Here is a 115,343-nt window from a genome sequence, read left to right as displayed (position 1 = left end):
CGTGATACCGATGCGACACCGCACGGACAATCATCGCGTCGGCCCCCACCAGGACCCGTACCCCCGTGGGACCCGGACGGGCAGAGGTGACAATGGTCGCCGGTTCGCCAAGGACGTCACCCATGTCGACGGTCAACTCGATGAAGCCGCTGCCCGCCATCCGGGCGGCCAGGCAGGCTGTGCTGTTCACATTGGCGACGTCCTCAGGAACCCCGATCGACGGCGCGAACATCCGCGCCACCACACCCCCCATGCGTGTGGGGACCGAATAGACGTAGCAGCCCAGCAACCCCAACCCGTCGCACGCCGCCCGGAGCCGGTCCAGGCGAGGGCTCAGGGCCACGACGGCACCAGGTGTGGTGACCGGCACCAACATCCGCGCCCGCCCCAACGACGCCACACACGCTCCGGAAACAAGGTCGCCCGCAGCGACACCGAGGGCGTCGACGACGAGCCCAACCTCGAACGAGGTCGCCTCCCGTACGACCACCGGACCCGGGTCGAACTCGGCCCGAATCTGGTCACCGTCGCAGGCCGCGCGACCGACGAACGTACGCCCCGACACACGCAACCTGAACTCGTGCTCGCCACCGCCATGACGCCCGGCGAGGTACGCCACCGCCGCTACCGTCCCATGCCCACACGCGGGCAGTTCCCCCTCGGCGGTGAAGAACCGCAGATCCACCGGCTCGTCGCCCACGACGCGCCCCACGAACACGGCATGTGACGTGCCCATCCGAACCGACACCCGGCTGCGCTCGGCATCGCTCAACACGTACTTCGCATCCGGTGTGGGGGACAGGGACTCATCGAAGACAGACGTTGGACTGCCCCCACGCCCGCCCCGAAGGCAGGCGTTGACGATGGTGACCACAACCGAGTCATCTGAAGCGGCCACCACCGCACTGTCATCACCCACGACGCAACCACCCCTCTGGCTCCGTGCCATCACCGTCCACCCACGCGGTACACACCAAGCCAGCACCCTCAGTAGCATCTCGACCATGAACCTGGCGGTCGATCAATCAGCGGAAACCGGACCACCCGTGGTGTGCCTACCCATGTTCAGCATGAGCCGCGCCGCCACGGCCGCCGCTTTCCGCCCCGCCCTCGCCGGCGCCGGCCTGCGAGAGATCTACCTGGACCTGCCCGGCCACGGCGACACCCCCGCCAACTGCCCACCCACCTCCCAGGCAATGCTGGACACCGTCTGCGCCTGGCTCGAGCACCACGTCGACGCGCCAGTCCTGCTCGCCGGCAGCTCCTACGGCGCCTACCTCGCCGCCGGCATCGCACGCCAACGACCCGAACTCGTCGCCGGCCTGCTCCTCGTCTGCCCCGGCGTCACCATCGCCCGCGACAGCCGGGACCTGCCCGACGACCCACCACTCGACGCGCCCCCGGGCTGGCTCGACGCCGCCCCCGCCGCCCTGCACGCACACCTCGACGCCGCCCTGGGCCACCGCACCCCAGCCGTCGTCGCGACGGTGCTCGCGGCACTGCACTCCGGCGGCCCCAGCGACGAAGCATTCCAACAGGAACTCCAGACCGGCCCCGGCTACGCGCTACCCGACGAGAACGCTGACGTCGTCTTCGACGGCCCGGTCACCGTGATCACCGGCAGACAGGACGGAATCATCGGCTACGCCGACCAGTTCCGCGCCATGCGCCACTACCCCCGCGGCACCTACACGGTGATCGACGCGGCCGGTCACTACCTGCCGTACGAACAACCTGCCCTGCTGCGATCACTCACCCAAAACTGGCTGCGCCGCACGCACGCCTGACAACCCGAGCTGGGGGAGCGGGGCTACCCACATGCATCCTCAATGACTGGTCTTGGTCTAGCCCTGGTTCAGACTGGTCAGACGTCAAGGCCGTGCAGCTACAAGCGCGGTCCGTGACGTGTTTCACCGGGATGCACGAGTGGTGCGCGATCACCCTGAAGGGCGGTCGTCAACTGATCCAAGCCCAGCGAACCCACCTCAAGCGCCCGACGATGGAATGCGCGTCGGTCGCCGGGGAAGGACGAGCGGCCGGCCAGCCACACGCGCTCACCCACCTTGTAGGCCAACGCCTGCCCTGGCCGGCCCAGGTAACGCGCGAGTTCGGCGGATGCGTACGGCCCTTGATGACAGCGGTCCTGCAACAGCTTCAGCGCCGCGCCCGCCGTCCACACGGCTCCATCGCCGGTCGGCATCGCCAGCCGCAGGTGCAGGCCGATGTCGAGCACGACTCGTGCCGCCCGCAGGAGCTGCATATACAGGTACCCCAGCCGAGCACCCGGCTGTTCATAGAGCCCGAGCTCGTCCATGAACCGCTCGGCGTACAGTGCCCAGCCCTCCTGACTGCTGGAGAGGCCGCCGAGCAGGTTCAGCCGCTGCCCGAGGCCTCCCCGGCAGACCTCGGAGCCGAGGTGGAGGTGATGGCCGGGAACGCCCTCGTGAAAGGCGGTGCTGTAGGCAAACCAGGTGGGGAAGATAGCTGCGTCCTCGGGAATGGACCACCAGACCCGACCCGGCCGCGTCAGGTCCCGCGACGGCCCGGTGTAGCCAATGCCGGACGACGTGGTCAACCGCGACTCGATGCGCCGCAGCGGGGCGGGGATGTCGAAGTACACACCGTCCAGCCGCTCAATGGCGCCCTCCAACAGCTCCTGCAGCCACGCGGCGAACGCCTCCCTGCTGCGCAACATGCCGGGTGCGTCGGGGCTGTTGAGCCGGGCAAGCACCTCTGGCACGCTCCCGCCCAGGGCCTTCGCTTCCGCGATCAGCTCCGCCTCTGTCGCTCTGAACTCGTCCCAGCCCCACTCGTACAGCTCGCGCAGGTCAGGCTGGGCCGCGAGGAAGGTACGCACCCAGAGTGCGTACCGCTGCTGACCGAACGCCTCCTCCTCAACGGCCCGCGGTGCCAGGTCCGCGATCAGCATCCCGGCGAGCTTCTGATACGCCACTCGCGAGCCCGTTGCCGCGGCCTGCAACGACGCCCGCTGACGCCCCTCGCCGTAGCGATCCACCAGGGCGGCATCGTCGGCGATCCAGGTGCGGCAACGCTGCGTGACGAGTTCCACCTGACGCCGCGCCGGCACCTTTCCGCGCTCCGCGGCGAGCAAGAGGCTGCGGGCATACCCGTCCAGGGCCGCGGGGATCGCAGCCATGCGTGCGCCCACACGAGCCCAGCCCTCCTCGAATGCCGCGCCCTCGGTGCCGTCGCCGGGAACCGCGGCCTCGACAGCTTGGCGGATGAGCTGGAGCGGACCGGTGGCCGCCGCGTGCAGTTCGCGCAGGTCCTCCGCAGCGTCGTGGAAGGCGACACGCGTATGCAGCCGTTCGGCGAGGTGGGCGTGCAGCGAGCCCGCAGCCGGACGCGCCTCGCCCAAGCTCTCGAGCTCGCGCAGGGCACGGGCGGCGAGGTCGGCGCGGGCCTGGTGGCCCTCGGGGCCGTAGTCGGTAAGCGCGTCGACATCCTGCACACCGGCCTCGACGACTGCCGTGCAGGGGTCGAGGCCGGCCATGTCGCACAGGAGCTGATCCGCGAAGTCCTCGATCACTCGGGCAATGCTAGGGCCTTGCCCCAGCTGGCGTGCTGCGAGCCTGCATCGATCGACGTCTCGCCCTGAGACACCTCGAAGTCATTCCGCTCGGCTGCTTCCGACCCACCGAGGTGCGATTCGATAATATGCATTATGTAAAGTCGCGTGTTCTGGGGGTCCCCTCACCGCCTCCCGACAGGGGTCAGTCGCGCGTCAGGCCCGGCGGACACGCGTCCTCGTCCGGTCCGACGAGGCGCGCGTTGACCAGCGGGTTGCGTCGCAGGGCCGCCAGCACGGCAACGCTGGCACCGATGTCGGTCCAGGTGTCGTCCCACAGGGCCGAGACGAGCCAGGAACGATCCGCCGGAAAGAACAGGTCGGGCAGCGCCCCGTCGCCGCGCATGTGACCGAGGCGCCAGGTGAGGGCCTGTTCCGGCCCGGCCTCGACCAACACGTAGGGCCAGTCCCAGTAGAGGGACACTCTCGGGGCGTGCGGGAAGACGACGTCGTGGGCGCCGGTGTCGAGAAAGCCCAGCCACCAGGGCTGATCCGGCGTGCACGACACCAGCTCGTCGATCACCGCGCGCTCGTGGGCGTCGAAACCGACCCCGGCGGGCGGGTGGAAGGTGCCGTACGCCTCGAACACCGGCGGGATCGCCGTGGTGACCGAGAAACCCTGCGTGGTGCGCCCGGCGAGCCAACCGACGTCGCTGGCCGTGCCGATCCGCCAGTTGCGCCCGTCCCTGCTGACGTCCATGCCGCGCACGATACGTGCTCCTCGATCAGCTCCAGCCGTACTCGCGGCGGTCCTCTCCCCCTCGTCCCCCGCTTCCCGGATACGCGAAAATGCTGCATAATATCCCTTATGCATGACAAACAGGACGAATCGCTCGCGGTGCTGATCGAGGAGTTCCTGACCGCGCGGGCCACCCGCAAGCCCTCCCCGCACACCCTGGCCGCGTACCGCAGAGATCTGCACACGGTGGCCACCCTGGTCGCGGACGATGCCACCCCTCCCCTACCCCTGGACGCGCTGTCGATCACCGAGCTCTCCCCCCGGGTGATGCGCGCGGCCTTCGCCCGGTTCGCCGCGCCCCGGGCGCCTGCGTCGGTGCATCGGGCCTGGTCCACCTGGAACAGTTTCTTCACGTTCCTGGTCGCTGACGGGTTCGTGGCGGGCAACCCGATGCCAGCGGTCGGGCGGCCTCGGGCGCTACTCCCCCAGCCGAAGCCGCTGCGCGGCGCGGACACCCCCGAGGTGCTGCTCGCGTCCGCCGCGCGGGACGACGGGCGGCAGCGCGACCCGTGGCCGGAGCGGGACGTGGCGGTGTTGGCGGTGGCGCTCTGCGCCGGGCTGCGCCTGTCGGAGCTGCTGGCGTTGCGTGTCGACTCGCTCGGCGGCCGGCCCGGTGAGCGGCGGGTCGAGGTGGCGGGCAAGGGCGGGCGGCCTCGGGTGGTGCCGATCGAGGCGGATCTGGACCGGGTGCTGCGGGACTACCTGGACAGTCGGGTGCGGCGTTTCGGTTCGCGGTCGGTACGCCCCGACTCGGCGTTTCTGGTGGATCGGCGCGGTGAGCCGTTGCGCCGTGGTGGCCTGCAGTATCTCGTCGAGTCGTGTTACCGGCGGGCCGGCATCGGCGACCGGGTGCCGCGTGGTGCGCGGCTGCACGCGCTGCGGCACACCTTCGCGACCCGGTTGGCGGAGGACGGTGCGAGCGCGGCGGAGATCATGCGGTTGTTGGGGCACGCGTCGTTGGCGTCGTCGCAGACGTACATCGAGGTGACGGCCGGGCAGCAGCGTGACGCGGTCCGCGCCAACCGGACCAACCGCGCGCTGGCGGGTCTGGTGCCGCCCGGGTGAGCGTGGTCAGTGTGCGCGGTGGCCGGTGCCGTCGGCGGTGACGGGCAGGGGGCCGAGGACGGCGTTGATGATGTGGATGCGGGCGTTGGTGGCCTGGTAGTCGGCGCAGACCGTGTCGGCGCGGTCGCCGAGGCGGGCGGTGGGCCCGGTGCGGGTGACGGTGACGGCGACGCCGTCGAGGGTGGTGGCGGTGCCGGCGGTGGTGAGGTCGGCGATCGGGTGGGCTCCGGTGATGAGGTGGGCTTTCAGCAGGGTGCGGAGCTGGTCGGTGTGGTGGGTCATGAGGTCGTCCCAGTTGTCCTCGGAGAACGTGGCGGCGAAGGCGTCGTCGGAGGGCGCCAGGACGGTGACGCCGTCGCCGGCGGGCAGGTCGGTGAGGACGCCGCTGGTGCGCAGGGCCGCTTCGAACGTGGTGAGGGTGGGGATCCAGCGCAGCGCCTGGTCGACGGGTTGGCCGGCGAGGAAGCTCGGGTTGCCGGGGTCGGTGCCGGTGGGCAGGGCGGCGCAGAGTGGCCCGGTGACCTGGGGTGCGGTGGCCGCCGCCGCGGCATCCGTGTGGGGAGCTGCGGGGCTGGCGGTGCAGGCGGCCAGCAGCAGGGTCGGCAGGATCAGGCCGAGCGCCCGTCGGACGCGCCGAGCGCCGTGCGGTCCGCGCAATCGTCGGGGGTGTCGCGGTGGGGTGGCGGGGTGCGACACGGCGTCCTCCACGGGTGCGGGGGTAACTGGTGAGGTGCCGGCGGCGCGGGTGTGGGCCCGCGCCGCCGGCGTGACGGCTCGCTAGTTGTCGGTCACAGTGCCGCGCACTGGGTGGTGCGGGGGCCGTGGACGGTGTTGGCGATGCCGAGGTTGTGCGGGGTGGGGTTGTTGCCGGTGCAGTTGAGGGGGCCGCGGATGGTGGTGCCGGCCAGCACGGGTGCGTCGGTGCCGGTGGTGTTGCCGGACAGGTCGACGGGGCCGGCGATGGTGGCGTCGATGATGGAGATCGCGCCGGTGGTGGTGGCGATGCGGACCGGGCCGTTGATGGTGCTGTCGGCGAGGAGGATGCCGGCGGCGCCGGTGGCGGTGAGTGGGCCGCTGATGGTCGTTGCGGTCGTGACGAGTGCCGCGCCGGCCCGGACGGTGACCGGGCCGTTGATGGTGGCGTCGTCGGCGCAGGTGAAGCCGGTGACGGCCAGGGGTCCGTTGCGGCGGCCGGTGAGGGTGGGATAGACGCGTTCGCCGTCGGTCAGCTTCTCCACGCCCTTGGCGTCGAGGAGCAGGGGGATGAGGCCGCGTTCGGGTTGGTTGAGGGGGACGTAGTGGTCGCCGCCGATTGTGATGACCTTCCAGCCGTGGGCGGCGATGCGCTGGGCGACGGTGGTGCCGACGCCACCGGGTCCGTCGGTGCGGGCGCCGTTGTACTGCGCGTCGGTGAGTTTGTAGGCGCAGGGCGCGTTGTCGAGGATCAGGTCGGCGGGGGGCGCGTCGAGTGGTGGTGGGCTGTCGCCGGGGTGCGGTGCCGGGTGGGCGGGGATGGGGCGGGAGCCGCGGAAGACCAGCCGGCCGGTGTTGGCGGCTTGGGATTCGATGGCTTCGCTGCGGGCCTTCAGGATGTCGGCGCGGTCGGCGCGGTGGTAGTCGAGGAACTGGTGGAACGTCCACAGGGCGGAGTAGGTCTTGCGGCGTCGGTTGTTGGCGGTGTTGCCCTCGTCGGGGCGGGTCTGGCCGCCGGAGCTGCGCAGTTCCAGCAGGGAGTTGGTGACGTTCTTGAGTCCGAGGGTGTTGCGCAGGATGGTTTCTTCGCTGAGGCCGACGTTGCCGCCGCCTTCGCAGCCGTAGGGGCAGGCCCACCAGCCGGCTTCGGCGCCCTTGGCGTACATGTGGCCTTCGATCATGTCCTGGGACTGGTCGAAGATGGGTTGGGCGACGTTCTGGTGCCGTGGGGGCAGCATCGGCAGGTCGCCGGCGCGGGAGTTGCCGAATTCGTGGCCGTCGTAGCCGGCGACGGGTCGGTAGTCGCGGACCATTTTGATGTACGCGGTGGTCTCCGGCTGGCGGATGAGCGAGTAGTCGCGGTTGAGGTCCTGGCCGGTGGAGTTGCCGCGGGTGTTGTTGGCGCGGCCGTCTCCGTTGATGGTGGGGACGATCAGGACGGTGGTGTGGCTGAGCAGGTCGGTGATGCGGGGGTCGGTGCTGAAGGCGAGTTGGCGGGCCATGATGAGGCAGGCCTCGCGGTCGCCGGGTTCGTTGCCGTGCACGTTGCAGTTGATGGCCACGGGTGCGGTGGCGGCGACGGCTTCCGGAGTGGCCGCAGGGGTGGGGTGACCGATGACCATCATGTTGATGGGTCGGTTCTGGACGGTGCGGCCGAGTTCGACGACGCGGACGAGGTCGCTGAGGGCGTCGATGGCGGCGGTGTAGGCGTACTCGTCGGTGTCGCTGGTGTATTGCGCGGCGTGGGTGGTCTCCCAGCCGGTGCGCAGTTGCTCGCCGGGGGTCGTGGGGTTGCCCCAGGGTGCGGTGGTGGTGGCGGTGACCGGGTCGGAGTAGGGCTGTTCGGTGGTGCCGGTGCGGGCGCGTACGCGCCATTGGAAGGTGTCGCCGGGGTTGTAGCCGGAGTCGGCGAAGGTGGGCGCGTGTTGGTTGATTTGGCGGTTGGGTCGCCAGATGCCGACGATGGTGGGTGCGCCGGTGGGGGTGTTGTCGGCGTCGACGGGGGTGCGTTCGATCTGGTAGTCGGTGGCGCCGTCGACGGGTTGCCAGGCGAGGGTGGTGTATCCGTCGGCCTGGTGGGCGGTGAGGGCGGTGACCTGGTCCGGTGGTGCGGCGCGTTGGGCGTTGGCGGGGGTGGCTGCGGTGGTGAGGATGACGGCGATGAGGGTGGACACGGCGATGAGGGTGGGTCGCTGGCGTCTCATGTGGCCTCCGACGAGTTGATCGTGGCGCGTGTCGACCAGCATGATCGTCGAAGTCCGTCGATGCAATGATCTTGAGGGAATCTTGCGACTCGGTGGTCCGCTCCCCCGCCGGCTTTTGATCGACTCGGTTTTCAGGAAGGCGCGGTGTCCGGGGCACGGGGATGTCCGGCTTTTCAGGAAGTCGAGTCGACCTTGGAGGCGGCGTCAGGCCGAACGGTTGGCGCGGTAAGGCGTCGCGGTCATCGGGCGTGCCGCAGGGCCCAGTCGAGGGCGACGTCGGCGATGCGCTGCCAGCCCTGCTGGGCGGGCAGCAGGTGCGCGTACCCCTCGAAGAGCTCGACCTCGGTGAGGGTGTCGCCCTTGTAGTGCGCGGCGTTGGCGCGTTGCACGCTGGGCGGCTGGATGTGGTCTTCCGAGCCGGAGATGAACAGCAGCGGCGCGCGCTGGTCGTTGTGGTAGTCGACGGCGATGTCCTGGGGGCCGGGCAGCAGGTTGGCCAGGACGCTGTCCCAGAGGATGCCGCCGGCGGCGGGGATGGCGTAGCGCTCGTACAGGGCGCGGGCGGTCTGCTCGTCGAAGGTGTTGGTGAACGCGTAGTTCCACTGCTCGAAGGTGAACCCGACGGCGCGGTGCCGGTTGGCGGGGTTGCGCAGCACCGGGAAGGTGGAGCGCAGCTGCGAGAAGGGGATGTTCCTGACGCCTTCGGTGGGCGCCGAGTTGAGCACGACCGCCGAGGCGCCGTAGCCCCGGTCGAGTAGCACCTGGGTGAACGCCCCGCCGGCGGAGTGGCCCATGAGGATCGGCGGCGTGGGCAGCGCGGCGACCACCGCGGACAGGTGCGCGATGATCTGTGGCGCGGTCAGCGTCTCCAGGGGGCTGGGGTCGGCGTTGATCGCCTCGACCTCGCCTTCCAGCCCGGGGTACGTGGGGGTGAGCACCTGGAAGCCCTTGTCCTGGTAGTGGGTGACCCAGTGTTCCCAGCTGCGGGGGGTGACCCAGAATCCGTGGATGAGGACGATCGTGTCCGGCGTGTCGCTCATGGTCAGCTCCCTGTGGTGTCGGGGGTGGCGATGGCGCGACAGCGTGGTGTCGGCGAGCCCACCCTAGACATTCGTGAGCCGCGATGTGGCCGGTTGGGCGATGATGCTCAGCCGAGGTCGACCAGCAGGGGGCGGTGGTCGGAGATGGTGGACGCCGGCGCGGTGACCGCGCGTACGGGTGGGAGCTGATCGAGGGCGTGCCGGTCGGCGAGGATGTGGTCGAGTTGGACGCGGGGCTGCCCGGACGGGTAGGTGGGGCGTCGGCCCAGGGGGTGCCACCCGGAGATGAGCCGGGCCGCGCCGGCGGGCAGGTTGAGGTCGCCGAGCAGGACGCGGGGGCCCGGTAGGGCGCGCAGGGCGCGGACGGTCTGACGTAGTTGGCGGGCGTTCCAGCCGGGCACGAAGGACAGGTGGGTCGCGGCGACGGTGAGCGGGCCGTGCGGGGTGTCCAGGACGGCGGCGAGGACCACACGGGGTTCGTCGTGCAGCAGGATGAGACCGCCGCGGGGGCCCGGCACGTAGACCGGTGAGCGCACCGGCGCCGGCTTGAGTCGGGTGACCTGCCAGCTGCGTACGGGGTGTCGGCTGATCAGCCCGATGCCGTAGCAGGGTTCGCCGTGGCCGTCGTCGTCGTGGCGCAATGGGCGGAACTGTTCGCCGGGGGTGCCGACGACGGCGGCGGCGAAGCGGTGATGCGGTGCGTCGAGGGCGCGGGCGGCGATGGCGGTGAGGTCCAGGTTGCCGCTGCGGCGTTGGTCGCGGTCGACCTCCTGCAGGGCGAGCACGTCGGCGTCGAGGGCGCCGATGGCGGCGGCGAGTCGGTCGGAGTCGACGAGCCCGTCGGTGAGGGACCGACCGTGCAGCAGGTTGAAGGTGGCCAGGCGCACTCCTGCACCTTACGTGCCCGTGGCATGGTTGCCGGGTGGTGAAGGTCTTGCTGTGTTCGGTGCTGGTATTCGTGGCGATCGGCGCGTTGGGGGTGTGGTTGCGGCGTACGCGGGGTCGGTGACCGGGTGAGGCTGGCCACTCGGGTGCCGCTGCGGCGCTTCGGGTGGGGAGAATTGCCGCCCGTGGACGCCGTGACGCTGAGTACCCTGCTGGCCGCCGCCGCGATGGCCGGGTGGGTCGATGCCGTGGTCGGTGGTGGCGGGTTGTTGCTGCTGCCGGCGTTGCTGGTGGCCGCCCCGGGGTTGCCGGTGGCCACCGCGCTGGGCACGAACAAGTTGGCCGCGATCTTCGGTACGGCCACGGCGGCGGCGACGTACGCCCGCAGGACGACTGTCGACTGGCGGGTGGCGGGCCCGGCTGCGGGGTTCGCGGTGCTCAGCGCGGGCGTCGGCGCGGCGCTGGCCGGGGCGGTGCCGGCGTCGGCGTACCGGCCGGTCGTGCTGGTGGTGCTGGTGTCCGTGGCGGTGTTCGTGCTGCTGCGTCCCCGGATGGGGGTGGTGGCGGCGCCGGCGAAGCGCACTCCGGTGCGGGTGGCGGCGGTGATCGCGGTGGCCGGGGTGGGGATCGCCCTGTACGACGGGTTGATCGGCCCGGGCACCGGCACGTTCCTGGTGTTGGCGTTCACCGCCCTCGTGGGCGCGGACTTCGTACACGGCTCGGCGATGGCGAAGGTCGTCAACGCGGGGACGAACCTGGGCGCGCTGGTGGTGTTCGGGGTGACCGGGCACGTGTGGTGGCTGCTGGGCGCGGGCATGGCGGTGTGCAACATCGCCGGCGCGGTGCTGGGGGCGCGGATGGCGTTGCGCCGCGGCTCCGGCTTCGTGCGGGTGGTGTTGCTGGTGGTGGTGGTGGCGTTGGTCGCGAAGCTGGGCCACGACCAGTGGGTGAGCTAGCCGCGGCGGCTGGGTGAGTCGAAGCGCCCGGCGCGGATCTCGCGCAGCGCCCGGCGGCGGGTGTCGCCGCGCAGGGTGTCGACGTAGAGGCGCCCGCCGAGGTGGTCGGTCTCGTGTTGCAGGGCCCGGGCCAGGAAACCGCTGCCGGCGATGGTCAACGGCTCGCCGTGCTGGTCGACGCCGTGGGCGGTGGCGTGCAGGGCCCGCACGGTCGGGAAGTACAGCCCGGGGATGGACAGGCAGCCCTCCTCGTCGTCCTGGAGCTCGTCGGACAGCTCCAGGGTGGGGTTGATGAGGTGGCCGCGGTGCCCGTCGGCGTCGTAGACGAACACCTGGGCGCTGACGCCGATCTGCGGTGCGGCGACGCCGGCGCGGCCGGGGGCGCCGAGCAGGGTGTCCATCAGGTCGGTGACGAGGGCGCGCAGCTCGGCGTCGAAGGTGGTGACCGGTTCGCATCCGGTGCGCAGAACAGGGTCGCCGATGATCCGGATGGGCCGCATGGTCATGAGGTTCAGCGTATCGCCGTCCGGTGCTGCGGTCAGCGCCCGGCCAGGGTGGCGCGGATCGGGGTGGTCTTCGCGGCGGCCTCGGCGACCTCGGCGCGTGCGTCGCTGTCCCAGGTGATGCCGCCGCCGGCCCAGGTGTGCAGCCGCTGGCCGTCGGCGGCGGCGGTACGGATGGTCAGGCCCAGGTCGACGTGGCCGGGGGCGACCCAGCCCAGCGCGCCCATGCTGGCGCCCCGGCCGACCGGTTCGAGGGCGCTGATCTGGGTCAGGGCGGCGAGCTTCGGGGCGCCGGTGACGGAGCCGCCGGGGCAGGTGGCGCGCAGCAGGTCGGCGAGGCCGAGGCCATCGGCGGCGGCGGCGCGGACTGTCGACTCGGCCTGCCACAGGTCGCACCAGCGGCGCACGGCGAACAGCTCGTCGACGGTGACGGTGCCGGTGCGGGCGATGCGGGCGAGGTCGTTGCGTTCCAGGTCGACGATCATGATGTGTTCGGCGCGTTCCTTCGCGCTGGCGAGCAGTTCGGCGCGGCCGGTGGCGGTAGCCGGGCGGGTGCCCTTGATCGGTCGGGTGATCACCTGACCGTCGGTGACCTCGACGAGGGTTTCCGGGGAGGCGCAGCCGATGGCCCAGCCGTCGCCGGTGAGGACGCCGCCGTAGCGGGCGCCGGGGAGCGCGCCGAGGCGGCTCAGGGCGGGCAACGGGTCGCCGGTGTAGGGGGCGGCGGCGTGACCGACGAGGTTGCTCTGGTAGACGTCGCCGCGGCCGATGGCGGCGCGGACCGCGTCGACGGCGGCGGCGTGCTGGCCGGGGGTCCAGCTCTCCACCCACTCGCCGAGCCACCACGGCGGCGGTGGGCCGGGCCGGGTGACCCGGGTGGGGCCGTGCTGGTAGACGACGACGGCGAGGTCGGGCAGGGCCGGCGCGGGTTCGGGCGCCCCGGTGGGGGCGCCGGCCAGCAGCGCCCCGGCGCCGGCGGACAGGTACAGCGCCGCGCCGCAGACCCCGGCGCCGTGCGGGGCGGTGGCGGGCCGGGTCAGGTCGTGCAGGGGCAGGCCGTGCGCGGCGAGGAACTCCTCGGCGAGGGCCGCGGGGTCACCGCCGTCGCCGCGAGACCAGTGCAGGCGCGCGCGTTCGGTCAGCGAACCCCGGCACGCGGCCGGCACGCCGGGCACATCGACCAGCACCTGTGGGAGCGTTTCCACGCCGTACGGTCCAACCTTCCTCATCCGTTCAGTGGATTTCCCGTGCACCAGGCGGGCACCTGCTCGATGCTGGACACTTTCGCTTGGTACTGTGCGTCACTGGTCATGTGAACCATGACACAGTGCCCCCACAGTCCGGAGAACCCGATGTGCCAGCACCAACCGACCTGCCCCTCCGCTGAAGCAACCGACCGGGAAGCCGCGCGGGTCCTCGCCTGCTTCCGTGAGCAGGGCTGGAGCCTGCTCTGCAACGGTGTCATCGTCTTCGAGGACACCGGCGAGCTGCTTCCCGACGGCAGCAGCATCGCACCGCACCGCGGCCCCGCCCGCCACGCCCTCGTGGCCTGACCGACCACTCAGCGTCACCGTTTAGCCGCCGTCGACCCAGGCTAGTCCCCCCGGTAAGGGACGTCCCCGCCCAGGTCGCAGCGGCTGCCGGGGCAGGCCGTACCGCCCGCCCCGGCGCGCCGTCGTCAGTCTCGACCGGCTGCGGCGTTGTCAGTCCTCGAACGCCTCCGGCGACGGGCACGAGCAGACCAGGTTCCGGTCGCCGTACGCGCCGTCGATACGCCGCACCGGCGGCCAGTACTTGCCGGCCCGGTCCACCCCGGCCGGGTACGCGCCCACCGAGCGCGGGTACGCGTGCGACCACTCGTCGCCGCTGACCATCGCCGCGGTGTGCGGCGCGTTGGCCAGGGGGTTGTCCCCCGCCGGCCACGCCCCGGAACCCACCTGCTCGATCTCCGCGCGGATCGCGATCATCGCGTCGCAGAACCGGTCCAGCTCGGCCAGGTCTTCGCTCTCGGTCGGCTCCACCATCAGCGTCCCCGCCACCGGGAACGACATCGTGGGCGCGTGGAAGCCGTAGTCGATCAGCCGCTTCGCCACGTCGTCGACGCTCACCCCGGTCGCCTTCGTCAACGGCCGCAGGTCGAGGATGCACTCGTGCGCCACCAGGCCCTTGTTGCCGGCGTACAGCACCGGGAAGTGCCCCCGCAGCCGCGCCGCCACGTAGTTCGCCGCGAGCACCGCCACACCGGTGGCCCGGGTCAGGCCCTCGGCGCCCATCATGCGCAGGTACGCCCACGGGATCGGCAGGATCCCCGCCGACCCGTACTTCGCCGCCGAGATCGCCGGCGTGGCGTCCACGTGCGCGCCCAGCGGGTCACCGGGCAGGAACGGCGCCAGGTGCGCGCGGACCGCCACCGGGCCCACCCCGGGGCCACCGCCGCCGTGCGGGATGCAGAACGTCTTGTGCAGGTTCAGGTGCGACACGTCCGCGCCGAACTTGCCGGGCTTCGCGAACCCGACCAGGGCGTTGAGGTTCGCCCCGTCGACGTACACCTGCCCGCCGGCGTCGTGGACCTTCGCGCACAGCGACGCGATGCCCGTCTCGTACACGCCGTGCGTCGACGGGTACGTCACCATGATCGCGGCGAGCGCGTCGCGGTGCTTGTCGATCTTCGCGTCCAGGTCGACGAGGTCGACGTTGCCGTCGTCGTCGCAGGCCACCACCACGACCCGCATGCCGGCCATCACCGCCGACGCCGCGTTCGTGCCGTGCGCCGACGACGGGATCAGGCACACGTCGCGGTGCGTCTCACCGCGCGACGCGTGGTATGAGCGGATCGCCAGCAACCCGGCCAGCTCACCCTGCGAACCGGCGTTGGGCTGCACGCTCACCGCGTCGTAGCCGGTCACCTCGGCCAGCCACGACTCCAGCTGACCGATCATCTCCCGGTAACCGACGGTCTGCGCGTCCGGCGCGAACGGGTGGATGTTCGCGAACTCCGCCCAGCTGACCGGCTCCATCTCGGTGGTCGCGTTCAGCTTCATCGTGCACGACCCGAGCGGGATCATGCCCCGGTCCAGGGCGTAGTCGAAGTCCGACAGCCGCCGCAGGTAGCGCAGCATCGCCGTCTCCGAGTGGTGACTGCGGAACACCGGGTGGGTGAGGAAGTCGCTGCCGCGGGTCAGGCCGACCGGCAGGGCCGCGTCCACGTCGGCGTCGAACGCGGGCACCCCGAACGCCTCCCACACCTGCGCCAGGTGCGCGTCGGTCGTCGTCTCGTCGCAGGACACCCCCACCCGGTCGGCGTCGACCAGCCGCAGGTTCACCCCCCGCTGCGCGGCCGCCGCGACGACCCGCGCCGCGCCGCCCGGCACTGTCGCGGTGACGGTGTCGAAGAACGCGACGTCCGCGACGTCCACCCCACCGGCGCGCAACCCGGCCGCGAGCCGCGCCGCCATCCGATGGGTACGCGTCGCGATGTCACGCAGCCCGTCCGGGCCGTGGTAGACGGCGTACATGCCGGCCATCACCGCGAGCAGCACCTGCGCGGTGCAGATGTTGCTGGTCGCCTTCTCCCGCCGGATGTGCTGCTCACGGGTCTGCAACGCCAACCGGTAGGCCGGGTTGCCGTCCGCGTCGCGTGACACCCCGACCAGGCGCCCGGGCAGCATCCGCTCCAGGCCCGAGCGCACCGCCAGGTAACCGGCGTGCGGCCCACCGAAGCCCATCGGTACGCCGAAACGCTGGGTGGTGCCGGCGGCGATGTCCGCGCCGATCTCCCCCGGTGCGCGCAGCAGCGTCAACGCCAGCAGGTCCGCCGCGACGGTCACGAGGGCGCCGACGGCGTGCGCCGCCTCCACGAGACTGGCGTGGTCGCGCACCGCCCCGGACGCCCCCGGGTACTGAAGGTGCAGGCCGAAGAACTCCGCCGGCAACTCGTCGCGCTGCACGTCGAGGACCCGCACGTCGATGCCGAGCGGCTCGGCCCGGCTGGTGATCACCGCGATGGTCTGCGGCAGGGCGTCGGCGTCGACGACGTACACCCGGCTCTTGCTCTTGGAGGCCCGCCGCGCCAGGGTCATCGCCTCCGCCGCCGCGGTGCCCTCGTCGAGCATCGAGGCGTTCGCGGTGGCCAGGCCGGTCAGGTCGGTGACCATGGTCTGGAAGTTCAGCAGCGCCTCCAGCCGACCCTGGCTGATCTCCGGCTGGTACGGCGTGTACGCCGTGTACCAGGCCGGGTCCTCCAGCACGTTGCGGCGGATCACCGCCGGGGTGTGCGTGCCGTGGTACCCCAACCCGATCATGGAGACGGCGACGGTGTTACGGGCCGCGAGGGCCCGCAGTTCGGCGATCGTCTCGGCCTCGGTGGCCGGGTCGGGCAGGTCGAGGGTGCCGTGCCAGCGGATCACCTCGGGGATCGCGGCGTCCATCAGCTCGTCGATCGAGTCGTGCCCGACGACCTCCAGCATCCGACGCTCATCGTCGGGGCCGGGACCGATGTGACGGGTGGCGAACTGCTCTACGGTCATAGGGGGCACTCCCGGGGCGAGGTCGACGTGTCGGCCTCCCCCTCTGTCGCACCCACAGGGGCGCTCCACAGTGCCTGCCCACGAGGTCCTTTTGCCTGAGAGGTTCCGGGGAGGATTTGCCCCTTCGGCGCCGCCCTGCGTGCTGTCGGGCGGTCTCTCCCACGTGGGTGTTACCGGCGTGGTCAACGCTACCAGCGTTGGTGTTTCCAGCGGATGTCCTACCCCCCGGGCCTCCAGGGCCCTGCCGTCACACCTTGAGCGGGGCTCCGGCGCCGACCCGCGCGGCCAACTGCGGCAACACCGCACCCAACGGCGCGTCGACGCAGACGGTGGCGTGGTCGTCACCCCGGGTCGGCCCCTGGTTGACGATCGCGACCGGGATGCCCCGTTTCGCGGCCCGAATCACGAACCGGCGCCCCGACATCACCGTCAACGACGACCCGAGCACCAGCAACGACCGGGCCTGCTCCACGGCCGCGAAACACCGCGTCACCCGCTGCGGCGGCACCGTCTCACCGAAGAACACCACGTCCGGTTTCAGCATCCCGGTGCCGCAGATCCCGCAGTCCACCGGCCGAAACGCCGCCACCTGCTCATCGGGGAGATCAACATCACCGTCCGGGTTGACAGCGGCGACGCGGGCCACGAACTCCGGGTTGGCCTCGCGCAGCCGCCGGTGAAGCTCCTCCCGGGAGGTCAGGTTGCCGCAGTCCAGGCAGGTCACCTCGTCGAGGCGGCCGTGCAGTTCGATCACCGACGGGCTGCCGGCCGCACCGTGCAGACCGTCGACGTTCTGAGTGATCACCGTGTCGACCAGCCCGGCGTGTTGCAGCCCGGCCACCGCCCGGTGCCCGGCGTTGGGCGCCGCGCCCGCGATCAAACGCCAGCCCAGGTGGCTCCGCGCCCAGTAACGCCGCCGGGCCAGGGGATCACGGGTGAACGCCTGGAAGGTCATCGGCGTATGCCGCCGCGCCACCCCGCTGGGCCCCCGGTAGTCCGGAATTCCCGACTCGGTGGACAGGCCAGCGCCGCTGAGCACCACCACCCCACCACCGGCCACCAGCGAGGTCAACGCGTCGAAGCTCTCCATCACCTCTCCATGCTGCCTCAACCAATCCGCTAACGCCGAGCCCCGCGCCGGGTGGGCGGCCCCACCCAGCGCGGGTGGCATCGGCGGCTACACCGCGACGACGTCGGCGACGACGCAGGCGATGTTGTCCGGCGCCCCCTCGGCCCGCGCCAGATCGATCAGCTCCCGCACCGTGTCCTCGGGAACGTCCGTCGCCGCCAACGCCACCCCCAGGTCGGCCCGGTCGACGACCGCGGACAGCCCGTCGGAGCACAACAAATACCGGTCACCCGGCAGCGCGGTACGCAGCGCCAGATCCGCCTCGACCTGCCGACCGCCACCGAGGGCACGCACCAGCACCGCCCGCTGCGGATGCGTAGCGGCCTGGTCCCGGTCGAGCCGGCCCTGATCGACCTGGGCCTGCACCCAGGTGTGATCCTGCGTGAGCAGCGACAGCTCACCGCCGCGCAGCAGGTAGGCCCGGGTGTCACCGACGTGCACCAACGCCAGCCGGGAACCGCTGAGCAGCAGCGCGGTCAGCGTGGTGACCGGCTGGTCGGTGTCGGTGGCCAACCCGTGCACGGCGCGGTCGGCGTCGCTCACCGCGCCGGCCAGCATCGTCAGCAGGTCGGCGGCCGGCACGTCGGTGAGCGCCAACGGCTTCAGGGCGTCGACGGCGGCGGCGCTGGCGGCCGCGCCGCCGGGCCCCCGCATACCGTCCGCCACGGCCAGCAACCGCTCGCTGGCGTACGCGGTGTCCTCGTTGCTGTCGCGTACCAGCCCGGTGTCACAACCGGCGGCGCAGCGGACGGCAACTGTGGGATTCGGGTCGGACATGGTGGCGCCCCCTTCAGACAGGTGGTCCACGAGGAGGGTGGCCAGCCGGGCGCGCGCCGCGGTGTCGGCGCTGACCTGCCGCCAGTACGCGGTGACCGCCTCAGCCGCCGCCGCGGGCTCCAGGCCACACACCACCCGGATCGTCGCCAGCGGCATGCCGAGCCGCCGCAACTGGGCGACCAGCCGAGCCACCGGCACCTGAGCCGGATCGTAGAGCCGGTAACCGGACTCCGGGTCGACAGCGGCCGGCACCAGCAGCCCAACCTGGTCGTACAGGCGCAGCGCCTTCGGCGTCAGCCTCGCGGCCCGGGCGAACGCCCCGATGGTCATCAGCCCCACGTCGACATCCTCCTCGCGCCGGTCACGGCGACCGGCACCCACCAGGCTCAGGGTTACCCGAAGGTCAAGGTCAAGCCGGTGGCGCCGCCCGCACCCGCAACGCCGGTAGGTTGGGCGCATGCGCGTCGTCATCGCCGGAGGCCACGGCAAGATCGCCCTACTGTTGCAACGCCACCTCGTCGGGCGCGGCGACACCGCCGTCGGCCTCATCCGCAACCCCGAACAGGCCGCGACGCTGCGCGCCGCCGGCGCCACCCCCGTCGTCTGCGACCTGGAACACACCCCGCTCGCGCAGCTGGCCGAACACCTCGACGGCGCCGACGCGGTGGTGTTCGCTGCCGGTGCCGGCCCCGGCAGCGGTGCCGCCCGCAAGGACACCGTCGACCGGGCCGCCGCCGCGCTGCTCGCCGACGCCGCCACCCGCGCCGGCGTCCACCGCTACCTGCTCGTCTCCTCCATGGGCGTGGACGCACCACCCACCCCCGGCAGCGACGACGTGTGGGCGGCGTACCTGCGCGCCAAACGCGCCGCCGAAGACGACCTGCGCGGCCGCGACCTGGCCTGGACGGTGCTGCGACCCGGCCGGCTCACCGACGACCCACCCGCCGGGCGGGTCGCCCTCACCCCACACGCCGGCCGTGGCGCGATCAGCCGCGCCGACGTCGCCCACGTCCTCGCCGCCCTGCTCGACGAACCGCGCACCACCGGCGCGACCCTGGAACTCGTCGGCGGGCCCACCCCGATCGCCGAGGCCATCAGCGCCGCCGCCAGCTGACCGACCCGCCGCGCCGAGGAGAACCCATGGACCCGCAACCACTCGACTACCGCTTCACCGCGCCCATCGAGAAGGACGGCGCGTTCGCCACGTACGTGACAGTGCCCGACTCCGCGAACCTGCTCGGCACCCGACGCGCCGTCAAGGTCACCGGCACCATCGACGGGCACCCGTTCAACGCCACCCTCATGCCCTCCGGCGCCGGCCCCCACTGGCTGCCCATCCGCGCCGCCCTGTGCAAGGCCATCGGTAAGAGCGCCGCCGGCACCGAGGTCACCTTCCACCTCCAACAACGCCTCAGCTGACCACCCGCCCCGCCGACGGCAGCCCTCAGCCGCCCGGGCGGTGCGCGGCGACCAACACCGGCCCGCCGGGGACTGTCGGAAAACGCCGAACATCACCCAACCCCGCCCCCGCCAGCACCTGCGCCATCCGGTCCGCGTCGAAGGCGTTGCCGCCGTTACGGACGGCGTTCCACCGGTCGACGGCCGCCCGCAACGGGTCCCCCGCCGGCGGATTGGTGCCCGCCACCAGCCAGCCACCGGGTCTCAGCGCCTGCACCAGCCGGGGCAGCGCGAGCGCCAACGTCTGCTGGGGAAGAAACGGCGCCGGCACCCAGACCAGGTCGTACCCGCCCGGCTCGGCCACCTCCGCGACGTCCTGCCGGCGCAAACTGATCCGATCCGCGACATCGCCCGCCTCGGCCAACTCCCCGCGGGCCAGGTCCAACGCCCGTTGCAGCACGTCGATACCCACCACCGACACCCGGGGCAACGCGCGCGCCAGGGCGACAGCCAACGCCGCCACACCGGTGCCCACGTCCAACACCCGGGCGTCGGCCGAGTCCAAGCGCTCCGCCAGCCCCGGCAACTCGGGAACCACCCGCGCCGCCAACGCCCGACCGGTCGCCGCCGACGCCCGACCCTGATGCAGCAACACCTCGTCGTCCACCTGCGCCCAGCCGGCCCCACCCCCGCCGGAAGGCTCCTGCGCCGCCGCGACGACCGCCTGCCGCAGCGAACTCAACCGCGCCTGCACCGCGCTGCGCCCGGTCGGCCCGTCGGCAGGCACCAACGACGGGTGCGCGACCGGCGCCCCACCGTCCCAGGACAGCAGACCAGCGGCCTCCAGCACCGCGCTGCGGTGCGGCGACGCTACGAGGACCTCGGCAAGCGGAGCCGACAGGGCGTCACTCATGGTGCCGACCGCGGCCGCCAGCGCCCACGCCGATGCCTCCAACGCGGCCAGCGGGTCCGCTGACCCGCCGGATGGGGACGGTGATACCGACACGACGGCGCCTCTCCCAGGGGGCGGGCCACGGGTCAGCCCCGCCTGATCCCTCCGACTATGCCACCGCCGTCAGCGCGCCGGGGTGGGGTCCGCGTCAGCGAACCCCACCCCGCGACCACTCAGCGCTGCTGGTGCCGCGGCAACGCCGACTGGCCCACCACACCACCCACGAACGGCGCCCCCGGCGTCTCCGCCGCGATCCGATCCATCGTGCGCGCCAACTGCTCACTGCCGTCGTCGAGATGCCGCGCCGCCGCCTGCATGTGCGACACCATCATCTCGCCGAAGATCCGCAACGCCTCCCGGGTCGCCACCGTGTCGTCGAAGCTCGACCCCGCCGCGCTGCGGTACTCCGCCACCGCCCGCTCAGCCTCCTGCTTCGCCTCCGCCTCCGCGGCGTGCAGATAACTCTCGTACTGCACCCGGGCGTACTCGGCGACCCGACGCGCGTAGTCATGCGCCTGCGCGATGATCTGCTCGGCCTCCCGCTGCGCCGCCGACAGCAGATTCACCTCCCGCGCCGCCGGGACCTTCGCCGCCGCCCCCGTACTCGGAATCACCCCGTGCCGGTGCAACTCCACCCGGTCGGTCAGCCGCTCGTTCTCCGCCCGCAACGTCGCGATCTGCGTCGCCAACAGGTCCAACTCGTCAGCGACCTGCACCCGGAACCGGTCCACGTCAGCGTTGTCGTAACCACGCCGAGCGAACGACGCCGCACCGAACTCCCACCGCCGAACCCGATCGGCGGTCATCCGCACCTGCACACCGCCGGAAACCTGCACCCCGTCATACCGACTGATCGGCGTCGCGCTCACCTGTGCAGACCTCCGTTCGCGACCGCCGGGCTCGCAAGCTCACTCCTCGCGCTCACCTGTGCCCACCTCCCGAAGTGTCACCCGCAGCCGGCTGCTGCACCGCCGTCCGCCACGCCGGGCCGTACCACTGCGCACCCAGGCCCTCATGGTGCACCTGACCCGCGTGGTAACCCGCCTGGACCAACGTTCGCACCGCGTGCGACACCATCTCGTCCGACCCACACACGAACACGTGCCGGGACCGCCAGTCACCGTCGGCCAACGCCCGGTCCACCGCCTGCACGAACTCTCCCGGCCGGTGCACGTCGGCACCCACCACGTACGTCACCGTCAACCACGGATGCGACGACGCCAACTTGTCGATCGCGTCGCTGTCGTAGAACTCGCTACGGGACCGGGCCCCCACGTACAGGTCCACCCGCCGGCGGGAACCCTCCGCGGCCACCTGCTCCACCAACGCCTTCACCGGCGCCCAACCGGTGCCCGCGACCAACAGCAACAGGTCACTGGAGCCCGCCGACCACAACCCCAGCCGATCCCCGACCGGCGCCGCCAGGTGGACCCGATCCCCCACCGCCGACCCGTACACCAGCCGCGACGACACCGCGCCACCCGGCGCGGCCCGCACATGCAACTCCAACGTGCCGTCCGCGCGCGGCGCGTTCGCCGGCGAGTAGTACCGCCACGACCGCACCGACGGGTGCGACACCCCGATCGACTGACCCGGCGTGAACGGCAACAGGTACTGCGGACGCACCGTCAACACCGCCACGTCGAACGCCCGCCGCTCATGCGCCACGATCTCCGCCACCCACCACGGCGGATTGACCGCCTCAGCGGCCTGCGCGGCCTCCATCATCACCTGGGCGACCAACCCGTACGCGGCCGTCCAGTCCGCAGCCAACTCGTCGGTCCACTGCTCGGCGAGGAAATGCTGCAACGTCGCCACCAGCGCCTCACCGACCGCCGGGTAGTGCTCCGCGCGAACCGCGAACTTGCGGTGATCCGCGCCGAGATCCTGCAGGAAACCCACCAGCCGATCCACCTGGTCCACGTTGGACACGATGTGACCCAACGCGGTCACGAGGCGGTCCCGCTGACCGGCCATGTTCGTGGGGAACATCTGCCGCGTCTCGGGGTGAGCGAGGAACAACGTCGAGTAGAAGTAGAGAGGCACCTGGTCGCCGTGACCGGCGACCACCGACCAGCTCTGCTTGAGGCGAGCCGCGTCCACGCTCAGGCGCCCGACCTGTTCCCGGCAGCCACCACCTGGCCCTGCACCTGCCCCAGCACTGTCTGCACGTCGGCGAGGATGTCCGCCGGCACCCCCAGCTCGGTCAGCGTCACCGTCAGGTGCTCGCCCACCTTCGCGTAGTGCCCCACCGTGATGTTCAACGGCTGGTGCGCCTCGGCCAACCCGCGACCCGTGTACTCGTTCGGGCCACCCAGTACCACGGTCAACATCAACGCCAGATGCCGCCGCTGACCGGCCATGTCCACGTCAGCGAAATAGCCCGCCAACTCCGGGTCCGCGAGCACCTTGTCGTAGAACAGCTCAACCGCCGCCTTGACCGAACTGGCACCGCCAATGCGGTCGTAGTGCGAGGCGGGAGCGGTCTCTTCCGTAACCGTCACGGTCGTTCCTTCCGGGGGGTGAAGGGTCCAGAACCGTGAGGGACCATAGCGTGTCAACCGCTTCCGGTCAGCGCCCCCTTATCGGATTCCCGACAACACGCCGCCACGGTGCGTCACCGCTACCGATCGGTATCTCACAAGGAGCCACGGGAACGACACCCACGGTATCCACAGTGGACCGTCACGGGCAATAAACCCCTGCCACCGTCACCGACGGTCGCGAGAAAACAACCGGAAAAAATCCGAAAGACAGAACGTCAGCCGGCGCGCCGCCGCGCCCGCCGCGCCGCCAACTCGTCACCCACCGGATCTGGCCCCGACGCCACCGCCGGCTCCGCCGGGCCGCTCATCGCCGGCTCCGCCGGCAGATGCGACAGCGAACCCTGGATCTCCTTGAAGGCCCCACCGATCGCGATGCCGAAGACCCCCTGGCCACCCTGCAACAGGTCGACCACCTCCTCCGGAGACCGGCACTCGTACACCGTCGTCCCATCAGAGATCAGCGTGATCCCCGCCAGATCCTCCACACCACGCGACCGCAACGCCTCGATCGCCTTACGGATGTTCTGCAGGGACACCCCCGCATCCAACAACCGCTTCACGACCTTCAACACCACCAGGTCGCGGAACGAATACAACCGCTGCGTCCCCGAACCCGAGGCATCCCGAACGCTCGGCACCACCAGCGTCGTCCGCGCCCAATAATCCAACTGCCGGTAACTGATGCCCACCGCGTGACAGGCCGTCACACCCCGGTAGCCAACCGAACCGTCACCCTCAGTCGCCACACCTGGCGACGAGGCACCCGGCTCGTCGAACTCTGCACCCGGATCGGAATCCCGCGGCTCGTGCATCCGGACAACCTCCCCGTCAGTGTGGCGACGCATCGTTTCCGGGACGCGCACCCCTCGACATGGAAACCCTATCGCCACCGTCAGGGGTTACCACGGAGGAACCGACGCGACACGCCGCGCAGCCACCGAGAAAGATCACCAACCGAGCCCAGGCACACCTCAGCCCGCGAAATCCTCCGGACGCACCTGCTCCAGGAACTCGCGGAACTTCTCCACCTCGTCCTCCTGCTCATCAGGGATAACGATCCCCGCCTCGCTGAGGACCTGCTCCGCACAACGAATCGGCGCACCGACCCGCAACGCCAACGCGATCGAATCGCTCGGCCGCGCCGACACCCGCACCCCATCGCCGATCAACAGATCCGCGTAGAAGACGTTCTCCTTCAGCTCGGTGATCTCCACCGCCTGCAAGGGCGCCTTCAACGCCGCCAACACGTCCCGCAGAAGATCATGCGTCAACGGCCGGGCCGGCTTGACCCCCTGCTGCTCATAAGCGATAGCCGTGGCCTCGACCGCGCCGATCCAGATCGGCAGATAGCGGTCGCCCTCGACCTCCCTGAGCAGGACGATCGGCTGGTTGCTGGGCAGCTCCACCCGAACTCCGACCACGCTCAGCTCGCGCACCGCCGCCTCCGTGTCGTTGTCACCTACGCCGCACCGCGCCCTTCCCTGCACCGTACACGGACCGCAACACGGCCGTCCCATGCGCTACAGCACCACGCTCGCGCCGAAAAGGGGTTACCCCGGCAAGCCTACGGCACGCTTCCCGGAAGAGATCTTTCCGCTCAGCCGCCACCCACCGGGCACCCTCACCGACCCAACGTCGACCGCAGACCCACCCGCACCAACGCCGCGTGCAACTGCTCCGACAACGCCACCAACTCCCGCGCCGTCTCCGCCGCCCGCGCCCGCGCCGCCGGATCACTCTGCCGCGCCAACGGCGCCACCAACTGCGCGAACAAACCGACCTCCCGGTCCGCCGCCGTCCGATAACCCCGCAGGTGCCGCGGCTCCAACCCGTACGCCGCCAACCCCGCCACCGCCGACGCGATGATCAACGCATCCGCGTCATACCACCCCGGCGGATCCGACACCAGCACACCGAGCCGCTCCAACTCCACCAACGTCGACTCGTCGACGCCACTGCGCGCCACCAGATCCGCCCGGCCGAGCCGCACCTGCGACGACTCGGCCGGCTCCGCCAACTCACGACCCGGCACCGCACCATCGGGACCAACCGCCACCAACGCCGGCCGCGACCGCCCCGGCTGCTCACCGGACGAATCCCACTGGGCCAACTGCTCCCGGATCACCCGCAACGGCAGGTACTTGTCCCGCTGCGCGGTCAACACGAACCGCAACCGCGCCACATCGTCCCAGCTGTACTTCCGGTAACCCGCCGCCGTCCGCTGCGGCTCGACCAAACCCTCGGCCTCAAGAAACCGCAGCTTCGAAATCGTGGTATCCGGAAAATCCACCCGCAACTGCCCAAGCACCTCACCGATGCTCATCAGCGGCTCAGACCGAGCCGCCCCGGGTGACATGGAGGCCGCAGGCTCGTTCACCCCCGGCCGGCCTCCTCCTCCGGGCGCGGACCGGCGATGAACACCACCCGGAACTTACCGATCTGGACCTCGTCACCATTGCTCAACGTGGCCGCCTCAACCCGCTCACGATTGACGTACGTGCCATTCAGGCTGCCCACGTCCCGCACCGTGAACGTCCCACCATCACGGTGGAACTCCGCGTGCCGACGCGACACCGTCACGTCATCCAGGAAGATGTCACTGTCCGGGTGCCGGCCACTGGTCGTCACATCGTGGTCCAACAGGAACCGGGCACCCGCATTCGGGCCTCGACGAACCACCAGCAGCGCCATACCCGGCGGCAACGAACCGGACATCCGGCTCGGCACCACATCGGTATCCGGCCCCTCCAGCACTTCGTCGAGCGAACCGAGATTGAGCGTCGAAGTGACGTCGAGTGGGGGGAACTCGTCGTCTGGCCGCGTCATGGGACCACCTCACGGATCTGTTCGGTCGGCGTCGGGTAATGGCGGGTCTGGCCGCCGGGCACTTGAACACCCGGCGGCTGGCTCCCCGTGCCCGGGAAGGCAATTCCGCAACGCTCAACTATTGGGTTCTCGGTCGACTGGGCGAGCCTAGCCAGCGCCGAAATGCAGGGCAACCGGACGCGCGCAGACATCCCACGCACCGGATCAAGCACACTCAGCCTTCGGTGATCTTCTGATACGCGGCCGCCGTCAGCAACCCATCCGTCGCAGTCGGATCATTCGGCGTGATCTCCACCAACCAACCCTCACCGTACGGATCAGTGTTGATCAGCTCAGGCGTGTCAGCCAACGCGTCGTTGCGCGCCGCCACCGTACCGGCCACCGGCGCGTAGATCTCCGACACACTCTTGGTCGACTCGATCTCACCCAACGAGTCACCGGCCGCGACCACCGCACCCGCCTCGGGCAACTGCACGTACACGATGTCGCCGAGCGCGTCCTGCGCGAAGTGGGTGATGCCGACCCGGACCGAAGCCGTGCCGTCACCCGCCACCCACTCATGCTCGGCGGTGTATCGCAGATCCTCGGGAATCACCAGACGCGTCCTTCATCCATCGGTGCCCCGGACCACCCGGGTCCGGCGCGGCCGCGCCGGTCAGGAGACCGGACGGGCGTGTTCCAACTTGATCGGCACGTGCAGCGCCGAAACCTCGGCAACCTCACGCTCCCCAAACGTCACGTTACCGCCGTCACCCCGGACCGACGCCACCACCCCACCAGGAATGTTCAACGCCGTACGCATCGTCGCCGGATCACCGATCACCGTGATCGTGTACGGCCCCGACAACCGACGCCCCTCCACCATCAACGACCCGTTGTCCCCATCGAGGAAGTACGTCGACGCGATGATGCGCACCGTCGCCCGATCCCCACCCGAGATCTGCATCGCCTCGGCGCCCGCACCACGCAGCTCCTGCACCGCGTCCAACACCCGGTTCGCCGAGATCGGCTTCACCCCGGCATCGAACTGCACCGTCAACCCCGGGCCCACCGCCGGCAACGTCCCCGCCAGGATGCCCAACTCGTCCGCCCGCCGCGTCGCCTCGTCCAACGCCGCCTGACGACCCTGCTCACCCGAGCGCAACTGCCGCTGACTGTCCTCCAGAGCCCGGATGTCCTGCTGGAGGCGATTCTCCCGCGCATCCAGGTCCGACAGGATCCGGACCAGGTCCTCCTGCCGGGTCGCCCCCAACGTCGGGTCCGTCGACGTCGTCTTCAACTGCACGACCAACGTGAAACCCAGCAACGCCAACAACGCGGCGATCATCACCCCGGCCGTACTCCACCGGGACCGACCAGCCACCGCCGGCGCCGCCGACTCCCCCACCGGCTCCGCCAACCCGTCGGAACCCGCGACCGGCTCCCCCGACCGCGACACCGCGCTCAGGTCCACCGTCGCACCATCGTCGACCGGCTCCACCTCCGGCTCCACGTCCGGCTCCACCGCAGGCTCGTCATCCGACGGCTGCGCGGGCCCCTGCGGCGCCAACGGGCTCAACTCATCCGGATCCGGCGCATCCGGCCGCGGATCCGGCTCACCCGCCGGCCCACCCGGCCGCACCGGACCCGCCGGCTGCGGCCACCCGGTCCCCGTGTCGGTCTGCTCGTCACTCATCGCAACCCAACCTACGCCCGGAACAGGTGCCGACGGATCGCCGCCACGTTGCCGAAGATACGCACACCCAGCACAACGACCACACCGGTGGACAACTGCCCACCCACCCCCAACTGGTCACCCAGATACACGATCAGACCAGCGACCAGCACGTTCGAAATGAACGACACCACGAACTGCTTGTCGTCGAAGATGCGGTCCAACCGGGCCCGCACCCCACCGAACACCGCGTCCAACGCGGCCACCACCGCGATCGGCAGGTACGGCTGCAACGCCGCCGGCACCGTGGGATCAAGCCACACGCCCAGCACCACACCGGCGAGCAACGCCAACACCGCGATCATCGGCCACCTCCGGAGGGGCTAACAGTCGTCGCCGGACCGGACGACCCGGGACTGCCGGACCGGACACCCGACGCGGAAGGGCTCGGACTGACCGACGGCTTGGCGTAGCGTAGCTGCGGCTCCGGCGCGGCCGGCAGGGTGAGGTCATCCGCCTCCCGCACACCGAACGACAACCCCGTCCCCTGCGCGACCTTCCGCATCAGCGCCGCGTTCCGGCTGTCCTCGAACTTGCGCCGCATCGAACCCGGCCCAATCGCCGACACCTCGTACGGCCCGGTCACCGGCCGGAAATCCACGAGCATCGCCTCACCCGCCGACCGGATCGTCGACGTCGACGTCAACCGCTGCCCGTTGATGGCGATCGCCTCCGCGCCAGCACTCCACAACGCGTTCGCCACCCCCTGCAGGTCGCTGTAGAGCACCCGCGGCGGCCCAGCGCCGGCACCGGTGACCGCGTCCGCCTTGTCCGGCGCGTCCGCCAGCCGCACCACCACACCATCACCGCGCACCCGACCCAGCCCGGTACTCGCCTCCAGGTTGCGCAACCGGGCAGCGGCCGACCCGCTCAACGCCGCGTCCCGCTGCCGACTGACCTCCTCGCGCAGCTGATCCGCCCGCGTGGACAACCGATCGGTCTGGCTCTCCCGCTCCTTGATCTGCGCCACCAGACCCGAGCGGGCCTGGCTCCGCCCCGGCTCGTCCGCCATCGTCTGCCGGTACGCGACCGCGAACAGGAAACCGAGCATCACCACCACGACCAGGCTCACCGACCTCGCCGGCAAGGCCCGCCACCCGCGCGCCGGAGCGGACTCCGCCGAGCGCCGACGGGCGGCGGCCGCGTCCGCGTACCCCGGATCCAGCGGGTTGCGGAACAGCTCGGTGAGGAAGTCCGGCGCGTACACCCGATCCTGGCCGGGTTTTCCCAGCCGCGGCGCGCTCACGCCGCCGCTCCCGGGCCGCGCGCCGCGCGCACCAGCCGGGCCGCCTGCACGACGTACATCCCGCCGGCCACCCAGTAGAGCACCAGCCCCCACCAGGCCAACGCCCAACCGATGGCGCTCGCCGCCGTCGCCACGTCGGTCGCCGCGCTGGCCAGCAGCAGCACCGGGAAGGCCGCGAGCAGCAGGAACGTGGCGGTCTTGCCCACGTAGTGCACCGGCGGCGGCCCGTACCCGTAGCGACGCAGCACCGCCAGCGAGGCGAGCAGGAGCACCTCACGGGCCAGCAGCGCCGCGGTGAACTGCCACGGCACCACCTCCCGCGCGGTGAAGGCGACCAGGGTGGCGAGGATGTAGAGCCGGTCGGCGAGCGGGTCGAGCAGCTCGCCCAGGCGGCTCACCTGGTGCAGGCGGCGGGCGATCCAGCCGTCGACCCAGTCGGTGGTGCCGCCGATGGCCAGCACCACGACCGCCGCCACGTCGGCCCGCGCCACCAGGAACAGGTAGAGGAAGAGCGGCACGCCCAGCAGTCGCCCGAAGCTGATCAGGTTGGGCAGGGTGAGCACCTGGTTGCCGGGAGTCTCGTCACCGGTGTCCCGCGGTTGCTCTGCCCGAGCTGGCCGACGCGACACCGATCCTCCTGTACGGCACGCGGGCCCCCGGCCGACGCCGGGCGCGGCTGAGGGTCGTACGCGCTGTCGGGCCGACCAGTGCCGGCTCTCCCTGCGGCCCCGGGCGGGGCCCCTTCCCCTGATGCGGCCCGCGATCTCGATGATCGCGGGCCGGGTAGGTGCGCTGCCACTATATCGGGCTTCCTCTCGCTGGCCGGGCGCCGCCGCCGGGCTGTCGGTGCGGCTGTGCCGCACTGTGGCGTGGATCACCACGCGTAGAGCGTCCTAGGATACTAGTGGAAGACGGGGACGATGCTCAGGCCGTCTGCACGGCAGGATCGGTCTGCTGCTCGGGCACCGAGGTCGCCGCCCGAGCGAACCCGGCCAGCGCCAACAGCAGCTCGTGCTGCATCCGCGCCGGCATCCGGTCCAGCACCGCCTGCACCGCGCGCTGCCGCCGCTCGGCCAGCTCCCCCAACAGGGTCAGCGCCGCAGCGGTCGGCACCAACCGCACCTCCCGCCGGTCGCGCGGATCGGCCACCCGACGCAACAGCCCGGTCGCCTCCAGCCGGTCGCACAGACGGCTCGCCGACGAGGGCACCACGTCCAGCAACTCCGCCAACCCGTTGACGTTGGTCTCCGGTCGAGCGCTGATCAGCGTGAGCACCCTCAGCTGGGTGGGCGGCACCTGGTGCCGCGACGCGGCCGACTCCAGTACGGCGATCAGCGTCCCGGCGGCCGCGTCGATCGCCGCGGCGAGATCCGCAGGTCGCTCCACCTGATGTCCCCTGCCGTCGTCGCGCTGGTGCTCGCCCGGCAACGCGGCGGCGAATCTCACCCCGTGCCCCGTTCGCGCGGACCGTGCCAGTCCAGACAGACCACGACGGCGTCGTCGCGCAGATCGGAATCCGCGTGATAGGCGTGCAGTTCGCGCATCACCGTACCAACCGCCTCGGCCGGTGGCTGCAGCCGCGTGGCGCGCAGGGAACGAGCCATCACCCGCTGCCCGTACGGCTCCTGACCCGGCGGCTCGGCGGCCCACACCCCGTCACTGACCACAAAGAGCCGGTCACCGGGGGCGAGTTGCACCTCCTGAAGCTCGTAGCGGGTCTCGGCGAACATGCCCAGCGGCAGCTGCTGATCCAGCTTCATCGGCTCGACCGTGGACCCGCGCATCCGCAACAGATGGGGGGAGCCCGCGTCGACCGCCCGCACCCGGCCGAGGCGAGTGTCCACCTCCAGCAGCAAGGTGGCCACGTACCGGGCGCCCCGATGTTGGTAGAAGACCGTGTCCGAGGCCAGTTCGGCCTGTTCCACCAGGCCGCCACCGGAGCGCCGCGCGTTGCGCATCGCGTTGACCGTGACGGCGGTCAACAGGGACGCCGCCAGCCCACTGCCCTCGCCGTTGAGCACCGTCACGGTGAGACGGTCGCCGTCCAACGACCAGTCGAAGTGGTCGCCACCCACCGTGTACGCCGGTTCGAGCTGACCGGCCAGATCGAACGCGTGGTGCGACACACCACGACCGGGCAGCAGGTCCCACTGCATCTCGGCGGCCATCGTCAGTCGCTCCCGACGGCGGGCCCGCCGGTAACGGTCGGTCTCCCGGTCCGCCGCGCGCATCGCCACCGCCAGGGCGCCGGCGATGTCCGTCGCCCGACCGGTGACCGCCGCGTTCGGTACGGTCGGAAGCTCGATCAGCAGCACACCCAGCCGCTCCCCCCAGACCGTCAACGGCAGGTAGAGCCGGCAGGGGCCCTCACCGTCGCGTACCGGCTGCTGACTGCTGAAGCAGCGCTGCGCCATGGTGTGGCAGGCCAGGAACCCACCCGCCGGCAGGTCCGGGTCCAGCACCGGCCAGAGGCCGCTGATCCGGTAGTCGGCGACGAAGACATCGGTGCGCAGCGCGCCCATCGCCGACCGGATCGCCCGGTCCGCCGCCTCGGCCAACTGGTCGGGCGGGGCCTCGCGCAACGCGCGCGACACCACGTCCGGCGCGTCTACCATCGTCGTCCTCCCCAGAAGCTTGCTATAGGGCAAGCATCATACGGACGCTCCCGGACGGATGATCGGCGCGGTCAGTCACCCGCGCGGGTCGCGAGCACACCGTGGAACGCGTCGGGCACCCGCGCCGGCGGGCCGTCCGGCCGCCACTCGGCGACCGGGACGATCCCGTCCGCCGTCGGCGCCCACCGACCCAGCAGGGGCGCGAACGCCGCCGGTGGACGCATCCGGAACTGCGGTCCCATCATGGCCAGCGCCTGCGGGTGGCCGGCCAGCTCCTCGGTGTCGAAGTCCACCGCGAGCAGACTGCCCGGCGCCGCGGCAGCGTACAGCTCGTCGAGGGTGCGGGTCAGCGTGGCGTCGTCGAGGAACGCGGCCAGGCCGAGGAAGACCACCCCGACCGGCCGCCGACCCCAGCCCGGCACGAAACGGTGCAACTGCGCCGGGTCGATAGTGCCGATGTCGGTCGCGTCGCCGAAGCCGTAGCCGGCCCGGTCGCTGCCGGCGAGGATGCTCTGTCCCAGTCGGATGGTGACCGGGTCGACGTCGGTGTAGAGCACTGTGGCGTCGGTGGCGACCTCGTGCACGTTGCCCATCGTCGGCACCCCGGCGCCGAACACCAGGAACCCGTCCACGCCCTGCTCGGCCATCGCCCGCACCGCCCGGCCCAGGAACGCCCGCAGCTCCCGGAACACCGGCGCGCACGGCCCGTACGCCTGCTCGAACGCGTTAGCGGCGGCCACATCCACGGGGAAATGGTGCTGCCCGCCGAGCCAGAAATCGATCATGCGAGCGGTGCTCGGCTGGTCTGGTTCACCCATCGGCGGCGCTCCCTCCCCGGTCGTCGCCCAGCGTACCGACCGGAACGCGCTCAGCGGTATCGCGGCGCGAGGGCGTCCAGGCCCGCGATACTGGCCGCGAGCGGAGGTGGACGGTGAACTCGGCAAACAACGCGGCGGTGGTGGTCGGCGTCGACGGCTCGGAGTCGGCGCTGCGCGCCGTGCGTCTCGCCGCGACCGAGGCGGCGCGCCGGCACCGACCGCTGCGGGTCGTGCACGGCTTCATCTGGCCGCTGCTGCACGTACCGGTCTCCCCCGCCCCGGACGCGCCACCCGGCGGTGGGCTGCGCCACCGGGCCGAGGAACTCGTCGAGGCCGCGGTGCGCGAGGCCGAGGCGACAGTGCCCGGCTTGTCGATCTCCGGCGAGATCATCGACGGTGAGGCCGCCGCGGTGCTGGTGGGTGAGTCCCCCACCGCCGCGCTCATCGTGCTCGGCGACCGCGGGCTGGGTGGGTTCTCCGCGCTGGTGGTCGGCTCGGTCGCGGTGCAGGTCGCCGCGTACGCCGACTGCCCGGTGCTGGTCGCGCGCGGCACGCAACGACCCGACGAGCCGGTGCTGGTCGCGGTGGACGGCTCGGACGCCTCCCGTCGGGCGGCGGACTTCGCCGCCGAGACCGCCGTGTCGCTCGGCGTGCCGCTGGTGGCGGTGCACGCCTACCGACACCCCGGCAGCAACGGCCCGGGCGACATGCAACCCCTGGTGTACGACGAGGCGAAGCTCGCCGGCGAGCAGGAGCGGATGCTCGCCGGGTGGCTGACCGGGCTCACCGAGGACCACCGGGGTCTGCGGTTGACCTGCCAGGTGGTGCATGGTCGACCCGGCAGCGTGCTCGCCGAGGCGTCCCGCTCCGCCCAACTGGCGGTCGTCGGTGGGCGCGGGCGCGGCGAGGTGACCGGGTTGCTGCTGGGGTCGGTGAGTCAGTCGATGCTGCACCACGCGCAGTGCCCGGTCGTCGTGGTCCGCGCGCCCCAGTAGCGCGCCGGGGTTGGCCCGCCGCCAGACGGGTAGACGGCCGCGGTACGCCCAGCGGACGGTGGGCAGCACCAGGTGCCCAGACCGACGAAGGAGGCACAGATGCCAGGACCACGGCCGGGCAGTAACGCGTACGACAAGCAGCGGGCGCGGTTGCGCAACGCGATCGACGACTCCGGGCGCCGAGTACCCGACGGCAAGGCCAACCAGGTCGCGAACCGGATCCTCCAGGAGGATCGCGGTCAACGAGGCGTGGTGCGCGGTGAGCGGACGTACGGCCCGAAGAGCGAGCGCGAACCGGGCGACCCGAAGTGAGGAGGGTCGACGTGGCCGACGGCGCGATCGCGGGCGCCGTCGGCAGCACCGCGCTGAACGTGGTCAGCTACCTCGACATGGCGCTACGGGGACGACCGGAGAGCGACGTTCCGCAGGAGACCGTCGACCGGCTGGCCGGAATCGCGCACGTGGACCTGGGGAACGGGGCCCGGGCGGCCAACCGCCGCTCGGGCCTCGGGCCTCTGATCGGTTACGGGCTGGGCGTAGCCGCGGGCGTCGGGTTCGCGCTCTACGCCGGTGGTCGACGTCAGCCGTTGCCGGTGGCCACCGGCCTGCTCGGCGCGGGCGTGATGACCATGACCGACGGGTCGATCACCGTGCTCGGGATCAGCGACCCGCGTACGTGGCGGCGCTCCGACTGGATCTCCGACATCATCCCGCACCTCGCGTACGGACTGGCGGCCGCCGCCACCTGGAACAGGTTGCGGCGGCCGCCAGCCCGCGGTCGCTAGCTCATCGGTCAGCGGGTGTCGCTGTCGTCCTCGGCCACCGGCTCACCGGCCGGGCCGTACGGCGACACCTGCCCCTTGGGAACCGGTCGACCGGCGTCCCCGCGCGACGATCCACTGTTGAGCGGGTGCCCGGTCGGCTTGGGCCCCTTGCTGTCCTGACTGGTGGCGCCCTTGGCGTTGCGCCGGAACTCTTCCTGCTGCGGATTGACCACGGATGTCTCCCTTCCGGGTACGGGGGCGGCATGACCGCCTCCACCGTCGGCATACCCGCCCGCCCCGATGGCATTCCGACCGCGGTCAGCGGCGCGACGGCTAGCGGGTCCTCAAGTGGGTAACCCGACAGGGTGGGCAATGACCGAAGTGTGGTGCGGGTGCTGCTCGACCGGCGTGGCCGCACGTACGCGGATGAGGCCGGCATCCGGCTCTCCGACCGGCCGGGGCCGCTGTATCAGCTGCTGGTGCTGACCACGCTGCTGAGCACCCGGATCCGCGCGTGCGTGGCGGTGGACGCCGCGCGGGAGCTGTTCGCCGCCGGCTACCGCACCCCACAGGCCATGGAGGCGGCCAGTTGGCAGGAGCGCGTCGACGCGCTGGGCCGGGGCCACTACCGCCGCTACGACGAGCGGACCGCCACCATGCTCGGCACCGGCGCCCGGCTGTGCCTGGACCGCTGGCACGGTGACCTGCGACGCCTGCACCGGGAGGCCCAGGGCGACCCGGCCGGGCTGCGGCGGCGACTCACCGAGTTCCCCGGCATCGGCCCCACCGGCGCGGACATCTACCTGCGTGAGGCGCAGACGGTCTGGTCGGACGTGCGCCCGTACGCCGACCGTCGGGCCCTGGCCGGGGCGAAAAGGCTGGGCCTGCCGGGGTCCCCGGACCGGCTCGCCGGTCTCGTCGACGAACCGGACTTCGGCCAGCTCGCGTCAGCGCTGGTACGAGTGGCGCTGGGTGAGGAGTCCGCCGGTGAGGTCACCCGCGTCGCCGCCCGCTGAGGCGCTCACTTGACCGTCTTGTCCCCGGGGCGGGTCAGGTGCCACACCAGCAGCGCGGCGAGCAACGCCAGGACCACCACCCCGCCGGAGATGCCACGGCCCTCCTCGGGGCTGCGGCCGGCGCTGCCGAAGTAGATCACCGCGAGGCCGGCCAGCACCGTGACGAACGTACGCAACCCTCGGTCCTTCACGTCTGGCACGGTAGGCGGACCGCGTTGCCCGCTTTGTCGATTTGGGCCTTTTGTCAGCCTTCTGGGTGAACGGTCAGCGCTCGGTGACGAACCCGCACAGCCGCACCCGGCGCACCGCCCGGTCAGCGACCTCCACCACCTCCAGGGTCAGCCCGGGCAGCCGCACCGTCTCACCCGGGGAGTCCGGCAGGTGCCGCAGTCGGGCCAGCACCAGACCAGCCACCGTCGTGTAGTCCCGGGACAACGGAAAGCTCAGCCGCACTCCCAGGTCGGGCAGGTCGTGCAGCGGGAAGTCACCGGGCACCAGCAGCGACCCGTCCGGTTCCCGGATGACCCCGCGCACGTCGCGGTCGGTCTCGTCGTACAACTCACCGACCACCTCGGCCAGCAGATCCTCCATGGTGACCATGCCGTCGATGCCCCCGTGCTCGTCGACCACCAGGGCCAGTTGCTGATGCTCCTGGCGCAGCTGACGCATCGCGTCGGCGACCGGCAGGGTCACCGGCAGCAGCAGCGGCGCCCGGACCCGTTCGCCCACCGGGGCGCTGCCGGCCCGCACCAGGTCGCGGATGTGCACCACCCCGAGCACCTCGTCCAGGCCGCCGGGGCCGGTGACGGGAGCGCGGGACCGCCCGGCGGCGGCGAGCCACCGAACCCCCTCGTCGGCGGCCAGGCCGGCCGGCAGCGTGGTCACCTCCCGCCGGGCCACCAGGATCTCCCGCAGCGTCCGGCCGGCGATGTCGAACGCGCCGGTCAGGATCTCCCGCTGCTGGGCCGACAGGCCGCGCTGGCTGGCCAGCATCTCCCGCAACTCCTCCTCGGTCATCTCCTCCCGGTTGGCCCGCGGGTCACCACCGGCGAGCCGCACGACAGCGTCGGTGGCCCGGCTGAGCAGCCACACCGCCGGCCGCGACACCCGGGCCAGCAGATCCAGCGGGCCGGCGCTCAGCAACGCCCAACGCTCGGCCCGCTGCATGGCCAGCCGCTTCGGGGCCAACTCCCCGAGCACCAGCGTGACGAACGTCAGCAGCATGGTCACCAGCAGCACCGCGGCGGGACGCGCCGCCCCGCCGAGGAAACCCAACGGCCCGACCAGCGGACCGGCCAACGACACCGCGGCCGCCGCCGAGGCCAGGAACCCTGCCAGGGTGATGCCGAGCTGAATCGTGGCCAGGTAGCGGTTCGGGTCGCGGGACAGCTGCACCAACCGGTCGCCGGCCCGGCTGCGCCGGCCCAACCGCCGCAACTGCCCCTCCCGCAGGGTCACCAGCGCCATCTCGCTGCCGGAGAGCGCGGCGTTGACCAGCACCAGCACGGCCACCAACGCCAACTGCCCGAGCTGACCGCCCATCGCGCACCCCCGTCCGCCGCCTGAGGTCACTCAACCGCAGCGGGGCGCACCGCGGGCCCGGTTTGCGACCCCGCCCCGCTCAGTCGACCTCCAGATCGTCCAGCGAGATGGCGTGGGTCATCAGCCACCGGGCCAGCGCCGACATCCCGAACAGCCACAGCGGCACCGACTCGGTGGGGCCATTGGTGGCGTAGATGGCGAAGCGCAGGTCCGGCGCGCGGTACGCCTCGATCCGCCACCGGTGCTGCCGGTCCCGCCAGACCGCCGAAGGGTCCATGGCGTCACCGTAGGTGACCGTCACCGACCTCGGGGCCGGTTGGCCGGCACCACCGGCTCAGCCCGGCACCACAGTCGTTCCGAGCACGCCACGAGCCACCGACACCAGCAGGGCGATCCCGAACCCGGCGAGCACCAGCCAGCCGACGCCACGCCATCCGGAGGCACGGTCGAGCACCGGCGGCGACGGCGGCCTCCACAGCTCCCGGTAGGTCCACGCCAGCACACCCACCCCGAACGGGATCAGCCCGACCCAGAACCAGAACCAGCGGGTGCCCGCCAGCGGCGGCGCGCCACCGATCAACCGGCCCAGCCAGAGCAGGGTCAGCACACCGGCGAGCAGACCGGCGGTGCCCGCGATCCGGTGCGCGAGGGCGCCGCCGGCCTGCCACGGGTCGGCCACGGCAGCGAGCCGCGCGTCCTGCCCGGCGTTCGTCGACAGGTCCGGCCCACCCGGGTACGAAGCCGAGGCGGGCGGGTCGACGAAGGCGTACCGGGTCTGGCCGTTCGGCACGGTCCACGCCAGGATCGCGCCGTCGGTCGCGTACCGAAGATCCGGTCGGCTGCCCCAGTACGCGTCGTCGGCCCAGCCCTGCGCCCGTTGGAAGGTCACCACCCGGCCGGCCACGAGATCCCGGTCGAGCTGAGCCTCCGTCGACTCGCGCGGTTCGGCCCACCACGCCAACGGCGCCCACAGCACCCACAGCACCGGCAGCGCCCAGCGCAGCACCACCGGGACGACCGCACGCCACCCGCCACCGAGATGACGCGACGGGGACACCTCGAGCATCACGCCACAGTCGCACCTCAGCGCAACCCTGTCAGCCCCGCAAGGCGTGCGCTCAGGTGACGACGATGCGGGCGTCGTCGGGCAGCCGACGGGTCGCTCCCCGCCGGTCCAGCAGCTCCAGCAGCGGCACCGCCACCCGGCGGGTGGTGTCCAACGCCTGCCGGGCCGCGGAGAGGGTGAACGGCTGCGGCAACCCGGCCAACACCCGGACCGCGTCGTCGAGCACGTCGGGCAGCAGCACCACGTTGTCGGCCAGCCGCAGCAGAGCACCGGCCCGCACCGCGGCGCCGATCTCCCGGGGGCCCAAGCCGAGGTCGACGAGGCGGTCCGCCTCGGGGGCCCGGAACGGCCGGTCGCCGTACTCGGCGCGGACCCGTTGCACCGCCCGGGCCACCGGTTCGGGCAGCGCGTTGGCGCTCGCCGCCCCGACCCGACCGGCGTGGATGCGCAGCGGCGGCCGGACCAACGCCTCGACCAGCACCCGGTCGGGCAGGTCGAGGCGCTGGCGCAGCGCGTCCACCGGCATCCCGGGCTCCAACGGGTGCTCCCGCGCGTGCCGGGCGACCTCCTCGGTCAGCCGCTCACCGAGCCGCCGCCAGTGTGCGGGGTCGGCCAGCCAGTCACCGGCCACCGGCTCGGCGTGCACCGGCACACCCATCCGGATCAACGCGCCGGCCCGGATGAGCCGGCGACGGCGCAGCTCACCCGCCAGGTCGGGTCGACCGTCCAACTCGGCGAGGACCTGGGCGCGGGCGGCGGCGGCACCCCGTCGGCCCAGCGGTGGGGGTGCCACGTCCAACACCCGCACCCCGCCGCTGACGTGGTGTCGGCCCGGGTCCCGCAGCAGCGCCCGGTCACCCGCCAGCAACGGCAGCGGGCGGGCCAGCCGCAGCCGGACGGTGTCCGGGCCGAGCGGGCGCACCCGCACCGGCACCGCCGCCGACCCGACGTGCAGGGTGAGGGTGGCCGGCAGGTCGGCGGCCGGGTCGCCGGCGAGCCGAACGTCGACCAGGTCGGTGTGGTGAAAACGGCCCGGAGTGAGCAACGCGTCGCCCCGACCGAGCCGGTCGCGGGGCGTACCGCGCAGGTTGACCGCCACCCGGGCGACCGCCGCCGCCTCCGGGCGGGCCTCCCCCAGGGAGTGCAGGCCACGGACCCGGACCGGTTCGTCGGCGCCGGCCAGCTCCAGTTCGTCGCCCACCCGCAGCCGCCCGGCGCCGAGAGTGCCGGTGACGACGGTGCCACTGCCGCGCACGGTGAAGCTGCGGTCCACCCACAGCCGGACCGGGTCGTCGAGCACCGGCGCGGGCAGTTGGGCGGCGAGCCGGTCCAGGGCCGCCCGCAACTGCGGCAGGCCGGCGCCGGTCAGGCCACTGACCGCCACCGCCGGCACCGCGCCGAGGCTGGTCGCGGCGATCTCGGCGCGGGCACGGGCCGTCGCCGGCCCCGGATCGGCCAGGTCCGCGCGGGTCACCGCCAGCAGGCCGTACGCGACACCGAGCGCGTCGAGCGCGGCCAGGTGCTCGGCGGACTGCGGCATCCAGCCCTCGTCGGCGGCCACCACGATCAGCGCCGCCGGAACCGGGCCGACCCCGGCGAGCATGTTCGGCACGAACCGCTCGTGCCCGGGCACGTCAACGAAGGCGACGGTGCCGCCGGACGGCAACGTCGTCCACGCGAAACCCAGGTCGATGGTCATCCCCCGGCGGCGTTCCTCGGCCCACCGGTCGGGTTCCATACCGGTCAACGCCCGGACCAGTGTCGACTTACCGTGGTCGACGTGCCCGGCGGTCGCGACGACGAACACGCTCAGTCGTCCCCGGGTACGCGCAGCACGGCCGCGCGGACGGCCTCGTCGGCGTCGGCGGGCACACAGCGCAGGTCGAGCAGGAGCCGCCCGCGCACCACCCGACCCAGGACCGGCGGGTCTCCGGTGCGCAGCGGCGCCGCGTACCGCTCGGGCAGGCTCAACGCCCACGAGTCCAACTCCACCCCGGGGGCGCCGCCCCCGCCGACCACCGCGACGGCCGGCACCACCTCCGCCTTGCGGCCGTCCACGCCGAGCCGGTCCCGCAGCCGCTCCACCCGTTCGCGCAGGACACCGGGGTCGGCGTGCAGCGCCGCCCGGGTCGGGGTGTCCGGTTGGTGCAGGGTGGCGGCCAGCGCGGCCAGGGTGAGCTTGTCCACCCGCAGCGCCCGGGCCAGCGGATGGCGACGCAACCGGTCGATCACCTCGACGTCACCCAGCAGCAGCCCCGCCTGCGGCCCACCGAGCAGCTTGTCGCCGCTGGCGGTGACCAGCGCGGCGCCGGCGCGCAGCGTGCTGGCCGCGTCCGGTTCGTCGGGCAGCAACGGGTCCGCGCCGAGCAGCCCGGAGCCGATGTCCGCGACCACCGGCACCCCGAGCGTGGCCAGTTGCCGTACGCCGACGGCGGAGGTGAAGCCGGTGACCCGGAAGTTCGACGGGTGCACCTTGAGCACGAAGCCGGTCTGCGGGCCGAGCACCGCGGCGTAGTCCGCGAGGGTGGTGCGGTTGGTGGTGCCCACCTCGCGCAGCCGCGCGCCGGTGCTCTCCAACAGGTCGGGCAGGCGGAAACCGTCGCCGATCTCGACCAGCTCGCCCCGGCTGACCACGATCTCCCGGCCGGCGGCCAACGCGGTGGCGGCCAGCACCAGCGCGGCGGCGCCGTTGTTGACCACGTGCACGGCGCCCGCGTCGGGCACGGCGGCGGTCAGCGGGTCGAGCGCGCCCCGGCCGCGTCGGGCCCGCCGGCCGGTGGCCAGGTCCAACTCGACGTCGGTGTGCCCGGCGGCGGCCACCACCGCGGCGACCGCGGCGGACGACAACGGCGCCCGACCCAGGTTGGTGTGCAGCACGACACCGGTGGCGTTGAGCACCACCCGGGGGCCGGGGGTGGGCAGCGCGGCGACCGCCGCGTCGCGTACCTCGTCGGGGTTGAGCTCACCGCGGCGGGCGCGGCCCTGCGCGTGGGAGACGATCGCCTTGACCTGCTCCCGGCCGAGGGTCGCGGTGGCGGCGGCCAGCACCGGGTCGGCGAGCAGCGTGTCCGTACGGGGCACCCGACGTCGGGGGTCCACCGGGCCGTCGCCCATCACGTCATCTCCTGCAAGCGGTGTGGCGGAGACGGACGGGAATCGAACCCGCCTGGCCCGGGTCCCGGACCACTCCGGTTTTGAAGACCGGGAGGGGCACCAGCCGCCTGAACGCCTCCACCGGACATTCGATCACACCGCGGGCGGGACCGCCCGATCAGCTGGAAGATCCATGCCGGTTCGCCGCGCTTCGACCCGTTCGCGCTGCGGCACCACCGTGTAGCGGGGGTCGCGGGCCGAGGCGACGCCGCCGTAGAAGATGCCGAACCGGGTCAGCACCGACGCGGCCAGCAGCGCGGCCCCCGAGAGCGCCCCGACCACCCGGCTGCGCCGGCCCAGCAGCGCGCCCGCCACCCCGCCGGCGGTCAGCAACCGCCCGGCGCGCAGCAACCGACCCGGCCGACCCAACCGGTATGGCTCACTGAGCAGGCCGAGGCGGGTCTCCACCCGATGCGCGCCGTACAGCTCCAGGGCCGCGCCGGCCACCGCCATCCGGCGGGCCGGCCCGGCCTGGGCCGGCGGCGCGGCGAGCAGACCCACGCCGGCGCCGCTGGCCAGCGCGCTGCCCGCGAAGATCACCGGCAGCTCGGGGTACGCCTCATGCCAGGACGGCACCGCCGTGTCGGCCAGCAACACCCCGGTGTACGTGGCCAGCGCCGGCGCGGTGCCGGCGGCGAGCAGCCCCGCGGCGTGCCCGATCGGCGGCAACGCCCGGCCGGCCAGCCCGAGCAGACCGTGCCGGGGCAGCACACCGGCCGCCTCGGCGATCGCGGCGACGCCCGCCGCCGGCCCGTACGCGGTGAGGATCCAGGTGCCCATCGACATCGGCGAGGTCGGCTTGGCCACCCGCAGCATGTGGTGGAACCGCGCCGGCCGGCCCAGGTCCCTCACCAGGAAGACGGCGCTGGCGCTGACGGCGGCCAACGCGGTGACCCGACCGGCGCGCCGCAGCGCGGGCCGCCCGGTGAGCTGCCCACCCGCGGCGATCAGCGACGAACCGGCGGCCAACCCGCCGGTGAACAGGTACGCGGCGATGTCCCACTTCCAGACCGGCCCTTTCAGAACGGGCCGACCGTAGTAGGACGTGAACTCGGCCTCCGGCACCCGCAGTTCCTCGCCGCCACCGCGCCGCCTGCCCCGCCGGCCCGCGGCTTCGGTGCTCCGCCGCGTCGTCAGGTCACCCCGGCGGCTGTTGGCGGTGGTGTCCCTGTCGTTCGGATGGTCGCCACCGCTCGTGGCCGCTGTGCCCCTCGCGACCTTCGCGCCGCTCGTGGCCGCTGCACCACCCTCGGCACTGGGCCGCTCGTCGCTCACCTGTGACTGGTCGCCGCCCTCGGCGGCGAGCCGCTCCCGGAAGCGACGGAACCGGTCGCCCACGGGGCCCGGTGGGGTCATGAAGAACCTCCGACGAACGCGGCGACGGTCGCCGCCGCCATGGCGAGGGCGGCGAGGCCGGCGCGCTTCCACATCTTCGGCAGGTCACGAGTGGTCACGACCGGGTCGGGCGGCAGCCCGTACACCTCGGGTTCGTCCAGGAGCAGGAAGAACGCCCCGTCACCACCCACGCCGTCGTTCGGGTCGTGCCCGTACAGGCGGGCCTCGGGGACCCCCCGGTCGTGCAGCGTCGCCACCCGGGCGGCGGCGCGCTCCCGCAGCTCGTCGAGGGGCCCGTACTGGATCGACTCGGTCGGGCACGCCTGCGCACACGCCGGAGTCATCCCCGCGCCCAACCGGTCGTAGCACAGCGTGCACTTCCACGCCCGACCGTCGTCCCTACGCTGATCGATCACCCCGTACGGACATGCCGAGATGCAGTACCCACACCCGTTGCAGATGTCCTCCTGCACCACCACGGTGCCGAACTCGGTGCGGAACAACGAACCCGTCGGGCAGACGTCCAGGCAGGCCGCATGGGTGCAGTGCTTGCAGACGTCCGACATCATCAACCACCGGAAATCCGTGCGCTCCTCGACGCCAGTGCCCCGGCCCGGCGGCTGGGCCCCCGGCATCCCGAGGAACTGCGGTCCCGCGTCGACTGGCCGGTCCGGGTTGGCGTCGACCGGCGCGCCGAGGACGTCCGCCGGTGCGGCGCCCTGCCCGGCCGGGCGGGGCTGCTCGATGAACGCCACGTGTCGCCACGAGTTCGCGGTCAACGCGCCGGTGTTGTCGTACGACATGCCGAGCAGGTCCAGGCCGCTCTCCGGGACGCCGTTCCACTCCTTGCAGGCGACCTCGCAGGCCTTGCAGCCGATGCAGACGCTGGTGTCGGTGAAGAACCCCATCCGGGGCGGCGCGTTCTCGTAGCCGGCGTCGGGTGCCGGGTCCAGCGGACCGTACAGGCTGTTCGGGTCAGGAAGCACCGTGCTCCTTCCCCTCGTTGTCGGTGGTGACGGCCGGGGCGTGCTGGCCCGGGACGATTCCGGCGCGCCGCTGGTAGTCGGTCACCAGGTCGAGCAACGCCGGGCCGGTGGGACGGCGGCCCGGCCGCACGTCGCAGGTGCCGACCTTGCTCTCCTGGATCAGCACGTTCGGGTCCAGGCTGATGCCGAACAGGTCGTTGGCCGAGTCACCGGTCACCAGACCCTCGAAACCGAAGTGGTACGGCAACCACACCTGGTGGATGATCCGACCGTCCACCCGCAGCGGGGTGAGCCGGTCGGTCACCAGCACCTTCGCCTCGATCACCGCGCGGCCGCTGACCAGGTGCGCCCAGCCCAGATGCGTCAGCCCGACCTCGCCGGCCAGGGCCGGGGACACCTCGACGAACATCTCCGGTTGCAGCTCGGCCAGCGGTGACACGGTCCGGCTCATCGCGCCGGCGGTGTGGTGCTCGGTGAGCCGGCTGACCGTGAACACGTACGGGAACACCTGAGCGTGCTCCTGCGGCGGGCTCGGGTTCACCGAGTTCACCGGGTGTGCGTACATCTTGCGGGTCGGGTTGGCCTGCTGACCGTAGAGCGGGTTACGCACCGGCGACTCCACCGGCTCGTAGTGCGTCGGCAGTGGCCCGTCCAGGACACCGCTCGGCGCGTACAGCCAGCCCTTGCCGTCGCCCTGCATGACGAACGGGTCGTCGCCCGCGATGCCCTCCGGCCCGGACGCGCCGGCTGGCGGCCGGTACGACGGTGGCTTGGTCTTCTCGAAGTCCGGCACGTCGTAACCGGTCCACTCGGCCTTCTCCGCGTCCCACCACACGTAGCGTTTGCGCTCACTCCACGGGTTGCCGTCCGGGTCGGCGGAGGCACGGTTGTAGAGGATGCGCCGGTTCGCCGGCCACGCCCAACCCCACTCGGCGGCCACCCAGTCCTGCTCGTGCCGGGACTTGCGCCGGGCCGCCTGGTTCACCCCGTCCGCGTACACCCCGGTGTAGATCCAACAACCGATCGCGGTGGAGCCGTCCGCGCGGGCCTCGGCGAAACCGGACAGCGGGCGGCCGCTCGCCACGTCGTACCCGTTGATCTCGCGCAGCACCGCCTCGGCGCTCGGCTCCGCGTGCGGACCGTGCGTGGGGTAGTTCCAGGTGAGATCGAGCAGCGCCCGGTCGCGCGGCAGCGGCGAGTCGGCCAGCTTCTCCCGCAGTTTGCGGCCCAGGTGATAGAAGAACCACAGCTCCGAGCGGGCGTCGCCCGGCGGCTCGACGGCCTTCTCCCGCCACTGCAGCAACCGCTGCGTCTGGGTGAACGTGCCTTCCTTCTCCACATGCGACGCGGCGGGCAGGAAGAACACCTCCGTACGGCACTCCTCCGGCACGATCTCCCCGGTGGCGACCTCGGGGCCGTTCTGCCAGAACGTCGCGCTCTCGATCATGAACAGGTCACGGACCACCAACCAGTCGAGGTTGGCCATGCCGAGCCGCTGCGCCCGGCCGTGCGCCGAACCGACCGCCGGGTTCTGCCCGAGCAGGAAGTACCCCTTGATCTTCCCGTCGATCATGTTGAGCACCTGCTGGTACGTGCCGTGATCACCGGTCAGCCGAGGCAGATAGCCGTAGCAGAAGTCGTTCTCCGGCGTCGCCGCGTCACCCCAGTACGCCTTGAGCAGGCTGGCCGCGAACGACCCCGCGTTACCCCAGAACCCCTTCTGGCCCGGGTGGCGGATGCTGTCCACCCACTCGTCGAAGCTCGGGTGCTCGGCGTGGTGCGGCATCGGCAGATAGCCGGGCAACAGGTTGAACAACGTCGGGATGTCGGTCGAGCCCTGGATGCTGGCGTGGCCGCGAAGCGCCATCACCCCGCCACCCGGGCGGCCCATGTTGCCCAGCAACAGCTGGATGATCGCGCCGGTCCGGATGTACTGCACACCCACGCTGTGCTGCGTCCACCCGACCGAATAGATCAACATGCCGGTGCGGTCCCGGCCGGAGTTCGACGTCCACGCCCGCGCCAACTCCAGGAACTGCGCCTGCGAAATGCCGCAGACCCGCTCCACCATCTCCGGCGTGTAACGGGAAAAGTGTCGCTTGAGGATCTGGTACACGCAGCGCGGGTGCTGCAACGTCTCATCGCGCCGGGTCTGCCCGCCCACCGGCGCGCCGTGCGACTCGTGCGTCAACCCCGCGGCGCTGTCCCGCTCCTGGGCGGTGTGCCCACTGCCCGAAGAACCCTCGTGCCCCTCGTACTGCCAGCTGTCCTGCACGTAGGTGCCGGTCTCCGGGTCGAAGCCGGAGAAGAAGCCGTCGCCGTCCTCGGTGTCGCTGAACTGTTCGCTGACGATCGTCGCCGCGTTGGTGTACGCGAGCACGTACTCCCGGAAGTCCAACTCGTTGTCCAGGATGTAGCGCACCACCCCACCGAGCAACGCGATGTCCGTGCCCGCCCGTATCGGCAGGTACTCATCCGCGACCGCACTCGTCCGCGTGAACCGCGGGTCGACGTGGAAGACCTTCGCCCCCCGACGCTTGGCCTCCATCACCCACTGGAAACCCACGGGGTGCGCCTCGGCCATGTTCGAACCCTGGATGACGATCACGTCAGCGTTGGCGATGTCCTGCTGGAAATCCGTCGCACCGCCACGACCGAAGCTGGCCCCCAGACCGGGGACGGTGGCGGAGTGTCAAATACGGGCCTGGTTCTCGATCTGGAGCGCCCCCATCGCGGTGAACAACTTCTTGATGAGGTAGTTCTCCTCATTGTCCAGCGTCGCCCCACCCAGACTGGAGATACCCAGCGTCCGGTTGAGCGGCCGGCCCTGCGTGTCGACGTCCTCCCAGGTCTGCTCGCGGGCGGCGAGGATCCGGTCGGCGATCATGTCGAGCGCGGTGTCGAGCTCGAGATCCTCCCACTGCGTCGAGTACGGACGGCGATAGCGGACCGTGGTCTGCCGCAGCGGACTGGTGACCAGGCTCTTGCTCGCCGAACCCTTCGGACAGAGCCGACCCCGCGAGATCGGGCTGTCCGGATCACCCTCGATCTGACTGACCTGCCCGTCCTTGACGAACACCCGCTGACCACAACCCACCGCGCAGTACGGGCAGACCGAACGGGCGACGCTGTCGGCGTCCTCGGTACGGGCGGTGAGCGCGCGGGAACCGTCGGACTTCGCCGCAGCGCCCCGGCCCAGCGGGTCCGTGCCGGTGAGCTGGCGGTAGACCGGCCAACCCTCGATAAAGGTCCGTAGACCCAACCCCGACACCCCCTCCCACGCGAGCGACCCTCTGAAGATAGGTCAACTGAGGCAGGTTCGCGAACCGGGCATGCAGACAGCGCCGCCCCCGGCCGGTAGGACGGGGGCGGCGCTGGTGTCGGTGTGCAGGTCGCCTCTCGGCGAGTGGCACGACGCGGCTCCAGCCGAACGGTATTCCGCGAAGGCGATATTAGGTGAGGCCCGGGGACACTGAGTCACACCGACACCCTCCACAACCAGCCCGCACCCCGCGTTGTTCCCCCGCTTCCGTTCGTGCGGAACGGAAAGTGTCCAAGATCTTCTGGCAGCCACCGACCGAACCGCGCCATCCGCCTCCGGCGGGGCGGCATCCGCTTCCGGAGCGCGCCATCCCCTTCCGGCGGGCGGCATCCGTCGTCGGTGGCGCGGCATCCACTTCCGGCAGGCACCCGGCGTCGCGGCATCCGCAACCACTGACCAGTGACCAGTGACATGTGCCTGCCGCACGGAGACGGAAGTGCCGCTGGCCGGCACCCCGGGGTTGGGGTGCCGGCCAGCGGTCGGTGTCATGCGGTGGTGCTGCGTGCTGCGTGCTTACCGTTTGGTGGTGCGGGGTCAGCTGTTCCAGTGCTGGGCGACGAGGTCGGTGGCCTGCTGCTCCCACTGGGCGTAGGCGTCCGGGTAAGCCGACACCTGCACCGTCTGCGCCGCGTCGGTCAGCGGCATGTCCTGCCAACCATCAACCTGCTTCAGACCCTTCAAAAACGCGGTCGTCGAGTACTCGGGGTTGGTGATCTGCTCCGGCGTACCCCAACCACTGGACGGGCGCTGCTGGAACAAGCCCAGCGAGTCGTGGTCGTTGGCGTCGCCCAGGTGACCCAGGTTCTCCAGCTTCGACTCCTGCAGGCTCGTCGCGATCGAGATGACCGCGGCCCGCTCGGGCAGGCCCGCCTTCTTCGTGGCGGCGATGATCGCCTTCACGTTAGCGCTCTGCTCGTCGTTCAGGGTGATGCGGGACTGCTCGCCCTGCGGCTTCGACGCCGACTGCTGCACGGCCACGGCGACGGGCTTGCCATCGGCCGGGCTGGCGGCGTGGGCGGCGATCGGGCCGGCGAAGACACCACCGGCGAACGCGAGACCAGCAACAGACAGCATGCTCTTACGGAAGATCGTGTTCATGAGGGGTAGCTCCTTCGGGGGTAGAACACCCGAACCGCCAACAGGGGGCGGCGGCAGGGTGTGAGCACCTCGTCCGGCGCTGCACTAACAAAGGGGGAAAGTCTGAGGGGGCGACGCCCTCTCGGGCGTCGGGTCGGCGGCCTAACGAGTCGGGGGCTCGCGGCGCCGGGTCCAGATGTAACGACCGGGGGGCCGGGGCAATTCCGGGGTTGGCCCATCCATTGGCACCCTCATCGTGGCGGTGCCTGCGGTCGTTCGTGGGACTGTAACGACCGGGTGCGGGCTGGCATTTCAACCTGCGCGACCAGCCTCCAGCGGTCGGGCGGCGGGTCGGTGGTACTGCGATCGTCAGGATATGTAACGACCCCGGCCCGGCCATGATTCCAGCCCACGGGTGCGGCCGGTCTCTACCCCACAAGCACCCACCAACGGACAAACCGCCCACGCGCACGCCGGGCCTGCGCGGTCGAATCACCCTCACCCGCGTGATCCACTCGCGTTCACGGAAGTCGAGGCATCCGGGACGCCGGAACGCCGCGATATCAAGGAACCCGAGTCGATCACGACTAACCGAACGCACCAGCACACACAAACCGGACAGACTTCGCCACCGGGCAGGGCCATGCCGGCGCGCCTGGAGCAGCGCTCTGGGTTCGACCTGAGCGACACCGGCTCTGGTGGGCGTTACCCTGACACCATGCAGGCCGTCTCCCCCATCGCGACCGGCGTGGCCTTTCTGGCCCGCCCGGGTCGCCCCGCTGTGGTGGCGCGGACGCTCGCCGAGCTGGCCGGCCCCACCCGAGGTGTGGTGGAGCTGCCGGTACGGCTGATGTGGAACGCCGAGCGCACCTTCGACCTCGGCGACCCCGACCAGCTGCTCTGGATGTACGAGAACGTGCTTCGCGAGACCACCCGGGCCGAGGATCTGCGGGCTCTGATCAACGGGCGGACGCTGCGTCGGGTGTGGCGACTGCTCAACCTGCCTCGGGGCGTACGCCAGGCGTGGGAGAGCCGGCACCGCGGCCTGCGCGCGGCGTGATCGAACCTCATCTGCACGAGTTCTACCGGGAGGTGGCCCGGGTGGCGCTCGCCGCCGCCGGGCCGTACCGGTTCGTTCTGGGCGGTGGGGTGGCGTGGGCGGCGCACGGGCTGGTCGCCCGACCGACGGAGGACGTCGACCTCTTCGCGGATGTGGAGGGCGCCGCGGCGGCGGCGTCGGCCGGGGTGCGGGTGGCCCTGGAGCGGGCCGGGTTCATCGTCAGCGACGCCGACCCGGACAGTGAGCTGGCCGAACTGTTCGACGGGTACGAGCAGGACATGAAGGATTTCGTGGTGAGCCGCGACGGACGGCAGATCCGGCTCAGCCTCGCCCGGTTGGACCGCCAGCAGAGCCCGGTGGTGATGGACCTCGGCCCGGTGATGGACGTCCGTGACCTGGTGGCGAACAAGATCGCGGCGTTGGTCAACCGGCGGGAGGTTCGCGACTTCATCGACGTGGCGGCGGCCCTCGACCACTACGACGTGACCGAGCTGTTGGTGCTGGCACGGCAGGTCGACCCCGCGCTGGACCCGGACGACGTGCGCGCCGCCGGCCGCTACCTGGACCGGCTCTCCGACCAGCGTTTCGGCCGGTACGGCCTGGGCGCCGCCGACGTCGCCGAAATCCGGCAACGCTTCGCCGCCTGGCCACGCTGACCAGCGAGCCGCGCGAACAAGCGGCGCGAGTTGGCCCCGCTGACCGGGTGGGCGTCCCGAGCGGATGCCCACCCGACGGCGGGTCACTTGGTCGGTCGACCGCCCGTGACCCCCAGGATCTCGCCCGTCACGTAGCTGGACTCCTGCGAGGCGAAGAAGACGTACGCGGGCGCGAGCTCAGCCGGCTGCCCGGGACGTCCCTCCGGGGTGTCGGTGCCGAACTGCTTCACCTTCTCCTCCGGCATGGTGGCCGGGATCAGGGGCGTCCACACCGGGCCCGGTGCGACCGCGTTGACCCGGATGCCCTGCTCGGCCAGGTCGGCGGCGAGGGCCTTGGTGAAGTTGGCGATCCCCGCCTTGGTGGTGGCGTAGTCCAGCAGTTGCGGCGACGGGTCGAACGCCTGGATCGACGACGTGTTGATGATCGCCGACCCCTCGGCCAGGTGCGGGATGGCGGCCTTGCAGAGCCAGAACATCGCGTACAGGTTGGTCTTGAACACCCGGTCGAACTGCTCGGTGCTGATGCCGAGGATCCCCTTGTCCTGCGACATCTGGTACGCCGCGTTGTTGACCAGGATGTCGAGGCCGCCCAGGTCGCGCACCGCCCGATCGACAAGTTCCTGGCAGTGCGCCTCGTCGGTGATGTCACCGCGCACGGCGACGCCCCGCCGGCCGGCGGCCTCGACCAGCCGGATGGTCTCCCGGGCGTCGGCATCCTCCTCCTCGTCGAGGTAGGAGATGAGCACGTCCGCGCCCTCCCGGGCGAAGGCGATCGCTACCGCCCGGCCGATCCCCGAGTCACCGCCGGTGATCAGCGCCCGCTTGCCATCGAGCTTGCCGCTGCCCCGGTACGACTCCTCCCCGTGGTCCGGCTTCGGGGTCATCTGCCCGGTCGAGCCGGGCGCTGACTGCTGCTGTGCGGGCTGACCGGACTGCTGGCCGTACTGGCTGGTCGGGTCCTGCTGGGTGTGCTGGTCCTCGCTCACTGATATCTCCTCGGTGCGCGCGGGAAGCGGGGCTCTCCCGCGAATGTCGTCCCTGACCGCCCTACCCTGCGTCCGCCTGCGGAAACCGCTGCAACGATCGGGGCTGCCGTGGTGGGAGTGTCGAGTGCTGGTTATCGTGCGCAAGGCGCTCACGAGGCGCGTCCACCCCCATGGAAAGGCACGTCATGACCTCTCCCTCCGGCCCGTCGCGCCGCCAGGTGCTCGTCGCCGCGGCGGCCGCGGCGACCACCCCGCTGATCGCCGCCGCGCCCGCGCAGGCGGCCGGCGCGGCCCGGCCGCGCACCTGGGACCTCACCCTCCTGGGCACGTCGGACACGCACGGCAACGTCTACAACTGGGACTACTACCGCGACGCCGAGTACGACGACAGCAAGCAGAACGACATCGGCGTCGCGAAGCTGGCGACCCTGATCAACCAGATCCGTCGGGAGCGGCGCGGCAAGGCGACGCTGGTGCTCGACGCCGGCGACACTATCCAGGGCACGCCGCTGGCCACGTACTACGCCAAGCAGGAGCCGATCACCGCCACCGGGGAGAAGCACCCGATGGCACGGGCCATGAACGTCATCGACTACGACGCGGTGACCCTGGGCAACCACGAGTTCAACTACGGTCTGCCGTTGCTGGACCTGTGGATCCGTCAGCTCGGCTTCCCGGCGCTCGCCGCGAACGCCGTCAACGCGAAGACCGGCAAGCCGGCCTTCCTGCCGTACGTCATCAAGAAGGTCTCCCTCGGTTTCGCCGCGCCGACCCTGCGGGTCGGCATCCTCGGGTTGACCAACCCCGGTGTGGCCATCTGGGACAAGGGCAACGTCGAGGGCAAGCTGCGCTTCGACGACATGATCGCGACCGCCGCGAAGTGGGTGCCGATCATGCGGGCCCGCGGCGCGGACCTCGTGCTGATCTCGGCGCACGGCGGGGACAGCGGCACCTCCAGCTACGGCCCCGAGCTGCCGAACGAGAACCCGGTGGCGCTGATCGCCCAGCAGGTGCCGGGGATCGACGCGATCCTCTTCGGTCACGCGCACAACGAGGTGGTCGAGCGGTTCGTCACCAACGAGCGCACCGGCACGCAGGTGCTGCTCTCCGAGCCCTCGAAGTGGGGCCAGCGGCTCACCCGGATGGACTTCACCCTCGCCCGCGAGCGGGGCCGGTGGACGATCACCAAGAAGGCCGCCACGATGCTGAACACCAACACGGTGGTCGAGGACCCGAAGGTGCTCGCCGCCGTGCGGGCCCAGCACCAGAAGACCGTGGCGTACGTCAACCAGGTCGTGGCGACGTCCACCGTGGAGTTGTCAGCGGCGGAGTCGCGGTACAAGGACACGCCGATCCTGGACTTCATCAACCACGTGCAGACCGAGGTGGTCGGCGCGGCGCTGGCCGGCACCGCGTACGCGGACCTGCCGGTGCTGTCGATCGCGGCGCCGTTCAGCCGGACCGCGGTCTTCCCCGCCGGCGACGTGAAGATCCGCGACGTGGCCGGCCTGTACGTGTACGACAACACCCTCGAGGCGGTCGTGCTCAGCGGCGCAGAGGTGCGCGCGTACCTGGAGTACTCGGCGAAGTTCTTCCGCACCCTCGCGCCGGGCGCCCCGGTCGACCCGGAGCAGATCAGTGACCCGGCCGTGCCGGACTACAACTACGACGTCTTCTCCGGCCTGGACTACGACATCGACATCTCCAAGCCGGTCGGGCAGCGGATCACCCGCCTGGTGCTGGCCGGCACCGACACTCCGGTGGCCGACAACGCCCAGTTCGTGGTGGCGGTGAACAACTACCGGCGCAGCGGCGGTGGCAACTTCCCCGGCATCGTGAAGACCCAGGTCTACAACGCGCAGCAGGAGATCCGTCAGCTGCTCATCGACTGGGCGCAGGCCAAGGGGACGATCGACCCGGCCGACTTCTTCCAGCCCAACTGGCGTCTGGTACGCGAGGGCGTGCCGGTCTTCTGACCGAAACGCATCACGAACGGGCCGTGGGTGGCGACACCCGCGGCCCGTCGCGCGTTCTCAGCCCTGCACGTTCCAGCGGATCGGGTCCTCGGACTCCTCCGGCCGGTCGCGCCCGGGATCGGTTTCGGTCAGGGCCATCCGCTCGTCCGGACGGACGGCGGGCGGCAGCTCCCCGAACCGCGCGTGGCGCAGAAACGCGTACTCGTCGTCGGTGAACGGTTGCTCGGTCATCAGCGCCTCCTCCAGCTCCGCTGTGATTGTCCGGCGGCCGGGCCGGTCGGCACCAGTAGCCGCGCACACACCCTGTAAGGCGTCCTAGGATCCTGGGTGAGCGGTGGTGGCCTGGCGTGATGGATGGGACAACCGGTCGAGCACCGCAAGGGCGGCCCGGATCGGGCGGCGGCGCAGCATCTCGTCGAAGCTCGCCCGCCCCTGACAGAACTGCACGAACATCCGCCAGCCCGGCGGGGTCGCCAACAGGGCGTGGAACACGTCCGGGCGGCGGGTGAACACGTCGAGCAGCCGGAACCCCGCCCGCATCTCCGGCAGCAGACGCTCGGCCACCGCCCGCTCGTACCCGGCCAGGTCACCGCCCGCGACCGCCGCTCCGGCCAGCTCGCCGGAGCGCAACGCGAAGCTGATGCCCTCCCGGCTCCACGGCTCCAGCAGCCCCGCCGCATCCCCCACGACCAGCACCCGGCCGTTGCGCAACGGTGAATCCTCCGCCCGGCAACGGGTCAGGTGACCGGAGTCGTGCTCCGCCGGCAACCCGGTCAGACCCAACCGGTCGACGAACCGCCGCAGATAGTCGCGGGTCCCCTCCCCCGCACCCCGCGCGGCGATCACGCCGACGGTCAGCCGGTCACCCTTGGGAAAGACCCAGGCGTACGAGCCCGGCATGTCGCCCCAGTCCAGCAGCAGCCGACCCCGCCACCGCTCCTGCTCGGCGGGCGGCACCGGAATCTCCAACTCCAGACCCAGATCCACCTGCCGGTACCGAACCCCGACGTGACGGCCGGTCACCCCCGACGAGCCGTCCGCCCCGATCACGGCACGAGCCGCGATCGTCGTACCGTCGGCCAGCCGCAGGCGTACCCCCTCGGGGTCCTGCTCGATCGCGCGGACCGCGACCCGCTCCCGTAGCTGCGCGCCGGCGGCGACCGCCGCCGCGCGCAGCCGGTCGTCGAACTCCTCGCGGCGCACCATCGTCACCACCGGATTGCCGCTGCGGCGGGTGAACTCCCGACGGCCGTCGCGGGTGAACGTCACCCGGTCCACCCGGTCGTGCGCGGGCACCTCGATCCGATCCTGAACGGCCGTCAGCGAGGTGCCGATCAGGCCACCGCCGCAGGTCTTGTACCGCGGGTGCACGGCTCGCTCGACGACAAGGGTGGAGATGCCCGCACGGGCAGCGGCATGTGCCGCGGACAGCCCCGCGGGGCCAGCACCAACGACGACGAGATCCCAAACGATCACGGAAGCAGCCTAGGGCAACGCCCCGGCCCGACCGCCGGACCCGCCCGCCGTCGCGACCGCCCGATCGGGTGTGCATCTTCGGGCACCGAGGGGGTAACCGGCGCACGGCAACCGCCACCGCAGTGGCGGACGAGCACGAGGAGGAACCATGCAGCAGGTGCAACTGTCGGAGGCCGAGCAACGGGTGTACCAGGCGGTCACCACCCTTGAGGCACGCGGGCAGGTGCCCTACCCGGACCTGATCGCCGAGGAATCCGGGCTCACCCAGGAGCAGGTGGGCAGCCCCCTGCACCTGCTCACCGAGAAGGGCCTGCTGCACCGCGAGGACTCACCGATGGCCGGCCTCGACTTCGGTCCCCGGTTCTGCGCCCGCCAGATGGCGTGACCCGCGGAACCAACCGGCACGGTTCGCCCCCCGAAGACCCGGGTAGCGGTCAACCATGCATGACCGAGGGTCGACGGGGGGCACGATGAGCGCGGCGCAGACGCCGCAGCCGGTGTCCGCGGCCGAGAACCGACGACGCTGGCAGGCGGTCGGCGTCGGACTCGTCGCCGCCTTCATGACGCTGCTCGACGTGAGCATCGTCAACGTGGCGGTGCCGTCCATCGACCGGGCGCTGCACGCGTCGTCGAGCGACCTGCAGTGGATCCTTTCCGGGTACGCGCTCACCTTCGGCCTGGCGCTGGTGCCCGCCGGCCGCTTCGGCGACGCCCGCGGTCGGCGCAACGCGTTCGTCTTCGGCATCGCGCTGTTCACCATCACCAGCGCGCTCGCCGGCCTCGCCGCGTCCCCGACCTGGCTGGTCATCGCCCGACTGCTGCAAGGCGCCGCCGCCGGCATCGTCAACCCGCAGGTCATCGGGCTGATCCAGCAACTGTTCCGCGGGCCCGAACGCGCCCGCCCGTTCGGGCTGCTCGGCGCCACCATCGGCATCTCCACCGCCGTCGGGCCGCTGCTCGGCGGGCTGCTCATCGCCATCGGCGGCGAGGAACACGGCTGGCGCTGGGTCTTCTTCGTCAACGTGCCGGTCGGTGTCCTCGCGGTGATCCTCGGCTGGCGGTTGCTGCCCGGCCGCCCCGCCGGTCAACGCGGTTGGCATCGACTCGACCCCGTCGGCGTCCTGCTGCTCGGCATCGGTGTGGTCCTGGTACTGCTGCCACTGGTGCAGGAGCAGCAGTGGCGGACCCCGTGGAAGTGGGCGCTCATCCCGGTCGGCCTGGCGGTGCTGGTCGCCTTCGGGCTCTGGGAACGCCGGTACGGACGCCACCACCAACCCCTGTTCGACCTTCGGCTGTTCAGCTTCCAGTCGTACACGCTGGGCTCGATCCTGGCGCTCGTCTACTTCGGTGGCTTCACCGCGATCTTCTTCATCTTCACCCTGTTCCTTCAGATGGGGCTCGGCTACAGCGCACTCATCGCCGGCCTGGCCATCACGCCCTTCGCCCTGGGCTCCGCGGCCGCCGCCGTCCTCGGTGGCCGCATCGTCAACCGCTTCGGCCGACCACTGGTCGCCATCGGACTGCTCACCGTGGTCGTCGGACTGGCCGCCACAGTGATCGCACTGCACCTCTTCCCGGACGCCCCGGCGCCCTGGGTCACCACCGGCCCGCTGCTCGTCGCCGGTATCGGCAGCGGGCTGGTGATCGCCCCCAACCAGACGATCACCCTCTCCGAGGTGCCTGTCGATCAGGCGGGCAGCGGCGCGGGCATGCTCCAGACCGGCCAGCGGATCGGCGCCGCCGCCGGCATCGCCGCCGTCGGCTCGCTGTTCTTCTCCACGCTGGCCGACAGTCGGGGCGACTGGACCACCGCCTTCGAACAGTCCCTCATGCTCGCCACCGGCATCATCGCGCTCGCGCTGATCGCCGCGCTGATCGATATCTGGCGCACCCACAACCACAAGAACTGACCGGGGTACGCCGCTGGCCGGCACCCGGGGTTGGGTGCCGGCCAGCGTCGGTGCTGTGCTGTGGTCTTGTCGTGCGGTGGTGCTGGTGTGCGTGTTCTGCGGGTGGTGCGGGGTCAGCTGTTCCAGTACTGGCCAACCAGGTCGGTGGCCTGCTGCTCCCACTGGGCGTAGGCGTCCGGGTAAGCCGACACCTGCACCGTCTGCGCGGCGTCGGTCAGCGGCATGTCCTGCCAACCATCAACCTGCTTCAGACCCTTCAAAAACGCGGTCGTCGAGTACTCAGGGTCGGTGATCTGCTCCGGCGTACCCCAACCACTGGACGGGCGCTGCTGGAACAAACCCAGCGAGTCGTGGTCGTTCATGTCGCCCAGGTGACCGAGGTTCTCCAGCTTCGACTCCTGCAGGCTCGTCGCGATCGAGATGACCGCGGCCCGCTCGGGCAGGCCGGCCTTCTTCGTGGCGGCGATGATCGCCTTCACGTTGGCGCTCTGCTCGTCGTTGAGGGTGATGCGGGACTGCTCGCCCTGCGGCTTCGACGCCGACTGCTGCACTGCCACGGCGACGGGCTTGCCGTCGGCCGGGGTGGCGGCGTGGGCGGCGATCGGGCCGGCGAAGACACCACCGGCGAACGCGAGACCAGCAACAGACAGCATGCTCTTACGGAAGATCGTGTTCATGAGGGGTAGCTCCTTCGGGGGTAGGACACCCGAACCGCCAGGGGGGTGGCGGCAGGGTGTGAGCACCTCGTCCGGCGCTGCGCATGCAAAGGGGAAGAAGTCTGGGGGGGTGACGCCCTGTCGGGCGTCGGGTCGGCGACCTAGCGAGCGGGGGCTCGTGGCGCCGGGTCCAGATGTAACGACCGGGGGGCCGAGGTCATTCCGGGTTGGCCCATCCATCGGCACCCTCATCGTGGCGGTGCCAGGCGATCGGTCGTCGGGACTGCAACGACCGGGTGCGGGCCGGCATTCCAACCTGCGCGACCAGCCCCCAGCGGTCGGGCGGCCGGTCGGTGGTACTGCGATCGTCAGGATATGCAACGACCCCGACCCCGCCATGATTCCAACCTGAGGGTGCGCCCGGTCACCACCCCACGGACACCTCAAGCGGACAAACCGCCCACACCGCCCCGCCAGCAGAGCCCCACCCACCCCAGACCGGGATGATCCACTCGGGTTCACGGAAGTCGGGGCTTCCCGGAGCCCGGGACACCCCGACTTCATGAAACCCGAGTCGATCACGAGTCGGCTGATCGCACAAAAATCCCACAAGACGGACACAGGGTCCCTTGGGATCGGTTCCGATCATCGCAACTTCCCCGAGGGACCGCCTCCTGCCGCCTCGGAGGCCCTACTGGCAGCACGCCAAGGCCGCAGTCGGCGGTCGGACCCGTACCAGCGTGCGATGGCCGCGGACGGCCAGAGGGGACGGCGCTGGCGGGCCGGCCTCTATCCGAACAGGCTGGCGCCCGTCGGAGTGTTCCGACGGGCGCCAGCTTCAGTGCGATCCGGGCGCAGCCCGGTGGTGTGGATTAGTGCGCCGCACCACCGAAGCGCTGGCGGCGACGCCAGGCCAGGGTCAGCAGCAGCATCACCGCTCCGGCGCCGACCAGGCCGCCGCCGAGCTTCATGGGCGTGCCGAGGCTGTCACCCGTGACGGGCAGCGGCTGCTTCTTGTGCAGCACCCGCAGCTCGGTGCTGGCGGTACGGCCGGACTCCCGGCCCGTGGCGGTGAAGGTCAGCAGACCCGTCACCGACGGCGTGTAGTTCCTGGTGAAGCGGCCCTGGGCGTCGGTGGTCGCCGTGAAGGTCAGGGGCGCACTCGCCTGGTAGGCCACCGGGACCATGGCCACGGTGCTGCCGTCGCTCCGGCGAGCCGGAGCCGCACCGCCGGCCGGAGCGGCCTGCGGAGTGACCGTGACCACGATGTCGACGGTCTCGTTCGGGCCGAAGTTGGTACCGGTCAGCACCACCGTCTCGCCGAGGTAGATCGTCGGCCGGTTGACGGTCAGCGACGCGGCGGTCGGCGGGTACGGCGGCGGTTGCGGCGGGTCGGTGGTCGCGCTGGGCGTCGGCTGCGGCTGTGCCGCCCCCGCTGCCGTCGGCACGGCCACCACGGCCAGGCCGACCGTGAGCGCCATGATGATGCGGGATAGCCGCATGATTGGTTCCCTCCTACTGATCACAGCTTGGTGCGGAATGAACTTGGGTGGTCCAGGGGCTCGCGGTGGGGGTCAGCCACAGCTCGGCCTGTCCGACGCCGGTCTTGGCCGTCAGCACGGTGACCTCCAGCGCCCGCTCGACGCCGGGGCCGACATCGACGCTGGCCGTCGCCACCTGACGGCGGCGTTCGGTGCCGCTGCCAAGCGCCGTCTCGGCCCCATCCAGCCGGGCCTCCAGCACCGCTCCGCCAGCCGGGCTGTAGATCGACACCAACGTGCGGGCGGTGTACGGATCGCCTGCCAGACCGAGGCCGAGCACGGAGTCGCTAAGTCCGGACTTCGGGGCCGTTGAGCGCAGGGTCACCCGCAGCCGGAGCTCACGGCGGCCGTCCGACCGGCATTCGCCGACCGTGAGGTTCGCCGTCGGCCGCAGGTAGTAGCCGAGCTTCGCGCCGCTGCCGTCGTTGAGGAACACGCCGACGGTCGGCACGGTGTCCTGTTCCGGAAGCGTCCCGGCCATCCGGCTCTCGCCGAACGTCCGCTGTTCCTCAGGTCGGGCACTCCAGAACAATATCCGTCGTTCGGTGATAGCACGGTCAAATGCGGACAACAACACCCGCGGGTTGACATTCTTCTTGAAGAAGGCGTCAAAGACCGAGGCAGCCGACGCCGCGAAGAAGCGGTCCTGCTCTTTGACGTCGAGCCGCTGGTAGCTGTCGTTCAGAAGGGTCTGCACGACCTTCTCGCTGGCGAGCGGCACCCCGCCGGGCACCAGGACCGGACCGGTCGCCTTGAGCAGGTACGACAGCACCACCGGGTCGACGGCGAGCACGCCGTCGACCTTGGTGCCGGTCTTGCGGCGGAACATCTCGCGGTAGAGCGCGGCGGCGGTCGGGAAGTGCGGGGACAGGTTGACGTCGGCGGGATAGATGCCGGGCAGGTCGGTCCAGAGCGCCCGGGTCTCGGCGGGCACCTTCAACGCCGGTGTGAACTGGCCGAGCGAGGCGCTGCTGCCCTGCTCGCCCATCTTCACCGCGCCGTTCTCCGCCTCCATCATCGCGTAGGCGCCGAACATGCCGCCGGTGGCGCGCAACTCGGCGAGGTTCTGCGAGACCAGCAGGTACCGTCGCGGGCCGTTCGCGCCGAGCAGCGGCGGCAGCAGGCGGGCAGCCTGGTCGGCGGCCGTGGTGAGGCTGGCCAGTCGGTCGACTTCGCCGCGCAGGTCGGTCAGCGCCTGCCGGACCTGGCTGACCAGGCGGTCGGCGGGCACCGCCGCGAGATCCTGGCGCGTACGTCGCACCGACACGTCCGCCCGGGACAGCTCGCCGGAGATGGCGGTGAGCCGGGCAAGGTCCAGTCGACCACCGGCTGGCACCAGGCTGGTCAGATCCGTCCGGAGCAGAGTCGGGAATGCCTGCCGGGCCAACTCGTCGATGGCGACAGCGATCTGCTGGACGGCGTCGAGGTCGTCGCCGGCGATCGGGGTGTGCCGGCCAAGCCGCCAGCTCGGGTCCGCCGTCGCGGATCGGGCCGCGCGAGACTGCTCCTGAAGGGCGGCGAGAGTCCGCAGTGCACGGTCAGTGTCGCCACCGACCACCTGGGCGCTCAACTCCCGGGCCAGGCCAGCGGCGTTGAGCAGGTGAGCGCGCGCCTGCCACCCACGGAAGCCGACCCACCCACCGGCAGCCAGCAGCAGCGAGCCGACCACCAAGGCGCTGAGGAGGGCCCGTCGCAGTCGGGCTCGCCGACGACGCCGGGACCGGCTTCTCCGCCGGATCGGTCGTTCGCTTTCCGTCACACCACACTCCCGTTCGCTGAACCGGACAGAAGGTCAATTTCCCTGACGTTTTTAGCACACGCTGGGAAACTTCGTACTGTTCTTGCATTTACGACTTTTTAGGCGAGATTCCCTCGCGATTGTGGAAGGACTCCGCAATTCGCCCGGCTGCCTCGTGCAGCAGCCGCTCGATCTGGTCAACCCCGGTGGGCAATGACATCTCCCGCAGGTATGCGGCCCGCCCCCGGCGACCCATCTCCGTGCGGGCCGGCGGAGGAATGGTGGCGGCCAACCAGAACCGGTCGGCCAACGCCGCCCAGTCCTCCGGCGGGCAGGACAGCCCAGCCCGAGCCCTTTCGACCAGCTCGGCCGTGTCCCCGCCGGCTGACGCGATCACCGGCGCGGCACAGGAGAGCGCGGCCTGGAGCTTGCCGGGCACCGTGCCGCGCAGCTCCGGAAGATCGCGCAACATGACCAGTTGGTAGTCGGCGGCGGCGTACAGCTCGGGCATGTCGATCGGCGAGCGTCGCTCCAGGAAGCGGACGTTCTCGGCGCCCAGCTCGGCGGCGAGCCCCCGCACCCGCCGCTCCGCCGCGCCCGAACCGACCAGGACCAGGTCCATCGTCCGGTCCAGCGCCGCGGCCGCCCGGACCGCGGTCTCCAGCCCCTGCCGCGCCCCGATGGTCCCGGCGTGCATGACCACGCACCGGCCGTCCCGGCGAACCAACTGACGGGCCGCCGCGCCCGGCGTCGCCGGGTAGAAGATCCGCTCGTCGGTCCAGTTCAGCACCAACCGAACCCGGGCCGGGTCCGCGCCGGCGGCCACCACCAGGTCCCGCATCGACGGCGCGGCGACCGCGATCCGCGCAGCGGTCCGGTAGATCCGGGTCATCGCGCTGCCCATCCGCGCCGCCCAACGCCCCTCGCCCGCCTCGTCCGCGCCGTCCCGGGTCCAGACGTCCTGTACGTGCAGCACCACCGGCACCTGCCCGAGCAACCGGAGCACGCCGGCGGCGGCGAAGGTCGTCGCCGGCAGTTGAAAGACGTAGAGCGCGTCCACGCCACCGAGGAACCGGCGCGCGGCCAGCGTCGCACTGCCGGCGAAGGAGAGATAGCTGGCCATCCGGCCGCCGACGGAGGCGGCGCCCCCGGGGTACCGGGGCACCCGTCGGACGCTCAGCCGTTCGCTGTGCGTCTCGTGGTGCCAGCGCTGCCGCCAACCGGGATAGACGTGACCGCCGGGATAGTCCGGGAAACCGGTGAGCACCCGAACCTCGTGCCCACGTGCGGCCAGCTCCTCGGCAAGGCTCCCGGGGATGAACGCCGGCTCGGGCGGAAAGTGGTACGACAGGATGCCGATCTTCACCGGTACGCTCCCGTCCGGCAGAGATCGCCGGCGGCCGGCGCGGCACCACGACCGGCCGGCGTGCGGCCCGCGTACGATGCCGACAACCCCTCCCCGCGCGGCCACCGACGCCGACGCACCGCTCTCATGGTGCGAGCGCCCGTGTCCGCACCGATGAGAGGGGCACCGATGGCTGATCGCGTGTTGTTCGTCTGCCACGCCAACCTGTGCCGGTCGCCGATGGCCGAGTACCTGGCCCGCCGGCTGCTGGCCGACCGACCCGTCGAGGTGGCCAGCGCCGGCACCGACGCGGTCGACGGGCTGGCCATGCATCCGTACGCCATGGAGGTCGCGACCGAGAGCGGCACGGACCCGGCGGAGTTCCGGACCCGGGTGTTGCGAGCCGAGTACCTGGCCGACGCGACGCTCGTGCTGACCGCGACCCGACGCCAACGCTCGGTCTGCACCGCGTTGGCGCCGGGAGCGCTGCACCGGACGTTCACACTGCGCCAGTTCGGCCGGCTGGCCGCGGCAGCCGAGCCGCCCGCCGACTCGGCCGACGACCCGTTGCGGGCGGCGATCGCCGCCGCTGCCCAGGCCCGGGGACGGCTGCAACCCGCCGGCCCGGAGGCGGACGACCTCCGGGACCCGATCGGCGGGACCGCGGCCGACTTCCGACGCTGCGCCGAGGAGATCGAACGGTCGCTGCGACCCCTCGCCGCTCTCATCGGGGCAGCCGGGTGAGTTCCTGGGTGTGGTCGGCGACTCCGTTGACGCCGTCGGTGGTCGCGCTGTGCCGACCGGACGCGGCCCGGTCGGCCGGCACCGACGCCGAGGGCGTCGAGGCGACCACCCGGTAGGCCTCGTACTGGTACGCCTCGGCCTTCGCCACCTTGGCCATGTTCAGCACGCAGCCGAGCAGCCGGACCGAGACCGAGTGCAGTGCACGGGCAGCCGCGGCGACCTGGGTCCGCGAGGTACGGCCCTGCTGCGTCACCAGCAGCGCACCGTCGGCCTGCACGGCCACCACCACGCCGTCGGTCACCGCGAGCAGGGGTGCCGTGTCGATGATCACGATGTCCGCCGACTCGCGCAGCGCCAGCAGCAGGTCCGACATGGCCTTGGAGCCCAGCAGCTCGCTCGGGTTCGGTGGGGCCGACCCGCTGGGCAGCACCAGCAGCGACTTGTCGCCCCAACGCTGCACGACGTCGCCCACCTTCACGTCGCCGACCAGCACGTCGGTGAGGCCGACGCCAGCGTCCAGGCCCAGGTAGTCGTCGACTTTCGGGCGGCGTAGGTCCGCGTCGACCAGCAGCACCCGCCACCCTGCCTCGGCCAACGCGATGGCCAGGTTGCAGGAGAGCGTGGTCTTGCCCTCCCCCTGCAGGGCGCTGGTAACGGCGATGACCCGAGCCGGCTCGTGGACGTCCACGAAGCGCAGGTTGGTCCGCAGCTTGCGAACCGCCTCGGCGCGCGCCGAGGTCGCGGCATCGCCCACGATCAGCGGCGCGGTGCGGGCGCTGGCCTCGAACGGAATCTCACCGAGCAGTGGGCTTCCGGTGGCGCGTTGGAGACCGGCGGCGTCGCGTAGCCGCACGTCGGCGACGCCGCGCAGGATCGCCAGGCCGACGCCGAGGAGCAGGCCGACCAGGCCACCGAGGGTGAGGTTGCGAACCGGCAGCGGCGAGACGGGGCTGGCGGTCACCCGTGGGCCACTGACCACTTCAATCTTGATGGGCGTCTTGCCCTCGGGCGCTGCCTCGACCTTCTGCACGAGTTCGACGAACTTCGCGGCGAGGATCTCCGCGACGCGCAGCGCGCGGGTCTGGTCGGTGTCGTTGATCGACGCTCGCAGCAGAACGGTGCCCGTCTCGGTGGAGGTGCTCACCATGCGCTGCACCTCGTCCGCGGTGAGGCCCAACTGGGAATCGACCACCACGCTCTGCGCCAGCCGGTCGCTGCTGAGCAGGTCGGCGTACGACTTGACACGCTGCTGGAGGAAGAGTCCGCCCTGGTAGGCGTCGCTGATGCCCGAGTTGGGGGCGGTGACGAAGAAGGTCACCGAGGCGACGTAGCGGGGTTGAGCCCGTACGGTCACGAACGCCGAGACGCCGAGCGCCACCATGACCGTCATCAGCGGGATCCACCAGTGCCGACGCACGTGGCGCAATTGGCGGAGCAGGTCCATCAGGAGCGCCTCCGTGCCGGTCCGGTTACGCCAAAGAACTTCACGAAAACCCCCAAGGTCGTCTCTAAACTCGTGAAACCATTAAAGCGGTTCATGCGGCTTATGTCCGGAGTTACGCCTTTTCTGGCGGCGAGATGTGCGCCCGCATGACCAACCCGACAAACGCCCATTCGGCAGCGGCGACATCGGGGAAAAAAAGTCGAAGGCCGATCGGACGGCGTCCGATCGGCCCAGCGGTCGCCGCCGACCACACCGCCGGATAGGGTCGACAGCGGTGTGCCGGGAAGTCTGGTCGGCGAGTGGATTCCTGCCGTCCCGACTCCTGTAGGTGAGCCCGAAGTTGACCTCCCCCACCCCACCATCCGGCCCGCGTCCGTCGAAGATCCGGCTGTTCTCCCGATCGTCCTGGCCGCAGGCCCGGCACCTGGCCGACGTGCTGCGTACCGAGACCGTCGGTGGCGCGCTGCTGCTGGCCGGCGCTCTGATCGCGCTGATCTGGGCCAACTCCCCGTGGTCCGACTCGTACACCCGGCTCGGCGACGTGGTGCCCTGGCCCGGCGCGCCCTGGCACCTCGACCTGAATCTGGCCACCTGGGCCGCCGACGGCCTGCTGGCCATCTTCTTCTTCGTGGTGGGCCTGGAGCTCAAACGGGAGTTCGTCGCCGGTGACCTCCGCGACCCCCGCCGGGCCGCGCTACCGATGGCGGCCGCGCTCGGCGGGATGCTGCTGCCGGCGCTGATCTACGTGGCGGTGGTGCTGAGCGCGGGCGGCGAGGGCCTACGCGGGTGGGCCATTCCGACCGCCACCGACATCGCATTCGCGCTCGCCGTACTCGCGGTGGTCAGCTCACATCTGCCCCAGGGCCTACGCGCATTCCTGCTCACCCTCGCGGTGGTCGACGACCTTTTCGCGATCACCATCATCGCGATCTTCTACACCGCCGACTTCCATCCCGTCCCGCTGCTGGCCGCGTTGGCGCCGATCGCGCTCTTCGCGGTGCTGGTGCAGCGGGGGCGTACCTGGTGGTGGGCGCTCATCCCCCTCGCGATCGCCGCCTGGACACTGATGCACGCCTCGGGCGTGCACGCCACGGTGGCCGGTGTCCTGCTCGGCTTCACGGTCCCGGTGCTCGCCCGCCGACGGGTGGGCGGCGACCAGCCGGCCACCGCCGACGCGGAGGCGGGCGAGGGTGGGCTCGCCGCCCGCCTGGAGCATCGCTGGCGGCCGGTGTCGGCCGGCTTCGCGGTGCCGATCTTCGCCCTCTTCGCCGCCGGGGTCACCCTGCGCGGCACCGACCTGGGCGCCCTGCTGAGCGACCCGATGGTGATCGCCATCGTCGCCGCCCTGGTCTTGGGCAAGAGCCTCGGCATCTTCGGCTCGACGTACCTGCTGGCCCGGTTCACCCGCGCCGAACTGGACGAGGACATCACCTGGGCCGACCTGCTCGGGATCGCCCTGCTGGCCGGCGTCGGGTTCACCGTCTCGCTGCTCATCGGCGACCTGGCGTTCGGGGCGGGCAGCACTGCCGACGACCGGGTCAAGGCGGCCGTCCTGCTCGGCTCGGTGATCTCCGCCGGGTTGGCCGCCACGGTGCTCAGGCGCCGCAACGCGGCGTACCGGAGGGTGGCGGAGCGGGAGCGGCTGGACGCCGACGGGGACGGCGTACCCGACGTCTACCAGCACCCCGACGCCCGCTGAACGCGCCGGCGCGGCCCGGCGAAGGCGAAGCGCCAAGGGGCGGCGCGGCGAACCCGGGTTCGCCGTCGAGCCGCGCCGCCGCACCAACCGCGCGGGCTCGCGCTCAGTGCCGACGGTCGGCGGGCGGCAGGTCCTCGGTCTCCTCGACCAGCGCCTCGGCCGTCGGTCCGGTGAGGTCGTCACCCGGCACCGCCACCGCCTCGACGCGATCCTGCTCGTCGGGCTTCCCGCCGGGCGGCGGCTCCGGGGCGGTGGCACCGCCGGCGTAGCCGTACTCGTTCGGTTCGTCGTGCCGGCTCATGTGGTCATCCTCCCGCTTTTCCCGTTTCACCTGTCGAGGCCAACGGTAGGTGGTGATCGTCCTCGGCGCAGCGCGCCGGGGATTGTCGGCCGGACCATGGGGGTGGGCGGCTGAGCGCCGCCCCGAGCAGCTGACGCAGGGCGATGATCGCCACCGCGCCGGCCAGGCCGTTCCAACCCGGCTCGCCGACGAGGCGGAGCAGGCCGGCCGCGGTGAGCAGGTCCAGCAGTACCCGGACGCCGCTGCGCAGCGCCCCGGTGGTGAGCGTGGTGAGCACCCCGGCGACCAGCGCCAGGGCGGTGACCGCCGTGACCAGGGCACCCATCACGGTCGGCGCTCCCCCTCGGCCACCTGACTCTGCTCCTGACGGATCTCGCGGCCCAGGAAGTAGTTCAACGCCGTTCGGATCGTCGCGATGGCGGCCAGTTGGCCGATCTGCGTGAACGACGGGGACACCGCCGTGCGCAGCACGTCGGCCGCCAGCTGGAATTCCAGGCCGAGGGTCAGAAAGCGGCCCAGCGAGAGCCGGATCGGCGTGAAGCGGGCGGCGCTGCGGTATCGCAGTCCCTCGACCACGAACCGCACCGCCGCCCACACCGCGCCAACAAAGATCACCAGGGCGCCGGCCACCTCCACCACGGCAACCAGCACCTGGTCGCCCTGGCGCAACAACTCGGCCGGCTCCACCCCGGGCCGTTACCCGCCCACGGGGCAGCTAGTCGGCGCTCAGGTCAGCTCGTTCACCGCCTCCAGGATCAGCCAGAGACCGGAGATGGCGAAGAGGATCGCGGCGCCGTACTTGATGGCCTTCTCCGGCAGCCGACGACCGAGAATCCGGCCGACCATGATGGCCAACGCGTCCGCGGCCACCATGCCCAGGGTGGAGCCGAGCCAGGTGCCGAACCAGCCGTACTTGGTGGCGAGCGTGATCGTGGCGAGCATCGTCTTGTCGCCCAACTCGGCGAGGAAGAACGCCACCGACACCGCCACCAGCGCGGTCTTGTTGGTCTTCTCCGCCTTGCGCTTCTCCTCCTCGGTGAGCTTGTCCCCGCGGAGCGTCCACGCACCGAACCCGAGGAACGCCACACCGGCCACCAGGGAGATCCACTCGGTCGGCAGCACCGCCCCGAGACCTGCGCCGATGGCGACCGACGCCAGGTGCACCACCGCGGTGGCGACCGTGATGCCAATCAGCACCGGGACCGGTTTGAACCGCGTGGCGAAGGTCAGCGCCATCAGCTGGGACTTGTCCCCCAGCTCGGCGACGAAGATGACGCCGAAGCTGACGACCAGCGCGGCGAAAAATCCCTCCATGACGTCCTTCCCGTTCACGCCGGGAGGAGGTACAGGGGCGCCCTCGACCCGGCTGCAACAGCCTGAGTCGAAGGTCTCGCCCGCCCCGAGAGAACCGGGGCCGCGTGGCCGGATGCGGAACGCACCAGTATGTCGACCACGACATTGGGGGCTACTCCCCTTCGCGTGATCAGCCTATCGGATCACCACCCGGCCCGGCCGCGCCGGGTGAACAGGCTCACCGGGCCTTCGCCAGCGTCACGCCGAAGAGCCCGTCCGGGTCGGTCCAGAACTCCGCCGCGGCGAAGCCGGCCGAGGCCAACTCCGCGGCGATCCCCGCCCGGTGGAACTTCGCCGAGACCTCGGTACGCAGCTCCTCCCCCGCCGCGAAATCGACCGTCAGCCCCAGCACCCGCACGCTCATCGGCCGGGTCGCCCGCAACCGCATCTCGATCCACTCGTGGTCGGGATCCCAGACGGCGACATGCTCGAACGCCGCCGGGTCGAAATCGGCGCCCAACTCCCGATTGATCACGTGCAGCACGTTGCGGTTGAACTCGGCGGTGACCCCGGCGGCGTCGTCGTAGGCCGGCACGATCACCGACGGGTCCTTCACCAGGTCCGTACCGAGCAACAACCAGTCGCCGACCTCCAGCGCGGCGCGCATCGCCGTCAGGAACTCGGCCCGCTCGGCAGGCAACAGGTTGCCGATGGTGCCGCCGAGGAACACCACCAACCGCCGGCCGCCGGTGGGCAGCCGGTCCAGTTGCCGGGTGAAGTCCCCCACGATGCCCCGCACCCGCAGGCGGGGATAGTCGGCCGCGATCTGGGCGGTGGAGCCGCGCAGCGCGCTGACCGACACGTCGAGCGGGGCGAACGTGCCCAGCCCACCCCGGCGGGTGAAGGCGTCCAACAGCAGCCGGGTCTTCTCCGACGACCCGGAGCCCAACTCGATGAGCGTCTTGGCCCCGGTCAGCGCCGCGATGTCGGGAGCGTGCGCGGCCAGCACGGCCCGCTCGGCCCGGGTCGGGTAGTACTCGGGCAGTCGGGTGATCTCCTCGAAGAGCTCGCTGCCCCGGGCGTCGTAGAACCACTTCGGCGGCAGCCACTTCCGCCCGGCGCTCAGCCCCGCCCGGACGTCGTCGCGCAGGCCACGCTCCAGGTCACCCTCTTCGAGGTAGACCTCCAGGGGTTCCGCGGTCATCGGTTCGCTCCTCTGATCGATCAACCGTTGCGTGCCTGCCCGGCGCGGCTCACCGGGATCGGCAGTGGACGTACCCGCACCTCACCCGCGGTGGCGACGACGAGGTGCCCCTCCGGCACCGACCGCCACCCGGGATCGTCGTCGTGTGGCTCGGAGGCGAGCAGCACCGAACCCGGCGTCTCGCGGACCGACAACGCGTGCCCCGCCACGCTGGCCACCACCCGGTGCCCGTCGGAAAGCAGCAGGTTGAGCCGCGACCCGGGGGCGGCGGCGGCGACATCGGTCACCGTCCGCCCGACCGCTTCGACCGGGTCGGCGCCAGCGCGCAACCGATGCCGCACCAGCGCCCAGAGCAGCGCCGAGTCGGTGGTGGCGTCCAGGGTGAGCAGGTCACGCACCGGCAGACCGGCGGCGAGCGGCACCACGGCGTCCGGCCAGCCGCGGACCAGACCGTTGTGGCTGAACAGCCACCGCCCCTCGGCGAAGGGCGCCGCCGCGCCGTCGAGCACCGCCATCCCGACCGTGGCCGAACGCACCGCCGCCACCACCGCCGCGCTGCGGGTCACCGCCGCCAGTTGAGCGATGGTCGGGTCGCTCCAGATCGGCTGCGCCCGCCGGTAACGCACCGGCTCACCCTCGCCCGGGTACCAACCGACACCGAACCCGTCGGCGTTGATCGTGCCGCCGCCGCGCATGTCACGGGGCGCCCAGGACTGCCGCACCAACGAGTGCGGAGGGTCGAACAACAGCTCGGCCAGGGTGACCGGCGGCCCCAGGTAGGCCAGGTGGCGACACATCAGCGCCCCCGGCCCGCCGTCGGGCCGCCGGTCGTGCGGCGACTCACGGGTACGACTCGTCCGGTCGCGCGTCCCGAGCGCAGCGGAAACCGCTGAAGATCTGCCGGCGGATCGGATAGTCCCAGTTACGGAAGGTGCCCCGACAGGCAGAGCGGTCGGTGCCGAACGAGCCACCGCGCAGCACCCGGTAGTCGCCGCCGAAGAAGACCTCCGAGTATTCGCGATAGGGGAACGCGGCGAACCCCGGATGCCCGCCGAACGTGGTCGAGGTCCACTCCCAGACGTCGCCGATGAGCTGGTGCACACCCAACGGCGAGGCACCGGCCGGGTACGCGCCCACCGGCGCCGGCCGCAGATGGCGCTGATCGAGGTTGGCGTGCGCCTCGGTCGGGTCGTCGTCCCCCCACGGGTAACGACGCGACCGCCCGGTCGTCGGATCCCACCGGGCCGCCTTTTCCCACTCCGCCTCGGTCGGCAGCCGCTTGCCGGCCCACGCCGCGTACGCCTGCGCCTCGTACCAGCACACGTGCACCACCGGCTCGTCGGCACGCACCCGCGCCCGCTGACCGAAGCGCCGGTACGACCAACCGTCGCCGTCCGGACGCCAGTGCATCGGCGCGCTGAGCTGCTCCCGAACCCGATGCTCCCAGCCCGCCGGGCTCCACCAGCGCTCATCGGTGTACCCGCCGTCGGCGATGAAGGCCGCGTACTGGCCGTTGGTCACCGGGTAGGCGTCGATGACGTACGCCGGGAGGTCGACCCGGTGCGCCGGACGTTCGTTGTCCAACGCCCACGGATCGGTGTCGGTGCCCATGGTGAACTCGCCGGCCGGCACCAGCACCTCCGCGCCGACCCGGACCGACGGCTCGGGCGGCGCCGGGGCGTGCAGCACCGCCGGCCCCGAGCGCAGCTGATGGGTGGCGAGCATGGTCTCGTCGTGCTGCTGCTCGTGCTGCACGATCATGCCGAAGGCGAACCCGTTGGCGACCAGCGGCCGATCGGTGAAGGCCACCGCGTCGAGCAGGTCGTGCACCTTGTCCCGAACGGTGGCCAGGTAGGCACGCGCCTCCGCGGGCGGCAACAGGGGCAGCGCCGGGCGGTCCCGGCGCGGTTGCTTGAACGCGTCGTACAACTCGTCGATGTCACACCGGACCGGCTCCCGGCCCCCGACGTCCCGGACCAACCAGAGCTCCTCCTGGTTACCGACATGGGCAAGGTCCCAGACCAGCGGCGACATCAGCGGTGAGTGCTGGCGCGTCAGGTCGGCGTCGTCGACCACTTCGGTCAGCAACGCGGTGCGGGCCCGGGCCCGCGCCAACTCCACCGCGATGCGGTCGCGCAACTGCTCCCCGTCGACACGACCCGCCTGCGAGGCTCGCAACCCCGGCTCACTCCTCGCGCTCACCGAGCCGCCTTCCGTTCGCGCCTGCGAGGCTCGCAACCCCGGCTCACTCCTCGCGCTCACCGAGCCGCCTTCCGTTCGCGCCTGCGAGGCTCGCAACCCCGGCTCACTCCTCGCGCTCACTGGTCTCTCCTCTCTGCGGCGGCCAGCCGCTGGCGTACCCCTCGCTGGATCTCGTCGTGGGTGCTGGCCGGCAGCTCCAGTCGGGGCAGGGTGGTCAGGGCCAGGTCGAGCAGGGCCGCCGCGGCGGCGGCCAGGGGCGGGTCGGCCAGGCCGCGCCGGGCGGCGGCCGACCAGCGGTGCGCCACCGGCGTGGCGATCGTGTACGCCTCGCGCACGGTGCCCGGGTCGCCGAACAGGGCGGACAGCACGGCCAGTGGCAGCCGCCAGTCGCGATCGGGTTGGGCGTCCAGGTAGCGCAACTCCAGGTAGCCGCGCGGCCGCACCGGCGGAAAGAGGGTGCTGACGTGGTAGTCGAGGTCATCGGTGGTGGGCGGTTGTGGCAGCGCGCCGTCGAGCCAGTCGGCGAAGGTCACCCCGGGCGGCGCGGCCCAGTCGGCGCTGTGCCGGCGCAGACAGAGCAGCGGCGCGGCGAGCACGTAGCTGACCCAGGCGTCGGTCGGATCGTCTCCGGCCCGGGCGGGCGACCAGACCGGGCGGGTCCGAGCCGGGTCGATGGCCAGCCAGGCAGCCATCCGGGCGGAGGCCCAACCGGTGCGCCGCCCGGCGTGTCGAGCGGCGGAGGCGAACGCCGCGAGCAGTGGGGGCCCGACCGCGTGGGCCGCGGCCCAGCGGTCAGCGATCTGGTCCGACTCACCGGCGTCGAGGCAGATCTGCAGGCCGGCGGTGCTGTACATCATCGTGCGGCCGGCCGGGCCGTGGCGGTCGAAGGCTCCGCGCATCGCGCGGTAGCGGGGGGTTTCCACCACCGGGCGGGGCCGTCGGTGGGGGTCGATGCCGCTGCGGCCGAGAATCAGCCCGGCGGCGGCCAGCAGGTCGTTGACCTGGGCGATGTCGGCTTCGGTGGCGCGGATCAACGCGGCGACCGAGGGGCGGGGCGGGGTGGAGATCTCCAACTGGCCACCCGGCTCGAGGGTGACCATGCCGCCGTGTCGCAGCGGCTCGGCTGGGCTGGTGGCATCCAGCGTGGCGGGGCTGTGCCGCCCCAGCGCCACCCGCAGCCGCGTCGCGTCGACGGGGCGGGCGGGATCGGCGGCGTCGTGCACGGTCCATTCCAGTTCGACGCCGGTGTGGGTGGGTGGGCCGGTCTTGAAGCAGATCCGGGCGAGGTGTCGAACTGCGGCTGCGGACTCGCGCAGGATGGCGCTGCGGTCCAGGTCGGATGACGTTACCAAGGGTCGGGCCCCCTCTCCGGTGCGCCGGGTCCGGCACACTGTGCCACCGTAAACCCACCCACCGACACCGTCGGGGGCGTGCACGGCGCCACCAACCTCTGTCTAACAGACGAATTTCCGGAGCAGGGCGGAACCAAACCGCTCCAACCGCCGACCGGTCAGCCGCCGCCGGGGTGGCCCCGTCCCGGCGGTGACGGTGGTGCCTTCGCCGACTCGGAAGGCTTGCCCTTCGCCGACTCGGACGGCTTGCCCTTCGCCGACTCGGACGGCTTGGTCTCGGGCACCAGCCGCTGGCAGTACGCCTCGACCTCGGCGGGGCCGCCAGCGGCGGTCACCAGCCTCTGGAAGGCCGGCGTGCGCAGTGCCTTCTCCCGCTGGTCGGGTTTCTTGGCGAGCCACGCACGGCACAGCCCGTGCAACTGGCCGGCGGGGGCGGAACTGGCCGACGGCGTGGCGGTGACGGGCGACGGCACGCCCGGCGACGGGGCGCCGGGGGCCACCGACCGACCGGGCTCGGCCGACCGCTGGGCGCTCTGGTGGGGCGAAGCTGACGGGCGCGACGGTGCCGGTGCGACCGGGTCCGGCGCTCGGTCCCGGGTGACCGCGGCGAAGGCGGCCCCCGCGGTGGCGGTAGCTGCCACCGCGCCGATCCAGGCCACCGCGCCGGTGGTCATCCGGCGTCGGCGTGGCCGCTGCGGCACGGCCGGCGCCGGGTTGGCCCGGGCGGCCCGGAACGCGGCCACCGCGGCCTCCTCCCCGGCCAGCTCACCGGGGCGGACGGGGCCGGCCGCTGCGGCGAGCAGCGCGGCCACCGGCTCGGCCGGGGACACGTTCGGGGCGCTCAGGTGCACCTCGGGTGAGGTCGCGTCCGCTTTCGTGGGCGTGGCGGAGTGGCCCTGATCCAGCGTGGCGTCCACCCGGGCGTGGGCAGAGTCGAGCAGCCGCTCGGTGTCGGCGTGGTCGGCCCGCCGGAACGGGTTCATCGGGAGTCCTCTCACGTCAGCCGTCCGCCGGTTCGACGTGCGATGCCCGCAGGGCGGGGCCGCTCCCCGTACGCGGCGGCGGCACCCCCTCGACCCCGACCGACGACTCGGCCGGGCTCTGCCGCTCCAGCAGGACCGCGAGCCGGCGTAGGCCGCGGTGAGCGGCGGTCCGCACGGCGCCGGCCCGGCGGCCCAGCACCCGGCCGGCGGATCCCGCGTCCAGCCCCATCACGGCCCGCAGCAGGACTGCTTCGGCCTCCCGGGGCGGGAGGGTGGCGATCAGCGCGAGCGCGGCCTCGGTACCGATCGTCTCGCTGGCTCGCTCGGCGGTGTCCGCGTCGCTGGCGAGTTCGACGAGCGCCTGCACCGGGACCGGGAGCGAGGGGCGGCGGCGCATCCGACGCAGGTGGTCCATTGCGCGGTTACGGGCGATGGTGACCGCCCAGGCCCGGAACTCGCCCCCGGTGAAGCCGGGCAGGTCACGGGAGATCTGGAGCCAGGTCTCGGAGGCGACGTCCTCGGCGTCGGCCCCGACGAGCGCGGTCAGGTACCGCAGCAGCCCGGGCTGGAGGCTGCGGTAGAGGGAGCGGAACGCCTCCTCGTCTCCGGCCTGCGCGGCGCTCACCACCTTCGACAGGTCGGCGGTCATGCGCGGCCCACGCAGCGTTCGGGGCGTGTCGGCCCGGCCAGCCGGGCTGGCGCACGCCATGCGGCACGAGTCGTACGCCCGTTCAGCACCCGCACCGCACCGCCCTCCACCGCTCTGATTGTGCCCGCGACGATTGTCGGGGCGGCGTGTCCGGGGCCAACGCCAGGGTGGTCGATCGGCGCGCTGCCCGCCGAGGTAGCCGGGAGGGCCCGAGCCGGGCTAACGCTAAGAGGGGGCTCACGACGCGACAAGTCGGCGTGTGTCACGGAAGAGTGACAATTATCAACCCGGCCCGGCGGCGCGTCGTCGTAACGGCCAGTGCGCAGCCGACGCCAACCACGTCTGGAGGCGGTTTCTTACCACCATCGACGACCCGGACGACGGAAATAGTCGCTTTTTGTGACACCACAGATCCGCAGCGTCACGGATGTCGAGCGTCCACACAGGTCAGGCCGGATCAGCCAGTCTTTACGGGCCGCCCGGCGGCCCGGCCACGGCGCGCCGCCCCTCGCCACTCTAGGTACGGTAATGCGGTGTTGTCATCGGAGGTCGTGCTCAGCGGTCGCTACCGCTTGGACGAACGTGTCGCCACGGGCGGCATGGGCGACGTTTGGCGTGCCTCCGACCTGATCCTCGGCCGGCAGGTCGCGGTCAAGGTCCTGCTACCGGCACTGGTCTCCGATCCCGATTTCATCGCCCGGTTCCGCGCCGAGGCCCGGATCATGGCAGCGCTGCGACACCCCGGCATCGTGCAGGTCTTCGACTGCGGCGCGGACGACCTCCCCGACGGCGGGCGGGCGGACTACCTCGTCATGGAGTTCGTCGCCGGCGAGCCGTTGTCCAAGCGGATCGAGGCGGCCGGGCGGCTCGACGTGGCCGAGACGATGTCGATCGTGGCCCAGGCTGCCGCAGCGCTCAACGCGGCGCATCGCGGGGGCATCGTGCACCGCGACGTGAAGCCCAGCAACCTGCTGGTGCAGGAGGACGGCACTGTCGTCCTGGTGGACTTCGGCGTGGCCCGCTCCACCGACATCACCAGCATCACCAGCACCAACGCGGTGCCGGGCACCGCGCTCTACATGGCTCCCGAGCAGGCGGCCGGTCGGCCGGTCAGCGGTGCCACCGACATCTACGCCCTGGGCGCGGTCACCTACTGCTGCCTCACCGGCAGTCCGCCGTTCACCGGCGACAATCCGCTCCAGGTCGCCGTGCGGCACCTGGACGACGAGCCACCGGAGCTGCCGCACGACATTCCGGAGGCGGTCCGCGCCCTGGTGTCGCGGGCCCTGGCCAAGGATCCGCTGGAGCGGTTCAGCAGCGGAGCAGCGATGGCCGAGGCCGCTCGGACGGCGGTCACCGGCGGCGAGCCGCCGACGGCGATGGCCGGGCCGGTCGCGCTGCGCGACGCCGGGCCGGGCACCCGCACGGACGTGCCAGCCGGCGCTGCGGTGGCGGACGGGCGCCAGCGACGGCGGGGTCCGCTGGTCGGCGCGGCGGCGGCCATGCTGGTCGCGCTGGTCGGGCTCGGCGCGGCGCTGGCCGCGACGCGCAACGCCAGCGAGGATCCGGCGGTCAATCTGCCGACCACCTCGCCGACGGTGGCGCCGAGCGGCCCCGTCAACCCGCCCGCGGCGAACGAGCAGATCACCAGCGTCGAGCCGGGCCGACCGGACCGGCCGAACGCCCCCGGCAACTCCCCGTCGGCCTCGGTCTCCGCCACGCCGAGCCTGCAACCCAGCCAGACGGTCGCCCCGCCGACGCCAACGGTGGGCGTCACCACGGCGCCGCCGACCAGCGCGGCGCCCACGACGGGCGCGCCGCCGACGACCGGCGCCCCGCCGTCTGATCCACCCCCCACCTCCACCGTGCCGGTCGATCCGGAGGTACCGGCGGGCGGTTGAGTCGACCGCGACAGTCCCACCAGCACCGATATCCCCAAAACGGACTTACGTCGCCGAAGACGCCTCTAGGCTCTCAGCAGGCCATTTACACCATCTGCTGCGGGAGCCTGGGTGAGCGCTGAAAAGCTGGTCGTGATCGGTCAGGGGTACGTCGGACTGCCGCTGGCCATGCGGGCCGTCGAGGCGGGGCTCGACGTGGTCGGTCTCGACGTCGACGCCGACCGGGTGAAGCGTCTCGCCTCCGGCGAGTCGTTCGTGGAGGACATCTCAGCCGACCGGCTGGGCCGAGCGTTGGGCAGCGGCCGCTACCACCCCAGCACGGAGTACACCGACGCTGACGGGTTCGACATCTGCGTCATCACGGTGCCGACCCCGCTGCGCGACGGGACCCCGGACCTGAGCTTCGTCGAGCAGGCCGGCATCGGTATCGGCCCGTACGTTCGCCCGGGCTGCACGGTGATCCTGGAATCGACCACGTACCCGGGCACCACCGAGGAGCTGCTGCGCCCGTTGTTGGAGTCGGCCAGCGGGCTGACCAGCCCCGGCGACTTCCACCTCGGCTACAGCCCGGAGCGGATCGACCCGGGCAACCCGACCTGGCGACTGGAGAACACCCCGAAGGTGGTCTCCGGTGTGGACCCGGCGTCGCTGGCCCGGGTGGACGAGTTCTACCAGCGCCTGGTGGAACGCACCGTGCCGGTGGACTCCACCCGCGTCGCCGAGCTGACCAAGCTGATCGAGAACACCTTCCGCCAGGTCAACATCGCGCTGATCAACGAGCTGACCATGCTCTCGCACCACCTCGACATCGACGTCTGGCAGGCGATCGACGCCGCCTCGACCAAACCGTTCGGCTTCCTGCCGTTCCGGCCCGGCCCCGGCGTCGGCGGGCACTGCCTGCCGATCGACCCGTGCTACCTGTCCTGGCAGGTCAAGCGCCGTCTCGGTCGGCAGTTCCGCTTCATCGAGCTGGCCAACGACGTCAACCACGAGATGCCCGAACACGTCACGCAGCGGATCATGGGAGGGCTGAACCGGGACGGCCGGGCCGTCAGCGGCGCCCGACTGCTGCTGCTGGGTCTGGCGTACAAGAAGAACACCGGCGACATGCGCGACTCCCCCGCCGTGGACGTGGCCCGCCGGTTGCAGGCCCTCGGCGCCGAGGTGCACGCCGTCGAGCCGTACGCCGAGGCGCACCAGATCCCCGCCGGGGTCACCGTGGTCGGGCTCACCGAGCGGGAGGTGCGCGCGGCCGACGCGGTGGTGGTGGTCACCGACCACGACACCTTCGACTACGACCTCGTGGTCAAGCACGCCCGCTACATCTTCGACACCCGCAACCGGTGCGTCGGCCCGATGGTCGAGCGCCTGTAGACCCGGCACCGCTGGCCGGTCCCGCCGCCGGGGAAGATGGCGGGACCGGCCGGCGGATGTCCGTCCGTCGCCGGGGTCGGGCCCGGCTGGTCCGGACCGCGACCGGCTCACTGGTCGGCGAGCGCCTCGACGACCGGGCGGGACAGCGCCCGGCGGGCCGGCAGCACCGAGGCGAGCAGGGCGGCGAGCACCGCGACGCCGAGGATCAACCCGAGCTGGCCGAGCGGCAGCACCACGTGGAAGTCGCCGCCGAGGCGGTCCAGCAGGGCCATCGTGGACGCGCTGACTCCGGTGCCGAGCCCGACCCCGAGCACCGCGCCGACCAGCGCCATCAGCACCGCCTCGACGGCGAGCACCGCCCGCATCCGTCCTCGGGTGAGCCCGACCGCCCGCAGCACGGCGTTCTCCCTGGTCCGTTCGACCACCGACAGGCTCAGGGTGTTCGCCACGCCGACCAGGGCGATCACCACGGCCAGGCCGAGCAGCGCGGTGACGAAGGCGAGCAGCATGTCCACAGTGCCGGTGAGCATCTTCTTGTACGCGCCCTGGTCCATCAGGTTCACCGTCGGGTAGCGGCCCAGCACCGTGGTGATCGCGTCGCGGGCGCGCTCGGGGCTCACCCCGGCGGCGGGGTCGATCTCGGCCAGGTAGCCGCGCTGGGCGGGGAAGAGCGCGGCGAAGTCCTGGTCGGACAGGTCGATGACGTGCCCCGCGGGCACGTCGCCGCCGGGGGTGTCGTCGGTGACCACTGCGGCCACCCGGAACGACCTCCCCCCGACGGTCACCGGGGAGCCGACCTGCCAGCCGCGGGCCAGTGCCAACTCGCGGTGTACCAGCACCTGTCCCGGCCCGACCCGCTCGGCGTCGCCGGCCAGCACCCCGCTCAGCGTCCGGCCGACCAGCGCCGGGTGGGCCGCGCGGATCTCGACGTCGTCGACGACAGTGCTGCGCTGCTCGTGCACCACACCCAGCTCGGGGCGGGAGGCGAGCTCACCGACGAGCGCGGCCGGCAGATCCTGACCGATTCCGCTGACCACGAAGTCCGTTCCGATCTGGGCGTCCACGCTGCGTTCGATGCCGTCCTTGGTGCTGCGTGCGCCGACCATGAACGCCGAAACCAGTCCGATGCCGATTACCAGCGCGGTGGCCGTCGCGGCGACCCGCCGTGGGTTGCGCACCGTGTTGCTGACCGCCAGCTCACCGATGGTGCCGAGCACGCGACGTACCGGCCAGCCGAACACCCGGGCCAGCGCCGGGACGAGCACCGGCCCGAACAGCACGATCCCGAAGAAGGTGAGCACCCCACCGACCGCCACCAGTAGCAGCTGACCGGCGCTGGCGGCACCGGCCAGCGCGGCCACACCGACCGCGAGGACCACCGCGCCGACGCTCAGCCGTACCCGACCAGCACCCCGGCTGGGCTGCACCGCGGCGTCGGTGAGCGCGGCCACCGGGGCGATCCGCGTCCCCCGCCAGGCCGGCAGCAGGGCGGCGCACACGGTGAGCCCGGTGCCCAGCAGCAGGCCGGTCAGCACTGTCGAACCGGTCACGGTCAGCCCACCGGTGACCGGCACGTCCAGTCGGGACAGCAGCAGCCGCAACCCGGCGGCGAGGGCCACCCCGAGCAGCACCCCGAGCGCGGAGGCGACCAGCCCCAGCACCGCCGACTCCAGCAGGGTGGACCGGAAGACCTGTCCCCGGGTGGCGCCGATCAGGCGCAGCAGCGCCGTCCGTCGGGTGCGCTGGGCCAGCACGATCGCGAAGGTGTTGGCGATCACGAAGCCGGCCACCACGATCGCGACCCCCACGAAGATCAACAACAGCATGCGGAACTGGTCCACGTTGCGGACCGCGTCCTCCACGGCCTCGTCGAGGATCTGCTGGCGACTCTTCACTGTGGCTTCGGCGCCGGACACGGCGCGTACCTGCTCGGTCAGCGCCGCGACGTCGACGCCAGGTCGGGCCGCCACCATGATCCGGCCGTAGCCCCGCTCGCCGGTGAGGGTCAACGCGTCCGGCCCGATCAGGCCGACGAACGGACCGCCGACGTCGCGGGCGGTGCCGGCGACGTCGACGGTGCCGACCAGGGTGTACGGGCGGGCCGCTCCTCCGGTGGCGCCGATCCGGACCGCAGCGCCGAGCCCGAAGCCCTGCTCGGCCGCCGTCGGCGCGTCGAGCACCACCTCCCCGGCTCGGTCGGGCAACCGGCCGGCCACCACGTCGTACGAGCGCAGCGCGTCCTCGGTGGGGATGGCGACGAGCATGGTGAAGCCGAGCACCGGCCGACCGTCGGCGCCGACGATCCCGGCGGTGTTGGTCAGCTCACCGGAGGCGGCGGCCACCCCGTCGACCGCCCGCACCCGGTCGATCAGTGCCGGGGGCAACACCTCGCGGCCGGCTGAGTAGACCCCCAGGTCGGTGTGGCGGTCGAAGGTGCCGGCCCGCTCGTACGCCCCGGAACGCATCCCGTCGACGAAGATCATCGTGCCGGCGACGAACGCGACGCCGAGCACGACGGCGAGCGCCGAGAGCAGCATGCGCAGCGCCTCGGCGCGCAGCGAACGCAGGGTCAGGCGGATCATGCGGGGCTCCCGGTGCAGGTGGCGGAACGGACCCCTCCGACGCTATGGCCGGCACCGGTCTGTCGATCTCCACCTGCGCGCTCGACCTGTGTGCGCCCCGGGTCGCGGTGCGCACGCCGACCGCTACTACCCAGGTCGTACGCGGCGTCATCCGCCGGGCGTGACCAGCCCGCTCTCGTACGCCAGGACCACCGCCTGGACCCGGTCGCGCAGCTGGAGCTTCGCCAGGATCCGCCCGACGTGGGTCTTCACCGTCGCCTCGGCCACGTGCACCTGGGCGGCGATCTCCGCGTTGGACAGCCCCTGGGCGACCAGCAGCAGCACCTCACGTTCCCGTTCGGTGAGCTGCGCGATTCGAGGGTCGGCGCTCGGGGCGGCGCCGAGCTGACCGGCGAACCGGTCCAGCAGGCGCCGGGTGATCGACGGAGCCACCACCGAGTCGCCCTGGGCCACCACCCGGATCGCGGCCAGCAGCTCCTCCGGCGGGACGTTCTTGAGCAGGAAGCCACTCGCCCCGGCCTGGAGCGCCGCGAACGCGTCCGCCTCGGTGTCGAAGGTGGTCAGCACCAGCACCCGGGGTCCACCCTCGGGCCGCTCGGCGCACAGTCGACGGGTCGCCTCCACCCCGTCCATGGTGGGCATCCGGATGTCCATCACGACCACGTCGGCCTCGGTGCGGGCGAGCACCCGCAGGGCGTCCGCGCCGTCGATCGCCTCCCCGACGACCTCCAGGTCGGGCTGGGATTCCAGCACCATCCGGAACCCGGCGCGGACCAGCGCCTGGTCGTCCACGATCACTACCCGGACCGTCATGCCGCGATCACCTCCGTTGCCGGCTCTGACGGTAGCGGCAGCCGAACCTCGACCTGCCAGCCCCCGGTCAGCCGGGGACCGGCGGTGAGGCTGCCGTCGTACACCGTCACCCGCTCCCGCATGCCGAGCAGGCCGTGACCGCCGGACGGCGCCGGGCTGACCAGCGGGCGGCCGCGACCGTCGTCGACCACCCGGACCACGACGGCCTCGGCGGTGTACGACAGGACGACCTCGACGCCGGCTCCGACGCCGGCGTGCTTGAGCGCGTTGGTCAACGCCTCCTGCACCACCCGGTAGACGGTCAGCTCCAGGCCGGGCGGCAGGGCCGGTGGTTCACCGGTGACGGTGCTGCGGACGTGCAGACCGGCGTCGTCGAACCGGGCCAGCAGGTCGGGCAGCTCGGCCAGCGCGAGGCGTCGGTGTTCGGGGTCGGCCGCCACCGCCAGGCCGTCGGCCCCGTCCGAGCCGGCCGGGCCGGCGTCGCGCAGAACGCCGACCAGGCGGCGCATCTCCTCCAGCGCCTGCCGGCCGGTGTCCGCGACCACTTTCACGGCGGTGCGCGCCTGGGCGGGGTCACGGTCGAGCATGAACCGGGCCCCGTCCGCCTGGACGATCATCACGGCCATGCTGTGGGCGACAACGTCGTGCAGCTCACGAGCGATCCGGGTGCGCTCCTCGGCGACCGCCGCCCGGGACTCGGCCTCCCGCTCGCGTTCCAGGGTGGTGGCCCGCTCCTCCAGGCTGAGCACGTAGAGCCGGCGGGTCCGCACGTTCAGCGCGACCAACCACACCGCGCCGGTGACCAGCGCGTACCACAGCGCGGTAGCCCACCACTGGATGACGTTGGGGGTCTGCGCGGCGGCCAGCAGCACGCCGACGGCCGCGACCGCGCCGGCCAGTACGCCGTCGCGCAGCCGACGGCCGTACTTCACCACGCTGTAGAGCGCGATCAGGACGGCCACGTCGTAGATGAGCGGACCCCAGCGGGCGATCACCTGGATCAGGGCGAGCGCCGCGACGGCCACCGTCACCGCGCTCGGGTGGGTGCGGCGGAACAGCAACGCCACCGCCATCCCCAGGCCAACCGCCGTGGCCGCCCAACCGCCCGGCTGGTTCGCCGCCGCGGCCAGGGAGACGAGGACCACCAGCGCGGCGACGGCCACGTCGAAGGCGACGCCGCGCAGCGGGCGACCGAACACTGTGCGTCTCACGGTCACCCAGCGTACGTGTCGGGACGCTCGGCCCTCGCGCCCCGCGCCCGGGGTCAGCCGCCGAGGACCTGGCGCATGCGGTCGATCTCGACGGTCTGCTCGGTGGCGACGGAGTTGGCGAACTCGTTGAGCGTCAGGTCGGAGCCGACCGTGAGCAGGTTGGTGGCCATCTCGATGGCGCCCTGGTGGTGCTCGGTCATCATGCGGACGAAGAGCCGGTCGAAGTCCGCGCCACGGGTCGCGGCGAGTTGCCGCATCGCCTCTGGCGACTGCATGCCGCGCATGGTGCCGTGGTCGTGCCCCTGCACCTCCGCGGGGAGGCCACGGGTCTGCAGCCAGCCGCGCATCATGCCCATCTCCGGTCCCTGGCTGGCCCGGATGCGCTCGGCGATGGCCCGGACGTCGGGGTCGGCGGCCCGGTCGGGGGCGAGCTCCGCCATCGCCAAAGCCTGCGCGTGGTGCGGGATCATCATCCGGACGAACCAGACGTCCAGCGAGTTGTGCGGGGCGGGACCGGCGTCGCGGACCTCGTGCGCCGGGCGGGTGGCCGCCGTCTCGCCCGGACGGCCGGGCGCGATGACGGTCAGGTCGGTGGGGACGGGGCTGGCCGTCGGCGACGCGGCGGAGGTGGCGGGCGCGGAGACCGGCTGTGGTGCGCTCGTACCGGTGTCGCCGTCGAGGCGGATCACCATGAACACCACCAGCGGCAACACGAGAGCCAGTGTGACGACCGTCAGGATGCGTGCGCGCCGGTTGGTCATGGGCCACTCCCTGCAGTCGAGGTCACCGCGATGTTATCTATTGAAGAACCCGCTTTCATGTGATCCAGCTCACATCGACGTTCTTCGTCGGACGGTAACGTGTCAACCATCGTCTCCCCCTTGCGAAGGGCCCCCGCCGATGATCAGATTCCACAAGCCACGGTTACGACAACTGCGTGTCGTGGCGCTCGCCACGACCGGCCTCCTCGTCGCCAGCGCCCTCGTCGCCCCGGCGAGCAACGCCCAGACGGTGCCGCAGGCGGCCCCGGCCCCCGCGCTCACCAACACGATCCCCGGCGTCGACGAGATCGTGAGCAGCCCCAACCTGCGCCAGATCGCCAACGTGCCCAAGGTCGCCCCACTGGACGCGACCAACAGCGACATCGCCTTCCAGGGCAAGTACGCGTTCGCCGGCAACTACAACGGCTTCGTCATCTACGACATCTCGCGGCCCAGCGCCCCGACGGTCAAGGCCCGGGTGCTCTGCCCGGGGTCGCAGAACGACATCTCCGTCCACGGTGACCTGCTCTTCCTCTCCACCGACTCGTCCCGCAGCGACGACTCCTGCAACAGCACCACGCAGGGAGCGGACGTGAAGGGCTCGTGGGAGGGCATCAAGGTCTTCGACATCAAGGACAAGGCCAACCCGCGCTACATCAAGTCCGTCGAGACGGCCTGCGGCTCACACACCCACACCCTGGTGCCGGGCAAGGACCGCAAGGCCATCTACCTGTACGTCTCGTCGTACAGCCCGCGGGCCGAATTCCCGGACTGCCAGCCGCCGCACGACTCCATCTCCATCATCAAGGTGCCGGTGAAGAAGCCGACCGACGCGGCCGTGGTCGCGACGCCGAACCTCTTCCCGGACGGCGGCTTCCCCGGCAGCCAGACCGGCTCGGCGACCACCGGTTGCCACGACATCACCGCCTACCCGTCGAAGGACCTGGCCGCCGGCGCCTGCATGGGTGACGGCATCCTGCTCGACATCAAGAACCGCGAGGCGCCCCGGGTCATCAACCGGGTCCGGGACGAGGTCAACTTCGCGTTCTGGCACTCAGCCACCTTCAACAACTCCGGCACCAAGGTGATCTTCACCGACGAGCTGGGTGGTGGCGGGGCGGCGACCTGCAACGAGACCGTCGGCCCGAACCGCGGCGCGGACGCCATCTACGACATCGCCGGCCGCGGCGACGCCCGGACGATGACCTTCCGCAGTTACTACAAGATCCCCCGGGCGAACGCCGACACCGAGAACTGCGTGGCGCACAACGGCTCGCTGATCCCGGTGCTCGGCAAGGACATCATGGTCCAGGCGTGGTACCAGGGTGGCATCTCGGTGTTCGACTTCACCGACTCGGCCAACCCGAAGGAGATCGCCTTCTGGGAGCGCGGCCCGCTCTCGGCCGACACGTTCGTCGGCGGCGGCACCTGGTCCGCGTACTACTACAACGGCCACATCTACTCCAACGACATGGTGAAGGGTCTGGACGTCCTGGAGCTGAACGACTGGCGTACCTGGTCGGCCAAGCTGACCCGTTACCAGGAGCTCAACGTGCAGACCCAGCCCAGCTACCTGGGCTGGTAGGCACCGCGCACCACACCGGGCCCGGTCCCCGATCTTCGGGGGCCGGGCCCGGCCCGTATCGGCGGCAGGGGTCGAGCCGGGCGAAACCGTGGGGTCCGTCACCAGGGCAGGGGTTGCGAAACGGCTGGCCAGGCCCTGTGCCAACGTGAACAGACGTGACAGTTGCCGCCCCGCCCGAACCGACCACGCGCTGGCGGCCCCACCCGCTGGACCTGGTGGCGGCAATCCTTGCCGTGGTCGGGGCGGCCTGCGCGCTGAGCGGGCTGCTCCCCCGCACGGAGACCACCGCCACCCTGCACCGGATCCTGCCGCTGCTCCTGTTCCTCGGCACCGTGATCGTGCTCGCCGAGCTGACCGCCGTGGCCGGCGTCTTCGACGTGCTGGCCAGCCGACTGGCCATCGGCTCCCGGGGCAGTTGGGCGGTGCTGTTCCTGCTCTGCGGTGGTCTCGCCACGCTGACCACCCTCGTGCTCAACCTCGACACCACCGCCGTGCTGCTCACCCCGGTGCTGCTCGCGCTGGCCCGGAACCTGCGGATCCCCGCCGCTCCGCTCGCCGTCACCACGGTCTGGCTGGCGAACACCGCGAGCCTGCTGCTGCCGGTGTCCAACCTGACCAACCTGCTCGCCACCGACCGGGTCGGGCTGGCACCCCTGGCGTACGCGGCCCGGATGGCGTTGCCGCAGCTCGCCGCCGTGGCGGTCACCATGGCCCTGCTCTGGTTCGGGTGGTGGCGGCGGGAGCGGCCGCTCGGTGGGCGTTTCGTCCCGCCGACCCGGCACGTGCCGGCCGACCCGGTGCTGCACCGTACGGCGCTCGCCGGTTGCCTGATCTTCGTCGCCGGCATCCTCGCCGGCGTGGAGATCGAGATCGCCTCCACCGTCGGGCTCGCGCTGGTACTGGTCGGGTTCCTGGTCCGTTCCCCCGCCACGCTGCGCCCAGGGCTGGTCCCGGTGCGCCTGCTGTTCTTCGTCACCGGCCTGTTCCTGGTGGTGCAGACCCTCGGCCGGCACGGGCTGGACGACCTGGTCGGCACCCTGGTCGGCGCCGACGGTGGCGCGCTGGGCGCCCTGCGCGCCGGTGGCACCGGCGCGCTGCTCGCCAACGCGGTGAACAACCTGCCCGCCTACCTGGCCGGCGAGTCGGTGCTGCCGACCGGTGACCACACCCGCCTGCTGGCCCTGCTGATCGGCACCAACGTCGGCCCACTGGCCGCCCCCTGGGCGTCACTGGCCACCCTGCTGTGGTTCGAGCGCTGCCGGGCGGCCGGGGTGACGGTGCCACTGACCCGATTCGTGCTGACCAGCACCCTGCTCGCGGTCACCGCCACGCTCGCCGCGGTCGGCGCGCTGCTGCTGGTGAGCTGAGCGCCGCGTGCTCCAGGAGCCGGCCATACGCCGCCGAGCCGCACACCGGTCGAATGAATTTCGGACTTCTGCGAGTTTGGACCTACACGTCGTGTTATAGCCAAGCCGGGGTAGATGACCGCTTATGCTGGCCAAGACACCGATATGAGCAGGGGAGAACCGATGATTTCGCATCGCGAGCTGGACACAGCAGAGACGACCGTCCCGGACTATCGGCCGCCGACAATCCAACGCCTGGGCACGCTCGCCGAACTGACCAAGGGCGGCACGGTGGGCCCTGACGACGGCCTGGGCGGCGGGGGCGACGGCTCGCTCTGACCGGCCTCACCAGTGGGACCACCGCCGATGCTGGCGATCCGTCGGGCCCAGCGTCGGTTCGGCCGTCGGGTGATTTTCGCCGACCTCGACCTCGACGTCCCGGTGGGTGCCCGCCTCTTTCTGGGCGGCAGCAACGGATCAGGCAAGACCACTCTGCTGCGGTGCCTGTCCGGCACGCTGACTCTCAGCGCCGGGCAGGCCACCGTCGGCGGCCACCCGGTCGGCTCGCTGCCCGCCCGCCGCCTGACCGGCGTCTGCCTCGCCCCGGAGCAGGGCCTGTACGAGAAGCTGTCGGCACGGGAGAACCTGGCTCTCATCGCCCGGCTCCGGCTGCCGCACCGAGCCGTCGCCCCGGCTGTCGCCACGATGGAGCAGGAGCTCGACCTGACCGGCTATGCCACCCTGCCGATGGAACGCTGCTCGGCGGGGATGCGGGCACGGGTGAGCATCGCGCGATCCCTCATGGCCGGGCCCGCCCTGCTGCTGCTCGACGAGCCTGGCCGGTCGCTGGACGACAGGGCACGGCTGCTGCTGTGGGAGGCCCTGGACCGACGACCCGAGCTGACCTGCGTGATCGCGTCACACCACGCCGACGACCGGCGCCGGTGCCATTCCGCCGTGACACTCGCGGTGGCGCCATGACGCCGACCGCCTCGGCCTCGACCGCCAGCCGCGCCACCGACCGCCGGGCCGGCAGAGCGGGCCGGGCCACCGCGCTCGGCATGGTCCTCGCCCTGGTCCGCCGTGACCTCGGCGACCCGCAGCAGTTCCGGCTTCCGCTCCTGCTGGACCTGGCGTTCGGGGTGGTGAACCTGGTCGTCTTCCTGTTCATCTCGCGGGTGTTGACCCCGTCCGCCGGCACCGACCTTGCCCGCTCGCCCAGCTACTTCGACTTCGTGGCGGTCGGCATCACCTTCCTGCTCGTCCTACAGGCGGCCAGCACGCAGTTGACCAGTCGGGTGATCCGGGAACAGCGCAGTGGGACGCTGGAGTTACTGGCCGCCCAACCCGTCCCGGTCTCGGCGCTGGCCATCGGGACCGCCAGCTACCCGTTCCTCTTCGTCCTGCTGCGCTCCGGCGTCTACCTGGCGATCCTCGGCACCGTGCTCGGCCTGCGTACCGAGGATGCCGACTGGTGGGGCGTGCTGGTGGTGCTGGTCGCCGGCACCGCGGCCATGATGGGCGTCGGCATCGCCCTGGCAGCGTTCACCGTCGCTGTCGGGCACGGCGACGGTGCCGCTCGACTCTTCGTCGTCGGGCTCGCCTTCGTCTCCGGCACGTACTTCCCGGTCTCCGAGCTGCCCAGCCCGGTGCCCGAGCTGACCATGGTGCTGCCCAGCCGGATCGCCCTGGACGGGCTGCGTTCCGCGCTGGCCGGCGGAGAGTGGGCCGGGACGGCCAGCGCGCTGCTCGCGACCACCGCATTGTTGCTGCCGGCGTCAAGCTGGGCGTTCGGTCGGGCGCTGCGGATCGCCGCCCGCCGCGGCGTCCTGAAGCGGGATTGAGGTGACCTTGTTCCGCCCTACCTCCTTCGACATCTGCACCGGAACGGTGCTGGGCGTCGACCCGCCGGCACCGCGCCGGCACCTGCCGACCGGTCTGCCCGACCCACTCGGCGCGCTCGACGCCGCGATGCTCGCCGGTCTGTCCCGGCCGCCGTGCGTGGTCAGCTTTTCCGGCGGGTTGGACTCGTCGCTGGTCCTGGCGGTGGCCGTCCGGGCCGCTCGCCGGGAAGGGCTGCCGGACCCGGTGCCGGTCACCTGGCGGTTCACCGGGGCACCCCGGGCGGACGAGTCGGACTGGCAGGAGCGGGTGATCCGAGCGTTACGGGTCGGCGGGTCGTGGCAGATCCTGCGGGCCGACGACGAGCTGGATCTGGTCGGGCCGGTGGCCCGCCGGCTGCTGCGCCGGTACGGGGTGGTCCACCCGGTCAACCTGCACCTGCACCTACCTATCGCCGAACTGGCCACCGGTGGCTCGCTGCTCACCGGTGGAGGCGGTGACCAGGTACTGGCTGGGTGGCGCCGCTCGCCGGCCACCTCGCTTCGTGCCCGCCTGGGATGGCTACGGGACACGGTGCGTACCCGGCAGCGGTCGACCGAGTTGTTCGGCTGGCTGCGCCCGGAGGTGGCCCGGAGTGTGCACCGGGCGTCCCGCGCGGAGGAGCGGGCCGAGCCGCACCGGCTGCGGCAGCGGATCGCCTGGCACACCCGGCGCCGGGACCTGAAGATGACCTGCTCGGCGCTGGCCGCCCTGGCCGGTGATCATCAGGCCACGGCTATCCAACCGCTGCTCGACGAGCGGTTTCTGGCCGCACTGGCGCTGCACCGCGGCTATCGCCGGGGTGTCAGCCGGGATGAGCTGCTCGCGGAGATCGTCCGGGATGCCCTGCCGGCCGTGGTCACCGCGCCGCGCCGGAAGGCCAGGTTCCGTGAGGTGTTTCTCCGGGAGCCGACACGGGAGTTCGTGCGCTCCTGGGACGGCACCGGCGCCGACGCGGATCTGGTGGACCCGGACGCGCTGCGCGCCCTGTGGTCCCGCTGGCCGATCCCCGGGGGTACCGCCAGCCTGGTGCAACAGCTCTGGCTGGCCGCGAACCCGGGCGGCGCCACCGAGCCGGCCAGCCCCACCCGGCTGACCGGTCCAGTGACCCGGCCGGTCCATTCGGCGGGTCCCGACACCGACGTGGAGGTCAGGTCGTGACGCAGCAGGAGATCGTGCACCGGGTCGACCCGGATCGGGTGGCCTGGCGGGTCGCCGGCGACGAGGTGGTCGTGCTGGACACCGGGAACTCCGTCTACTTCGGGTTGGCGTCCTCTGGCGCGCTGCTCTGGCAGCGGCTGGCGGCCGGCGCCACGAGCACCGAGCTGGTCAGCACGCTGGTGGATGCCACCGCGGTGGACCGGGAGCGGGCCCGTGCCGACGTGGCCGCCTTCCTGGACGATCTGCGCGGGCACGGGCTGCTGCTTCAGAGCACCTGACCCGGCCCCGCCAGCCAGTGCTCGGGCGTCGGGCGGCGCAGGATCTCCGTCATCTCCTCCCGCTCGGCGTCGGTCTCGCCGTCCAGCCAGGCATGGGCGTGGAAGCCGGTGCTGGGCGGTGTTACACCGATCACCACCGCGCGGCGGATCCGCTGACCGGCGTACCAGCGTTGCAGCACGAGCGACCGTTGCAGGCAGTTGGCTTCGGTGCGGCGCAGCACGCCGAGCACGACCTGACGGTGGGCCGCCGCGCCGGGCGGTGCGGCCGGCAGCCGAACGGACGCCAGGTCGCCCCGGGTGAGCTGGCGGCGAACCGAGCGCACCGCGCGGGCCGTCCACAGTGCGGTCCGCACCGCCGGCAACCCGCCCCGCCGGACCAGGCGCACCACAGCGCGCAGCGGTGATCCCGCCCGGCCGGCCGCCGTGGCTGCCCTGCCGTCAGCCACCGTCATTCCCCTGCTGCCGAAGGCGCTCTGCGCCGCGCAGCTCGGCCAACGCGGCCGGAAGCCGCCCGGTCTTGCGGGCCAGCCGGGCCAGGTACGCCAGCAGCAGCCCGATCGGGCCGTGGCGGGCCACCCGGCTGCCGTGCCGCATCGACGCCGACGTCGGGAACATTCGCGGACCGAGGTGGCGCAACCGACCGCGCAGGGTGGGCAACTCGGCGAGTTCGGCCATCACCACGGCCTCGGGTGACGCTCGGTGGGCCCGCAGCCACACCGCCGCCGGGCTGACCCGGGGCAGGCCCAGCGCCGCACCCAGCGCCGCGCCGGCCGGTGCCAGGCTCAGGCCGAGCGCGAACGACGGGACGGCGCCGGTCCGTGCGGCCAGGGTGGCCGCGGCCCGCCAGACGTCGGCGGGAAGGACGTCCAAGGCCCGCAACAGATCGGTACGTGGCCGGTCGGACCGCCCCGGCGCGGCGGCGTGCAGCGCCACCAGCAGTGCGGTGCCCGCCTCGTCCGGTACGGCGACGGTGCCGCCGGCCAACGCGATGCGCTCTGTCGAGCCGGCCAGCGCGGTCCACAGGGCCTCGGGGTCGGCCACTCCGTGGAACCCCCGGTGCAGGTCGACGGTGAGTGGCAGCGCGCCGGGCAGTCGCCAGGGTCGCTCGTACCACTGCGACCGGCGGTCGGGGCGTCCCTCCGGGAGTGCGCTGCGGCAGCCCAGGTCGGCCAGCGCCCGCTGGGCCCGATCGAACGTCGCGGGGGCGACGAGTAGGTCGACGTCGGTGTAGACGCGGTGCCGCTCCTGGCCCAGCCGGTGGGCCAGGCCGGCGCCCTTGAGCAGGATGGCTTCAACGCCCCGCTCGGCCAGCGCCGCGCTCACGGTCACGGCGGCCGTGTCGAGGTTGAGGCAGCGGATCGCCTGCGGCAGCGCGGTCACCGGGGCGCCCCCACGGTCTGGCCAGCGAAAATGGTGTCGGCGAGCAGCCAATGGGTGTGGTCGAGAGCGGCCCAGTCGCGCGGGCGGGTCAGGTCCCAGGCCGGCAGGGCAGCGATCGACAGCAGCGCGGCCGGATCGGAGCGCAGGTGGCCGAAGGACCGTTGGCCGGCAAGCCGGGCCAGCAGGGTGGTGCCGGGCAGTCGGGTCAGGGTGACCGCTTCACCCCAGCGCAGGAAAAGCCAACCACCCAGTGGGACGCGGGGCTGGATCGGGGGCAGCCCGACGCGCAGCCGATCCCCCGCCCGGACCGGCCAGGTGGGCAGCGTCGCGCCCGGCACGGGCTGCCGCAGGTCGACGCAGCGAGGGCCGGCGAAGGCTTCGGTGCCGTCGACGACCAGGATGTCGTCGGTCAGGATCGGCACGCCCCGGGCTGCGAGGGCGGCGAGCAGGCTGCTCTTGCCCGCCGTACGCGGGCCAAGCAGCGCCCAGGCCCGACCGGCGAGCACGAACGCTCCGCTGTGGAACGTTTCCCGCCCGGCCCACCGGTTGACGGTCGTCGCCACCGGCGCGAGGTACGGGTGGGCCAGCACGTCCGGGGTGAGCGCAGGGCCATAGAAGGTGGCGGTGCCCCCCAGCCGGTCGAGGGCGAGGGTCCGCCCGTCGGCGAGGACCCGGGTGCCCCGTCGGTTGTCGAGCGGCACCGGCGGCGGTGGCGGCGCGTCGATTTGGCGGACCCGCACGGTGGGCCACCCGAGCGCGGCACCCTCGGCCGGCAGCAACTCGGACACCTTGTCCAGGCCGTGCACCCTCAGCCCGTAGACGCCTCGTCCGGGTGTCGACATGGTCTCCCCGCTCATCGCCTGCTCAACGATCATGGTCGACGACGCGATGCGGGTGGCGCTCGTGGTGACGCGCCACCCGCACCGTTAACCGACGAGCGTCAGCGCAGAGTGCCGCTGTCGACGCTCAACCTGCGCGACTCCGCCAGCCGCTTGGCGTCAGCCGCGCGCTGCTTCGTCGCCTTGGCACCCTTCGCCGAGGCAGCCACCCTCGGGACCACTCCCCCGCCGATCGCGTCCACGTCGTACGCCACCCACCACGATCCGGGTGTGTCCACCGCGAAGCTCAACGCGATGTGGATCGACGCACCCGGCGCCAGACCACCCAGGTCGAACGGAATCGTCAGCGTCGTGCCCAGCCCACCACCTGGCGGGGTGGTCGCCGGTGAATCCATGGACAGATTCCGGGACAGGAGCGTCCGACCGTCACTGATGATGATCGGCGTGGTCGGGTTGACCGGGTTGACCAGCCGGAGGTTGGAGTGCACCACCGGCGACGGAGCACCGGGGTACGGGGCTCCGTTCTCCGCGCTCAGTGAGGTGATCCGGACCCGGGCCTGGGTGATGGCGGCGTTGGACCGGTTGGTCAGGGTCCGCCGGATCACCAGGCTGTTCCCGGTGCGGACCCGGTTGGGAGCAGCCGACACGGCCACGTTCGGGTCGAACAACGTCGACTGGAGGGAGGCGTTCTGCTGGTAGGTGCCGAGGGTGTTCTGTGGGGACGGGCTGCCGAGTGTGGACGGGACCCCGTTGATCGGCCCGAGCACGGTGGCGACCAGCCGGAAGTCGGCCACGTTGTTGGCGGTGTCCTGGAGGTTGCTGGCGACCCGGAGTCGGTTCCAGGAGTGGGGAACGAAGGGCGGTGCGTTGAAGGCGGGCAGTGGCGGGCCTTCGGAGAAGCCCGGCGTCGAGCCCGCCCGGTCGGTGATCGTGCTCGCCGCGTCCGGGGCGACCAGCCGTAGCCCACCCTGGCCGAGGCTGGGGACGATGAGGTCGGGTTGGATGTTGTACAGCGAATAGTTGGCTGCCGCGATCAGATAGCCCCGTCGGGGCGCCAACGGCCGCGCCGAGCCCGGGATGGTAATGGACAAGCCGCCCGGCGCCTCGACCTTGAAACCGGCAATCGGCAGGTTGATCGAGGTGCTGTTGACCACCGAGACGAACTGGTCGGCGAGGCCGCTGATGCCCGACTGTGCGAACTGGTCGATGACCACCTGTCGGGGCGCCGCCGAGACCTCGATAATGACCTCGTTGGACACCGCTTCACCCAGCGGAGCGGTCCCGTCGTACTGCGCCCGGAATCGATTGTGCCCAAACGCCGGCACGTATAGATCGAAGGAAGCCGTGTTGAGCACCACGGGGAAGGTACCGAGCGGGGTCTCCACCCCGTTGGGCAGCTCGTCGATGAGGGTGACGCTCCCCTCGGCGACGCCGGGGCCGACGACGACCTCGAAGTGCACCGGGGTGCCGAAGGTGGTGACGTTCGTCGACGCGGTCAGGGTGGCCACGCTGGCCGCCTGGACCAGGATGCGGATCGCCCGGGCGGCAGTTTGGCCGTTGGCGTCGGTCACCCGGACCGTCGCCGGGTAGGCACCCGCCTGGGTCGGCCGGCCGGACAGCAGACCGCTGGCCGAGTCGAGGGTCAACCCGGGCGGCAGCGCGCCGGTGGCCAGCGACCAGGTGAACGGCGCGGTGCCGCCGATCACGTTGAGCTGCTCCGCGTAGGGAGCGCCGACCTCGCCCAGCGGTGGCGGCGGGAAGCTCAAGACGGGCGCCTTGTTGACCACCAAATTGATCAGGCGGGTGCCGGTCTGGCCGTTCGAGTCGTTCACGCGGATCACCACGGGATAGACCCCTGCGGTGGTCGGGACGCCCGAGATGCCGTTGGTGACCGGGTTGAGCAGGAGACCGGGCGGCAGAGTGCCCGAGTCGACGCTCCAGACATACGGTGGGACCCCGTGGGTGACGTTCAGGGTGGCGACGTACGCGATCCCGACGGTCGCCTGGTCCGGGTGATCGAACAGCAGCGTGGGCGACAGGTTCGCGGTCACCGAGTCCGACAGGGCGGACTCGGGACCGGTGCCCTCGGCGGTGCGGGATGCCACCGTGAACCGGTAGGTGGTGGTGGGGACCAGCCCGGTCACGGTGTTGGTGGTGGACGGCCCGAAGGTCTGCGCGGGCTGACGGATTCCGCCGACCCAGGGTGTGACGATGTAGTTGGTGATCGGTGAGCCGCCGTTGGGGCCGGGGCTCCAGCTCAGCAGGGCGGTGGCGGTGTCGGCGGTGACCGCGATGATGGTGGGCGCGCCCGGCAACGCCATGATCTTGGCGCCCGCAGAGGGCTTGCTGGCCGGGCCGGTCCCCTCCGCGTTCTTCGCGGCGACGGTGAAGGTGTAGGTGCCCTTGGCGGTCAGACCCTCGATCTTCTGGGTGGTCTTCGACTCGTCGAAGGTGACCGTCTTCGCCTTCTTACCGTTGCGGTAGGCGGCGACCACGTAGCCGGTGAGGGCGGAACCGCGGTCAGCCGGCGCCTTCCACGTCACGGTTGCCGTACCGGCACGCCAGGATGCCTTCGGCTTGGCCGGGGCGGACGGTGGCTGCGCCGGGGCGGCCGCCTGGGCGACGCGCTCCATGGTGACGGCCGGCGCTGTCACCGGCGCCGCCACGGGTGTGGGGGTACGACTCGGGGCGCGGGCCGAGGCCGCCGTGGGCGTGATCAGCAGGCTCATGATCAGCGCCAGGATTGCGGCGCATGCCGTGACGGCCCGTGGACGGGCACGGAGCACTGGAGACATGGATGTTTTCTCCCTCTTCCGGGGATGAGGACCACCGCGGATGGAGGAAGGAGACGGGCGACCGGCTGATAGTCCTCGGCGGCCACTCGCCTGATGCCCCCGGCCGCAGGGCGACTGGCGGAAATCCGACCGTCGCTCACAGAACGACTTTCACGTATTGAGCGACGATTCTCTATCTACATCTACCAGTTATCCCAGGTCAAAGGGCATATGAGGGGATGGGAATTTCCTCCCGTGGGCGGCAGCTGTCCGGAAGCCGACTGCGGTCGTGGCGGTGGTCAGTGGCGGGCCGGGCGCGGGCCGACCAGCCGGCGGACCATCGGAGCCGCGTTCCACTTGGCCGCGCCGACCAGGTCACGGGCGTGCTCCAGGACCGTGTAGTCGGGTCGGGTCAGCCCGTCGGCGATGGCCCGGTCCAGGTCGTTGCCGCAGCGGCTCAGCACGGTGTCGAAGTCGCGACGGACCGGCTCCTGGAGGTCGTAGCCGAACGAGCGGTGCAGCCGGGCGAAGAGCGGCTTGTACAGCCGGACCCGCTCGTGCAACCCCGACGAGTACGACATCGGGTTCTTCGGACGGCGGAGGATGTAGTCGGGCAGCACGTCGGCGAACGCCCGCCGGACGATCCACTTCTCCTGACCGTGGCGCAGCTTCAGATCCACCGGCAACCGCATCGCCAGCTCCACCACGCTGAGGTCGAGGAACGGCACCCGAGCCTCCACGCCGTGTGCCATGGCGGTCCGGTCGACCCGCTGCAACTCGGTGCGGCACAGGTTGCGGATCCGGTGCAGGAACAGTCGGCGGGCCGCCGCCGGGGCGACCTGGTGGTACATCGGGTACCCGCCGAACAGCTCGTCGGAGCCGTCGCCGGTCAGCACCACCTTGATGCCCAGGTCGCGGAGCCGCCGGAAGATCGGCACCGAGACGACCGCGTTGATGATGTCGCCGTACTCGGTCAGCTCGGAGATCCGGATGGCCTCCCGGACGTCGGCGAGCCGTATGTCACGCGGTCGCAGCTCGACCACCACGTGCGGCACGTCGAGGTCGGCGGCGAGCCGCCGCGCGTACGCCACGTCGGGGCTGTCCGCCACGCCGACGGTCACCGCGACGCAGTCCGGGTGGATGTCCCGCACCTGCCGCAGGGTCAACGAGCTGTCCAGCCCACCGGAGAGCACCACCCCGACGGTCAGGTCGGTCTCCACCCGCATCCGGATCGCGTCGCTGAGCGCGGCGCGGACCAGCAGCGCGGCCTCGTCCGGGTCGTCGATGACCGGCAGGCCGTCGCCGATGGTGAGCAGGTCGACGTACGGGCTCAGGCGCACGTGCCCGTCCGCCTCGGCCCAGCCGTGGTGCCCGGGCGGCACCTCGGCGATCGGGGCGCCGTGCCCGACGAGCGCCTTGACCTCGGAGGCGAGGTGCAGGCAGCCGGGTCGACGGGACCAGTACAGCGGCTTGACGCCGAGCGGGTCGCGGGCCAGGTACACCCGGCCGGTGGCCCGTTCGACGACCGCGAAGGCGTACTCACCGCGCAGCCGGGTCACCGCCGCCTCGCCCCACTGCTGGAACGCGGCGAGCAGCACCTCGGTGTCGCTCTCGGTGCGGAAGGCCTGCCCCAGGCGGGTCAGCTGCGCCCGCAACTCCCGGTAGTTGAAGATCTCGCCGTTGAAGCAGAGCAGCCAACGCTCGTCGGTCGACGTCCACGGTTGCACCGCCCGGTCCCGGTCGACGACCCGCAGCCGGCGGGTGCCGGCAAGCAGCCCGCTCTCGGACCGGGTCTCGGTGACCTCACCACGTGGGGCCAGGGCGGCGAGCATCCGACGGAAGGTCGCCGGGTCGGCCTCCGGGCCGATGCTCAACGCGATGCCGCACACCGGCTCAGACCCCCATCTCAGCCTCGTACGCTCGACGCAGGCGACGCCGGGCGGTGGGCGCGAGACACAGGTGCCAGGCCTGCCCCTCGTCGATCACGTTCAGCTCACCGGCCTCCTGCCGGCTCAGCAGCAGCTCCGCGAGGGCGTCCCGGGCGCCGAAACGCTCGAACCAGGCCAGCTCGACGTCGGCCGAGTAGCCGAGGCAGTGCCCGCTGGGCAGCATCGCCGCGTAGCCCAGGCGGCGCAGCCGGTACTGGTGCTCGGCGCTGCGGACCAGGCTGGTCACCCAGAGCGGCGGGGTGGCCGGGGGCGCGACGGCGGCGAACTCCCGTCCGATGTCGTTGAGCAGGGCCACCACCTCGCGTCGGGCGCGGCGGAACAGCAACCCCGCGGTGCGCGGGGTGGCGTCGGGTCGCAGCCGGCGACGCAGCCCGCGGACGGCCCGGCCCAGCATGGTGGCGGGCTGTTCCTGGTAGCGGAAGCGCAGCAGGTCGCGGCGGCGCAGCCACTCCAGGTCGACCAGCTCGGCGCTGCCGTTGACCTGGTCGTCGGTGACGAAGGTCGGCGCGTCCTGCCACCACAGCACATCGATGCGGGAGAGCAGGTAGATCCGGACCAGTGCGCTGAGGTCAGCGGCCGAGGTGCGGTCGTTCGGTTGGTAGCGGGCCATCTCCAGCAGCAGCGTCTCGCGCGCGCCGATCAGCCCCTGTGGGGTGGCGTCGAGGACGGCGGCTAGCGCAGGCTCCCGCAGCCGCTCGTCGATGAGCACCTGCCGGGCCCGGGTGCTCGCCGCGTCGGCCAGGGCACCGACCTCGACCAGCAGTTCGGCGACGGCGGCCCGGTAGGCGGGCAGGTCGGGGGCGGGGGCGGGAACGCGGCGGGGGGTCGCGCCGGAGGGTCGACGGCGAGCCGGAGCGGTGGGCGACGGAGGCGAACCGGGCTGCTGTCCCGGGCTACGGCTGGGCACTCGCATGACGGGTCCCTTTCTCCGGTCACGGCACTGGGTGGTTCGCCCTGAAACACACCGTAATCATCGGGACCGGAACGGACCGAACATTCCTCCTATTTACCCCGAACGGAGCGTCGACGACGCCCCGGCCCGGGGTGTGACCCTCCGTCAGTCGCCGTCCGCCGGCACCAGGCCTGCACCTCGGCGTACGACGGCAGCCCTCGCGGCGCGATGAGCCCGCCGTCGCGCACTGCGTCGGCGGCGGCGACTACGGCGGCCAGCGCGGCCCGGAACAGCAGCGAGCCGGTGCTGACCCGGGCAACCCCGGCGGCGGTCAGCTCGGCCAACCCTGGGCCGCCCGGCTGGTACAGCGCGTTCACCGGAGCGTCGATCCGCTCGGTGAGCACGCGCAGGGTGGCCAGGTCGACAGTCCCGGGCACGAAGATCCCGTCGGCACCGGCCAGCCGGTAGGCACGGGCGCGAGCGAGGGTCTGCGGCAGTGGGTCGTCCACCCCGAGCCACCAGGTGTCGGTGCGGGCGTTGATGAACAGCTCCGGTACCGCCGCCTTCACGGCCGCGACCTTTGCAGCGGCGACCTCGGTGTCGGCGAGGGTGCCGTCGGCGCGCCCGTCCTCCAGGTTGATCCCGACCACGCCGAATCCGGCCAACTCCGCCACATACTCGGCGACCTCCGCCGGGTCGTCGCTGAACCCGGCCTCCACGTCCACGCTGAGCAGCACCGGCAGCCGAGCCAGCCGGCGGGCCAGGGCGAGAGTTTCGCCCGCGGTGGCGGCCGCGCCGTCGGGAAGGCCGGCGGTCGCGGCGACTCCGAGGCTGGTGGTGCCGATGGCCGGATGTCCACGCACGGCGAGCGCCGCCGCCGAGGCGTGGTCCCACGCGTTGGGCAACAGCAGGGGGCGCCCGGCGCGGTGCAGGGCGTGGAACGCGGCACGACGGTCGATCATCGGACGCTCACCTCCAGAGTTGTCGGCACCCGTAGGGTCGGATGCGGCTCGTGGCGCACCGGGGTCGGGCCGCGCCGGCATCGTTCCCGCAGCACGTCGAGTACCCCGGTGGCCAAGGCCAGGGCGTGCCGGTCGCCGGGGCAACCTCGCTCCCCCGTCCCGAAGGTCAACAGCCCGGCGCCGGGCCGACCGGGCTGGAACGTCGCGGGTTCGGTGAACGCCTGCGGGTCGCGGTTGGCCGCGTCGAAGCGCAGCAGCACGGGGCTGCCCGCCGGCAGTTCCCGCCCGCCCAGCCGTACCGCGTCGACGGTGACCCGTCGGGTGGCCCGGACCGGCGGGTCGAGGCGCAGCACCTCGGCCAACAGGTCGGCGGTCCGTGCCGTGGCCGCCGTTCGCGGGGCGGCCGGAGGCAGCAAATGATGGGCGGCGGCGCCGATCAGGCCGGCGGTCGCGTCGCACGCCTGGACCAGCAGCCCGATCAGGTTCGCCAGTACCTCCGGCGGACCCTGCGGCGCGAGCGCCAGCAGCGCCGCCACCGCCCGGTCGGCCCGCGCGGTCAACGCCGGGTCCACCCCCGGGTGGTACGCCGCCGCGACGACAGTGACCGCCGTCCCGGCGGCTGCCGGATCAGCGAAACCGAGGCGATCGGCCAACGCCCGCAGCGGCACCGGCCGGGCCAGTTCCCGCATCACGTCGACGCGGTCGCCGACGCGGTCGAGAACGGCCCGGGTCAGCCGCGCCGCGTCGTGGCACAGGTCGTGCGGGTTCAGCGGGGCCAGCGCGCTCACTGCGACCGCCCGACGGTCGGCGTGCCGTCCTGGTGGGCTGAACCGGCTGACCGTGGCCCGCAGCCAGGCGAGGGTGCCGGGCGGACCGGGATCGACGGCCGGCACCTGGAACGCCGGGTCGGTCAGCGCCGCCCGCACGTCGGCGTGCCGGGTCACCCACCAACCGCGTTCCGGTTCGAACGAGGGCGGCCCACACGCCGGTGTTCCCGGGGCGGGCGCGATGACGGGCCAGTTGTCAGTCACCGCCCGACCGTAGGGCGCGAACCGTTCGGCCCACACCGAACGATCCCGGCGCGGTCACCTGCGGGGTCGCCGCTCAGGCCCGGCCGCTCGTGGGCGGCGGGGCTGCCGGCGGGTCGAGGGTGTGCTCGGGGATGGCCAGGGCCGCGGCCAGGCCGGGGCGGCCGGTGGGAGTGAGACCGACGGCGCGGCCGGTGCCCTGGCTGATCCAGCCCAGGTCGGTGAAGCGGCGGCAGAGCGCCGCGCCGAGCGCTCCGGCCAGGTGCGGGCGGCGTTCGGTCCAGTCCAGGCAGTCGCGGACCACCGGGCGGCGGGCGGCGCGCAGCACGTCCACGGGTACGCCCAACCCGGCCGCCCAGGCCCACCCGTCGGGTGTGAGCGCCAACCCACTGGACCGGTCGAGCCGCCGCTCGGCCAGCAGCGCGTCGTACATCAGCACGCCCAGCCGCCCGGCGAGGTGGTCGTAGCAGGTCCGGGCGTACGCCAGGGAGGCGGTGGCGGTCGTCGCGCGCAGCGAACCGGTCGGGGTGGGCGTGGCCGGGGCGTGCCCGGCCAGGTCCTCGATCAGCTGAGCCACGGACGGCCCGGCCAGCCGCAGGTAGCGGTGCCGGCCCTGCCGTTCCTCGACGAGCAGCCCGCCCCGGACCAGTCGGGTGAGGTGATCGCTGGCCGTCGACGGGGCGACCCCGGCGCGCCGGGCCAGCTCGCCGGCGGTCCACGCCCGCCCGTCGAGCAGCGCCAGGCACATCCCGGCGCGGGTGCCGTCGGCCAGCAGGGCCGCCAGCTCGGCCATCCCCCGGCCGTCGGTGCCAACGCTCATCGCCCCAGTCTAGGACGGCTGGCGACGCACCGATGAACAGCGACCCGGGGGCCTCCGTCACGTGGACGAAGACCCCCGGGCTGGTGGTGCCGAGGATCAGGCCGGCGGCGTCGGGATGAGGTGCGCGGTGAAGCTGACCGCCGACGGACTCACCTTCGCTGCCGCCATCCCGCCGGGAGCGGCGAACCGCCGGTCCAGCACGATGGTGGTGTTGTTCCGGTTGCGGTAAACCACCACAAAGCCGGTTCCGCCGGAGTTCTGGATCGGCGCGATGGTGGGATCGGTGGCGGCGGTGGCGGCGGTCGGGTCGCCAGGGTTCTCGTACAGGCGCAGCCACTCACCCCAGATGCCCGAGCCCTGCTCGGTCTCGTACACCCGGTACATCTCGTTGTCGGACCCGCGGGCGACGACAACGATCCGGCCCAACGCCGGGTCGAGGATCGCGGCCGGGGAACCCGCAGCGGTGAACGTGCCCACCGTCTGCCAGGTGGCCGGCCAGGCCCCACCCAGTTCCTGCTTCTTCATGACCAGCGAGCCGTCGGCGGCACGGGCCACCACGGCGGTGCGGTAGCCCTGGTTGAGGAAGGCGGCCGGCACACCGGTCACGTTCCCGCCCAGGTCGACCCACGCGCTGAGGGTGCCGTCGGTGGAGTAGAGCGCGGTCTTGATGGTGCCGGTCATGGTGGTCGCAACCAGCCGGACACCGGCGTCAACCTTCACCAGAGTGACCCCGCCGATGAGGTCGACGTCACCGAGGCTCTTCCACGACGCACCCGTCCCGGTCTGGCGGTAATGCCACAGGCGACCGTCGAAGTCCACCGTGAAGATCACGCTGGTGCCGTCGGCGAGGGTGACAGTGGCGGGCCGACCCACCATGGTGCCGCCGAGGTTCCCGGTCGTCGCCCAGGTCGCGGCGTTCGCCGCCGTCTGGGCACCGGTCCACACGGTGCCGGTGGTGTGCAGGGCGCTGATCTGCACCTGCTTGGTGCCGCTCTGCACGTTCAACGCCGGCTGCCCGGTGAACGCCTCCGCACCGAACTGGGGGATGTGCTGGACGCTGCTGAAATCGTCCGGGTTCTGCTGGTGGACGACCCGCACCTGACCGGTGTTGTCGGTGTGCGCGTAGACGATGACCCCGAGCGCGCTGCCGTCGCTCGGCTCCCCCTGCAACGCCGTCGAGCGGGAGAAGGACTCGGTCGGCAGGAACGGAAGCGGGTCGGCGAACCAGCCCTGCAGGTCGACGACGATGTGCACCGTACCGCCGCTGCTGTTCTTGATCCGGACCTTGCCCTCGGTGCCCAGCTTGGTCACCACGAGGCTGGACCGGGCGATGTGCGGCGCCGGGAAGTTGGCAGTGGAGGCGGTGTTGGGGGTGCCGTCCAACGGCGTGACGGTGAGGAACCCGGCGACCGTCGGGCTGACCGCGTGGACGTTGAGGACGGCAGCGGCGATGCCGCGGGTCGGCAGGCCGCGGGTGCCGCCGACGGCGACGTCAACGCTGCCGTTGGCGGGTACCGGCTGGGCGCCGGTGGGGAAACGGCTGTCGTACAGGGTGGTCGCCGTCAGCGGCCGCAGGCCGGCGCCGGCGGTCGGGCTACCGGTCCAGTACCCCTGGACCGTGATGGCGACGTGCACGGCCGAGCCCCGGTTGTCCAACGTCACAGCGCCGCTGCCGTTGAGCTTGACGACCATGCCCATCGAGGTGCTGCCCTTGACGTAGTCGATGCCGGTCTCCGCGACCGCGCTGGACCCGACAGTCATCCAACCGTTGCCGGTGGACCCGGTCACCACGACGTCGAGCATGACTGCCGTCGCGGTGCTGGGCACCAGCCCGCCACCGGAGATATTGGCGGCACGCGTGCCACTGGTGGGCAGGGTGCCGGCGGTAATCCCCTGCCCCGCACGGCTGTCGACCACGCGGGTGTGGTTCACGGGCACAAAGCCAGATCCGACGGTGCCGGTGGCGGTGGTGAAGTAGCCCACCACATCAACTCTGATGTGGACGTTGCCACCCGCGTTGTGCACCGCCAGCTTGCCGTTCGTACCGGGCTTGACCATCGCCGAGTTGGTGATGACCTCACCGATCGAGGCGTTCATGGCCGAAGCGCCCCGGTCCGTCAGATCCGGGTAGATCGACAAAAACGTGTTTGCGGTCGGGTAGATCGCCGTCACGTCGACCATCAACGCGCTGACCCCGCTGGCCGGGATACCGCCGACGCCGACGGCGTTGAATGTGGTGACGGACTTGCCGCCCCGAACACCGGTAGTGCCGCCGGTGCCGTCCCGGGTGTCCAGCAGGGCGATGCTGTCGATCGGTACGTAGTCACCACCCCTGCCGGCGGCGTCGGCATGAGCAGGGGCCGGACTGAGAACCACCATGCTCATCCAGATTGTTAAGGCCAGGACGAGCCCGAGTGGGCCGAACGACCAGGACGTCCGTCGTTGTTGGTAACTCACATTCAACTCCTAAAACTAGCGCAACTACCCTAGATGTCCGCTTGACACATGTTCTTACAACAGCAGTTCTCGGCCAACATTTGGCCAACGAAGTACGACCCGTTATCGACACCGAACATTGAAAAGGGGCGCACTTCTCACGCGATCGCCACGCCCCTCGCGAACCCAAGCTGCAAAGCACTCTTCAGTTCGCTCATTCTTACCGAAAATAGCGGCCAGCCAGTGACTCCACAAAGGGACACGTCGGATTACGCGCCGGACAGCGGGTGCCAGGAAGGCCGGCATTATTCTTCATCTCGTAGGTCAACCATCGAGTTTTCAATTAGGTCGACGATCGGCACGCAAGCCGGATTTTCAAGGGCTCTCTCGAAGACCTCGATTACATGACCACGAAGGCGAGGTTCGTAAATAGCGCACATGAGGACTATATCTACACAGCTCGGATTCCCTCGTTGAACTTCTTCTACGAAAATCGGCAGGCAGCGTTCCATAAGAAGAACACATTCCCGCACCGAGACGGTGCCAACAATTTCGTTGTCTATGTGCTCGTCGTGGCCACCGGCAATGGTGGCCAATAGATCGAAGATGGCACCCCTACCCACGGCCTTAGCGAACGGAAGCCCGACCAAAAGACAGGAAGTTAACGCATAGACACTCTCAGACAGCCGCCCTTGCACCAGAGCAACATTGTCGATGCGCCAATACGCTGCCTTCGCATCCTGGCTTGACTCAGCGAAGACCAACGCCTCGATCGCCGATGGAAGCTGGCTCGCCCCTCCCAAGTAAGACCGCAACGCGGACCAGTCATGTCTGCCAAGCTCACTACGGAGCTGTTCTAAACCACCGCCGTGCGCACTCATGAGGCTCACATCAATCGTTGATACCGAGAACGTCCGACTCGAACGTCGTACCCTGACCGGGGAAGGCACCTCGCCCAAACCGCGCTTCACAGAAGAGACACACCGGCTGTTGCTCGAGAAGCCTGTTTTTCCTTGTCAGAACCGCAGCCGTGAAACTCACCTTACTGGAATCTCCACCTAGAGCGTTGACAACGCACAGCTCGGCACATCCTTGAGTAGAAGATGCACCCGCCGCGAATTGCCCAGTCTCGACGTTGTATCCGCCCGTCACAACAGTTGGCCTCTGCCGCTGCGACAAAGAGCTCATCCGCCTAGCCAAACTGTCCCGCACCTGAATCGCCGCGCCTTCCAGTTCCGCAACTGAAGCACCCCTGGCGGTATATACGCCACTGGTATTGCAGTTATGCACAAGGAGGGGCCTGTTGCCAGCGTTCACATAGTACGTGTGAAGGGCGTCGACCGTCAGGTTGTGGACCTGGCGATACTCGGTCCACTTCCGGGTCGTGACAACGGCCGCCGGACGGTGGTCAGCCGTCTCGAAGACGTAACCACTCGCCAGGTCCTTCGCCTCGACCCAACGCTGCTGATCAGTAACCCAGAACGGGTGGCCACCCGTGGCGGTAATCTTTTGCGTTCGGTCACCAAGCTTGCCGTCGGTATCAACGGTTATCTCCACAAGATCTTTGCTGCCCGCGCCGACGATGAGCGCGGTAACCGCGCGTTCCTCGGTGCGGCCAGTCGTCGGATCAGTGGCGAGCACCTTCTCGCCGACCTGTACCTGGTCGATGCGCTTAGAGCTGCCGTCCGCCATCAGCACCCGGGTCTCGCCGGTGAAGCTGTTGGGGCACTTGCCGAGCAGGCCTCGACCAATGCTGCGGGCCTCGCCCATGCCCGCGTTCAGGGCCTTGCCTCCCGCCGAGCGAAGCCCTCCGCCCAGACCTCGGATGCCGGCACCCAGCGCCTGGCCGCCGATGGAGCCGAGCGCACCTCCAGCGGCGCCGAACAGGCCGCCCATGGCGGTGGCGCCGGCGAGGTCCCAGCCGCGCTTGCCATCCATGTAGCCGGTGACCGCCGAGCCGACCGCGCCAGCGAGCGCCCCGCAGGCCACCGCTCCGACACCGGTCCAGCCGATGGCCGCGCCGCAGCCCAGGCCGACGACGGCACCGACGGCGAAGCCGGCGATTTCGGCGGCGTGCTCGTCGACGAACTGGGTCGCCTTGTCCCACATCTTCTCGACGCCCTCGACGAGCGGCGCCAGCTTCTGTGCGGCCGCCAGCCAGAGGTTCTGCTTGAACTTCTGTGGATCCTGGATGGCCATTGTGGTGACAGCGACGACGCTCGCCGCCATCTTGAAGCCGGTGGACACCACCTTGCCGAGCGTGATGAGCGGCTTTGTCAGGGCCTGGATCACCGGCAGCTTGGTGAACTTGACAGCTTGTTTGATAGCCGACTTGGCGGCGGCGGTCACCGCGACCTTTGCCTGGTGGATGCGTTGCTGGACGGCTTGTGCCTGCTGTTTTGCCCAGTTGACAGCGCCGGCGACCTTATTGAGTCCGGATCGGATCTGGTTGCCGACGGACCGGACGACGTTCATCGCCCTTCCGACGAGCTTGCTCGCGGTGTCGGAGATCGCTCGGCCGACTGCCTTGAGGCCGGACACGGCAAGGTTGACGGTGTAGGAGACCAATTTCTTGGTGCCGTTGTAGATCGAGGCGCCGACGTTGTAGGCCGTGTTGACCACATTGGACGTTACGTTGACGACAGCGCTCGCTGCCCGCTTCATCCAACGCGGCCAGTGGCCGTCCGGGTCGTCGAAGTCCAGCGGGGCGCCAGCACCGTAGGTGTAGCGGTTGGCCAGGATCGAGTCGCCGGCGGTGTAGTTGACGCTGTCCCGCGAGGTGAACGTGCCGGTGCCGGGCTGGTACCAGCGGGCGCCCATGTCGACCTGTCCGGTGTCCGGGTCGGTCCAGTCCCCCTGGAAGCCCAGCCGGCCGGTGCTGCCGGTGCTGGTCACCTTCTTGCCGAACGGGTCGTACGCGGTGGAGTCGTTCAGGCTGGACAGTTGAGTGTCGGCCGGGTTGATGGCCGCCACCACGTCACCGTGGGCGTCGGTCAGCGACAGCCGCTTGTCGGCGCCCTGGACGGTGGCGAGCAGTTCGTCGTTCGGGCCGCGGCCGTAGTACTCGACTCCGTCGTGCACCACCTCGTCGCCCAGACCGGCGTAGATGAACGAGTTGCCGGTTCGGGAGGCCACCCGGTCCAGGCCGTCGTAGGTGTAGGTCTGATCCTGCGCCCCGGTGAGCCGGTCGAAGGCGTCGAACGAGTACTGCTCGGCCAACCCGGAGCTGGTCCGGGTCCGCAAGGTGCCCCGCGGGGTGTACGCGTAGGTGTAGTCGCCGTCGGAGAGCAGCCGGTTGCGTTCGTCGAAGGTCGCGGACTTGGACCCGGCCCGAACCCGGTTGCCGCTGGCGTCCCAGGCGTACGTGACGGTCCCGGCCGGGCTGGTCCAGGAGATCAGCCGGCCGGCCTTGTCGTAGCCGTAGGTGTTGTTGCCGGCGCCTGCGGTGCCGGTGGTGTTCTTGCTGGTGAGGTGGCCGTTGAGGTCGAAGCCGTAGGCGACCGAGGCCACCGTCTGACCAGCCGCGTTGCGCAGCACGTCGCTGGCGACCCGCCCGTAGTCGTCGTACCCGAAGGTGCGGACGCGGCCGGCGCCGTAGTCGACGGTCTTGACGTCACCGGCTGCGTCGTAGCCCAGCTTCTGCTGCTGGCCGGTGACGCTGTCGGTGAGCGTGTCGAGGCGACCCTTGAGGTAGCCGAAGGTGGCCGTGCCGGTCAGGTCGGTGCGGCTGGTCACCTGGCCGTCGTCGTTGTAGTCGAAGCTCGCCGTGCCGGACGGGCCGGCGGTGGACAGCAGCCCACCCCGGTCGTTCCAGTTGTACGTGTTGCTGCCACCGGGGGCGTTGACGCTGGTCAACCGTCCGCCCTGGTCGTAGTCCAGGGTCCGGGTCGCGGTCGGGGTGTCACCTCCGGAACCGGTCTCCACTGTCAGTCGACCGGCGGCGTCGAACGTCCGCGTGCGACTCACCCCACCCGGGGCGCTGAGTCGCACCGCGTTGCCGTCGGCGTCGTACGCGGCCGTCCAGGTGCGGTCCGCGGCGGCCGGGTGGCTCGCCGTGGACGGCTCGATCGCCGACTCCGGCAGACCCAGCGTGTTGTAGGTGTAGATGGTGGAGTTGTTGCGGCCGTCGGTGTACCGGGTCCGGTTACCGGCCGCGTCATACCCGAAGGTGGTGGTGATCGGGTCGGCGTCGGTCGGCTCGACCTGCTTGACGAGCTGGTCCGCCGCGTCGTACTCGTAGGTGGTGACGGTGTTGTACGGGTCCTTCGACGAGGTCATGTTGCCGGCCACGTCGTAGCCGTAGCTCTGGGTACGCAGGACCGTGCCGTCGGCCTTGAGGTTCATGGTGTTGACCCGGTTGCCGAACTGGTCGTACCCGACCCGGGTGGTGCGGCCGAGTCCGTCGGAGACCCGGACCTGGCGGCCGGCGAAGTCGTACCCGAAGATCGTGGCCTCGCCGGTCGGCGCGGTGCTGCGGGTGATCTCGCCGGCCCCGTTGAAGGTGTTGACAGTGGTCGCCCCGGTCGGGGAGGACGACGAGGTCAGGTTGCCCGCGTCGTCGTAGGCGAGCTTGCTGATCAGGTTGCGGGTGGTCGGGCGGCGCTCGACGACGGTCTGGGTGACCTGCCGGTCGAGGTCGTCGTAGGTCGACTCGACACGGGCGCCGGTCGGGCCGGTGACCGAGAGGACCTCGCCGGTGCGGGTGTAGGTGTAGCGGGTGAGCGCCCGGTCGTCGTTGGTCTTCGACGGTTCGTCCCGGATGGTCAACCGGTTGAGCTGGTCGTACGTGTAGCTGGTGGTGCCGGCCGGGTCGGTCTCCTCCAGCACGTTGCCCAAGGCGTCGTAGCGGCGCTTGTGCTCAGGGGTGACCGTCTGGGACACCCCGGGGGCCTGGTACGTCGGCGCGAGGCTGCGCACCACCCGGCCGAGCTTGTCGTACTCGGAGGTGGAGACCCGCCCGAGCGGGTCCTTGACCGCGACCTGCTCGTCGAAGGTGTTGTAGCCGACCGAGCTGGTCGGGTTGGTGGAGACGGCCGCGTTGCCGTCGCTCTCGGCCAGCACGGTCGGACCGCTCTGCCCGATCTGCCGGCCGAGTTCGTCGTACCGGAAGGTGCTGGTGTACTTCGCCTTGTCCGCGCCGGAGACGTTGCCGCGCGGGTCGGTGACCGAGGTGCGCAGACCGCGCCTGTCGTACGTGTAGCGGGTCAGCCTGGTCTCGCTGCCGGCGGTGACCTTCTCGGTCTCCACGTTGCCGGCGTCGTCGTAGGTGTAGTCGACGACCTCGGAGGTGGCCAGCACCTGCCAGCTCAGGTTCGACGGGTTACCGGTGCGGACGACCTGCTTGACGTTGCCGTTGAGGTCGTAGGTGAAGCTGTTGGTACGCCGCACCCCGCTCGGGTCGAGCACTGTGCTCTCCACCTTGCCGGACTTGTCCGGCTTGTGGTCGGTGATCTGGGTGCCGTTGGCGCCGACCTTGCGGGTCACGTTGCCGGCGCCGTCGTAGGTGTTCTCCTCCACGACGTAGTCCCGCTTGGAGCCGTCGGGGTTACGGAAGTCCTTGAGGGTGATCTTCTGGAGCAGGTCGTCGCGGTAGTACTGATACTCCAGTCGCCGGCCCATGGCGTCCGTGTCGCTGGCCAGCCGCCCGGCGAAGTCGTACGAGTAGGAGTGCAGGACCAGGTAGTCGCCGGTGCCCGTGCCGGGGGTGCCGGCCGGGTCGCTGCGCCAGTCCCGCAGCCGCACCTCGGCCACCTTGTTCTGCGCGGTGTACGCCCAGTCGTAGCGGTTGCCGTTGGCGTCGGTCATGGTCGTCTTGTTGCCGAACCTGTCGTAGCCGTAGCTGGTCTCGTTGCCCTCGGGGTCGACGACCCGGACCGGTCGGCCCTCGTCGTCGTACTCGGTGCTGGTGACCCGCTCGGGGTCACCGCCGAGCAGGTCGGAGACGGTGACCTTGGTGGGGTTGCCGTCGGCGTCGTACTCGTTGACGGTCCGGCTCTGGTGCTGCTTGCCGGCGACGGCGTCGGTGGTGACCGGGCCGGTGACGGTGGCGACCCGCGAGTGCCCGTCGTAGGTGATCGTGGTGGTGACGCCCGAGGGATAGGTGTCGGAGATGACCTTCTCGGTGATCCGCCGACCGAGCGCGTCGTAGGAGTACTCGGTCACCAGCCCGGACGGCTCGGTCACCTTGTGCAGGTCACCGTTGGCGTAGTACGCGTAGCGGGTCACCTTGGCGCGCCCGTCGGAGCTGGTGGCCAGCATCCCGGGCGGGATGATGCCGTTGATGCCGACTTCGCCGCCGGAGGTGTAGGCGTGGGTGACGGTGCTGCCGTCGGGGTTGGCCTGGGTGAGGAGCTGTCCGGTCGGGTGGTACGTGAAGGCGGTCCGGTAGTTGTTGTCGGTCGGTCCGGTCGAGCGGCCGTCGCGCTGCTCGACGGCCAGGTCGATGCGTGGGTCGAACGGATCGGTGATGGTTGTCGAGTAGGTGTAGTAGTTCGTGAAGCACTGGGTGGGCGTCCGGCAGCTCTTGCGGGTGGCGAGACGCCCCCGGCTGTCGTAGGTCATCTCGACCGTGTCGCCGTTTTCGTTGGTGACCTTGCTCTGCTGGCCGTCCTCGTTGTAGGAGAACGAGCGGATGGCCATGCCCTCCAACGGGTGGCGCACGAAGATCGGTCCACCGGCGTCGCCGGGGATCACCGTGCAGAAGGCGGGATCGTTCGGGTCGGGCTGGGTGCAGACCTCGGTCGGCGGTGGGCTCGGCGGCGGGCTGGTCTGCCCTGGCCGGTCCTCCTCCCGCGTCTCCAGTCCGAGCGGGGTGCCGGAGCGCAGCAGACGACCGGCGAGCGCGTCGTACTCGTACAGGTAGGGGCGGTTGGCCGGGTCGAGGACCTGGACGCTGCGCCGCAGATCCGTGTCGCCGCCGTAGACGGTGGGCTGGCCCACCTTCCAGGTGCCGCCGTTGTCGTCGGTGTACTCCTTGACCCGGTCGGTGGCCGTGTCGTACTCGACCTCGGTGGCGACCCGGCCGCTGGGCAGGGTGACCCGGGTCAGCTGTTGGGCGGCCGGCTTGGCGTACCGGAAGTGCGCCTTGGCCGTGTCCGGGCCGATCGGGTGGGAGTAGACGGCCACCTCGTCGATCGTGCCGGCGAAGTAACGCTGGGCGGTGCTGCCCCAGCCCGGCCACGAAGTGGGTGAGGTGGCCGAGGCGAGGCCGACCTGGTTGAAGGTCAGCAGCGAGTGCTCGATCGGCTGCCCGGTCTGCCCGGCCGGGGGGATCACCTTCTCACCGTCGAGGTACATGGTCTGGGTGTTGGCCATCGCGGAGAGCACCACGTGGTGCCACTTGTTGTCGTTCACCTTGGCGGCCGAGGTGATCGGGGCGATCGTGCCGTTGGCGAACTGGCCCCGCAGGAAGCCGTTGGTGTCGGTGTAGAGCAGGGGCGCACCGCTGGTCGCGGCGGTGCCGACGGCCTTGTCCTGGTAGCCGATGAGCGGGCCGCCGGTCTGAGTCAGGCCGATCTTGAACCACAGCTCGACGGAGACGTCGCGGCTCTTCTTCACCAGCCCCTTGGGCAGTTCGAGGTACGCCGAGGTGCCGTTGAAGGCGGCGGCGGTGCCGTTGGTGCCCTCCACCACACCGGGCTGGCCCAGCGTGACGTTGTTGCGGTAGGTGCCGGCGTCCTTGCCCAGGTTGATCGCCACGTCGCTGGCCGCGCCGGTGCCCTCGGCCTCGCCGAGGTGGTAGTACGAGTCGGGCTTGGCGTCGAGCACGGCGGTGCGGTAGTGCGAACCGGCCGCGTAGGCGTAGTTGGTGCAGGCGGACTCCGGGCCGCAGACAGTGGTCAGCAGGTCACCGTTGTAGGTGTACTTCCAGGTCAGTACCGCGCCGTTGACCTTGTCGGTGCTGACCGTCTCGATGTGGTTGCCGTTCCACGTGAAGGTCAGCGAACGGCCGGCGGTGTTGCTCTGGCTGTTGGAGACCTGGGCCCGGGCGAACTTGCCGGTCATCGGGTCGAGGATCAGGTTGACCGAGCGCCCGGATTTGTCGCTGATCTTCTGGAGCTTGTAGAGCAGCGAGAACTGGTAGGTGCTGCCGGAACGGTCGACCAGCCTCCAGTTGCTGCTGTCGACGCTGAGTTTCGCGACCCGGCCCGGCGGCGGGGCGTACGTGCCGTCGGGGTTCTTGCCGAACCGCACCTCCTGGCCGTCCGGGTAGCGGACCACCATGTTGCCGGTGCCGTCGTTGTCGGGGACCAGCGTCATGTCGTACCGGCTCGACCAGCCGGCGCCGAAGACCCCGGACGTGCGGGGGTCGAGGCTGTTGTAGGTGCGGACCAGGTTCAGCTCCGGCCCGACGGTCACCACAGTGGCGTCCACCGCGGAGGTGGCGAAGTTACCCGTCTGAGCGTCGAACTCGCGGCCCTGCTCGGCGTTGGGTGAGGTGGCGATCCGGGACAGCAGGTCCGGTTGTGGCACCGACGTGAGCATCGTCGAGTACGGCGAGATGACCTCGCTCGCGCTGTCCTTGACGTACGACCGCCACAGGTAGCTCTTGCCCCACGACAGCTGGCCGGCGGGCACCACCCAGGACTGTTTGGCCTGGTAGCCGGAGTTGATGCAGTTGGTTGCCGCGCCGGCGTCGGTGCGGTCGCAGATCTCGAACTTGAACGACAGGGTGGCGCCGGGTGCGGCGTCGGTGTCCACGGCCCGGGCCCAGAGCAACGGGGTGAGCGTGGGTGCCTGGTAGCCGTTCTCCGGGTAGAGCTCCTGCACCACCGGCGGCACGTCGAACACCTGGAGCACGATCCGCCCGGGTGGCACCTGGTGGTCGGTGAAGACCGCCCCACCCGTACGCACCATCGTGAAGTCGAGGAAGTAGTTGCCGGGCTCCAACCGCTTGACGGTCGCGTCGAGGGTGACCTTCGCGCCACGGGCGAGCGTGGTGGGCAGGTTTGCCGCCCGTTGCTGGGTCACCGCGGCGCCGGTCTGCGCGTTGTAGACCCGGTAGGCGAGGTAGTAGTTGGCCGGCGTCCAGGCCTCGGCGCCGAGGTTGGTGACGGTCACCTTCACCTTGCCGTCCTGGTTACGCAGGACGGCCGGCTCCGGGGTGGGCTTCGGGATCGCGTACCCGGCGTTGTACGGGCTGTGGGTGACGTAGAGCGCCGGCGGGTTGGCCGTGTCCGTTCCGGCGAACTTCTTCCACGCCGAGGTGTCGGTGGTGGACGCCCGCAGCGAGAGACCGTTGTTGGCCTGCTGGCCGTTGGCCCACCGCTGCACGAGGTTACGGCCGCCGGCACCGAGGTCGAACATCTCCCCGGCCGCCGGGCAGGCGGACTGGGACTGACCGAAAGCGACGTGCCCATGGGCGAACGAGCGGCTGACCAGCGAGCCGCCCACCGCTGGCCCCGGGTACGAGTACCCGGTGCCGGCCGACCACGACCCGGTCACCGGGTGGACGGTGACCGCGCGCGCCTTGCACGAGGCCGCGTCGAAGTTGACAGCGGAGAGCGCCGCGCCGTGGATGGTGTGGTTCTGGAGTCGGCTGACCAGGTTGCCGAACTTGAGGTAGGCCGCCGCGTTGTCATCACCGGAGCGACCGACGAGCAACTCGTCCTTACCCTCGACCGAGCGGCCGCCGTGCACGTACATGCTGCTGTCGGACTTGACCGCGTCGACCGGCGGCCCGACCGTCGGGTCGACCTCCACCGGGTACCGCCGGGCCGGGTCAGCCAGCCAGGCCCGGTCGGGAGTGACCTTCAGCGCCGTCTGCCCACCCGTGGTGACCAGCTCGTACGCGACCTTGGTGGAGGTGGCGGGAGCGGCCTCGGCCGAGCCGGCGTCCACCATGTAACCCGGCGGGATGATTCCGCGCTGCTGCCCGTTCCGGTCGCTGAGGACGATCTGGCCGTCGACCAGCTTCGCGGTGAGGTTGCGCAGGTTCAGCGGGAACACGTACGAGGTGGGCGCCTTGACCGAGTGCAGGACCAGGGTTTCCTTCACGCCACCGGCTCGGGGCTCCAGGCGCAGGTCGACGTCCGGTCGTACGCCGGGGTAGGTGACGGCGTTGCCGTCCACCCGGGCTGGCGCGTTGGTCGCCTCGGCCAGACCGAAGCCGAACTCGGTGTCACCGTCGAAGCTCAGCCGGGCCACCTGGGTCGCGGCGCCGTTCCCGGCGAAGCGCAGCCCGACCGAGTCCGCGGTGGTCCCCCACCCGTCGGCGGCGGGCACCAGGGTGTGGTCGATGGGTGCCCAGGTGCCGTCCGGCTTGCGGTAGTTGATGGCAGCGGAGGAAAACTCGGTGGTCTGGGTGCCGTCGGCGTTGTCGAAGACCCGCTGGTCGACACCGCGCTCGGCCGGTCGTTCCCGGCTGGTGCGCTTGTCGAAGCCTCGGGTGTCGTCGACGGGTGCGGTGGCCACCGACGCCTTGTTGCGTCCGGGGGCGGGCTTGTCGGCGAGCTTGTGCGGTGGGTACTGCCCGCGTAGCGACTTCGGGAGGTCACGGTTGGGTCGTCCGGACGTGACGTGCGCCTTGCCCGCCGCCGAGCCCCATGCCTGCTTCGGCTTCGCGCCGCCACCCCGCCCGGTGGAGGCGACACCGTCGCGGTCCCGTGCGCCGCCCGCCGGCAACGCGGTCACCCCGCTGCCGCCCAGGTTGAGCATCAGCACACCGGCCAGGGCGGCCGCCAGGACGGACCGGGTGGTGCCGGAGCCGAACACCGAGCGTTGCCGGAGTAGCCGACCACGCAGATCGGTCAGCCGACCACGCGGGTCGGGCAGACGCCGAATGCTGAAGGACATGGTTGGTCACCCCTGGATCGAGGACGGGCTGAGAGGCGGAGACAGGCATGCGTGGGCCGCGAGACCTGCGAAGGCCCCACGAAGCCGGGTGTGCGATCGCCGTCACCCCTTCACAGGCACGGCGTTACGGCGTCGACTATCGGTCGACGAAAATCTCAGGAGATACGAAGAGGCAGCTCGGGTGGACGGAATTCACGCCGGAACGGGTCGCCCAACAACACAAATATCGCCTCGGCACGGCAAAATGCCGCCAGGTCAGCGGTCACAGCTTCACACCCCCGTGTGCTGCTACTCATCGATATGCCGCTGTAGGTTGCAGCACGGCCAATCGGCTGTCAAGCCACGTCGACCATGGGCGTGCGGATCAGCGCTGCGACCTGGGGGGATTACTTTCCGTCAAGACGCAGGGCGGTTGAAGGATTTGGTCCGCTTGCCGCTCGCTCCGATCCGCCCCGTCCGTCCATCATGGACGCCGCCCGACTCACCAACCGGACCGAACCTCCGCCCGTCGACCGTCCTCGGCAGGCAATCCACGGCCGTACATGGCGACCGAATCCGTGGCGAATGAATGCACGCGCCGAACAAGCTACGCAGTTTGCTAACTAGCCGGGAACCGCGTTCAATGAAATCCGTCGCCGTGAATTTGTTGTTGTTGGTGGAGGGCTACGTGAACGGGGCGAGGAGCATCGACGACCGCATTGGCTTGCCTACTGCTCTACTCTGAAGGAGCCGCGGCGCCACTTCGGCAAGTCGAGGCCTTAGCGCCTGCATCCCGGGCGGATAGAAGCAACCGCATGATCTGGACGAAGTTCAGAAGCGACCGCACCCCTCGCCGACTCCGCGCCGTGTCCGACCTGCACTTTCCTGCCAGCGGGCGTGAGCACCTACGAAATCGGTACCCCCACCTCAGCGACGGCGACATCGTTCTCGTCGAGACCGCCACCCGGCAGTGGTTCCGGATCATCGCCCGCCAGCCCAACGCGAAGCTGTCGATGCCCTCGGTGGTCGTAAACGATCTGTGGCAGGAACTGACCCTGCACACGCGGGACTACGCCACGTTCTGCGACACCGCGTTCGGACGCCCCCCGCACCCTGAGCCAAGGTCCGCGACAAGCGGCGACACGACCGACGACAATCGACGGTCCCTGCTGCTCACCACGCTGAGCCACGGGCGCCGGGACGAGGGGTGCGGCCCGAACGGCCTTCCGCTGCTGTTCCGGGTGGACCAGGAACTGCACATCCCCGATGGCAACCGCTACCTGGCCGACTGCGGGGGCCGAGGCGAATGCTTCCCGGTTTCCGGCCGGGTCTGCCTGCAACACCTCGCAGGGCCGGGCAAGCGGCCCAAACCACCCGGCATTCGCGGCGATCTGCCCTTCAACGACGGCCGTCACGGCTACGCCGGCGGTGCAGGCGGCGGTGGCGGCGGGGGCGATGGCGGAGGCGGCGATGGCGGTGGGGGCAGCAACTGAGGCCCGGGCCGCTGCCTGTCCCGCACCCGGATCCCCCCGCTCGGACAATGAGGCGCTGACACTAGCGGAGCCGGGTCAGCGCGGTCACCGACCTGTCCGTGCCGTCGTAGCTGCGCGCGGCGTCGAAGTCGCCCGTCGGGCGCTGCCCACCGGCGACGGCACGAGCCAACCGCAGGTCCGCGTTGCGGAACCGCAGGGCCAGGCTCAGGTGCGGAACCCACACCTCCGGCGCGTGCCACGGACGGTGTCCGTCGGCGTCGGCGAGAACGTCCCAGACGGCGGCGTGCAGCGCGGTCAGCGCCGGGGTGGGTCGGACAAGCCAGACCAGCGGAGCGCTGCCGTCGAGGACGACGACGCGGTCGAGCGTCACCGGCACCGGCAGCGCGGCGTCGAACAACTCGGCCAGGCGGTGCTCGACCCCCGCTGGGACCTCGTCGACGGCGGCGAGGGTGAGGTGCGGCCGGTTGGTCGGATGGATGTTGCGGGCCAGGCTGGGCAGCCCGGCGGCAGCCAGCCGACCCCAGACCGCCCGAACCGCGACCTCCAGGCCGGGCGAGCAGACCAGTTCCACCGTACGCACGCGCCCACGCTAGCCGGAAGCTCCGCGCCACCCCCACCGAGGCGCGCCGCCGGTGTCGACGGTCAGAGCCAGCCGTTGTCCCGGGCGGTGCGCACCGCCTCGGCCCGGTCGGCGGCGCCGAGCTTCTGCACGGCGGCGGAGAGGTGGTTGCGCACGGTTCCGGTGGACAGGTGCACCCGACGGGCGATCACCGCGACCGGGGCACCGACCTCCACCAGCCGTAGCGTCTCCAGTTCCCGAGGGGTCAGCGGGCACGGGGGCAGGGTCAACGCGTCGGCGGCCAGCGACGGGTCGACGTAGCGACCTCCGGCGTGCACCCGACGGATCACGTCGGCGAGCGCCCCACCCGGCGAGCCCTTGGGCAGGAACCCCCGGGCGCCGGCGGTCAACGCCTGGCGCAGGTGCCCGGGACGACCGTGGCCGGTCAGCACGACCACCGCGCAGTCGGGTCGGACCCGGGTCAGCTCGGCGGCTACCGCGATGCCGTCCAGGCCGGGCATCTCCAGGTCCACCACTGCCACGTCCGGGCGGTGCGCCAGCGCCGCGGTGACGGCTGTCGTTCCATCGGCGGCATGTGCCACCACCTCGATGTCCGGTTCCAGGCCGAGCAGCGCGGCGACGGCGACCCGGATCAGGTCCTCGTCGTCGGCGAGCAGGACGCGGATCACGACGGCGCCGGCACTGTGGCTTCGAGGGTGAAGATCGCGTCCTCCCGGCGTACCCGCAGCTCGCCCCCGGCGGCGGCGAGCCGGTCGGCCAGCCCGCGCAGGCCGTGGCTGTGCGCGTCCGGGCCACGGTCGTCGGCGCCGTCGTTGGCCACCGTCATCCTGGCCACGTCATCCTCCCGATCGATGTGGATCCGGCACCAGTCGGCCCGGCTGTGCCGCAACACGTTGGTGCTCGCCTCGCGCAGCACCGCAGCCAGCTCGATGGCGGCGCGCTGCGGCAGGTCCGCCGGCAGTGGCAGAACGGTGCACCGCACCCCGCAGGAGCGCAGCACCCCCACCACCGCCGTGAGCTGTTCGTCGAGGTCGACGGCCCGATAGCCGTGCACGGTCTCCCGTACCTCGCTCAGCGCGGAGGCGGCCAACCGTTGCACCTCGGCGGCTTCGCGCCCGGCCCGTTCCGGGTCGACCGGGGCGAGTCGGGCGGCGAGTTCGGCCTTCAACGCGATCACCGTGAGGCGGTGCCCCAGCACGTCGTGCACGTCGCGGGCGAAGCGCAGCCGCTCCTCGGCGGCGGCCAGCCGCGCCTGGGCGGTCTGGCCCTGCCGGGCCTCCACGAGCAGGTCCCAGAACCAGACCTGGAGCCCGTTGACGGCGGCCACGGCCACGCCGATCCCACCGGTCACGGCGAGGTGGCGCGGAACGGAACCGCCGGTCCACCAGGCCACCGCGACCGCCACCGCCAGGACGCCGACAGCGACCGCCAGCGCGGCTCGCCAGCGCACCAGCAGCGGCGTCATGCCGATCAGCGCCGCACCGAGCCAGGCCCAGGTCGGCCACCTGCCGGCCGCCACCGGGCCCACCAGCGGAACGGTCAGCACCGCCACCCCGACCAGGCTCAGCTCGGCCCGACGCCGCCAGCGCGGGTCGAGCCACGGCGTCACGGCCGCGTACAGGACGGCGGTCTGGGCGATCACGAAGGCGAGGATGCCGACCGCGCCGAGCGTCACCCGACCCGGGTCGGGCTCGCGGGTCAGGCCGACCGCCGGTAGCAGGACGCTCGCCCACACGCCGGTGGCCAGCGACACCAGCGTCGCCCACCGGGCGCGGCGCAGCCGACGGTCCGCCCGGGGAGTCACCGCCTCGCTCGCCACGCACCGATCCTAG

103 protein-coding genes, 1 tRNA gene and 1 riboswitch (1 of these 105 cut by a window edge) are annotated in these 115,343 nt (G+C 71.4%); of the genes, 27 read left to right on the top strand and 77 right to left on the bottom strand.

Going from position 1 to position 115,343, the window contains the following annotated elements:
• Positions 1–874: the 5' portion of a PhzF family phenazine biosynthesis protein gene (locus ACQRWP_RS10805; RefSeq protein ID WP_430503179.1), read on the bottom strand. 8 nt of this gene lie to the left of the window's left edge; the window shows 874 of its 882 coding nt (coding positions 1–874); the start codon lies at positions 872–874; its stop codon lies off the left edge, out of view.
• Between the two features lie 130 nt (positions 875–1,004).
• Here ACQRWP_RS10805 and ACQRWP_RS10800 point away from each other — a divergent pair, with 130 nt between their 5' ends.
• Positions 1,005–1,787 (top strand): alpha/beta fold hydrolase, encoded by a 783-nt coding sequence (locus ACQRWP_RS10800; protein WP_430502096.1) that lies wholly within the window; start codon positions 1,005–1,007, stop codon positions 1,785–1,787.
• Positions 1,788–1,885: 98 nt separating this feature from the next.
• On the opposite strand, the gene ACQRWP_RS10795 is transcribed toward ACQRWP_RS10800, so the two are convergent.
• Positions 1,886–3,550, bottom strand: a complete 1,665-nt coding sequence (locus tag ACQRWP_RS10795; protein WP_430502095.1) for a DUF885 domain-containing protein — start codon at positions 3,548–3,550, stop codon at positions 1,886–1,888.
• Positions 3,551–3,734: 184 nt separating this feature from the next.
• Complete coding sequence (locus ACQRWP_RS10790) at positions 3,735–4,289, bottom strand: hypothetical protein (protein ID WP_430502094.1); 555 nt, start codon at positions 4,287–4,289, stop codon at positions 3,735–3,737.
• 108 nt (positions 4,290–4,397) lie between these two features.
• Between ACQRWP_RS10790 and ACQRWP_RS10785 the strand changes: the two genes are divergently transcribed.
• A complete protein-coding gene (locus ACQRWP_RS10785; protein WP_430502093.1) occupies positions 4,398–5,393 on the top strand; it encodes a tyrosine-type recombinase/integrase in 996 nt (331 codons plus the stop codon).
• Positions 5,394–5,399: 6 nt separating this feature from the next.
• Here the strand turns inward: ACQRWP_RS10785 and ACQRWP_RS10780 are convergent, their stop codons facing one another.
• From ACQRWP_RS10780 to ACQRWP_RS10765, 4 genes are all read right to left on the bottom strand, one after another.
• Entirely contained in the window at positions 5,400–6,101 is a 702-nt protein-coding gene (locus ACQRWP_RS10780) for a fasciclin domain-containing protein (protein ID WP_430502092.1), read from the bottom strand.
• A gap of 80 nt (positions 6,102–6,181) precedes the next feature.
• Positions 6,182–8,290, bottom strand: a complete 2,109-nt coding sequence (locus ACQRWP_RS10775; protein WP_430502091.1) for a M14 family zinc carboxypeptidase — start codon at positions 8,288–8,290, stop codon at positions 6,182–6,184.
• Positions 8,291–8,529: 239 nt separating this feature from the next.
• A complete protein-coding gene (locus ACQRWP_RS10770; protein WP_430502090.1) occupies positions 8,530–9,330 on the bottom strand; it encodes an alpha/beta hydrolase in 801 nt (266 codons plus the stop codon).
• Positions 9,331–9,437: 107 nt separating this feature from the next.
• On the bottom strand, positions 9,438–10,217 hold the full coding sequence (locus tag ACQRWP_RS10765; RefSeq protein ID WP_430502089.1) for an endonuclease/exonuclease/phosphatase family protein: 780 nt from the start codon (positions 10,215–10,217) through the stop codon (positions 9,438–9,440).
• 183 nt (positions 10,218–10,400) lie between these two features.
• Between ACQRWP_RS10765 and ACQRWP_RS10760 the strand changes: the two genes are divergently transcribed.
• Entirely contained in the window at positions 10,401–11,171 is a 771-nt protein-coding gene (locus ACQRWP_RS10760; RefSeq protein WP_354942621.1) for a sulfite exporter TauE/SafE family protein, read from the top strand.
• Here ACQRWP_RS10760 and def read toward each other — a convergent pair.
• Together def and ACQRWP_RS10750 are read right to left on the bottom strand one after the other, a co-directional pair.
• Complete coding sequence (gene def, locus ACQRWP_RS10755) at positions 11,168–11,677, bottom strand: peptide deformylase (RefSeq protein WP_210783845.1); 510 nt, start codon at positions 11,675–11,677, stop codon at positions 11,168–11,170. The genes ACQRWP_RS10760 and def overlap by 4 nt on opposite strands.
• A 32-nt stretch (positions 11,678–11,709) precedes the next feature.
• Entirely contained in the window at positions 11,710–12,903 is a 1,194-nt protein-coding gene (locus ACQRWP_RS10750; protein WP_430502088.1) for a chorismate-binding protein, read from the bottom strand.
• A gap of 123 nt (positions 12,904–13,026) precedes the next feature.
• Between ACQRWP_RS10750 and ACQRWP_RS10745 the strand changes: the two genes are divergently transcribed.
• Positions 13,027–13,227: a DUF5999 family protein gene (locus ACQRWP_RS10745; RefSeq protein ID WP_007460326.1), complete on the top strand. Its 201-nt coding sequence runs from the start codon at positions 13,027–13,029 to the stop codon at positions 13,225–13,227.
• A gap of 150 nt (positions 13,228–13,377) precedes the next feature.
• Here the strand turns inward: ACQRWP_RS10745 and gcvP are convergent, their stop codons facing one another.
• The 3 genes from gcvP to ACQRWP_RS10730 all read right to left on the bottom strand — a co-directional run bounded on the left by gcvP (position 13,378) and on the right by ACQRWP_RS10730 (position 18,445).
• Positions 13,378–16,200, bottom strand: a complete 2,823-nt coding sequence (gcvP, locus tag ACQRWP_RS10740) for an aminomethyl-transferring glycine dehydrogenase (protein WP_430502087.1) — start codon at positions 16,198–16,200, stop codon at positions 13,378–13,380.
• A gap of 73 nt (positions 16,201–16,273) precedes the next feature.
• Positions 16,274–16,372, bottom strand: a riboswitch (glycine riboswitch).
• A gap of 75 nt (positions 16,373–16,447) precedes the next feature.
• Positions 16,448–17,290 carry an NAD-dependent protein deacetylase gene (locus ACQRWP_RS10735; RefSeq protein ID WP_430502086.1) on the bottom strand — a complete coding sequence of 281 codons (843 nt, stop codon included), beginning with the start codon at positions 17,288–17,290 and terminating at the stop codon, positions 16,448–16,450.
• An 87-nt stretch (positions 17,291–17,377) separates the two neighbouring features.
• Positions 17,378–18,445, bottom strand: coding sequence for a MerR family transcriptional regulator (locus ACQRWP_RS10730; protein ID WP_430503178.1), 1,068 nt, complete (start codon positions 18,443–18,445; stop codon positions 17,378–17,380).
• A 118-nt stretch (positions 18,446–18,563) separates the two neighbouring features.
• Between ACQRWP_RS10730 and ACQRWP_RS10725 the strand changes: the two genes are divergently transcribed.
• Entirely contained in the window at positions 18,564–19,220 is a 657-nt protein-coding gene (locus ACQRWP_RS10725) for an NAD(P)H-binding protein (protein WP_430502085.1), read from the top strand.
• 26 nt (positions 19,221–19,246) lie between these two features.
• On the top strand, positions 19,247–19,525 hold the full coding sequence (locus ACQRWP_RS10720; RefSeq protein ID WP_430502084.1) for a DUF1905 domain-containing protein: 279 nt from the start codon (positions 19,247–19,249) through the stop codon (positions 19,523–19,525).
• A gap of 25 nt (positions 19,526–19,550) precedes the next feature.
• On the opposite strand, the gene ACQRWP_RS10715 is transcribed toward ACQRWP_RS10720, so the two are convergent.
• The 16 genes from ACQRWP_RS10715 to ACQRWP_RS10640 form a co-directional block, all read right to left on the bottom strand.
• Positions 19,551–20,510, bottom strand: a complete 960-nt coding sequence (locus tag ACQRWP_RS10715) for an SAM-dependent methyltransferase (protein ID WP_430502083.1) — start codon at positions 20,508–20,510, stop codon at positions 19,551–19,553.
• 119 nt (positions 20,511–20,629) lie between these two features.
• Positions 20,630–21,325, bottom strand: coding sequence for a DivIVA domain-containing protein (locus ACQRWP_RS10710; protein WP_112587029.1), 696 nt, complete (start codon positions 21,323–21,325; stop codon positions 20,630–20,632).
• A gap of 52 nt (positions 21,326–21,377) precedes the next feature.
• The gene (locus ACQRWP_RS10705) at positions 21,378–22,559 is read right to left on the bottom strand and encodes a globin domain-containing protein (protein ID WP_430502082.1); all 1,182 of its coding nucleotides are present in this window, start codon (positions 22,557–22,559) and stop codon (positions 21,378–21,380) included.
• Between the two features lie 2 nt (positions 22,560–22,561).
• A complete protein-coding gene (locus ACQRWP_RS10700; protein ID WP_091397976.1) occupies positions 22,562–22,960 on the bottom strand; it encodes a group I truncated hemoglobin in 399 nt (132 codons plus the stop codon).
• A gap of 257 nt (positions 22,961–23,217) precedes the next feature.
• Positions 23,218–23,814 (bottom strand): MerR family transcriptional regulator, encoded by a 597-nt coding sequence (locus ACQRWP_RS10695; protein WP_430502081.1) that lies wholly within the window; start codon positions 23,812–23,814, stop codon positions 23,218–23,220.
• Positions 23,815–23,973: 159 nt separating this feature from the next.
• Positions 23,974–24,438 carry a bifunctional nuclease family protein gene (locus ACQRWP_RS10690; RefSeq protein ID WP_030327706.1) on the bottom strand — a complete coding sequence of 155 codons (465 nt, stop codon included), beginning with the start codon at positions 24,436–24,438 and terminating at the stop codon, positions 23,974–23,976.
• A 185-nt stretch (positions 24,439–24,623) separates the two neighbouring features.
• Positions 24,624–25,325 (bottom strand): MerR family transcriptional regulator, encoded by a 702-nt coding sequence (locus ACQRWP_RS10685; protein ID WP_203121165.1) that lies wholly within the window; start codon positions 25,323–25,325, stop codon positions 24,624–24,626.
• Between the two features lie 50 nt (positions 25,326–25,375).
• Complete coding sequence (odhI, locus tag ACQRWP_RS10680) at positions 25,376–25,828, bottom strand: oxoglutarate dehydrogenase inhibitor Odhl (RefSeq protein ID WP_007071101.1); 453 nt, start codon at positions 25,826–25,828, stop codon at positions 25,376–25,378.
• 214 nt (positions 25,829–26,042) lie between these two features.
• Complete coding sequence (gcvH, locus tag ACQRWP_RS10675; RefSeq protein WP_091397961.1) at positions 26,043–26,423, bottom strand: glycine cleavage system protein GcvH; 381 nt, start codon at positions 26,421–26,423, stop codon at positions 26,043–26,045.
• Positions 26,424–26,483: 60 nt separating this feature from the next.
• Entirely contained in the window at positions 26,484–27,503 is a 1,020-nt protein-coding gene (locus tag ACQRWP_RS10670) for a DUF881 domain-containing protein (protein WP_430502080.1), read from the bottom strand.
• Between the two features lie 11 nt (positions 27,504–27,514).
• Entirely contained in the window at positions 27,515–27,847 is a 333-nt protein-coding gene (locus ACQRWP_RS10665; protein WP_030327710.1) for a small basic family protein, read from the bottom strand.
• A complete protein-coding gene (locus tag ACQRWP_RS10660; RefSeq protein ID WP_430502079.1) occupies positions 27,844–28,788 on the bottom strand; it encodes a DUF881 domain-containing protein in 945 nt (314 codons plus the stop codon). Before ACQRWP_RS10660 ends, ACQRWP_RS10665 begins: the two co-directional genes overlap by 4 nt.
• The gene (locus ACQRWP_RS10655) at positions 28,785–29,417 is read right to left on the bottom strand and encodes a CDP-alcohol phosphatidyltransferase family protein (protein ID WP_430502078.1); all 633 of its coding nucleotides are present in this window, start codon (positions 29,415–29,417) and stop codon (positions 28,785–28,787) included. Before ACQRWP_RS10655 ends, ACQRWP_RS10660 begins: the two co-directional genes overlap by 4 nt.
• Before the next feature lie 295 nt (positions 29,418–29,712).
• Positions 29,713–30,174 (bottom strand): MarR family winged helix-turn-helix transcriptional regulator, encoded by a 462-nt coding sequence (locus tag ACQRWP_RS10650; RefSeq protein ID WP_430503177.1) that lies wholly within the window; start codon positions 30,172–30,174, stop codon positions 29,713–29,715.
• 56 nt (positions 30,175–30,230) lie between these two features.
• Entirely contained in the window at positions 30,231–31,403 is a 1,173-nt protein-coding gene (locus ACQRWP_RS10645) for a PP2C family protein-serine/threonine phosphatase (RefSeq protein ID WP_430502077.1), read from the bottom strand.
• Between the two features lie 71 nt (positions 31,404–31,474).
• A complete protein-coding gene (locus ACQRWP_RS10640) occupies positions 31,475–32,221 on the bottom strand; it encodes an SAM-dependent methyltransferase (protein ID WP_430502076.1) in 747 nt (248 codons plus the stop codon).
• Positions 32,222–32,334: 113 nt separating this feature from the next.
• Between ACQRWP_RS10640 and ACQRWP_RS10635 the strand changes: the two genes are divergently transcribed.
• The 3 genes from ACQRWP_RS10635 (at position 32,335) to ACQRWP_RS10625 (ending at position 34,001) form a co-directional block, all read left to right on the top strand.
• Positions 32,335–33,216 carry a universal stress protein gene (locus ACQRWP_RS10635; RefSeq protein WP_430502075.1) on the top strand — a complete coding sequence of 294 codons (882 nt, stop codon included), beginning with the start codon at positions 32,335–32,337 and terminating at the stop codon, positions 33,214–33,216.
• Positions 33,217–33,315: 99 nt separating this feature from the next.
• Positions 33,316–33,528: a phosphatidylethanolamine-binding protein gene (locus ACQRWP_RS10630; protein WP_088948250.1), complete on the top strand. Its 213-nt coding sequence runs from the start codon at positions 33,316–33,318 to the stop codon at positions 33,526–33,528.
• A complete protein-coding gene (locus ACQRWP_RS10625) occupies positions 33,525–34,001 on the top strand; it encodes a hypothetical protein (RefSeq protein WP_430502074.1) in 477 nt (158 codons plus the stop codon). The genes ACQRWP_RS10630 and ACQRWP_RS10625 overlap by 4 nt, the downstream gene beginning before the upstream one ends.
• Before the next feature lie 8 nt (positions 34,002–34,009).
• On the opposite strand, the gene ACQRWP_RS10620 is transcribed toward ACQRWP_RS10625, so the two are convergent.
• Positions 34,010–34,213, bottom strand: a complete 204-nt coding sequence (locus tag ACQRWP_RS10620) for a hypothetical protein (RefSeq protein ID WP_328654239.1) — start codon at positions 34,211–34,213, stop codon at positions 34,010–34,012.
• Positions 34,214–34,345: 132 nt separating this feature from the next.
• On the opposite strand from ACQRWP_RS10620, the gene ACQRWP_RS10615 reads away from it, so the two are divergent.
• Complete coding sequence (locus tag ACQRWP_RS10615; RefSeq protein WP_430502073.1) at positions 34,346–34,996, top strand: hypothetical protein; 651 nt, start codon at positions 34,346–34,348, stop codon at positions 34,994–34,996.
• A gap of 5 nt (positions 34,997–35,001) precedes the next feature.
• Here the strand turns inward: ACQRWP_RS10615 and ACQRWP_RS10610 are convergent, their stop codons facing one another.
• The 11 genes from ACQRWP_RS10610 to ACQRWP_RS10560 all read right to left on the bottom strand — a co-directional run bounded on the left by ACQRWP_RS10610 (position 35,002) and on the right by ACQRWP_RS10560 (position 47,498).
• Positions 35,002–35,187 carry a hypothetical protein gene (locus ACQRWP_RS10610; protein WP_036410487.1) on the bottom strand — a complete coding sequence of 62 codons (186 nt, stop codon included), beginning with the start codon at positions 35,185–35,187 and terminating at the stop codon, positions 35,002–35,004.
• 73 nt (positions 35,188–35,260) lie between these two features.
• Positions 35,261–36,538, bottom strand: a complete 1,278-nt coding sequence (locus tag ACQRWP_RS10605; RefSeq protein ID WP_430502072.1) for a hemolysin family protein — start codon at positions 36,536–36,538, stop codon at positions 35,261–35,263.
• A gap of 79 nt (positions 36,539–36,617) precedes the next feature.
• Positions 36,618–36,815 carry a hypothetical protein gene (locus ACQRWP_RS10600; RefSeq protein WP_030327722.1) on the bottom strand — a complete coding sequence of 66 codons (198 nt, stop codon included), beginning with the start codon at positions 36,813–36,815 and terminating at the stop codon, positions 36,618–36,620.
• Between the two features lie 57 nt (positions 36,816–36,872).
• Entirely contained in the window at positions 36,873–37,604 is a 732-nt protein-coding gene (locus ACQRWP_RS10595; RefSeq protein ID WP_430502071.1) for a hypothetical protein, read from the bottom strand.
• Positions 37,605–37,656: 52 nt separating this feature from the next.
• Positions 37,657–39,411 carry a selenocysteine-specific translation elongation factor gene (selB, locus tag ACQRWP_RS10590; protein WP_430502070.1) on the bottom strand — a complete coding sequence of 585 codons (1,755 nt, stop codon included), beginning with the start codon at positions 39,409–39,411 and terminating at the stop codon, positions 37,657–37,659.
• Between the two features lie 2 nt (positions 39,412–39,413).
• Positions 39,414–40,718, bottom strand: a complete 1,305-nt coding sequence (selA, locus tag ACQRWP_RS10585; protein ID WP_430503176.1) for an L-seryl-tRNA(Sec) selenium transferase — start codon at positions 40,716–40,718, stop codon at positions 39,414–39,416.
• Positions 40,719–40,741: 23 nt separating this feature from the next.
• Positions 40,742–40,837 (bottom strand) — tRNA-Sec (locus ACQRWP_RS10580).
• A gap of 13 nt (positions 40,838–40,850) precedes the next feature.
• Positions 40,851–42,113 carry an NrfD/PsrC family molybdoenzyme membrane anchor subunit gene (gene nrfD / locus ACQRWP_RS10575; RefSeq protein ID WP_430502069.1) on the bottom strand — a complete coding sequence of 421 codons (1,263 nt, stop codon included), beginning with the start codon at positions 42,111–42,113 and terminating at the stop codon, positions 40,851–40,853.
• Positions 42,110–43,078, bottom strand: a complete 969-nt coding sequence (locus ACQRWP_RS10570; protein WP_430502068.1) for a 4Fe-4S dicluster domain-containing protein — start codon at positions 43,076–43,078, stop codon at positions 42,110–42,112. Before ACQRWP_RS10570 ends, nrfD begins: the two co-directional genes overlap by 4 nt.
• Positions 43,068–46,340 (bottom strand): formate dehydrogenase, encoded by a 3,273-nt coding sequence (gene fdh, locus ACQRWP_RS10565; RefSeq protein ID WP_430502067.1) that lies wholly within the window; start codon positions 46,338–46,340, stop codon positions 43,068–43,070. Before fdh ends, ACQRWP_RS10570 begins: the two co-directional genes overlap by 11 nt.
• Before the next feature lie 594 nt (positions 46,341–46,934).
• On the bottom strand, positions 46,935–47,498 hold the full coding sequence (locus ACQRWP_RS10560; RefSeq protein WP_430502066.1) for a hypothetical protein: 564 nt from the start codon (positions 47,496–47,498) through the stop codon (positions 46,935–46,937).
• A gap of 697 nt (positions 47,499–48,195) precedes the next feature.
• Between ACQRWP_RS10560 and ACQRWP_RS10555 the strand changes: the two genes are divergently transcribed.
• Together ACQRWP_RS10555 and ACQRWP_RS10550 are read left to right on the top strand one after the other, a co-directional pair.
• Positions 48,196–48,537 carry a hypothetical protein gene (locus ACQRWP_RS10555; protein WP_430502065.1) on the top strand — a complete coding sequence of 114 codons (342 nt, stop codon included), beginning with the start codon at positions 48,196–48,198 and terminating at the stop codon, positions 48,535–48,537.
• Entirely contained in the window at positions 48,534–49,193 is a 660-nt protein-coding gene (locus tag ACQRWP_RS10550; RefSeq protein ID WP_145788333.1) for a nucleotidyl transferase AbiEii/AbiGii toxin family protein, read from the top strand. The genes ACQRWP_RS10555 and ACQRWP_RS10550 overlap by 4 nt, the downstream gene beginning before the upstream one ends.
• An 83-nt stretch (positions 49,194–49,276) precedes the next feature.
• Here ACQRWP_RS10550 and ACQRWP_RS10545 read toward each other — a convergent pair whose 3' ends face one another.
• Entirely contained in the window at positions 49,277–50,179 is a 903-nt protein-coding gene (locus tag ACQRWP_RS10545; RefSeq protein ID WP_430502064.1) for an SDR family oxidoreductase, read from the bottom strand.
• Between the two features lie 185 nt (positions 50,180–50,364).
• Here ACQRWP_RS10545 and ACQRWP_RS10540 point away from each other — a divergent pair, with 185 nt between their 5' ends.
• A complete protein-coding gene (locus ACQRWP_RS10540) occupies positions 50,365–52,155 on the top strand; it encodes a bifunctional metallophosphatase/5'-nucleotidase (protein WP_430502063.1) in 1,791 nt (596 codons plus the stop codon).
• A 57-nt stretch (positions 52,156–52,212) separates the two neighbouring features.
• Here ACQRWP_RS10540 and ACQRWP_RS10535 read toward each other — a convergent pair whose 3' ends face one another.
• Both ACQRWP_RS10535 and ACQRWP_RS10530 read right to left on the bottom strand, forming a co-directional pair.
• Positions 52,213–52,386 carry a hypothetical protein gene (locus ACQRWP_RS10535; RefSeq protein WP_430502062.1) on the bottom strand — a complete coding sequence of 58 codons (174 nt, stop codon included), beginning with the start codon at positions 52,384–52,386 and terminating at the stop codon, positions 52,213–52,215.
• A gap of 84 nt (positions 52,387–52,470) precedes the next feature.
• Positions 52,471–53,631: a geranylgeranyl reductase family protein gene (locus ACQRWP_RS10530; protein WP_430502061.1), complete on the bottom strand. Its 1,161-nt coding sequence runs from the start codon at positions 53,629–53,631 to the stop codon at positions 52,471–52,473.
• A gap of 148 nt (positions 53,632–53,779) precedes the next feature.
• On the opposite strand from ACQRWP_RS10530, the gene ACQRWP_RS10525 reads away from it, so the two are divergent.
• Both ACQRWP_RS10525 and ACQRWP_RS10520 read left to right on the top strand, forming a co-directional pair.
• Positions 53,780–54,016 (top strand): hypothetical protein, encoded by a 237-nt coding sequence (locus tag ACQRWP_RS10525; RefSeq protein WP_112587077.1) that lies wholly within the window; start codon positions 53,780–53,782, stop codon positions 54,014–54,016.
• An 85-nt stretch (positions 54,017–54,101) separates the two neighbouring features.
• A complete protein-coding gene (locus tag ACQRWP_RS10520; RefSeq protein ID WP_430502060.1) occupies positions 54,102–55,541 on the top strand; it encodes an MFS transporter in 1,440 nt (479 codons plus the stop codon).
• A 113-nt stretch (positions 55,542–55,654) separates the two neighbouring features.
• Here the strand turns inward: ACQRWP_RS10520 and ACQRWP_RS10515 are convergent, their stop codons facing one another.
• From ACQRWP_RS10515 to ACQRWP_RS10500, 4 genes are all read right to left on the bottom strand, one after another.
• The gene (locus ACQRWP_RS10515; RefSeq protein WP_430502059.1) at positions 55,655–56,218 is read right to left on the bottom strand and encodes a hypothetical protein; all 564 of its coding nucleotides are present in this window, start codon (positions 56,216–56,218) and stop codon (positions 55,655–55,657) included.
• An 851-nt stretch (positions 56,219–57,069) separates the two neighbouring features.
• On the bottom strand, positions 57,070–57,699 hold the full coding sequence (locus tag ACQRWP_RS10510) for a hypothetical protein (protein WP_430502058.1): 630 nt from the start codon (positions 57,697–57,699) through the stop codon (positions 57,070–57,072).
• 13 nt (positions 57,700–57,712) lie between these two features.
• Positions 57,713–59,497 carry a DUF4012 domain-containing protein gene (locus ACQRWP_RS10505; protein WP_430502057.1) on the bottom strand — a complete coding sequence of 595 codons (1,785 nt, stop codon included), beginning with the start codon at positions 59,495–59,497 and terminating at the stop codon, positions 57,713–57,715.
• 88 nt (positions 59,498–59,585) lie between these two features.
• Complete coding sequence (locus ACQRWP_RS10500) at positions 59,586–60,842, bottom strand: glycosyltransferase family 4 protein (protein ID WP_430502056.1); 1,257 nt, start codon at positions 60,840–60,842, stop codon at positions 59,586–59,588.
• Positions 60,843–61,010: 168 nt separating this feature from the next.
• Between ACQRWP_RS10500 and ACQRWP_RS10495 the strand changes: the two genes are divergently transcribed.
• The gene (locus ACQRWP_RS10495; protein ID WP_430502055.1) at positions 61,011–61,565 is read left to right on the top strand and encodes a low molecular weight phosphatase family protein; all 555 of its coding nucleotides are present in this window, start codon (positions 61,011–61,013) and stop codon (positions 61,563–61,565) included.
• Here ACQRWP_RS10495 and ACQRWP_RS10490 read toward each other — a convergent pair.
• Positions 61,546–63,009: a polysaccharide biosynthesis tyrosine autokinase gene (locus tag ACQRWP_RS10490; RefSeq protein ID WP_430502054.1), complete on the bottom strand. Its 1,464-nt coding sequence runs from the start codon at positions 63,007–63,009 to the stop codon at positions 61,546–61,548. The two genes, ACQRWP_RS10495 and ACQRWP_RS10490, sit on opposite strands and share 20 nt — an antisense overlap.
• 340 nt (positions 63,010–63,349) lie before the next feature.
• On the opposite strand from ACQRWP_RS10490, the gene nhaA reads away from it, so the two are divergent.
• Positions 63,350–64,708, top strand: coding sequence for a Na+/H+ antiporter NhaA (gene nhaA / locus ACQRWP_RS10485; protein WP_430503175.1), 1,359 nt, complete (start codon positions 63,350–63,352; stop codon positions 64,706–64,708).
• A gap of 103 nt (positions 64,709–64,811) precedes the next feature.
• On the opposite strand, the gene ACQRWP_RS10480 is transcribed toward nhaA, so the two are convergent.
• From ACQRWP_RS10480 to ACQRWP_RS10435, 10 genes are all read right to left on the bottom strand, one after another.
• A complete protein-coding gene (locus ACQRWP_RS10480; protein WP_238677938.1) occupies positions 64,812–65,009 on the bottom strand; it encodes a hypothetical protein in 198 nt (65 codons plus the stop codon).
• 4 nt (positions 65,010–65,013) lie between these two features.
• Complete coding sequence (locus ACQRWP_RS10475) at positions 65,014–65,334, bottom strand: hypothetical protein (protein WP_430502053.1); 321 nt, start codon at positions 65,332–65,334, stop codon at positions 65,014–65,016.
• A complete protein-coding gene (locus ACQRWP_RS10470; RefSeq protein WP_430502052.1) occupies positions 65,334–65,696 on the bottom strand; it encodes a DUF1622 domain-containing protein in 363 nt (120 codons plus the stop codon). Before ACQRWP_RS10470 ends, ACQRWP_RS10475 begins: the two co-directional genes overlap by 1 nt.
• A gap of 39 nt (positions 65,697–65,735) precedes the next feature.
• Entirely contained in the window at positions 65,736–66,323 is a 588-nt protein-coding gene (locus tag ACQRWP_RS10465; protein ID WP_430502051.1) for a TMEM165/GDT1 family protein, read from the bottom strand.
• A 217-nt stretch (positions 66,324–66,540) separates the two neighbouring features.
• Positions 66,541–67,506, bottom strand: a complete 966-nt coding sequence (egtD, locus tag ACQRWP_RS10460) for an L-histidine N(alpha)-methyltransferase (RefSeq protein ID WP_430502050.1) — start codon at positions 67,504–67,506, stop codon at positions 66,541–66,543.
• 20 nt (positions 67,507–67,526) lie between these two features.
• On the bottom strand, positions 67,527–68,303 hold the full coding sequence (egtC, locus tag ACQRWP_RS10455; protein WP_430502049.1) for an ergothioneine biosynthesis protein EgtC: 777 nt from the start codon (positions 68,301–68,303) through the stop codon (positions 67,527–67,529).
• 43 nt (positions 68,304–68,346) lie between these two features.
• Complete coding sequence (gene egtB, locus ACQRWP_RS10450; protein WP_430503174.1) at positions 68,347–69,684, bottom strand: ergothioneine biosynthesis protein EgtB; 1,338 nt, start codon at positions 69,682–69,684, stop codon at positions 68,347–68,349.
• Positions 69,685–69,824: 140 nt separating this feature from the next.
• Positions 69,825–71,060 carry an ergothioneine biosynthesis glutamate--cysteine ligase EgtA gene (gene egtA, locus ACQRWP_RS10445; protein WP_430502048.1) on the bottom strand — a complete coding sequence of 412 codons (1,236 nt, stop codon included), beginning with the start codon at positions 71,058–71,060 and terminating at the stop codon, positions 69,825–69,827.
• Between the two features lie 158 nt (positions 71,061–71,218).
• Complete coding sequence (locus ACQRWP_RS10440; RefSeq protein WP_430502047.1) at positions 71,219–72,043, bottom strand: hypothetical protein; 825 nt, start codon at positions 72,041–72,043, stop codon at positions 71,219–71,221.
• A gap of 16 nt (positions 72,044–72,059) precedes the next feature.
• Positions 72,060–72,692 carry an RNA polymerase sigma factor gene (locus tag ACQRWP_RS10435; RefSeq protein ID WP_430502046.1) on the bottom strand — a complete coding sequence of 211 codons (633 nt, stop codon included), beginning with the start codon at positions 72,690–72,692 and terminating at the stop codon, positions 72,060–72,062.
• 533 nt (positions 72,693–73,225) lie between these two features.
• Between ACQRWP_RS10435 and ACQRWP_RS10430 the strand changes: the two genes are divergently transcribed.
• Together ACQRWP_RS10430 and ACQRWP_RS10425 are read left to right on the top strand one after the other, a co-directional pair.
• Positions 73,226–74,593: a protein kinase domain-containing protein gene (locus ACQRWP_RS10430; RefSeq protein ID WP_430502045.1), complete on the top strand. Its 1,368-nt coding sequence runs from the start codon at positions 73,226–73,228 to the stop codon at positions 74,591–74,593.
• A gap of 111 nt (positions 74,594–74,704) precedes the next feature.
• Positions 74,705–75,967 (top strand): nucleotide sugar dehydrogenase, encoded by a 1,263-nt coding sequence (locus ACQRWP_RS10425; RefSeq protein ID WP_430502044.1) that lies wholly within the window; start codon positions 74,705–74,707, stop codon positions 75,965–75,967.
• A 107-nt stretch (positions 75,968–76,074) separates the two neighbouring features.
• On the opposite strand, the gene ACQRWP_RS10420 is transcribed toward ACQRWP_RS10425, so the two are convergent.
• The 4 genes from ACQRWP_RS10420 to ACQRWP_RS10405 form a co-directional block, all read right to left on the bottom strand.
• Entirely contained in the window at positions 76,075–78,549 is a 2,475-nt protein-coding gene (locus tag ACQRWP_RS10420; protein ID WP_430502043.1) for an ABC transporter permease, read from the bottom strand.
• 147 nt (positions 78,550–78,696) lie between these two features.
• The gene (locus tag ACQRWP_RS10415) at positions 78,697–79,362 is read right to left on the bottom strand and encodes a response regulator (protein WP_430502042.1); all 666 of its coding nucleotides are present in this window, start codon (positions 79,360–79,362) and stop codon (positions 78,697–78,699) included.
• The gene (locus ACQRWP_RS10410; RefSeq protein ID WP_430502041.1) at positions 79,359–80,579 is read right to left on the bottom strand and encodes a sensor histidine kinase; all 1,221 of its coding nucleotides are present in this window, start codon (positions 80,577–80,579) and stop codon (positions 79,359–79,361) included. Before ACQRWP_RS10410 ends, ACQRWP_RS10415 begins: the two co-directional genes overlap by 4 nt.
• Positions 80,580–80,626: 47 nt before the next feature.
• Positions 80,627–81,334, bottom strand: a complete 708-nt coding sequence (locus ACQRWP_RS10405; protein WP_430502040.1) for a DUF305 domain-containing protein — start codon at positions 81,332–81,334, stop codon at positions 80,627–80,629.
• A gap of 139 nt (positions 81,335–81,473) precedes the next feature.
• Here ACQRWP_RS10405 and ACQRWP_RS10400 point away from each other — a divergent pair, with 139 nt between their 5' ends.
• The 7 genes from ACQRWP_RS10400 (at position 81,474) to ACQRWP_RS10370 (ending at position 87,585) form a co-directional block, all read left to right on the top strand.
• The gene (locus ACQRWP_RS10400) at positions 81,474–82,919 is read left to right on the top strand and encodes an LVIVD repeat-containing protein (RefSeq protein WP_430502039.1); all 1,446 of its coding nucleotides are present in this window, start codon (positions 81,474–81,476) and stop codon (positions 82,917–82,919) included.
• 155 nt (positions 82,920–83,074) lie between these two features.
• Complete coding sequence (locus ACQRWP_RS10395) at positions 83,075–84,286, top strand: SLC13 family permease (RefSeq protein ID WP_430502038.1); 1,212 nt, start codon at positions 83,075–83,077, stop codon at positions 84,284–84,286.
• Between the two features lie 162 nt (positions 84,287–84,448).
• The gene (locus tag ACQRWP_RS10390; protein WP_396721051.1) at positions 84,449–84,604 is read left to right on the top strand and encodes a lasso RiPP family leader peptide-containing protein; all 156 of its coding nucleotides are present in this window, start codon (positions 84,449–84,451) and stop codon (positions 84,602–84,604) included.
• 27 nt (positions 84,605–84,631) lie between these two features.
• Positions 84,632–85,246: an ABC transporter ATP-binding protein gene (locus ACQRWP_RS10385; protein ID WP_430502037.1), complete on the top strand. Its 615-nt coding sequence runs from the start codon at positions 84,632–84,634 to the stop codon at positions 85,244–85,246.
• On the top strand, positions 85,243–86,109 hold the full coding sequence (locus ACQRWP_RS10380) for an ABC transporter permease (RefSeq protein WP_430502036.1): 867 nt from the start codon (positions 85,243–85,245) through the stop codon (positions 86,107–86,109). Before ACQRWP_RS10385 ends, ACQRWP_RS10380 begins: the two co-directional genes overlap by 4 nt.
• A gap of 1 nt (position 86,110) precedes the next feature.
• A complete protein-coding gene (locus tag ACQRWP_RS10375; RefSeq protein WP_430502035.1) occupies positions 86,111–87,307 on the top strand; it encodes an asparagine synthase-related protein in 1,197 nt (398 codons plus the stop codon).
• The gene (locus ACQRWP_RS10370) at positions 87,304–87,585 is read left to right on the top strand and encodes a PqqD family protein (protein ID WP_430502034.1); all 282 of its coding nucleotides are present in this window, start codon (positions 87,304–87,306) and stop codon (positions 87,583–87,585) included. Before ACQRWP_RS10375 ends, ACQRWP_RS10370 begins: the two co-directional genes overlap by 4 nt.
• On the opposite strand, the gene ACQRWP_RS10365 is transcribed toward ACQRWP_RS10370, so the two are convergent.
• The 12 genes from ACQRWP_RS10365 to ACQRWP_RS10310 all read right to left on the bottom strand — a co-directional run bounded on the left by ACQRWP_RS10365 (position 87,573) and on the right by ACQRWP_RS10310 (position 111,459).
• Positions 87,573–88,031, bottom strand: coding sequence for a lasso peptide biosynthesis B2 protein (locus ACQRWP_RS10365; RefSeq protein ID WP_430502033.1), 459 nt, complete (start codon positions 88,029–88,031; stop codon positions 87,573–87,575). The two genes, ACQRWP_RS10370 and ACQRWP_RS10365, sit on opposite strands and share 13 nt — an antisense overlap.
• Positions 88,024–88,965 (bottom strand): nucleotidyltransferase family protein, encoded by a 942-nt coding sequence (locus tag ACQRWP_RS10360; protein WP_430502032.1) that lies wholly within the window; start codon positions 88,963–88,965, stop codon positions 88,024–88,026. Before ACQRWP_RS10360 ends, ACQRWP_RS10365 begins: the two co-directional genes overlap by 8 nt.
• On the bottom strand, positions 88,962–89,840 hold the full coding sequence (locus ACQRWP_RS10355; RefSeq protein ID WP_430502031.1) for a hypothetical protein: 879 nt from the start codon (positions 89,838–89,840) through the stop codon (positions 88,962–88,964). Before ACQRWP_RS10355 ends, ACQRWP_RS10360 begins: the two co-directional genes overlap by 4 nt.
• Before the next feature lie 65 nt (positions 89,841–89,905).
• Entirely contained in the window at positions 89,906–92,599 is a 2,694-nt protein-coding gene (locus tag ACQRWP_RS10350) for a fibronectin type III domain-containing protein (RefSeq protein ID WP_430502030.1), read from the bottom strand.
• Between the two features lie 278 nt (positions 92,600–92,877).
• Entirely contained in the window at positions 92,878–94,467 is a 1,590-nt protein-coding gene (locus tag ACQRWP_RS10345) for an asparagine synthetase B family protein (protein ID WP_430502029.1), read from the bottom strand.
• Positions 94,468–94,471: 4 nt separating this feature from the next.
• Complete coding sequence (locus tag ACQRWP_RS10340) at positions 94,472–95,440, bottom strand: DUF5715 family protein (RefSeq protein ID WP_430502028.1); 969 nt, start codon at positions 95,438–95,440, stop codon at positions 94,472–94,474.
• 89 nt (positions 95,441–95,529) lie between these two features.
• Positions 95,530–96,381 carry an isocitrate lyase/PEP mutase family protein gene (locus tag ACQRWP_RS10335; RefSeq protein WP_430502027.1) on the bottom strand — a complete coding sequence of 284 codons (852 nt, stop codon included), beginning with the start codon at positions 96,379–96,381 and terminating at the stop codon, positions 95,530–95,532.
• Positions 96,378–97,412, bottom strand: coding sequence for a cytochrome P450 (locus ACQRWP_RS10330; RefSeq protein WP_430502026.1), 1,035 nt, complete (start codon positions 97,410–97,412; stop codon positions 96,378–96,380). Before ACQRWP_RS10330 ends, ACQRWP_RS10335 begins: the two co-directional genes overlap by 4 nt.
• Before the next feature lie 73 nt (positions 97,413–97,485).
• A complete protein-coding gene (locus tag ACQRWP_RS10325) occupies positions 97,486–98,229 on the bottom strand; it encodes an ArsR/SmtB family transcription factor (protein WP_430502025.1) in 744 nt (247 codons plus the stop codon).
• Positions 98,230–98,325: 96 nt separating this feature from the next.
• Positions 98,326–100,614 carry a hypothetical protein gene (locus tag ACQRWP_RS10320; RefSeq protein ID WP_430502024.1) on the bottom strand — a complete coding sequence of 763 codons (2,289 nt, stop codon included), beginning with the start codon at positions 100,612–100,614 and terminating at the stop codon, positions 98,326–98,328.
• A 356-nt stretch (positions 100,615–100,970) separates the two neighbouring features.
• Positions 100,971–101,546, bottom strand: a complete 576-nt coding sequence (locus ACQRWP_RS10315) for a hypothetical protein (RefSeq protein ID WP_430502023.1) — start codon at positions 101,544–101,546, stop codon at positions 100,971–100,973.
• Positions 101,547–101,556: 10 nt separating this feature from the next.
• Positions 101,557–111,459, bottom strand: coding sequence for a LamG-like jellyroll fold domain-containing protein (locus ACQRWP_RS10310; protein WP_430502022.1), 9,903 nt, complete (start codon positions 111,457–111,459; stop codon positions 101,557–101,559).
• A gap of 794 nt (positions 111,460–112,253) precedes the next feature.
• Here ACQRWP_RS10310 and ACQRWP_RS10305 point away from each other — a divergent pair.
• Entirely contained in the window at positions 112,254–112,931 is a 678-nt protein-coding gene (locus ACQRWP_RS10305; protein WP_430502021.1) for a hypothetical protein, read from the top strand.
• Positions 112,932–112,992: 61 nt separating this feature from the next.
• Here ACQRWP_RS10305 and ACQRWP_RS10300 read toward each other — a convergent pair whose 3' ends face one another.
• The 3 genes from ACQRWP_RS10300 to ACQRWP_RS10290 all read right to left on the bottom strand — a co-directional run bounded on the left by ACQRWP_RS10300 (position 112,993) and on the right by ACQRWP_RS10290 (position 115,330).
• On the bottom strand, positions 112,993–113,511 hold the full coding sequence (locus ACQRWP_RS10300) for a 2'-5' RNA ligase family protein (protein WP_430502020.1): 519 nt from the start codon (positions 113,509–113,511) through the stop codon (positions 112,993–112,995).
• A 62-nt stretch (positions 113,512–113,573) separates the two neighbouring features.
• Complete coding sequence (locus tag ACQRWP_RS10295; protein WP_430502019.1) at positions 113,574–114,179, bottom strand: response regulator transcription factor; 606 nt, start codon at positions 114,177–114,179, stop codon at positions 113,574–113,576.
• A complete protein-coding gene (locus ACQRWP_RS10290) occupies positions 114,176–115,330 on the bottom strand; it encodes a sensor histidine kinase (RefSeq protein ID WP_430502018.1) in 1,155 nt (384 codons plus the stop codon). Before ACQRWP_RS10290 ends, ACQRWP_RS10295 begins: the two co-directional genes overlap by 4 nt.
• Positions 115,331–115,343 lie beyond the last annotated feature (13 nt).

It is taken from the genome of Micromonospora trifolii, assembly GCF_050516465.1.
GTDB lineage: Bacteria > Actinomycetota > Actinomycetes > Mycobacteriales > Micromonosporaceae > Micromonospora > Micromonospora trifolii.
The sequence above is the reverse complement of the archived record's forward strand: the minus strand, read 5'-3'. Positions and strand labels throughout refer to the sequence as shown.

Excerpts from the sequence above, each read along its gene's own strand:
- ACQRWP_RS10725 (WP_430502085.1), top strand. The coding sequence starts at position 18,564 with ATGCGCGTCGTCATCGCCGGAGGCCACGGCAAGATCGCCCTACTGTTG.
- ACQRWP_RS10735 (WP_430502086.1), bottom strand. The coding sequence starts at position 17,290 with ATGGAGAGCTTCGACGCGTTGACCTCGCTGGTGGCCGGTGGTGGGGTG.
- ACQRWP_RS10415 (WP_430502042.1), bottom strand. The coding sequence starts at position 79,362 with ATGACGGTCCGGGTAGTGATCGTGGACGACCAGGCGCTGGTCCGCGCC.
- ACQRWP_RS10605 (WP_430502072.1), bottom strand. The coding sequence starts at position 36,538 with ATGGGCGGTCAGCTCGGGCAGTTGGCGTTGGTGGCCGTGCTGGTGCTG.
- ACQRWP_RS10315 (WP_430502023.1), bottom strand. The coding sequence starts at position 101,546 with ATGAGTGCGCACGGCGGTGGTTTAGAACAGCTCCGTAGTGAGCTTGGC.
- ACQRWP_RS10785 (WP_430502093.1), top strand. The coding sequence starts at position 4,398 with ATGCATGACAAACAGGACGAATCGCTCGCGGTGCTGATCGAGGAGTTC.
- ACQRWP_RS10555 (WP_430502065.1), top strand. The coding sequence starts at position 48,196 with ATGCAGGCCGTCTCCCCCATCGCGACCGGCGTGGCCTTTCTGGCCCGC.
- ACQRWP_RS10645 (WP_430502077.1), bottom strand. The coding sequence starts at position 31,403 with ATGGTAGACGCGCCGGACGTGGTGTCGCGCGCGTTGCGCGAGGCCCCG.
- ACQRWP_RS10495 (WP_430502055.1), top strand. The coding sequence starts at position 61,011 with ATGGCTGATCGCGTGTTGTTCGTCTGCCACGCCAACCTGTGCCGGTCG.
- ACQRWP_RS10355 (WP_430502031.1), bottom strand. The coding sequence starts at position 89,840 with ATGATCGTTGAGCAGGCGATGAGCGGGGAGACCATGTCGACACCCGGA.
- ACQRWP_RS10420 (WP_430502043.1), bottom strand. The coding sequence starts at position 78,549 with ATGATCCGCCTGACCCTGCGTTCGCTGCGCGCCGAGGCGCTGCGCATG.
- ACQRWP_RS10510 (WP_430502058.1), bottom strand. The coding sequence starts at position 57,699 with ATGCGGCTATCCCGCATCATCATGGCGCTCACGGTCGGCCTGGCCGTG.
- ACQRWP_RS10465 (WP_430502051.1), bottom strand. The coding sequence starts at position 66,323 with ATGGAGGGATTTTTCGCCGCGCTGGTCGTCAGCTTCGGCGTCATCTTC.
- ACQRWP_RS10305 (WP_430502021.1), top strand. The coding sequence starts at position 112,254 with ATGATCTGGACGAAGTTCAGAAGCGACCGCACCCCTCGCCGACTCCGC.
- ACQRWP_RS10400 (WP_430502039.1), top strand. The coding sequence starts at position 81,474 with ATGATCAGATTCCACAAGCCACGGTTACGACAACTGCGTGTCGTGGCG.
- ACQRWP_RS10335 (WP_430502027.1), bottom strand. The coding sequence starts at position 96,381 with ATGATCGACCGTCGTGCCGCGTTCCACGCCCTGCACCGCGCCGGGCGC.
- ACQRWP_RS10745 (WP_007460326.1), top strand. The coding sequence starts at position 13,027 with ATGTGCCAGCACCAACCGACCTGCCCCTCCGCTGAAGCAACCGACCGG.
- ACQRWP_RS10720 (WP_430502084.1), top strand. The coding sequence starts at position 19,247 with ATGGACCCGCAACCACTCGACTACCGCTTCACCGCGCCCATCGAGAAG.
- ACQRWP_RS10640 (WP_430502076.1), bottom strand. The coding sequence starts at position 32,221 with ATGGGTGAACCAGACCAGCCGAGCACCGCTCGCATGATCGATTTCTGG.
- ACQRWP_RS10390 (WP_396721051.1), top strand. The coding sequence starts at position 84,449 with ATGATTTCGCATCGCGAGCTGGACACAGCAGAGACGACCGTCCCGGAC.
- ACQRWP_RS10340 (WP_430502028.1), bottom strand. The coding sequence starts at position 95,440 with ATGCGAGTGCCCAGCCGTAGCCCGGGACAGCAGCCCGGTTCGCCTCCG.
- ACQRWP_RS10695 (WP_430502081.1), bottom strand. The coding sequence starts at position 23,814 with ATGCACGAGCCGCGGGATTCCGATCCGGGTGCAGAGTTCGACGAGCCG.
- ACQRWP_RS10440 (WP_430502047.1), bottom strand. The coding sequence starts at position 72,043 with ATGAACCCGTTCCGGCGGGCCGACCACGCCGACACCGAGCGGCTGCTC.
- ACQRWP_RS10560 (WP_430502066.1), bottom strand. The coding sequence starts at position 47,498 with ATGAACACGATCTTCCGTAAGAGCATGCTGTCTGTTGCTGGTCTCGCG.
- ACQRWP_RS10595 (WP_430502071.1), bottom strand. The coding sequence starts at position 37,604 with ATGCTCGAGGTGTCCCCGTCGCGTCATCTCGGTGGCGGGTGGCGTGCG.
- ACQRWP_RS10435 (WP_430502046.1), bottom strand. The coding sequence starts at position 72,692 with ATGACCGCCGACCTGTCGAAGGTGGTGAGCGCCGCGCAGGCCGGAGAC.
- def (WP_210783845.1), bottom strand. The coding sequence starts at position 11,677 with ATGACCATGCGGCCCATCCGGATCATCGGCGACCCTGTTCTGCGCACC.
- ACQRWP_RS10350 (WP_430502030.1), bottom strand. The coding sequence starts at position 92,599 with ATGTCTCCAGTGCTCCGTGCCCGTCCACGGGCCGTCACGGCATGCGCC.
- egtC (WP_430502049.1), bottom strand. The coding sequence starts at position 68,303 with ATGTGTCGCCACCTGGCCTACCTGGGGCCGCCGGTCACCCTGGCCGAG.
- ACQRWP_RS10775 (WP_430502091.1), bottom strand. The coding sequence starts at position 8,290 with ATGAGACGCCAGCGACCCACCCTCATCGCCGTGTCCACCCTCATCGCC.
- ACQRWP_RS10800 (WP_430502096.1), top strand. The coding sequence starts at position 1,005 with ATGAACCTGGCGGTCGATCAATCAGCGGAAACCGGACCACCCGTGGTG.
- ACQRWP_RS10480 (WP_238677938.1), bottom strand. The coding sequence starts at position 65,009 with ATGAGCCGGCACGACGAACCGAACGAGTACGGCTACGCCGGCGGTGCC.
- ACQRWP_RS10405 (WP_430502040.1), bottom strand. The coding sequence starts at position 81,334 with ATGACCAACCGGCGCGCACGCATCCTGACGGTCGTCACACTGGCTCTC.
- ACQRWP_RS10490 (WP_430502054.1), bottom strand. The coding sequence starts at position 63,009 with ATGGACCTGCTCCGCCAATTGCGCCACGTGCGTCGGCACTGGTGGATC.
- selA (WP_430503176.1), bottom strand. The coding sequence starts at position 40,718 with ATGGGCGACGGCCCGGTGGACCCCCGACGTCGGGTGCCCCGTACGGAC.
- ACQRWP_RS10770 (WP_430502090.1), bottom strand. The coding sequence starts at position 9,330 with ATGAGCGACACGCCGGACACGATCGTCCTCATCCACGGATTCTGGGTC.
- nrfD (WP_430502069.1), bottom strand. The coding sequence starts at position 42,113 with ATGACCCCACCGGGCCCCGTGGGCGACCGGTTCCGTCGCTTCCGGGAG.
- ACQRWP_RS10475 (WP_430502053.1), bottom strand. The coding sequence starts at position 65,334 with ATGGGTGCCCTGGTCACGGCGGTCACCGCCCTGGCGCTGGTCGCCGGG.
- ACQRWP_RS10515 (WP_430502059.1), bottom strand. The coding sequence starts at position 56,218 with ATGAACACGATCTTCCGTAAGAGCATGCTGTCTGTTGCTGGTCTCGCG.
- ACQRWP_RS10600 (WP_030327722.1), bottom strand. The coding sequence starts at position 36,815 with ATGGACCCTTCGGCGGTCTGGCGGGACCGGCAGCACCGGTGGCGGATC.
- ACQRWP_RS10320 (WP_430502024.1), bottom strand. The coding sequence starts at position 100,614 with ATGAGCATGGTGGTTCTCAGTCCGGCCCCTGCTCATGCCGACGCCGCC.
- ACQRWP_RS10385 (WP_430502037.1), top strand. The coding sequence starts at position 84,632 with ATGCTGGCGATCCGTCGGGCCCAGCGTCGGTTCGGCCGTCGGGTGATT.
- egtD (WP_430502050.1), bottom strand. The coding sequence starts at position 67,506 with ATGACCGCGGAACCCCTGGAGGTCTACCTCGAAGAGGGTGACCTGGAG.
- gcvP (WP_430502087.1), bottom strand. The coding sequence starts at position 16,200 with ATGACCGTAGAGCAGTTCGCCACCCGTCACATCGGTCCCGGCCCCGAC.
- ACQRWP_RS10790 (WP_430502094.1), bottom strand. The coding sequence starts at position 4,289 with ATGGACGTCAGCAGGGACGGGCGCAACTGGCGGATCGGCACGGCCAGC.
- ACQRWP_RS10685 (WP_203121165.1), bottom strand. The coding sequence starts at position 25,325 with ATGAGCATCGGTGAGGTGCTTGGGCAGTTGCGGGTGGATTTTCCGGAT.
- ACQRWP_RS10750 (WP_430502088.1), bottom strand. The coding sequence starts at position 12,903 with ATGAGGAAGGTTGGACCGTACGGCGTGGAAACGCTCCCACAGGTGCTG.
- odhI (WP_007071101.1), bottom strand. The coding sequence starts at position 25,828 with ATGACGCGGCCAGACGACGAGTTCCCCCCACTCGACGTCACTTCGACG.
- ACQRWP_RS10380 (WP_430502036.1), top strand. The coding sequence starts at position 85,243 with ATGACGCCGACCGCCTCGGCCTCGACCGCCAGCCGCGCCACCGACCGC.
- ACQRWP_RS10310 (WP_430502022.1), bottom strand. The coding sequence starts at position 111,459 with ATGTCCTTCAGCATTCGGCGTCTGCCCGACCCGCGTGGTCGGCTGACC.
- ACQRWP_RS10535 (WP_430502062.1), bottom strand. The coding sequence starts at position 52,386 with ATGACCGAGCAACCGTTCACCGACGACGAGTACGCGTTTCTGCGCCAC.
- ACQRWP_RS10630 (WP_088948250.1), top strand. The coding sequence starts at position 33,316 with ATGCCAGGACCACGGCCGGGCAGTAACGCGTACGACAAGCAGCGGGCG.
- ACQRWP_RS10540 (WP_430502063.1), top strand. The coding sequence starts at position 50,365 with ATGACCTCTCCCTCCGGCCCGTCGCGCCGCCAGGTGCTCGTCGCCGCG.
- ACQRWP_RS10525 (WP_112587077.1), top strand. The coding sequence starts at position 53,780 with ATGCAGCAGGTGCAACTGTCGGAGGCCGAGCAACGGGTGTACCAGGCG.
- ACQRWP_RS10520 (WP_430502060.1), top strand. The coding sequence starts at position 54,102 with ATGAGCGCGGCGCAGACGCCGCAGCCGGTGTCCGCGGCCGAGAACCGA.
- ACQRWP_RS10325 (WP_430502025.1), bottom strand. The coding sequence starts at position 98,229 with ATGAGCGTTGGCACCGACGGCCGGGGGATGGCCGAGCTGGCGGCCCTG.
- ACQRWP_RS10665 (WP_030327710.1), bottom strand. The coding sequence starts at position 27,847 with ATGATCGCGGTGTTGGCGTTGCTCGCCGGTGTGGTGCTGGGCGTGTGG.
- ACQRWP_RS10670 (WP_430502080.1), bottom strand. The coding sequence starts at position 27,503 with ATGAGTGACGAGCAGACCGACACGGGGACCGGGTGGCCGCAGCCGGCG.